Annotated in this window: 79 protein-coding genes, 2 tRNA genes and 1 pseudogene (1 of these 82 running past the window's edge); 44 read left to right on the forward strand and 38 right to left on the reverse strand. The window is 74.6% G+C overall.

Annotated features, from left to right (window positions below; all coding sequences use genetic code 11):
• The 4 genes from AB0C78_RS09535 to AB0C78_RS09550 form a co-directional block, all read left to right on the forward strand.
• A partial coding sequence (locus tag AB0C78_RS09535) for an alpha-glucosidase C-terminal domain-containing protein (protein ID WP_360744295.1) occupies positions 1–993 on the forward strand: 993 nt, incomplete at its 5' end.
• A 2-nt stretch (positions 994–995) separates the two neighbouring features.
• On the forward strand, positions 996–2,408 hold the full coding sequence (locus AB0C78_RS09540; protein ID WP_360744298.1) for an aminoglycoside phosphotransferase: 1,413 nt from the start codon (positions 996–998) through the stop codon (positions 2,406–2,408).
• 294 nt (positions 2,409–2,702) lie between these two features.
• Positions 2,703–3,668 carry an NlpC/P60 family protein gene (locus tag AB0C78_RS09545; protein WP_360744301.1) on the forward strand — a complete coding sequence of 322 codons (966 nt, stop codon included), beginning with the start codon at positions 2,703–2,705 and terminating at the stop codon, positions 3,666–3,668.
• 152 nt (positions 3,669–3,820) lie between these two features.
• The gene (locus AB0C78_RS09550) at positions 3,821–4,807 is read left to right on the forward strand and encodes an aldo/keto reductase (protein WP_360744304.1); all 987 of its coding nucleotides are present in this window, start codon (positions 3,821–3,823) and stop codon (positions 4,805–4,807) included.
• Positions 4,808–4,813: 6 nt separating this feature from the next.
• On the opposite strand, the gene AB0C78_RS09555 is transcribed toward AB0C78_RS09550, so the two are convergent.
• The 3 genes from AB0C78_RS09555 to AB0C78_RS09565 form a co-directional block, all read right to left on the reverse strand.
• A complete protein-coding gene (locus AB0C78_RS09555) occupies positions 4,814–5,713 on the reverse strand; it encodes a serine/threonine-protein kinase (RefSeq protein ID WP_360744307.1) in 900 nt (299 codons plus the stop codon).
• A complete protein-coding gene (locus AB0C78_RS09560; protein ID WP_360744310.1) occupies positions 5,691–7,577 on the reverse strand; it encodes an N-6 DNA methylase in 1,887 nt (628 codons plus the stop codon). Before AB0C78_RS09560 ends, AB0C78_RS09555 begins: the two co-directional genes overlap by 23 nt.
• A gap of 87 nt (positions 7,578–7,664) precedes the next feature.
• Entirely contained in the window at positions 7,665–8,480 is an 816-nt protein-coding gene (locus AB0C78_RS09565; RefSeq protein ID WP_360744313.1) for a protein phosphatase 2C domain-containing protein, read from the reverse strand.
• A 195-nt stretch (positions 8,481–8,675) separates the two neighbouring features.
• Between AB0C78_RS09565 and AB0C78_RS09570 the strand changes: the two genes are divergently transcribed.
• The 14 genes from AB0C78_RS09570 (at position 8,676) to AB0C78_RS09635 (ending at position 22,944) form a co-directional block, all read left to right on the forward strand.
• Entirely contained in the window at positions 8,676–9,524 is an 849-nt protein-coding gene (locus AB0C78_RS09570; protein WP_360744317.1) for an SAM-dependent methyltransferase, read from the forward strand.
• A gap of 149 nt (positions 9,525–9,673) precedes the next feature.
• Positions 9,674–10,624, forward strand: a complete 951-nt coding sequence (locus AB0C78_RS09575) for a zinc ABC transporter substrate-binding protein (RefSeq protein ID WP_360744320.1) — start codon at positions 9,674–9,676, stop codon at positions 10,622–10,624.
• Positions 10,625–10,629: 5 nt separating this feature from the next.
• Positions 10,630–11,274 carry an ATP-binding cassette domain-containing protein gene (locus AB0C78_RS09580; protein WP_360744644.1) on the forward strand — a complete coding sequence of 215 codons (645 nt, stop codon included), beginning with the start codon at positions 10,630–10,632 and terminating at the stop codon, positions 11,272–11,274.
• Positions 11,274–12,152, forward strand: coding sequence for a metal ABC transporter permease (locus tag AB0C78_RS09585; protein ID WP_360744647.1), 879 nt, complete (start codon positions 11,274–11,276; stop codon positions 12,150–12,152). Before AB0C78_RS09580 ends, AB0C78_RS09585 begins: the two co-directional genes overlap by 1 nt.
• A 180-nt stretch (positions 12,153–12,332) precedes the next feature.
• Positions 12,333–13,391 (forward strand): rod shape-determining protein, encoded by a 1,059-nt coding sequence (locus tag AB0C78_RS09590; RefSeq protein ID WP_360744323.1) that lies wholly within the window; start codon positions 12,333–12,335, stop codon positions 13,389–13,391.
• Between the two features lie 43 nt (positions 13,392–13,434).
• Positions 13,435–13,505 (forward strand) — tRNA-Cys (locus AB0C78_RS09595).
• A 29-nt stretch (positions 13,506–13,534) separates the two neighbouring features.
• Positions 13,535–15,202: an ankyrin repeat domain-containing protein gene (locus tag AB0C78_RS09600; protein WP_360744326.1), complete on the forward strand. Its 1,668-nt coding sequence runs from the start codon at positions 13,535–13,537 to the stop codon at positions 15,200–15,202.
• Positions 15,203–15,245: 43 nt separating this feature from the next.
• A tRNA-Ala gene (locus AB0C78_RS09605) sits at positions 15,246–15,318 on the forward strand.
• Positions 15,319–15,352: 34 nt separating this feature from the next.
• Positions 15,353–16,786, forward strand: a complete 1,434-nt coding sequence (locus tag AB0C78_RS09610) for an SDR family NAD(P)-dependent oxidoreductase (RefSeq protein ID WP_360744329.1) — start codon at positions 15,353–15,355, stop codon at positions 16,784–16,786.
• Positions 16,787–16,791: 5 nt separating this feature from the next.
• Positions 16,792–17,925 carry a gala protein gene (locus AB0C78_RS09615; protein WP_360744332.1) on the forward strand — a complete coding sequence of 378 codons (1,134 nt, stop codon included), beginning with the start codon at positions 16,792–16,794 and terminating at the stop codon, positions 17,923–17,925.
• The gene (locus tag AB0C78_RS09620; RefSeq protein WP_360744335.1) at positions 17,922–19,610 is read left to right on the forward strand and encodes an ankyrin repeat domain-containing protein; all 1,689 of its coding nucleotides are present in this window, start codon (positions 17,922–17,924) and stop codon (positions 19,608–19,610) included. The genes AB0C78_RS09615 and AB0C78_RS09620 overlap by 4 nt, the downstream gene beginning before the upstream one ends.
• A complete protein-coding gene (locus AB0C78_RS09625; RefSeq protein ID WP_360744338.1) occupies positions 19,607–20,797 on the forward strand; it encodes an AAA family ATPase in 1,191 nt (396 codons plus the stop codon). Before AB0C78_RS09620 ends, AB0C78_RS09625 begins: the two co-directional genes overlap by 4 nt.
• Complete coding sequence (locus AB0C78_RS09630) at positions 20,794–21,969, forward strand: VWA-like domain-containing protein (protein WP_360744341.1); 1,176 nt, start codon at positions 20,794–20,796, stop codon at positions 21,967–21,969. Before AB0C78_RS09625 ends, AB0C78_RS09630 begins: the two co-directional genes overlap by 4 nt.
• A gap of 36 nt (positions 21,970–22,005) precedes the next feature.
• Positions 22,006–22,944 carry an MBL fold metallo-hydrolase gene (locus tag AB0C78_RS09635; RefSeq protein ID WP_360744344.1) on the forward strand — a complete coding sequence of 313 codons (939 nt, stop codon included), beginning with the start codon at positions 22,006–22,008 and terminating at the stop codon, positions 22,942–22,944.
• A gap of 27 nt (positions 22,945–22,971) precedes the next feature.
• Here the strand turns inward: AB0C78_RS09635 and AB0C78_RS09640 are convergent, their stop codons facing one another.
• On the reverse strand, positions 22,972–24,168 hold the full coding sequence (locus tag AB0C78_RS09640) for an FAD-dependent monooxygenase (protein ID WP_360744347.1): 1,197 nt from the start codon (positions 24,166–24,168) through the stop codon (positions 22,972–22,974).
• Positions 24,169–24,232: 64 nt separating this feature from the next.
• Here AB0C78_RS09640 and AB0C78_RS09645 point away from each other — a divergent pair, with 64 nt between their 5' ends.
• Complete coding sequence (locus AB0C78_RS09645; RefSeq protein ID WP_360744350.1) at positions 24,233–24,838, forward strand: PadR family transcriptional regulator; 606 nt, start codon at positions 24,233–24,235, stop codon at positions 24,836–24,838.
• Positions 24,839–24,895: 57 nt separating this feature from the next.
• Here the strand turns inward: AB0C78_RS09645 and AB0C78_RS09650 are convergent, their stop codons facing one another.
• The 7 genes from AB0C78_RS09650 to AB0C78_RS09680 are packed head-to-tail and all read right to left on the reverse strand — an operon-like array spanning position 24,896 to position 35,610.
• Positions 24,896–26,869, reverse strand: a complete 1,974-nt coding sequence (locus AB0C78_RS09650; RefSeq protein ID WP_360744353.1) for a hypothetical protein — start codon at positions 26,867–26,869, stop codon at positions 24,896–24,898.
• On the reverse strand, positions 26,866–28,062 hold the full coding sequence (locus AB0C78_RS09655) for a VWA domain-containing protein (RefSeq protein WP_360744356.1): 1,197 nt from the start codon (positions 28,060–28,062) through the stop codon (positions 26,866–26,868). Before AB0C78_RS09655 ends, AB0C78_RS09650 begins: the two co-directional genes overlap by 4 nt.
• Positions 28,059–30,332, reverse strand: a complete 2,274-nt coding sequence (locus tag AB0C78_RS09660) for a DUF5682 family protein (protein ID WP_360744359.1) — start codon at positions 30,330–30,332, stop codon at positions 28,059–28,061. Before AB0C78_RS09660 ends, AB0C78_RS09655 begins: the two co-directional genes overlap by 4 nt.
• Positions 30,332–31,426, reverse strand: coding sequence for an AAA family ATPase (locus AB0C78_RS09665; protein WP_151545892.1), 1,095 nt, complete (start codon positions 31,424–31,426; stop codon positions 30,332–30,334). Before AB0C78_RS09665 ends, AB0C78_RS09660 begins: the two co-directional genes overlap by 1 nt.
• Before the next feature lie 16 nt (positions 31,427–31,442).
• The gene (locus AB0C78_RS09670; protein ID WP_360744363.1) at positions 31,443–34,742 is read right to left on the reverse strand and encodes a DUF4132 domain-containing protein; all 3,300 of its coding nucleotides are present in this window, start codon (positions 34,740–34,742) and stop codon (positions 31,443–31,445) included.
• A 6-nt stretch (positions 34,743–34,748) separates the two neighbouring features.
• A complete protein-coding gene (locus AB0C78_RS09675) occupies positions 34,749–35,084 on the reverse strand; it encodes a hypothetical protein (RefSeq protein WP_360744366.1) in 336 nt (111 codons plus the stop codon).
• Positions 35,074–35,610 (reverse strand): RNA polymerase sigma factor, encoded by a 537-nt coding sequence (locus AB0C78_RS09680; protein ID WP_360744369.1) that lies wholly within the window; start codon positions 35,608–35,610, stop codon positions 35,074–35,076. The genes AB0C78_RS09675 and AB0C78_RS09680 overlap by 11 nt, the downstream gene beginning before the upstream one ends.
• A 250-nt stretch (positions 35,611–35,860) precedes the next feature.
• Here AB0C78_RS09680 and AB0C78_RS09685 point away from each other — a divergent pair, with 250 nt between their 5' ends.
• The 3 genes from AB0C78_RS09685 (at position 35,861) to AB0C78_RS09695 (ending at position 38,679) form a co-directional block, all read left to right on the forward strand.
• Positions 35,861–37,066 (forward strand): helix-turn-helix transcriptional regulator, encoded by a 1,206-nt coding sequence (locus tag AB0C78_RS09685; RefSeq protein WP_360744372.1) that lies wholly within the window; start codon positions 35,861–35,863, stop codon positions 37,064–37,066.
• A gap of 99 nt (positions 37,067–37,165) precedes the next feature.
• Positions 37,166–37,420 carry a hypothetical protein gene (locus AB0C78_RS09690; RefSeq protein WP_360744375.1) on the forward strand — a complete coding sequence of 85 codons (255 nt, stop codon included), beginning with the start codon at positions 37,166–37,168 and terminating at the stop codon, positions 37,418–37,420.
• 113 nt (positions 37,421–37,533) lie between these two features.
• Complete coding sequence (locus tag AB0C78_RS09695) at positions 37,534–38,679, forward strand: cystathionine gamma-lyase (protein ID WP_360744378.1); 1,146 nt, start codon at positions 37,534–37,536, stop codon at positions 38,677–38,679.
• Here AB0C78_RS09695 and AB0C78_RS09700 read toward each other — a convergent pair.
• The 4 genes from AB0C78_RS09700 to AB0C78_RS09715 all read right to left on the reverse strand — a co-directional run bounded on the left by AB0C78_RS09700 (position 38,644) and on the right by AB0C78_RS09715 (position 46,874).
• Positions 38,644–40,845 carry a DUF4132 domain-containing protein gene (locus tag AB0C78_RS09700; RefSeq protein WP_360744381.1) on the reverse strand — a complete coding sequence of 734 codons (2,202 nt, stop codon included), beginning with the start codon at positions 40,843–40,845 and terminating at the stop codon, positions 38,644–38,646. The two genes, AB0C78_RS09695 and AB0C78_RS09700, sit on opposite strands and share 36 nt — an antisense overlap.
• 11 nt (positions 40,846–40,856) lie before the next feature.
• Positions 40,857–44,231: a DUF4132 domain-containing protein gene (locus tag AB0C78_RS09705; protein ID WP_360744384.1), complete on the reverse strand. Its 3,375-nt coding sequence runs from the start codon at positions 44,229–44,231 to the stop codon at positions 40,857–40,859.
• 56 nt (positions 44,232–44,287) lie between these two features.
• Positions 44,288–45,676 (reverse strand): FAD-dependent oxidoreductase, encoded by a 1,389-nt coding sequence (locus AB0C78_RS09710; RefSeq protein WP_360744387.1) that lies wholly within the window; start codon positions 45,674–45,676, stop codon positions 44,288–44,290.
• Positions 45,677–45,764: 88 nt separating this feature from the next.
• A complete protein-coding gene (locus AB0C78_RS09715) occupies positions 45,765–46,874 on the reverse strand; it encodes an amidohydrolase family protein (protein ID WP_360744390.1) in 1,110 nt (369 codons plus the stop codon).
• A gap of 125 nt (positions 46,875–46,999) precedes the next feature.
• On the opposite strand from AB0C78_RS09715, the gene AB0C78_RS09720 reads away from it, so the two are divergent.
• Positions 47,000–48,412, forward strand: a complete 1,413-nt coding sequence (locus tag AB0C78_RS09720; protein ID WP_360744393.1) for a glutamine synthetase family protein — start codon at positions 47,000–47,002, stop codon at positions 48,410–48,412.
• Here AB0C78_RS09720 and AB0C78_RS09725 read toward each other — a convergent pair.
• On the reverse strand, positions 48,409–48,594 hold the full coding sequence (locus AB0C78_RS09725; protein ID WP_360744396.1) for a hypothetical protein: 186 nt from the start codon (positions 48,592–48,594) through the stop codon (positions 48,409–48,411). The two genes, AB0C78_RS09720 and AB0C78_RS09725, sit on opposite strands and share 4 nt — an antisense overlap.
• A gap of 79 nt (positions 48,595–48,673) precedes the next feature.
• Here AB0C78_RS09725 and AB0C78_RS09730 point away from each other — a divergent pair, with 79 nt between their 5' ends.
• Together AB0C78_RS09730 and AB0C78_RS09735 are read left to right on the forward strand one after the other, a co-directional pair.
• Positions 48,674–49,207: a CGNR zinc finger domain-containing protein gene (locus tag AB0C78_RS09730; RefSeq protein ID WP_360744399.1), complete on the forward strand. Its 534-nt coding sequence runs from the start codon at positions 48,674–48,676 to the stop codon at positions 49,205–49,207.
• Positions 49,208–49,377: 170 nt separating this feature from the next.
• Positions 49,378–50,700 (forward strand): aromatic acid exporter family protein, encoded by a 1,323-nt coding sequence (locus tag AB0C78_RS09735; protein ID WP_151546737.1) that lies wholly within the window; start codon positions 49,378–49,380, stop codon positions 50,698–50,700.
• Here the strand turns inward: AB0C78_RS09735 and AB0C78_RS09740 are convergent.
• Positions 50,691–52,085: an MFS transporter gene (locus tag AB0C78_RS09740; RefSeq protein WP_360744403.1), complete on the reverse strand. Its 1,395-nt coding sequence runs from the start codon at positions 52,083–52,085 to the stop codon at positions 50,691–50,693. The genes AB0C78_RS09735 and AB0C78_RS09740 overlap by 10 nt on opposite strands.
• 60 nt (positions 52,086–52,145) lie before the next feature.
• Between AB0C78_RS09740 and AB0C78_RS09745 the strand changes: the two genes are divergently transcribed.
• The 3 genes from AB0C78_RS09745 (at position 52,146) to AB0C78_RS09755 (ending at position 54,175) form a co-directional block, all read left to right on the forward strand.
• Positions 52,146–52,718 carry a TetR/AcrR family transcriptional regulator gene (locus tag AB0C78_RS09745; RefSeq protein WP_360744406.1) on the forward strand — a complete coding sequence of 191 codons (573 nt, stop codon included), beginning with the start codon at positions 52,146–52,148 and terminating at the stop codon, positions 52,716–52,718.
• Positions 52,719–52,789: 71 nt separating this feature from the next.
• Positions 52,790–53,368: a TetR/AcrR family transcriptional regulator gene (locus AB0C78_RS09750; protein ID WP_360744409.1), complete on the forward strand. Its 579-nt coding sequence runs from the start codon at positions 52,790–52,792 to the stop codon at positions 53,366–53,368.
• A 15-nt stretch (positions 53,369–53,383) separates the two neighbouring features.
• Positions 53,384–54,175: an MBL fold metallo-hydrolase gene (locus AB0C78_RS09755; protein ID WP_360744412.1), complete on the forward strand. Its 792-nt coding sequence runs from the start codon at positions 53,384–53,386 to the stop codon at positions 54,173–54,175.
• 7 nt (positions 54,176–54,182) lie between these two features.
• On the opposite strand, the gene AB0C78_RS09760 is transcribed toward AB0C78_RS09755, so the two are convergent.
• The gene (locus tag AB0C78_RS09760) at positions 54,183–56,423 is read right to left on the reverse strand and encodes an ATP-dependent RecD-like DNA helicase (RefSeq protein WP_360744415.1); all 2,241 of its coding nucleotides are present in this window, start codon (positions 56,421–56,423) and stop codon (positions 54,183–54,185) included.
• Between the two features lie 198 nt (positions 56,424–56,621).
• On the opposite strand from AB0C78_RS09760, the gene AB0C78_RS09765 reads away from it, so the two are divergent.
• Positions 56,622–58,769: a M28 family peptidase gene (locus tag AB0C78_RS09765; RefSeq protein WP_360744418.1), complete on the forward strand. Its 2,148-nt coding sequence runs from the start codon at positions 56,622–56,624 to the stop codon at positions 58,767–58,769.
• A gap of 25 nt (positions 58,770–58,794) precedes the next feature.
• Here the strand turns inward: AB0C78_RS09765 and mtnA are convergent, their stop codons facing one another.
• Entirely contained in the window at positions 58,795–59,826 is a 1,032-nt protein-coding gene (mtnA, locus tag AB0C78_RS09770) for an S-methyl-5-thioribose-1-phosphate isomerase (protein ID WP_360744421.1), read from the reverse strand.
• A 159-nt stretch (positions 59,827–59,985) separates the two neighbouring features.
• Here mtnA and AB0C78_RS09775 point away from each other — a divergent pair, with 159 nt between their 5' ends.
• From AB0C78_RS09775 to AB0C78_RS09790, 4 genes are all read left to right on the forward strand, one after another.
• A complete protein-coding gene (locus AB0C78_RS09775; RefSeq protein WP_360744424.1) occupies positions 59,986–60,759 on the forward strand; it encodes a hypothetical protein in 774 nt (257 codons plus the stop codon).
• Entirely contained in the window at positions 60,756–62,318 is a 1,563-nt protein-coding gene (locus tag AB0C78_RS09780; protein ID WP_360744426.1) for a DNA polymerase Y family protein, read from the forward strand. Before AB0C78_RS09775 ends, AB0C78_RS09780 begins: the two co-directional genes overlap by 4 nt.
• A 32-nt stretch (positions 62,319–62,350) precedes the next feature.
• Positions 62,351–65,620, forward strand: coding sequence for an error-prone DNA polymerase (locus AB0C78_RS09785; RefSeq protein WP_360744429.1), 3,270 nt, complete (start codon positions 62,351–62,353; stop codon positions 65,618–65,620).
• 124 nt (positions 65,621–65,744) lie between these two features.
• Positions 65,745–67,955 carry a protein kinase gene (locus tag AB0C78_RS09790; RefSeq protein ID WP_360744432.1) on the forward strand — a complete coding sequence of 737 codons (2,211 nt, stop codon included), beginning with the start codon at positions 65,745–65,747 and terminating at the stop codon, positions 67,953–67,955.
• 34 nt (positions 67,956–67,989) lie between these two features.
• Here AB0C78_RS09790 and AB0C78_RS09795 read toward each other — a convergent pair whose 3' ends face one another.
• Positions 67,990–68,934 (reverse strand): Ppx/GppA phosphatase family protein, encoded by a 945-nt coding sequence (locus AB0C78_RS09795; protein ID WP_151543568.1) that lies wholly within the window; start codon positions 68,932–68,934, stop codon positions 67,990–67,992.
• 87 nt (positions 68,935–69,021) lie between these two features.
• On the opposite strand from AB0C78_RS09795, the gene AB0C78_RS09800 reads away from it, so the two are divergent.
• Positions 69,022–69,450: a PH domain-containing protein gene (locus AB0C78_RS09800; protein WP_360744435.1), complete on the forward strand. Its 429-nt coding sequence runs from the start codon at positions 69,022–69,024 to the stop codon at positions 69,448–69,450.
• Positions 69,451–69,454: 4 nt separating this feature from the next.
• On the opposite strand, the gene AB0C78_RS09805 is transcribed toward AB0C78_RS09800, so the two are convergent.
• The 5 genes from AB0C78_RS09805 to AB0C78_RS09825 form a co-directional block, all read right to left on the reverse strand.
• Positions 69,455–70,351, reverse strand: coding sequence for a ribokinase (locus tag AB0C78_RS09805; RefSeq protein ID WP_360744438.1), 897 nt, complete (start codon positions 70,349–70,351; stop codon positions 69,455–69,457).
• Between the two features lie 36 nt (positions 70,352–70,387).
• Positions 70,388–72,343, reverse strand: coding sequence for a substrate-binding domain-containing protein (locus AB0C78_RS09810; RefSeq protein ID WP_360744441.1), 1,956 nt, complete (start codon positions 72,341–72,343; stop codon positions 70,388–70,390).
• Entirely contained in the window at positions 72,333–73,871 is a 1,539-nt protein-coding gene (locus tag AB0C78_RS09815; protein ID WP_360744444.1) for a sugar ABC transporter ATP-binding protein, read from the reverse strand. The genes AB0C78_RS09810 and AB0C78_RS09815 overlap by 11 nt, the downstream gene beginning before the upstream one ends.
• Positions 73,868–74,899: a LacI family DNA-binding transcriptional regulator gene (locus AB0C78_RS09820; RefSeq protein ID WP_360744447.1), complete on the reverse strand. Its 1,032-nt coding sequence runs from the start codon at positions 74,897–74,899 to the stop codon at positions 73,868–73,870. Before AB0C78_RS09820 ends, AB0C78_RS09815 begins: the two co-directional genes overlap by 4 nt.
• Positions 74,900–75,072: 173 nt before the next feature.
• Entirely contained in the window at positions 75,073–75,285 is a 213-nt protein-coding gene (locus AB0C78_RS09825) for a hypothetical protein (protein WP_360744450.1), read from the reverse strand.
• 84 nt (positions 75,286–75,369) lie between these two features.
• Between AB0C78_RS09825 and AB0C78_RS09830 the strand changes: the two genes are divergently transcribed.
• The gene (locus AB0C78_RS09830) at positions 75,370–76,431 is read left to right on the forward strand and encodes a DUF2293 domain-containing protein (protein WP_360744453.1); all 1,062 of its coding nucleotides are present in this window, start codon (positions 75,370–75,372) and stop codon (positions 76,429–76,431) included.
• An 88-nt stretch (positions 76,432–76,519) separates the two neighbouring features.
• Positions 76,520–77,311 carry an SAM-dependent methyltransferase gene (locus tag AB0C78_RS09835; RefSeq protein WP_360744455.1) on the forward strand — a complete coding sequence of 264 codons (792 nt, stop codon included), beginning with the start codon at positions 76,520–76,522 and terminating at the stop codon, positions 77,309–77,311.
• Positions 77,312–77,324: 13 nt separating this feature from the next.
• On the opposite strand, the pseudogene AB0C78_RS09840 reads toward AB0C78_RS09835, so the two are convergent.
• A pseudogene (locus tag AB0C78_RS09840) lies at positions 77,325–78,154 on the reverse strand (aldo/keto reductase).
• Between the two features lie 165 nt (positions 78,155–78,319).
• Between AB0C78_RS09840 and AB0C78_RS09845 the strand changes: the two are divergent.
• A complete protein-coding gene (locus AB0C78_RS09845; protein WP_360744458.1) occupies positions 78,320–78,922 on the forward strand; it encodes a histidine phosphatase family protein in 603 nt (200 codons plus the stop codon).
• 12 nt (positions 78,923–78,934) lie between these two features.
• Here AB0C78_RS09845 and AB0C78_RS09850 read toward each other — a convergent pair whose 3' ends face one another.
• Complete coding sequence (locus AB0C78_RS09850; protein ID WP_360744461.1) at positions 78,935–79,696, reverse strand: FCD domain-containing protein; 762 nt, start codon at positions 79,694–79,696, stop codon at positions 78,935–78,937.
• Positions 79,697–79,839: 143 nt separating this feature from the next.
• Here AB0C78_RS09850 and AB0C78_RS09855 point away from each other — a divergent pair, with 143 nt between their 5' ends.
• Genes AB0C78_RS09855 through AB0C78_RS09865 form a run of 3 tightly spaced genes read left to right on the forward strand, consistent with a single transcriptional unit; the run spans position 79,840 to position 83,145 of the window.
• Positions 79,840–80,784 carry a proline iminopeptidase-family hydrolase gene (locus tag AB0C78_RS09855; RefSeq protein WP_360744464.1) on the forward strand — a complete coding sequence of 315 codons (945 nt, stop codon included), beginning with the start codon at positions 79,840–79,842 and terminating at the stop codon, positions 80,782–80,784.
• 16 nt (positions 80,785–80,800) lie between these two features.
• Positions 80,801–82,237: an APC family permease gene (locus tag AB0C78_RS09860; protein ID WP_360744467.1), complete on the forward strand. Its 1,437-nt coding sequence runs from the start codon at positions 80,801–80,803 to the stop codon at positions 82,235–82,237.
• Complete coding sequence (locus AB0C78_RS09865) at positions 82,237–83,145, forward strand: acetamidase/formamidase family protein (RefSeq protein WP_360744470.1); 909 nt, start codon at positions 82,237–82,239, stop codon at positions 83,143–83,145. The genes AB0C78_RS09860 and AB0C78_RS09865 overlap by 1 nt, the downstream gene beginning before the upstream one ends.
• A 47-nt stretch (positions 83,146–83,192) precedes the next feature.
• On the opposite strand, the gene AB0C78_RS09870 is transcribed toward AB0C78_RS09865, so the two are convergent.
• Positions 83,193–84,158 (reverse strand): zinc-binding dehydrogenase, encoded by a 966-nt coding sequence (locus tag AB0C78_RS09870; RefSeq protein ID WP_360744473.1) that lies wholly within the window; start codon positions 84,156–84,158, stop codon positions 83,193–83,195.
• 132 nt (positions 84,159–84,290) lie between these two features.
• Here AB0C78_RS09870 and AB0C78_RS09875 point away from each other — a divergent pair, with 132 nt between their 5' ends.
• The 4 genes from AB0C78_RS09875 (at position 84,291) to AB0C78_RS09890 (ending at position 87,032) form a co-directional block, all read left to right on the forward strand.
• The gene (locus tag AB0C78_RS09875; protein WP_360744476.1) at positions 84,291–84,818 is read left to right on the forward strand and encodes a pyridoxamine 5'-phosphate oxidase family protein; all 528 of its coding nucleotides are present in this window, start codon (positions 84,291–84,293) and stop codon (positions 84,816–84,818) included.
• 20 nt (positions 84,819–84,838) lie between these two features.
• Complete coding sequence (locus tag AB0C78_RS09880) at positions 84,839–85,336, forward strand: DinB family protein (RefSeq protein WP_360744479.1); 498 nt, start codon at positions 84,839–84,841, stop codon at positions 85,334–85,336.
• Positions 85,337–85,408: 72 nt separating this feature from the next.
• Entirely contained in the window at positions 85,409–86,008 is a 600-nt protein-coding gene (locus tag AB0C78_RS09885) for an RNA polymerase sigma factor (RefSeq protein WP_360744482.1), read from the forward strand.
• The gene (locus tag AB0C78_RS09890) at positions 86,001–87,032 is read left to right on the forward strand and encodes a CU044_5270 family protein (RefSeq protein WP_360744485.1); all 1,032 of its coding nucleotides are present in this window, start codon (positions 86,001–86,003) and stop codon (positions 87,030–87,032) included. The genes AB0C78_RS09885 and AB0C78_RS09890 overlap by 8 nt, the downstream gene beginning before the upstream one ends.
• Positions 87,033–87,085: 53 nt before the next feature.
• On the opposite strand, the gene AB0C78_RS09895 is transcribed toward AB0C78_RS09890, so the two are convergent.
• The 10 genes from AB0C78_RS09895 to AB0C78_RS09940 form a co-directional block, all read right to left on the reverse strand.
• Positions 87,086–90,214 carry a family 78 glycoside hydrolase catalytic domain gene (locus AB0C78_RS09895; RefSeq protein WP_360744488.1) on the reverse strand — a complete coding sequence of 1,043 codons (3,129 nt, stop codon included), beginning with the start codon at positions 90,212–90,214 and terminating at the stop codon, positions 87,086–87,088.
• An 11-nt stretch (positions 90,215–90,225) separates the two neighbouring features.
• Positions 90,226–92,751, reverse strand: a complete 2,526-nt coding sequence (locus AB0C78_RS09900) for a beta-L-arabinofuranosidase domain-containing protein (protein ID WP_360744491.1) — start codon at positions 92,749–92,751, stop codon at positions 90,226–90,228.
• The gene (locus AB0C78_RS09905) at positions 92,748–94,781 is read right to left on the reverse strand and encodes a hypothetical protein (RefSeq protein WP_360744494.1); all 2,034 of its coding nucleotides are present in this window, start codon (positions 94,779–94,781) and stop codon (positions 92,748–92,750) included. The genes AB0C78_RS09900 and AB0C78_RS09905 overlap by 4 nt, the downstream gene beginning before the upstream one ends.
• A 99-nt stretch (positions 94,782–94,880) precedes the next feature.
• On the reverse strand, positions 94,881–97,838 hold the full coding sequence (locus AB0C78_RS09910; protein ID WP_360744497.1) for a glycosyl hydrolase: 2,958 nt from the start codon (positions 97,836–97,838) through the stop codon (positions 94,881–94,883).
• A 31-nt stretch (positions 97,839–97,869) separates the two neighbouring features.
• Positions 97,870–101,058, reverse strand: coding sequence for a family 78 glycoside hydrolase catalytic domain (locus AB0C78_RS09915; RefSeq protein WP_360744500.1), 3,189 nt, complete (start codon positions 101,056–101,058; stop codon positions 97,870–97,872).
• Positions 101,055–104,252: a family 78 glycoside hydrolase catalytic domain gene (locus tag AB0C78_RS09920; protein WP_360744502.1), complete on the reverse strand. Its 3,198-nt coding sequence runs from the start codon at positions 104,250–104,252 to the stop codon at positions 101,055–101,057. The genes AB0C78_RS09915 and AB0C78_RS09920 overlap by 4 nt, the downstream gene beginning before the upstream one ends.
• 11 nt (positions 104,253–104,263) lie before the next feature.
• Positions 104,264–106,981 (reverse strand): family 78 glycoside hydrolase catalytic domain, encoded by a 2,718-nt coding sequence (locus AB0C78_RS09925; protein WP_360744505.1) that lies wholly within the window; start codon positions 106,979–106,981, stop codon positions 104,264–104,266.
• A gap of 31 nt (positions 106,982–107,012) precedes the next feature.
• Entirely contained in the window at positions 107,013–110,768 is a 3,756-nt protein-coding gene (locus AB0C78_RS09930) for a glycosyl hydrolase (protein WP_360744508.1), read from the reverse strand.
• On the reverse strand, positions 110,765–114,727 hold the full coding sequence (locus AB0C78_RS09935) for a family 78 glycoside hydrolase catalytic domain (protein ID WP_360744511.1): 3,963 nt from the start codon (positions 114,725–114,727) through the stop codon (positions 110,765–110,767). Before AB0C78_RS09935 ends, AB0C78_RS09930 begins: the two co-directional genes overlap by 4 nt.
• Positions 114,728–115,343, reverse strand: the final stretch of a protein-coding gene (locus AB0C78_RS09940; RefSeq protein ID WP_360744514.1) for a family 43 glycosylhydrolase. 1,457 nt of this gene lie beyond the right edge of the window; only the last 616 of its 2,073 coding nucleotides appear in the window; its start codon lies beyond the right edge, outside the window; it ends in the stop codon at positions 114,728–114,730.

Genomic DNA, 115,343 nt, shown 5'->3' on the forward strand with positions numbered 1-115,343 from the left:
ATGGCCTTCCACTTCCCCGTCATGCCCCGCATCTTCATGGCCGTCCGCCGCGAACAGCGCTACCCCATCTCCGAGATCATGGCCCAGACCCCCAAGATCCCCGAATCCTGCCAATGGGGCATCTTCCTGCGCAACCACGACGAACTCACCCTGGAGATGGTCACCGACGAAGAACGCGACTACATGTACACCGAATACGCCAAAGACCCCCGCATGAAAGCCAACATCGGCATCCGCCGCCGCCTGGCCCCCCTCCTGGACAACGACCGCAACCAACTCGAACTCTTCACCGCCCTGCTCCTGTCCCTGCCCGGCTCACCCGTCCTGTACTACGGCGACGAGATCGGCATGGGCGACAACATCTGGCTCGGCGACCGCGACGCCGTCCGCACCCCCATGCAATGGACCCCCGACCGCAACGCCGGCTTCTCCCAATGCGACCCCGCCCGCCTCTACCTGCCCGTCATCATGGACCCCATCTACGGCTACCAGGCCGTCAACGTCGAAGCCCAGGTCAACAACCCCGGATCCCTCCTGCACTGGACCCGCAAGATGATCGAGATCCGGCAGCGCCACCCCGTCTTCGGCGTCGGCACCTATGTCGAACTGTCCGCCTCCAACCCCTCCGTCCTCGCCTTCACCCGCGAGATCGACGAGGCCGACCAGGACCGCTGGGGCGGGATGGACACCGTGCTGTGCGTGGCGAACCTGTCGCGGTTCCCGCAGCCGGTCGAGCTCGACATGCGGCGGTTCGAGGGCTACTCCCCCGTCGAGTGCATGGGCGGCGTGCAGTTCCCCGCCATCGGCGAACTCCCCTACCTGCTCACCCTCCCCGGCCACGGGTTCTACTGGTTCCAGCTCATGCCACCGGACGCCGCACCCGCCGACCCGCTCGGCGGCCTGGCGGCGACCCCGCCCGCCGACCACGCGGAGGACGGCCCCGGGCCGGGCACCGAGGCCGAACCCGGAACCGGCGCGGAGAAGGACGGCTGACGGTGCTGCCACCCGAAGACGTCCTCGCGCGGGACCTCGCGGAATGGCTGCCGCGGCAGCGGTGGTTCGGCGGCAAGGACAGCCCCATCGAGGACTTGGCGATCGGCGTCGTCACCGAACTGCGGGCCGGTGACCCGGGCCTGTACCACCTCGTTCTCGACGTCCGCCAGAACGGCGCCACCGAGCACTACCAGGTCCTCCTCGGCGTCCGCCGCGACCTGCCCGGACGGCTCGGGTACGCGCGCATCAGCCCGCCGGGCGGCGCCGCGAAGCAGCAGACCTACGACGCCGCGCACGACCCCGACCTGACCCGGACCCTGCTGGAGCACCTGGCCGCCGGGGCGTCCGCCGGCCCGCTGCGCTTCCGGCACGTGCCCGGCGCCCGCATCCGGACGGACCTGACGAGCCTGCCCATCACGGCGGAGCAGAGCAACACGTCGCTGCTGTTCGGCGACGCGTACATCTGCAAGCTGTTCCGGCGGCTCGGCGACGGCGTCAACCTCGACCTGGAGGTGAACCTCGCGCTGACCCGCGCCGGCTGCGAGCACGTCCCCGCCGTGCACGGCTGGATCGAACTGGCCCCCGGCGGCGACGGCGAACCCGTCACGCTCGGCCTGCTGTCGGACTACCTGCGCACGGGCGCGGACGGGTGGAGCCTGGCGATCGCGAGCGTCCGCGACTGGTTCGCGCACGCGACGCAGCCGGAGGACGACGAGTGGGCGGAGCTGGACGCGAGCGCCGCCGGCGGCGACTTCGCCGCCGAGGCCGAGCGGCTCGGCGCCGCGACCGCGCAGGTGCACCGGGCGCTCGCCGACGCGTTCGGCGTGACGGTCGTCCCGGCCGACGAGATCCGGGGGCTCGCCGCGCGGATGAACGCGGAGCTGACCGGGACGTGCCGCGCCGTGCCCGGGCTCGCCCCGCACGCCAAGGCGCTGACCGGCGCCTTCATCGACCTGGCCGCGCAGGCGGGGCCGCTGCCGGTGCAGCGGGTGCACGGCGACTACCACCTCGGGCAGGTGCTGCGGTCCGAGTCGGGCTGGTCGCTGCTGGACTTCGAGGGCGAGCCGGCCCGCACGCAGAGCGAGCGCCGCGCGCTGTCGCATCCGCTCCGCGACGTCGCCGGGATGCTGCGGTCGTTCGAGTACGCGGCGCGGTTCCTCATCACCCGGTCCGGGACGGTCCCGCTGGAGTCGGGCGGCCACCTGGAGACGCGGGCGCACGCGTGGGCGGCCCGCAACCGGGCCGCCTTCTGCCGGGGCTACGCGGCGGCGGGCGGCGCCGACCCGGCCGCGCACTCGGTGCTGCTCCGCGCGTTCGAATTCGAGAAGGCGGTGTACGAGGTGCGGTACGAGGCGCGGAACCGGCCGGCGTGGCTGCCGGTGCCGCTGAAATCGCTCGCCCATCTGACCGCCTGATCAAAGACACCGAATTCCGGCATCAATTCCACTCCATGATCACGCAAAATCGGCCGGTTCTCCCCCATTCAAGCGCGGCCACCGGGTACCCGAACTGTCGGCGGGATGATCAACCGACGAGGGAAAACGGAGAGCACGCTAATGTGCATCGCACGTCACTCACATCGGGGCGGCGCCGCCCGTACGGCACGGACCGGCCGGTCCGTGCGCCACACCGGGCCGGCGGTCCGAAAACACCGGACGATCGCCGTCGCCGTCACCGCGACCGCCGCCGGATTCGCTTTGGCGGTCCCGATGGGCGCCCCGGCCAGCGCGCAGCTCAATCCGACCGTGCTGAGGCGGCTCAACCTGGACGCCGCGACGCTGAGCAAGGTCAAGGCCTACGACAGGTACCGCACCAGGACCGCCGAACAGCGCAGCGACGCCAGGCGGGCGCTGGCGTTCGCGCGCGAGCAGATCGGCAAGCCGTACCGGTGGGGCGCGGCCGGGCCGTCCAGCTACGACTGCTCGGGCCTGGCGATGGCCGCCTGGCGCCGGGCGGGCGTGCGCCTCCCGCGCATCACCTACGCGCAGTACCGGTCGGTGGAGCGGAAGGTGGGCCTCGGCGGCCTGAAACCCGGCGACCTCGTCTTCTTCCACGGGCGAAGTCACGTCGGCATCTACGTCGGCCACGGCCGCTTCCTGCACGCGCCGCATACCGGCGCCCGGGTCCGGATCGACAAGCTGGGCGCGGCCCGAAAACGGGAGTTCGCCGGGGCGGTACGGCCCGGCGCTCCAGCAAAACAGACATTTTCCCCGTCCATCCGCGAGCTCGTCGACAAGATAGACAGAATGGCGGCGCAGGATCGCGAGGCCCGGCGAAAGCCGCCAGATAAGCGGCGGACCCCCCATCTTCCGCCACCCGACGACATGCCAGTCCACCACCCGGCAAAGCCCCCGGCGAACACCCCCGCGCATCCCGCGGCCCAGGCACCGCGAAGCGACCACGCGTCGAACCACATCAGGCCTGGCAGACCGGACAGAGATCCGGCCCCGCGGCCGAGGCACGTCAGGCCCGCCGCGCAGCACCCGCATTACGCGGACGCGAACCACGCGAATCACGCGAGACCGCACCACGCGAACCACGCGAACCACGCGAACCCGGCGAACCCGCCGCACGGACGCGCCGGGAACGGCTCCCGGTCCGGCTCCGGCTGGCGGTCCTGGACGCCGTTCGCGCAATCCGGGGCCATGACGGCGCCCGGCCACGTACCCGGCTGATCCCGGCCGCACCACCACATCGCGACCGGCGCCACCCCGGCCCGCCACGGCTCGCCGAGGTGACGCCGCCCGCGCGCCGCCATGGACGCCAGGACGTCCATGGCGGCGCACCGGTTGATCTGGAGTGCACTCCAGGTGCTTGGCTTGTCCCCATGAAGTACACGCAGCTCGGCCGCACCGGCCTGAAGGTCAGCCGCCTCGTCCTCGGCACGATGAACTTCGGCCGCCACACCGAGGAGGCCGACGCCCACGCCATCATGGACTCCGCGCTCGACGCCGGCGTCAACTTCTTCGACACCGCCAACATCTACGGCGGCAAGGGCCGCACCGAGGAGATCGTCGGCGCCTGGTTCGCCAAGGGCGGCGGGCGGCGGGAGAAGACCGTCCTGGCGACCAAGGTGTACGGCGACATGAGCCCCGACGGCGACCCGTGGCCCAACCGGGACCGGCTCTCGGCGCTGAACATCCGCCGCGCGTGCGAGGCGTCGCTGAAGCGGCTCGGCACCGACCACATCGACCTGTACCAGTTCCACCACATCGACCGGACGACGCCGTGGGAGGAGATCTGGCAGGCCGTCGACGTCCTCGTCCAGCAGGGCAAGGTGCTGTACGCCGGGTCGTCGAACTTCCCCGGCTGGGGCATCGCGCAGGCGAACGAGGCGGCCGCGCGGCGCGGCTCGCTCGGCCTGGTCAGCGAGCAGTGCCTGTACAACCTGGTCGAGCGGCGCGCGGAGATGGAGGTGATCCCGGCGGCGCAGGCGTACGGCCTCGGCGTCGTCCCGTGGTCGCCGCTGCACGGCGGCATCCTGGGCGGTGTGCTGCGCAAGCAGAGCGAGGGCAGGACGGCCCGGTCCGGGTCCGGGGTGTGGGCGAAGATGCTGGAGGACCCGGCGGAGCGCGCGCGCATCCAGGCTTACGAGGACCTCTGCGACAAGCACGGCGTCGAGCCGGGCGACGTCGGCCTCGCCTGGCTGCTGACCCGTCCCGGCGTCACCGGGCCCATCGTCGGGCCCCGCGTCCAGGAGCAGTTCGACTCCGCGCTGCGCGCCGTCGAGCTGGAGCTGTCCGGGGAGTTCCTGGACGCGCTGGACGAGCTCTTCCCCGGCCCGGGCCCGGCGCCGGAGGCCTTCGCCTGGTAGGGCGCGTCAGGAGCCGCCGAGGAGCCGGCCGACGATCAGCGCGTACATGCGTTCGGGGCTCGGCTCCGAGGCGGGCTCCAGGAAACCGGGCAGCACCGGCAGGTCGGTCGCGAGCGGGCGCAGCCGCTCGTAGAGGGCGGCGGCGTCCGCCGGCCGGTTCTCCGGCTTCTTCTCCAGGAGCTCCTGGAGGAGCGCGTTCAGCTCGGCGGGCACGCCGGGGACGGCGGGCGGCCGTTCCCGGACGTGCTTGTCGAACACCGCGTACGCGGTCGGCCCGGCGAACAGCTGCCGGCCGGTGAGCATCTCGTGCAGGACGCAGCCGAGCGCGTACAGGTCGCTGCGGGCGCCGGCGACGCCCTGCTCGATCTGCTCGGGCGCCATGTAGGCGGGCGTGCCGAGGATCTGGCCGTGCCGGGTGAAGTGCGCGAGGTCGGCGTCGCCGAGGATCGCCAGCCCGAAGTCGAGCACCTTGACGCTGCCGTCCGGGCAGAGCATGAGGTTGGTCGGCTTGAGGTCGCGGTGCCAGATCGACAGCGCGTGCGCGGCGGCGAGGACGGCGGCGGCCTGCGCGATGATCCCCGCGGCCCACGGCACCGGGACCGGGCCGTGCTCGGCGATCAGGTCCGCGACGGTGACGCCGTCGATGAACTGCATGACCTGGAAGAGCCGCTGCTCGAACGTGCCGAAGTCGTAGAGGGTCGGGGCGCCGGTGTGCTCCAGGCGCGCGAGGATCCGGGCCTCGCGGATGAACCGCCGCTCCAGCTCGTCGTCGGGGCCGCCGGGCATCTCGAGGAACTTCACCGCGACGCGGCGGCCGAGCCGGGTGTCGTGCGCGGCGTAGACGGCGCCCATGCCGCCGCGGCCCAGCGGAAGGTCGTCCAGCTCATACCTGTCGGCGATGAGCATCGTTCTCCCGGGGGCTATCGGCGGGGGTGAGGCGGCCGTCGAGCAGACCGTCGAAGCTTAGCCGAACCAGCTCCTCGCCGAGCGCCGACATGTCGCGCAATGTCGCGGTGAGCGCGGCCATCTCGGCGAACGCGCGGCCGTAGGCGCGCTGCCGTTCGGGCGGCAGCCGCGGGATCCGCATCCGGCGCAGGTCCATCCGGCTCGACCCGGTGCCGGTGCGGGTGTGCGCGAAGGTCAGGAACCCGGCGAGGAAGCCGGGGTCGAGGCGCGCCGGGTCCGGGCGGTAGAGGGTGAGGTAGGGGCCGAGCGCGGCGTGCTCGTCGCCGACGACCCGGGCGGTGCCGGCGGCGGTCGCGACCACGTCGCCGGGCTCCAGCATGATCAGGTCGGGGTCGGCGGCGGCCGCGCCGGACGGCGCCGACCCCGCGGTGAGGTCGGCCGCGGTCAGCACCGCGACGTCGCCGCCGGCGGGCAGCCGCGCGGGCGCGTGCCGGACCGTGACGGCGCCGGTCCGCGACAGCTCGGCGATGGTGGTGAACGGCAGCGGGCGCGGCTCGGGAAGCAGGTCGAGCGCGGGCCGGACGGGCGCGGCGGCGGCCAGCCGGTCCAGCGCGGCGGTGAAGCGGCGGCCGAACGCCGCGCCGGTCTGCCGGGGCCTGCGCCGGGCGGGGGCGAGGTCGACCTCGTCGTCCAGCAGGTCGATGACCGGGACGGCGGACTCGGCGCCGGCGCCGCGCTCGTGCCGCCGCCATTCCCGTTCGGCGCGGCCGAGGTCGCCAGCGGCGTCCAGCAGCAGGACGGCGCCGGGAGGCGGCTCGCCGGGCTCGGGGCGGCGCAGCAGCCACAGGTCGGGCCCGCCGGGCGCGAGCGTGATCACCGCGCGGAGCGCGCCGGCGCGCAGCAGGTTGCCGCGGATCCGGCGGCCCGGGCGGCGGCTCGCGGCGGCGGGCGGCATCAGCACCGCGGCGCGCCCGCCGGGCCGCACGTGCGCCAGGCAGTGCTGCACCCAGGCGAGCTCCGGTTCGCCGCGGGGCGGCAGCCCGTACTCCCAGCGGGGGTCGCCGGTCAGCTCGTCGTGGCCCCAGGCGCGGTCCCCGGACGGCGGGTCGCACACGACGGAGTCGGCGGCCTCGCCGGGGAAGCCGTCGCCGCGCAGCGAGTCGGCGGCGACGACGTCGGCGGGCGTCCCGGCGAGGCGCAGCCGCACGGCGGCGATCCGCGCGGCGGCCGGGTCGCTGTCCTGGGCGAGCGCGTGCCGGGCGCCGGGGGCCGACAGCAGCAGCGTGCCGAGGCCGCAGGCCGGGTCGAGGACGACGTCGCCCTTCCGGCACACGAGCCCGGTCATCAGCCGCGCCACGTCCGGGCGGGTGACGACGAGGCGCCGCGAGTGCGCCCGCATGTACTCCTCGACGAGGAAGTCGAACGCGGCGCGGTGCCCGCGCTCGGCCGCCAGCTCGCCGAGCAGCGCGGGCAGGCCGGGGTCGGCGGGGACGGTGTCGGGCCACGACGGCATCGCCCCGTCCCCCGGCTGCCGCGCGGCGTCGCCGGGCGGCGGCGCGGCGGTGCCGCCGCGCGACTCCAGCAGCCGCAGGCCGGCCCAGCCGACGAGGTCGGCGAGGCGGAAGTCGTCGCCGGACGCGCGGAGCCGCTGCCAGAGCCGGTCGCCGGCCGACACCTCGAACGGCTTGCCGTTACGGGTGAGCCAGTCCTCGACGTCGGCGAGCGAGAACAGCGGGCTGGCGGCGGTGCCGCCGACGGGCCGCGGGAAGTCGTCGTGGCGGCGGCGCCAGTTGCTGACGGTGGCGCGCCCGACGCCCGCGAGCCGGGCGATGTCGCCCGCCGTGACGCCCGGATCGCCGCTCATCCCGCCACCCTACGTGATCTTCCGGAACGTCCCCGCGCGTTCGGAACGGCCGTGAACCCGGTCACCGTGCACCCGTCCCGGCGCGGGTCAGGCGCGGCGGAGCCGGCGGCCGAACCGGGCGAGGCGGCCCGTCCCGCCGCCGGCGGCGGCGCCGAGCAGTCGCGGCGCCCGCTCCGCCGGGTCCGGCGGGCCGGTGACGACGTCGGCGACGACGCAGGTGATGTTGTCCAGGCCGCCCGCCGCGTCGGCGAGCGCGATGAGCCGGGCGACGGCGTCGGCGGGACGCGCGGCCTCGGCGAGCGCGTCGCGGATCGCCCCGGCCGGGACGAACCCGGAGACGCCGTCGGAGCACAGCAGGTAGCGGTCGCCGGGCGCGGCGTCCTGCCGGAACAGGTCGGGGCGCTGGTCGCCGCCGGTCTGCAGCGCGCGGACGAGGGCCGAGGCGCGCGGGTGGTTCGCGGCCTCGTCGGGGGTGAGCTGCCCGCCGTCGACGAGCGCCTGCACCATCGTGTGGTCGCGGGTGATCTGGAAGAGGTCGCCGCCGCGCAGCAGGTAGGCGCGGGAGTCGCCGATGTGCGCCACCGCGAACCCGGCGCCGTCCCAGGCCAGCGCGGTGAGCGTGGTGCCCATCCCGCGCAGTTCGGGGTCGCCGGCGGCCAGCTCCTCCAGCCGCGCGGACGCCCGCGCCACCGCCGCGGCGAGCGCGGCGGCGGGGTCGCCGGGCGCGGGCGGCTCGGCGAGGGCCGTAACGGCGGCGGCGCTGGCGACGTCGCCGTGCGGGTGGCCGCCCATCCCGTCGGCGACGGCGAGCAGCGACGGGCCGGCGAGCGCCGAGTCCTCGTTCACGCGCCGCCGCCTGCCGACGTCCGTCCCCGCCGCGTACCGAAGAGAGAGGTGAGCCATGCACGCCAGCAAAGCACGTTAAAACTCAATTCACAAGCAACTTGCGGATGACGTGGGCTTGCACACCCAGCACCTACGCGCAGGGCGGGGACGATCCCGGCCGGAACCGGGCGAACGATCAACGCGGGGCGGCGAAGCGGTATACCGTTCCAATCGACACCGACCCCCACCTACTGCGCAGATGCGGAGCGGGCCGTGAACGACGACCAGCCCTCGATCGCCGACATCCCCAACGACGTGCCGACCTCGGCGCGCGCCTACGGATGGCTGCTCGGCGGCAAGGACAACTACGAGGTCGACCGGCAGTTCATCCGGGGCCAGCTGGAGCACCACCCGGCCGGGCTGGACATCACCCGGCAGAACCGGCTGTTCCTCTACCGGGCCGTCCGCTACCTGACGGCCGAGGCCGGCATCCGGCAGTTCATCGACATGGGGTGCGGGCTGCCGACCGACGCCAACGTGCACCAGGTCGCGCGGCAGTTCGCGCCGGACGCCCGCGTCGTGTACGTCGACATCGATCCGATCGTGCTCGCGCACGGCCGCGCGCTGCTCGCCGGCGACGCGTCCACCACGGTGATCACCGCGGACATGCGCGACCAGGACGCCGTGCTGGAGCACGAGGACGTCAAGCGGCTCATCGACTTCTCCGAGCCGGTCGCGACGCTGTTCCTGTCCGTCGGCCACCACCTGCCGGACGCCGACGACCCGAAGCGGATCCTGCACGCCGTCATGGATCGCGCGGCGGCGGGCAGCCACCTGACGTTCTCGCAGGTCGCGTGCGACGACCCGGTGCGCAGCGCGGAGATGACCGCGCAGGTCACCAGCGCCGGGATCCCGTGGCAGACGCGGACGCCGGGCGAGATCGACGCGCTGCTCGCGGACTTCGACCCGGTGGAGCCGGGGCTGTGCAACCTCGTGGACTGGCGGCCGATGGACCTGCAGCCGCCGCTCGCGCCCGTCCCCGAGGAGCTGCGCAAGTACGAGGGCGCCTCGAAGCTGGACACCGGCATCTACGAGTACGGCGGCGTCGTCCGCAAGCGCTGACGCGGCCGCCGGTCCGGACGGGCCGTCCTCCACCCAGGTGGAGGGCGGCCCGTTTTTTCGTGCGCCGCCAGGACCCCGGGATGGGACGTATCCGGACACGTCATGCTACGTTGCATTGAAAACCGTTTTCATTTCCAGGAGCAGCGCACATGTCCCCTCGTCCCTCCCGCCCGCGCCGGCCGTCGCACCGCGCCGCCGTCGCCGCGGCCGCGGCCGTCCCCCTGCTCGCGCTCGCCGCCTGCGGCTCGTCGTCCGGGGCCGAGCCCGCGAAGCCGTCCGGCGCCACGGTGCGGGTCGTCGCCTCCACCAACGTCTACGGCGACATCGCCCGGACGATCGGCGGCGCCAAGGTGGCCGTCACCTCGTTCATCAGCGACCCCGCGCAGGATCCGCACTCCTACGAGGCCGGGACGCGCAACCGGCTCGCCCTCGGCCGGGCGCAGGTGGTGATCGAGAACGGCGGCGGCTACGACGACTTCATGGGCACGATGCTGAAGGCGTCGGCGTCCAAGGCCGAGGTCCTCGACGCGGTGCGGATCTCGGGACGGACGGCGCCCGCGGGCGGCGAGCTGAACGAGCACGTCTGGTACGACCTGCCGTCCATGGCGCTGCTGGCCGACCGGCTGTCCGCCGCGCTCGCGAAGGCCGACCCCGCCGCCGCGTCCACGTTCAGCGCCAACGCCACCGCGTTCAAGGCGAAGCTGAAGGACCTCGAAGGGAAGGTCGCGGCGCTCAAGGCCGCGCACTCCGGGGACGGCGTGGCCATCACCGAACCGGTCCCCCTCTACCTGCTCGAAGCGGCCGGGCTGCGCAACGAGACGCCGGAGGAGTTCAGCGAGGCGATCGAGGAGGGCGGCGACGTCGCGCCGCGCACGCTGCGCGAGACGCTCGGGCTGTTCGGCGGCGGGAAGGGCGCCGGGAAGGTGAAGGCGCTCGTCTACAACGCGCAGACGAGCGGCCCGCAGACCGAGCAGGTCGAGAAGGCCGCGAAGGACAACGGCGTCGCCGTCGTGCCGGTCACCGAGACCCTCCCGTCCGGCCAGGACTACGTCACCTGGATGGGCGGCACCATCGCCGCGCTCGGGAAGGCGCTGTCGTGATCCGGATGCGCGGGGCGGAACTCCGCTACGGCGAGCGGGCGGTGTGGAGCGGGCTCGACCTCGACGTGGCCGCCGGGGAGTTCGTCGCCGTCCTCGGGTCCAACGGGTCCGGCAAGACGAGCCTGCTGAAGGTGCTGCTCGGGCTGCGGCGGCTGTCGGCCGGGACGGTGACGGTCGGCGGGCGCCCGCCGCGCCGCGGAAGCGACCTCATCGGGTACGTGCCCCAGCACCGCAGCGTCCCGCCGCACACCCCGCTGCGAGCCCGCGACCTGGTGCGGCTCGGCGTCGACTGGCACCGCTGGGGGCCGCGGCTCCCCGACCCCGGCGCCCGGCGCCGGGTCCGGGACGCGCTGCGCGACGTCGGCGCGGAGGCGTTCGCGGACGTCCCCATCGAGCTGCTGTCGGGCGGCGAGCTGCAGCGCGTCCGGGTCGCGCAGGCCCTCGCGTCCGATCCGCGGCTGCTGCTCTGCGACGAGCCGCTCGCCTCGCTGGACGCCGCGCACCAGCGGACCGTCAGCGAGCTGGTCGGGCGGCGGTGCCGCGAGCACGGCACCGCCGTCGTGTTCGTCACCCACGAGGTCGAGCCGGTGCTGCCGTTCGCCGACCGCGTCCTGCGGATGCCCGGCGAGCCGGGCGCGGAGGCCGCGTGATGTGGCACGAGATCGTCAACTTCGACGACTACGGCGCGCTGCTCGGGCTCGTCCGGAACTCGCTGATCGCGGGCGCGGTGCTGGGGCTCGTCGGCGGGCTCGCCGGGACGTTCGTCGTGATGCGCGACCTGGCGTTCGCGGTGCACGGCATCAGCGAGCTGTCGTTCGCCGGCGCCGCCGCCGCGCTGCTGCTCGGCGCCGGCGTCGCGGGCGGCTCGATCGCGGGCGCGCTGCTGGCCGCCGCGCTCATCGGCGTGCTCGGCACCCGGGCGCGCGACCGCGGCTCGGTCATCGGGGTGCTGATGCCGTTCGGGCTCGGGCTCGGCGTGCTGTTCCTGTCGCTGTACAAGGGCCGCGCCGCCAACAAGTTCGGCATTCTCACCGGGCAGATCGTCGCGATCGACACGCCCCGGCTGTCGTGGCTGCTCGCCACGTCGGCGGTGGTGCTGGTGTGCCTTGCGGTCATGTGGCGGCCGCTCGCGTTCGCCAGCCTCGACCCGGACGTGGCGGCGGCGCGCGGCGTCCCGGTGCGCGCCCTGTCGCCGGTGTTCATGCTCGTCCTCGGCCTCGCGGTCGCCGTGTCCGTGCAGGTCGTCGGGGCGCTGCTGGTGCTCGCGCTGATCTGCACGCCGGCCGCCGCCGCGGTGCGGGTGACCGCGTCGCCGGTGCTGGTGCCGGTGCTCAGCGCCGCGCTCGCGACCGTGTCGGTGGTCGGCGGGATCCTGCTGTCGCTCGGCGCCGGCGTCCCGATCAGCCCGTACGTCACCACGATCTCGTTCGTGCTGTACGCGGCGTGCCGCGCGGCCGGCGCCGTCCGCGCCCGCCGCGGGTGGACGGCCCGCGCGCACGCCCGGCGGACCGACACCGTCCCCACATGATCTCTTGACGCCCGCTCGGCACTGGCGGCCGGGCGGGCGCGGACCGCCGGTCGCCGTGTCCGGAATTCCGGACCCCTGTTCGCCGGGACGTTGCGATTCGCTTACCCGCCGATGGGCATCGCCGCAGGTCGGCAGGGCATCAGTGCTCTGCGACTGCAGGGCGACAGGGAAGGGGACGCGATGTGGGACTTCGCGGGCCGGGACACCGCCATCGACCTGGGGAGCGCGACGGTGCGGATGCATGTGCGGGACCGCGGGGTCGTCGCGCGCGAGCCGTCGCTGCTCGCCCGCTGCCTGCACACCGGCAAGATCCTCGCGCTCGGCCTCCCCGCGCAGGAGATGGCCGGCCGCAACCCGGACGTCCGCCTCGTCCGGCCCATCCGCGAGGGCGCCCCCACCGAGACCGACGAGGCCGAGTACCTGATGCGCGCCCTCGTCCGCACCCACCACAAGCGCCGCTACACCGCGCGGCCCCGGCTGGTCGTGACGGTGCCGAGCGGCATGTCGTCCGTGCACTACCGGGCGCTGCAGTTCTCGGCGTTCCAGGCCGGCGCGCGCCGGCTCACGCTCGTGCCGACGCCGATCGCCGCCGCGATCGGGATGGGGCTCACCTCCTCCGGGCGGCCGGAGATCGTGGTCGTCGCCGACATCGGCGCGGACATCACCGACGTCGGCGTCATCTCCTTCGGCGGCCTCGTCACCTCGCACACCGCGCTCGTCGGCGGCTCGTCGCTGGACCGGGCGATCGTCGCGCTGGTGCGCCGCGAGCACAAGGTGCGGATCTCCGCGGCGAGCGCCGAGGCGGCGAAGCTGGAGGTCGGCGCGGTGCCGCCGATCGGCCGCCGCCCGCTGCGGCAGACCGTCGTGCACGGCCGCGACCTCACCACCGGCATGCCGCGCGGGATCGTCCTCACCACCGCCGACGTCGCCCGCGCCATCGCCGCGCCGGTCGGCGAGATCGTCGCCGCGATCCAGCAGGGGCTGTCCGGCTGCGGCCCGGAGATCTCCGGGGAGCTGCTCGGCGTCGGCATCACGCTGACCGGCGGCACCGCCCGCCTGCCGGGGCTGGACCGGCTCATCCAGGAGCGCACCGGGCTGGCCGCGCGCATCGGCGACGACACCGGCGACGCCGCCGTCATCGGCGCGGCCGACGTGCTGCGCTCGTCCGGGTCGCAGGAGCCGCCGGCGCGCCGCAGCTCGCCGCGCCCGCACCTGCTCACCACCGTGCCCGAGCAGTGACGGGTCGTCCGGGCCCGCCGGGGCGGCTAGGCTGCCGCCCGGCAGGGCCGTAGCGCAGAGGTCGACGCACCGCCTGCACAGCGGAGGACGCCGGTTCGATTCCGGCCGGTCCTGCCCCGGTTCCGGAGGCGAGGGGGGTGCGCGTGGCGTCCGACGCGCCCGCCGCCCGTCCGCCGATGCCGGCGGCGTGGCTGCGCGCCTGGCAGCGGGTGCGCCGGTACCGGGTGCCGCGCCGGATGATCGAGCGGGCGGAACGGCACCGGCGGGCCGGCGACTGGCGGGGCGCCTGCGCGGCGGCGCACGTGGACGTCGCGTTCACGGTGGACGGCGTGGCGCGCGAGCACGGGTCGGCCGTGGCCCGGCGGCTCTCCGATGATCTACGGCATCTCGTCCCCGACCTGCTCCGCTGGCACCTGCCCCGCGGGCCCGGCGACATGACCGTCTTCGACGAGCACCTGAGGTTCGTCCTCGCCCGGTACGGCGCCGGCGGCCCGGTGCTCCAGGTGTCCGGCCCGCCGTCCCTGAGCGCGCCGCAGCGGCTGCGGCTGGACATCGGCGCGGCCGACCCGCGGGCACGCGACTGGACGGGCGCGCGCCGCCTGTTCGACGACCGGCATTGCGGGGAGCTGATCGACGACTACGGCGGCATCGGCCGGCTCCCGTTCTTCGGCGCCGACGGGACGCCGCTGACCGGGAGCACGGCCGCGTCCCCGGCCGACGCCACGGCCTCGGCCGACGCCACGGCGCGCGCGGAACGGTCGATGCTCGCTTTCGAGGACGGCGACGTCGCGGAGGCCTTCGGCCTCGCCGGCTTCGAACTCCGCCCGCCGGAATCGGGCGAGCGCGGCGCGTTCATGGAGACCCTCCGGCTGCGCGCCGGGCGTCCGCCGGTGCTGGCGGCCCGGCTGCGCCGCCTCGCCGCCGGGCGCGGTCCCGGTCCCGTCATCGCGGTCCTCGGATCGCCGTACTTCCCGCGCGGGACCGTGACCGCCGAGGCGAGCGGGGAGGGCGCGCGCCTGCTGCTGAGGCCGGCGGCGCGCGAGGAGTACCAGGCCTCGGCGGCTCCCGACCACTGGCGGCACTTCCCCGACGCCGACCTGCTGCTCGCGGGACTGATCACGCCGGACGAGCTGCATCCGCTGGTCCGGTCCGCGCTGTTCCCCGCGCGTCCGGCCGCCGATGGACCGGTGGGACCGCCCGAGCCGGAGCGGCCCGGGCCCGTCCGGATCCGCTGCCGGGGCGAGTGGCATGAGGTCCGCTGGTCCGGCGGCGCGCTCTTGGGACCGCACGGCGCGGACGAGGAGCGGCGCGAGCACGCCCTGCGCGCGCTCGGCGGCGAGGTCTCCGGCTGCTTCGCCGTGCGGGAGGCATGGCGGACGGGCCGCGACCGGCTGCCGCGCGAGCTGCGCCGCCTGCGCGGCGAACTCTTCCTCCGGGCGCTGCACGGCGACACGGCGGGCGTGCTCCATTTGCTGGACGCGGGAATGGACCCCCACGTGCGCGACGGCGAGGGGCGCACACTGCTGCACTTCCTGCACGCCATGGACCATCGCCTCGCCCTCCCCCGGCTGCTGGCGGCCGGTCTCGACGTGGACGCGCGCGACCGGTCGGATCGCACGCCGCTGTCCGCGGCGGTCACCGAGCACGGGTCGCCGGAGACCGTCCGGGCCCTGCTGGAGGCCGGTGCGAGCAGGAACGCCGAGGCGGGCGCCCGCGGCGCCCGGGGGACGTTCACGTTCGCGCGGCTCGTCCGGCACTGCGGGCGGGAGGACCTCGAACCGCTGCTCGGCAGGTCGCGAAGATCACGGTAATTCGGGTGGTTCGCCGGGATGGTTCCGTTACCCTGCCGGTGGCGGGGCTGTAGCGCAGAGGTCGACGCGCCAATACTGCATATTGGGGAACGCCGGTTCGAATCCGGCCGGCTCCGCCCCTGATCCGGCTGACGGGGGCGAGGGAGTGCTGTGACGGCCGTTGCGCGAGCCGATGAGCCGCGACCGCCGGTCGAGGACGAGGCGCCCGGCCCCGACGAGCTCGCGGCCTGCCTCCGGCTGCTAGAGCGCGCGCGGGCCACCGACCCCGACGATCCGCGCTGGCGGGCCGTCCACGAGGCGGCTTCGCAGCTGTACCGGTCCGGCAAGAAGGCGCGGAAGGCCGCCCGCCGGACGCGGCGCCGCGCCGAGGACCTCGACGCGATGGCCGCCGCCACCCGCTTCCAGGACCAGAACCCCGGCGCCGACCCGGAGCCCGTGCCGGTGGAGACAGCCCCGGCGAAGACGGCGCCGCCGAAAGCTGCGTCCGGGCGGGTGCTGGGGCGGGCGCGCGCCTGCTACGTCTGCAAGGCGCCGTACCGGGACGTGCACCCCGACTACCACCTGATGTGCCCGGACTGCGCGGCGGAGAACCTGGCGCGCCGGCACGCCCGCTGCGACCTGCGCGGGCGGCGCGCCCTCGTCACCGGCGGCCGGATCAAGATCGGCTTCCAGGTGGCGCTGAAGATGCTCCGCGACGGCGCGGAGGTGCTGGTCACCACCCGGTTCCCGCGCGACGCGGCGCGCCGGTTCGCGGCCGTCCCCGACTCCGCCGACTGGCTGCCCCGGCTGCACGTCCACGGCGTCGACCTGCTGGACCTGCCGGGCGTCGCGGGCCTGCTCGACGCGGTGCACGCCCGGTTCGACCACCTGGACGTCCTGGTGAACAACGCGGCGCAGACCGTCCGGCGGCCGCCCGCCTACCACCGGGAGGTGCGCGCGGCGGAGGCGCTGCCGCTGACCGGCGCGGCGGCGCGCGTCGACGTCGCCGAGGGCGCGCGGGCCGCGCTGGAGGCGGGCCCGGCCGCGGCGCTCGCCGTGCGGGACGACGCGCTGTTCCCGGCGGGCCGCACCGACGAGACCGGGCAGCCCCTCGACCTGCGCGACCGCAACAGCTGGACGCTGCGGCTGCACGAGGTCGACCCGGGCGAGTGGCTGGAGGTCCAGATGGTGAACGCGTTCGCGCCGTTCCTGCTGACCTCGCGGCTGCGCGGGCTGCTGGAGGCGTCGCCGTTCCCGGACCGCTACGCGGTGCAGGTGTCGGCGATGGAGGGCAGCTTCTCCCGCGAGCACAAGACCGTCCGCCACCCGCACACGAACATGGCGAAGGCGGCGCTGAACATGATGACCCGCACCTCCGCCGCGGACTACGCGGCGGCGGGCATCCACATGACCAGCGTGGACACCGGCTGGGTGACCGACGAGCGGCCGCACCCGGGCAAGCTCGCGCAGTTCGCCGCCGGGTTCCGGCCCCCGCTGGACGTGATCGACGGCGCGGCCCGGGTGTACGACCCGGTCGTGCGGGGCGTCGGCGGCGAGCGGCTGTCCGGCGTGTTCCTGAAGGACTACCGACCGGTGGAGTGGTGAACAGCATGGAGCCGACCCCCGTACGCTGCCCGGCGATCGAGCACCCGGACGTCCCGCATGCCGACCCGGCCGCGCTGGCGCCGCTGCTGGAGCGGCTCGCCGACGCCGCGCCGGTCGAGGGCGACGAGGCGTTCCCGCTCGGGACGCTGCGCGGCGACGGCCGGGTGGACCTGTGCAAGCAGGGGCTCGGCGCGGCGGGCGTGGCGCGGCTCGTCCCGGCGGCGGTCGCGTCGCCGCACGCGGTGCACCTGCTGCTCGGGACGAACGCGATGGGCGGCGAGGGCGCGCGCACGATCGCCGCCGCGCTGGAGCCGGGCCATGGCGTCCGGACGCTGTATCTCGGCTGCAACCGCATCGACGGCGAGGGCGCGGCGGTCCTCGCGGACCGGCTCGCGTCCGACGGGGAGGTGCGCGCGCTGTGGCTGAAGCGCAACCCGGTCGGCGACGCGGGCGCGCGGGCGATCGCCGCGATGCTGCGCCGCAACGCGGCGATCCGGACGCTCGACCTGGTCAACACCGGTCTCGGCATGGACGGCCTGCGCGCGCTGCTCGACGCGCTCATCGCGCGGGACGCGCCGCTGGAGCGGCTGTTCCTCGGCGGCAACGGCATCGGGCCGGACGCGGCGGACCTGCTGGCAGCGCTCGTCCGCGACGCGGGCGTCCGCGAGCTGTACACGCCCGCCAACCACCTCGGCGACCGCGGGGCCGCGGTGCTGGCCTCGGCCGCGCGGGCGGCGGAGCGGCCCGTCCGGTTCGGGCTCGGCGGCAACGGCGTCGGCCCGGACGGCGCGCGGTCGTTGGCCGCCGCGCTGGGCGCGATCGAGGCGCTCGACCTGAGCCGGCCGCCGTCGGAGCGGGCGCTCGGCGCGCCGCCCAACACGACCGGTGACGAGGGCGCGGCGGCGCTCGCTGCGGCGCTGCCCGGCAGCCCGCTGCGCCGCCTCGGGCTGAGCCACACCGGGGTCACGGGGCGCGGCGCGAAGGCGCTGCTGGCCGGTGTCGGCGCGGAGAGCCGGCTGGAGTACGTCGGCCTCGGCCCGGGCGTCCCGCGCAAGGTGAAGCGCGCGTTCGCGCAGCGGCTGCGCCCGGCGGCCCGCCCGCACCCCGACGTGCACGCGATCGCGAGCGTCTACCGTTGACGCGTCCAGGCCGGGACCCGTCGTTTCCCGGGCCGCTGCGGGCGTGGCTCCAGGTCCGCCGGTACGCGGTGCCCCGGGGACGGATCGAGCGGGCCGCCGAGCGGCGGCTGGCCGGGGACTGGCGGGGCGCCTGCGCGGCGGCGGACGTCGACGTCGCGTTCGACCCGGCGGACGCCGGCCGCACGTTCGGCGCGGACGTCCGGGCGCGCCTGGAGGACGATCTGCACCACCTCGTGCCCGACCTGCTGCACTGGCACCTGCCCCGGGACGTGACCGACCGCGGCGGCCTCACCGCGCTCGCCTCCGGGTTCCGGGTGATCCTCGCGAGGTACGGGACGGGCACGCGCGGACCGGCCCCGGTGCTCAGCGTCACGGCGCCGCCCACGCCGTCCGCGCCGCAGCGGCTGACCCTGGAGTTCGGCGCCACGGTCCGGGAGTGCGCGGACTGGTCGGTCGTGCCGTACCTGTTCGACGACCGTCACATCGGCGGGCTGCTCGGCCACTACGGCGGCGACGTCCGCGCGCCGTTCTTCGCCGCGGACGGCACGCCCCGCGACCCCGCCGACCTGCCCGCGCCCGATGCGGATCCGTCAGATCCCGATGGGGGCGACCGCGCGGCCCGCAGCGAGCGGTCCGCGCTGCTCGCCGAGCGGCCGGACGGCGGTGACGAGGCCGTCGCCGCCGCCTTCGCCGCCGCCGGCATCGGCGTGATCGTGGAGGAGCGGCCCGGCGGGCGCCCGACCGAGCGGCAGACCTGGACCAGGCTCGCCCGGCTGGCCGGATGCGCGCCGATGCTCGCGCACCAGATCGAGCGCCTGACCGGCGGCGGCCCGGCGTCGCTGTCGATCCGCCTCCCCGATCACCGCTTCGGCCTGCACGTGGAGGCGGGCGGACGGCATCGGCGCCCGCTGATGTGGGTGGCGTCCCCTGAGGAGTCCAAGCGGCGCCGCTCGTCCCCCGGCTGCTGGCACGCGCTCCCCGACCTCGCGCTGCTGCGCGCCGGGATGATCGAGCCGGACGAGCTGCATCCGCTCGTGCGGTCGGCGCTGTTCCCCGCCCGCCCGGCCCCGGACCGTCCGGCCGGGCCGGCGCTCGCGGAGCTGCCGCCGCCGGTCCGGGTGCGCTGCCAGGGCGTGTGGCATCTCGTCCGCTCCGGCGGGGGCGGCCTGGAGATCCCGCACGCCGATGAGGAGCGGCGCCGGGAGCAGGCGCTCGGGGCGTTCGGCGGCACCGTGAACGGCTGCTTCGTCGCCCACAGGACCTGGCGGGCCGGAACGGGATGGCTGCCGCGCGCGCTGCGCGCGCACCGCCGGGAGGTGTTCGTGAGGGCGGCGCACGGCCACACCGAAGGCGTCCTGCGGCTGCTGGACGCGGGGCTCGACCCGCACGTCCGCGACGGCCGCCGCTGGACGCTGCTCCACGCCCTCTACACGATGGACCACGAGGTGCTGCTGCCGCGGCTGCTGGACGCGGGCCTGGACATCGACGCCACCGAGAGCGAGGGCTACACGCCTGTCCTGCTCGCGGTGCTGAACCACGGCTCCCCCTCCTTCGTGCGGGCGCTGCTGGACGCGGGGGCGGCCACGACGGCGCCGGACGGCGCGGCGCGGGCGGCGGGCCGCCCGGACACGCTGGCGAAGGCGATCGAACGAGCGAGACGCGAGGATCTGGAGTCCGTGCTGTGACCACCGAGACCGTGACGGGGCCGCTCGACGCGGCGGACGAGCTGAACCGGCGGGCCGCCGCCTGGCGGGCCGAGCCGGCGCGCAGCGTGCAGCTGGAGGCGCTCGCGCTGGCGGTGTCGGCGAACATTCCTGTGCTGCTGTGGGGCGAGCCGGGCATCGGCAAGTCCGCGGGCATGGAGCGGCTCGCGGAGGGCCTCGGCGTGCCGCTGGAGACGGTCATCGCCAGCGTGCACGAGCCGTCCGACTTCGCCGGGCTGCCGATCATCGGGGACGATCCGGCCGCGACGGGGGTGCCGATGGCGCCGCCGGACTGGGCGGTGCGGCTCGCGGGCGCGGGCCGCGGCGTCGTGTTCTTCGACGAGCTGTCGTCGGCGCCGCCGGCGGTGCAGGCGGCGCTGCTGCGGGTCGTGCTGGAGCGGCGGGTCGGCAGCCTGCGGCTGCCGGAGCCGGTCCGGGTCGTCGCGGCGGCGAACCCGCCGGCGAGCGCGGCGGACGGCTGGCACCTGTCGCCGCCGCTGGCGAACCGGTTCGTCCACCTGCACTGGACGCACGACCCGCGCACGGTGGCGCGCGGGATGGCGGGGACGTGGCCGGAGCTGACCGTCCCGGTGGTGGACGGGACGAAGGTGCCCGCCGCGATCGCCCGCGCGCGCGGCGCGGTGTCCGGTTTCCTGACGGCGCGTCCGGGCCTGGCGCACCACCTGCCGGAGGACGCCGAGGCGCGCGGCGGCGCGTGGCCGTCGCCGCGCAGCTGGGAGATGGCGCTGCGGCTGCTCGCCACCGGGTACGCGACGGGCGCCGGGCAGGACGCGGTGGCCGCCGCGGTCGTCGGCGCAATCGGCGACGGCGCGGGCATCGAGCTGCTCTCCTACCTGGAGGAGCTGGACCTGCCCGACCCCGACCGGGTGCTCGCCGACCCGAAGGCGTTCGCGCTGCCCGAGCGCGGCGACCGGCAGCTCGCGTTCCTGACCGCGGTGGTGTCCTCGGTGCAGGGCGACTGCACCCGCAGGCGGTGGGAGGCGGGCTGGGAGGTGCTCGCGAAGGCGGTCGACGCGGGCGTCCCGGACGTGGCGGCGCGCGCCGCGTCCGACCTCGCGGCGCTGCGCGACGTCCGCTGGCCGGTGCCGCCGGGGATCGACGCGTTCCTCGACATCCTGCAGCTGTCCGGCGCCCTGCCGGGGGCGTGACCGCCGTGCTGGACCGGACGAAGCTGCTCGCCGCCCGCTACAAGGCCGCCGGCGACCGCCCCTACCTGGCGTCCGCGCTGTACTCGCTGACGGTCGTGCCGAGCGACCGCGTGCCGACGATGGGCGTCGACCGGCACTGGCGGTGCTACGTCTCCCCCGCGTTCGTGGACGCCACGCCCGTCGAGGAGCTGGCGGGCGTGTGGATCCACGAGGCGGCGCACCTGCTGCGCGACCACCACGGCCGCGCGTCCCGGCTCCCGGCCGCCGACCAGCGCGACCACGCGCGGGTCAACATCGCCGAGGACTGCGAGATCAACGACGACCTGCTCGCCGACGGGCTGCCACTGCCCGCCGGCCGGGTCCATCCCCGCGACTTCGGGCTGCCCGAGGGGCGGATGTTCGAGGAGTACCTCCAGGGCGTCCCGCCGCAGCCGCACCACGACTGCGGGTCGGGCGCGCACGGCGTGCCGATGCCGTGGGAGCTGGACGGGGCCGACGCGCCCTCGGTCCGCGCGACCGAGGCGGAGGCGCTGCGGCGCGCGACCGCGGAGGCGATGCGCGCGCACCAGCGAGCGCGCGGGACCCTGCCGGCCGGGTGGCGGCGGTGGGCCGACCAGGTCCTCGAACCCGTCGTCGACTGGCGGCGGGTGCTGGCGGGCGCGGTGCGGGAGGCGGTCGCGTGGGCGGGCGGCGCCGTCGACTACACCTACCGGCGGCCGTCGCGCCGCACCCCGGCGCTGCGCGGCGCGGTGCTGCCGAGCCTGCGCCGCCCGCTCCCCCGCGTCGCGATCGTGGTCGACACCTCGGGGTCGATGGGCGACGGCGAGCTGGCGGCGGCGCTCGCGGAGGTCACCGGGGTGCTGCGGGAGGTCGGCGTGCGCGGTAACCGGGTGAGCGTGCTGGCCTGCGACGCCGACGTGCAGGCGGTGTCGCGGGTGACGTCGGCGTCGCAGGTCGAGCTCGGCGGGGGCGGCGGCACCGACATGCGGGTCGGGATCGCGCGGGCGCTCGCCGACCGAGACCGCCCGCAGGTCGTGATCGTCCTCACCGACGGGTTGACCCCGTGGCCGGCGGAGTCGCCGTCCTGCCGGGTGATCGCGGCGCTGGTCGGCGACGGCGCGCCCGACCCGCCCCGGTGGATCGAGACGGTCCGCGTCGACCGGGCCGCGTAGCGCCTCGTAGGGTACGTCCGAGGACCTGGAGGACCCATGAGCGACGTGCCCGGACGCGACGGCCCCGGCGAGCCCCGGCTCGAGGAGGTGTCGGACGGGGTGTTCGCCTACGTCCAGCCGGACGGCACCTGGTGGATCAACAACACCGGCTTCGTCGCCGCCGAGCGGGGCGTGATCAGCGTCGACGCGTGCTCGACGGAGCGCCGCACCCGCGCCTACCTGGACGCGATCCGGACCGTCACCGACCGGCCCGTCCGGACGCTGGTGAACACCCACCACCACGGCGACCACACGTTCGGCAACTACCTGTTCTCCGGCGCGACCATCGTCGGGCACGAGCGGACCCGCGAGAGCGCGATCGCGTGGGGCAGGCCGTTCGACGAGCCGTTCTGGACGAAGGTGGAGTGGGGCGGCGTCGAGGTCGAGCCGCCGTTCCTCACCTACACCGACGGCGTGACGCTGTGGGCCGGCGACCTGCGCTGCGAGGTCCGGCACGTCGGCACCGCCGCGCACACCACCAACGACTCGATCGTGTGGATCCCGGAGCGCCGCGTGCTGTTCTGCGGCGACCTGCTGTTCAACGGCGGCACCCCGTTCGTCATGCAGGGGTCGGTGGCGGGCGCGATCCAGGTGCTGGAGGACGTCGTCGCGCCGCTGGACGCGGCGACGATCGTCCCGGGCCACGGCCCCGTCGCGGGCCCCGAGCTGATCGGCCGCGTCCTCGGCTACCTGCGGTTCCTGCAGGCGACGGCGGCGGAGGGCAAGGCCGCCGGGCTGTCGCCGCTGGAGGCGGCGCGGGAGGCCGACCTCGGCGCGTACGCGGAGCTGACCGACTCCGAGCGCGTCGTCGGCAACCTGCACCGGGCGTACGCCGAGCTGGACGGCCTGGAGCCGGGCGGCGAGATCGACACCGCCACGGCCCTGCTGGAGATGGTCGACTACAACGGCGGCCGTCCCCTGACCTGCCGGGCGTGACGAGCCCCGCCGGGCGGCGACGCCCGGCTAAGCGGTGACGCCGGGCTTGGCGGTGACGCGCTCGTCCCAGTCGATGCGGAACCGCTGCACGAACCCGAACATCCGCTCCGGGTCGACCGGGCCCGTCGGCCCGCCGGCCGACTTCTCCTTGTTCGTCTGCGCGGCGGCCGCGGCGATCGCCTCGACGCGCGGGCGCCGCAGGTCCTCGTAGGCGGCGAACGCGGCGGACGGGCCGGGCACGTCGCGCAGGCAGCGGGCGAGTTCGACCGCGCTCTCGATCGCGAGCGACGCGCCCTGCCCCGAGCTGGGCGACGGCGCGTGCGCGGAGTCGCCGACGAGCACCATGCGGCCGCCGTGCCAGCGCGGGACGCGCGGCATGATCTCGATGCCGCCGAGGACGAACAGGTCCTCGGCACGGCTGTGCCGGAGCAGCGCGGCGCCGGGGTCGTCGTCGGCGTGCAGGCCGCGGAGCCGTTCGAGCCATGCGGCGGGCGGGGTGTTCCGCGAGGCGAACGCGATGGCCGCGTCGGGCTCGGGGACGTTGCTGAACCAGGCGACGCGTCCGTCGGGCATCGACCAGTAGCCGAGGAACGCGCGGGCGCCGAACGCGAAGTACATGAGGTCGGGGTCGGGGGTCACGCCGCTGCCGGACGCGAACCCGCCGATCCCGATGAGGCCGGTGTACTCGGGGCCGGGGGCGGCGGGGTCGATGAGGCCGCGGACGGTGGAGCGGATGCCGTCCGCGCCGACCAGGATGTCCGCGGTGGCGGTGGTGCCGTCGTCGAACCGTGCGGTGACGCCGTCCGCGGTCTCCTCGACGCCGGTGAGCCGCTTCCCGTGCTCGATCGCGACGCCCTGCCCGGCGGCGTGGTCGTGCAGGGCGCGGTTGAGGTCGGCCCTGGCCACCACGTGGCTCGCGGGCAGCCCCGGCAGCCCGGTGAACTCGGCGAACCGGTTGCCCTTGCCGTCCCCCATCACCATGCCGGGGACCGGGCGGCCCGCGGCCCGCACCGCGTCCGCGGCACCGATCACCTCCAGGGCGTTGAGGCCGTTCGGCGCGACGGTCAGCGCGGCGCCGCCGTCCCGCCCGGCCTCGTGCGCCTCGTACACGGTCGCGTCGATGCCCGCCTTGCGCAGGGCCAGGGCCGTCACCGGGCCCGCGATGCCGCCGCCGATCACCAGGGCCGTCCGTACCGGGGTCATGTCGTCTCCTCGCGTCGTCATGGCTTCATAGTCACACTGAAACTAGTTGCAAGTCAACTAGTGCAGATGAGGCTAGTATCGGTGCATGAGCTCACCGGTCCGCAGTTCCCCGCTCGCCCTGACCGTGCTGGCGCTGCTGCACACCCGGCCGCTGCACCCCTACGGCATCCAGCGGCTGATCAAGGAATGGGGCAAGGAGCAGGTCGTCAACGTCGGGCAGCGCGCGGGCCTGTACCGGACGATCGACCGGCTGAACGCGGCTGGGCTGATCGCCGTCCGGCAGACCGAGCGCGGCAGCCAGTACCCGGAGCGGACCGTCTACGAGGTGACCGAGGCGGGGCGGGAGACGGCGCGGACGTGGCTGCGGGAGATGCTCGCGGCGCCGAAGCGGGAGTTCCCCGAGTTCCCGGCGGCGCTGTCGAACATGATGCTGCTCCCGCCGGGCGAGCTGCTGGACGTCCTCGACGAGCGGCTGCGGGCACTGGAGAAGGACCTCGCCGGGTTCGACGCGAGCCTCGGCGAGGAGGAGGCGATGGGCCTGCCGCGCATCACCATGCTGGAGACCGAGTACCTGCGAGCGGTCACCGCCGCCGAGGCCGGCTGGGTGCGCTCGGTCCTGGACGACCTGCGCTCAGGCCGGCTCACCTGGAGCAAGGAGATGCTCGCCGCCTTCGACGCCGGCGACCGCTGACGACGCGCTGACAAGGGAGGCGCCGCCGTCCGGACGGCCGGTGTGAGGTGGGTCTTCTCAGCGGAGTTCGGCGGTCGTCAGGAGGCGGATGTGGGCGGTGGCCCAGGCCTCGGCGATGCGGTCCGGGTCGTCGGAGCCGAGCGTCCCGGCGAGGGCGGCGAGCGCGCCGGCGGCGGCGCGCAGGCCGGTGCGCCGCAGGTCGTCGCCGGTGCGGGCGATCCGGTCGCGCAGCCCCGGCGTGGCGTGCAGCAGGCCGCGGTGCGCGGCCTCGGCGCAGACGTCGAGCGCCGCCCGGACGGCGTCGCCGAGCGGGTCGGGCGGGGCGGCGGACGGGCCGTCGAGCACGGCCGCGCCGTCGCCGGGCGCCAGGTCGGGGACGACGGCGCCCGACGCCGTCAGCACCGCGAAGGGGTCGATGACGAGGCCGCCGCGGTCGCGGTGGACGGCGCCGGTCACCATGCGGGGCGCGTCGGCGAGCGCCGCCGCGAGCGCGTCGAGCGCGGCCGGACGGTACGGCCCGTGCTCGGCGGACACGACCGCCGTCGCACCCGCCGCGTCCGCGACGACCGCCTCGAGCCGCTGCGCGCCGGGATGGTAGCCGACGTCGCGCACCTCGGCGATCTCGACCGCGCGCACCAGCTCGGCCTCCACGCGCGGCCGGACGAGGCGGGGCGGCAGCGCGTCCAGCGCCCGCTCCTCGGCTTTCAGGTCGCGGACGAGCAGCCCGGCGGGCAGCCCCTCCCAGGCGTTGCCGAGCGGCGTGACGGTGGTCTTCGCGATCCGTCCGGCGGCGACGCGGACGACCCGCCCGGCGCTGCGGGAGGCGCTCTCGGACACCACGTTCGCGGCGGCGAGCGTGCGCAGCGGCGACCCGAGGATCCGGCGTCCGGCGAGGTCGGCGCCGGTGAGCGCCTCGCCGTCCGGGACGTTCCAGTGCCGCTTGAGCACCAGGACGACGCCCGTGCCGGCGTGCGCGAGGAACAGGTCGGCGGTGCGGACCCGGTCGGTGCCGGCGACGCGGCAGCCGAGCGCGGTGAGCCGGACGCGGCGCAGCGGCGTCTCGGCGGACTCGTCGGTGCCGAGGACCTGCGAGCGGGTGCCGCCGGCGGCGGACGCGCGGTGCCGCGCGTGCACCTCGGCGATGAGCGCGGCGAACCGCGCGGGGTCGTGGGCGGCGTCGCGGTCGTGGTAGGCGGCGAGCTGCCCGGCGAGGTCGCCGACGGCGCCGGCGGGCCAGTGCAGGTTCCGCGCGGCCAGCTCGGCGGCGGTGCGGCGCAGCGCGGTGGCGAGGACGGGCCCGGCATGCACGGCGCCCTCCAGCAGGACCTGGTCCACGAGGCGGGCGGCGGCGCCGAGTCCGCCGGAGCCGTCCGCGCCCCTCCCGTCGCCGCCGACGTCGAGCCGGACGTCGGCGCCGGTGAGGCCCCGCTCGTCGGCGGCGCGGAACGCCCAGGCGGCCAGCACGGTCATCTCGGCGCGGACGGACGCGACCGCGTCGGTGTGCACGTAGCCGAGCTCGCCCGGCACGAGGAACCGGACCGTGCAGGTCTGGAGCTCGACGCGGGCGACGGGGTCGTCCGGCGTCGGCCGGTGGATCGCGGCGGAGTACCCGGCGCGGTGGGTGCGGCGGGCGGCGGTGAGGGCGCGGCGGCCGAGGACGGCGGCGAGCGCGTCGTCGTCCAGCGCTCCGGGCGTCCAGCCGGTGACCTCGGCGGTGGCCGGCTCCTCCGCCGGGGCGTCGGCGCCGGCGGCGCCGGCGGCGCCGCGCTGGTAGGCGAGGACGAGGCAGATCTGGTGGCGGCACGTCCCGGTCGCGGCGCAGGTGCAGGTCGCGGCCTCCAGGCCCGCGCCCGCGGGCAGCGCCGCCGCGGTCCCGTCGGGGTACCGGCCCTCGACACCGCCGTCCGGCGCGACGGTGATCTCCGGGCCGTTGCCCGCGTCCAGGTCCTTCGCGGCGCGCTTGACCAGCCCGCGGTTGGCGAGGGCGGCGAGCGCGTCCGGGGTCAGCGCGAGCAGGTCGGCGCGCGTCACGACCCGATCCTCTCGGCGACGAACTCGGCGAGCCGGCCGGGCGTCATCGCGCCGACGTGCGCGCCGGCCGCGGCGAGCCGGCGGCCCATCTCGCGGTCGAAGGCGGGGTTGGCGGCCTCGTCGAGCGCGGCGAGGCCGAGCACGCAGGTGCCCTGCTCGACGAGGCGCCGCACCTCCCGGACGAGCCGCCCGGGGTCGCCGCCCTCGTAGAAGTCGCTGATGACGGCGACGATCGCGCGGCGCGGGTTGTCGACCAGCCCGGCGCCGTAGGCGACCGCGCGGGCGATGTCGGTGCCGCCGCCGAGCTGTACCTTCATCAGCAGCTCCGCCGGGTCGGTGACGTCGGACGTCAGGTCCACGACGGAGGTGTCGAACGCGACGAGGTGGGTCTTCAGGCCCGGCAGGCCCCACAGGCAGGCGGCGGTCACCGCCGAGTGGATGACCGAGTCGAGCATCGAACCGGACTGGTCGACGAGCAGGATCATCTGCCACTGCTCGACGTGCCGCCGCGTCCGCGACACGAACCGCGGCTTCTCGATGTAGAGGCGGCGCTCGTCGGGGCGGTAGTGCGCGAGGTTGGCGCGGACCGTGCCGTGGAAGTCGAAGTTGCGGGAGTTGCGGATCCGGCTTGGGCGCCGCGACCGGGTCCCGTGGAACGCCTGCCTGACCTCCGTCTTGAGCTTGTCCATCAGCTCCCGCACGACGGCGTCGACGATCCGCCGCGCGAGCGCGAGCACCTCCGGGTTCATCAGGTGCTTGGTCCGCAGGACGGCGCGCAGCAGCGCCCGGTCCGGCTCGATCCGCTCCAGCACGGCCGGGTCGGTGACGATGTCGTGGATCTCGTAGCGCTCGACGGCGTCGCGTTCGAGCCGCTCGATGGTCTCCTTGGGGAACAGCCGGTGCACGTCGTCGAGCCAGTCGACGGTGGTGAGCACGGACGCGCCGTCGCCGCCGGTCCGGTCGTCGGCGCGGCCGTCGCCGGGGGCGGGGCCGGGCGCGGAGCCGCCGCCGCGGCGGACGCCGCGCCGCGCGAGATCGGGGTCGCGGCCGTAGAGCCAGTCGAGGGCGCGGTCGCGGGCGGCGGCGTCGCCGCCGAGCGGCCCGGTGGCGCCGCCGGCGGGCGCGCCGAGGATCAGCCGCCAGCGCTCCAGATCCCCGGGCGGGGTCCCGGGTGGGGTCCCGGGTGGGGTCATGGTCGTCCTCCGGTGAGTCCGGCGGCCTCGAGGGCGCGGTCGACGCGCTCCTCCAGGGCGTGCGCCTCGGCGATGACGAGGGGGTCGCGGGGCGCGCGCAGCAGCCCGCGGGCGGACCCGCGCAGGCCGCGCCGGGCCAGCAGCCGCTCGGCGATCGTCTCCCGCTCGCGCGGCGGGAAGAACTCGAACGCCTGCCGCAGCGCGGGCAGCGCGACGAGGAAGTCCTCGTCGGTGAGCGCGCCGACCAGCTCGTCCAGGACGGCGAGGACGGTCCCGCCGGGATCGAGGACCTCCTGCCTGGCCAGCGCGAACAGCCCGGCGAGCCAGTCGCCGAACACCGGCGGCCCGGCGGCGCCGCGCACCGCGCGGGCGGGGTCGGCGGTGTCGCCGAGGGCGCGACCGAGGCCGAACGCGGCGCCGCGCAGGTCGGGCGGCGCGTCGGGGGCGGCGGCGACGCGGCGGGCGACGCCGAGCGCCGCGTCCCGGTCGACGCGGAGCGTCCCGGCGGTGTGCAGCAGCGCGTCGCGGGCCGCGGCGAGCGCCCGCAGCCGGGCGCGGTCGGCGGGTTCCGGGCCGCCGCGGATCCCTTCGGCGAGCCACAGGATCCGTTCCGTGCACTCCTCGATGACGGTGCCGAACAGCGGGCTGCGGGCCGTCCCGAGGACGTGGTCGTGCCGCCACAGGCCGAGGACGACGTCCAGCGCGCGGCCGAGCGCGCCGAGGTCGGACGCGCCCGCGACCCCGGCGGCGAGGGACGCGGCGATGCGGCCGGACTGCCCGGCGCAGCCGCACAGCGCCGCGTCGAACAGCGACTCCGCGAGCCGCTCCATGTCGCCGCCGGCGCCGGCGGTCCGCTCGTCGAGGGCGGCCGCCGCGGCGTCGCCGAGGGTCGGGCCGTAGGCGCCCGCCTCGATCAGCGCGGCGAGCCGGGCGCCGCCGCGGTCGGAGGTGTCGAGGTGCCAGACCTCCTCCAGCACCGGGTCGGCGCCGGTCGCCGGGCCCGACTCGCGCTCGGCGCCGGGGATGCGCAGGACGCGCAGCCGGTGCAGCGCGCGGCTGCGCTCCAGGCCCCGCGCGGTGGTCAGCTTCAGCGTGATCCGGCCGCCGGCCGCGAGGCCGAGCCGTTCCAGCTCGGCGGCGGCGTCGTGGACGAGCGGCGGCGCGGGCGTGGCGGGGTGCAGGCGGCCGACGCGGCTGCCGCTCAGCGCCGCGACCATCTCGGTGACGGCGGGATGCGCGCCGGGCGCGAGGGGGCCGCGCGACGTCCACGGCAGCCGCTGGTCGAGGTCCTCGCCGACGAGCGCGGACACCAGGCCGTCGAGGAGGTCGGTGCGGGCGGGCGAGCGGTGCCCGCGCAGCCGGGTGAGGCCCTCGGTGAGGGTCCGCGCGGCGATCAGGTCGGCGGTCGACACGACCTGCCTGCGCTCGCGGAGCCGCGTCACGACGGTCTCGGTCAGCGCGGCGGCGGCGCCGTCCGGGCCGTCCTCCCAGAGCCGCTGGTAGTACTCCGGCGACGGCATGCCGGACTGGTAGCCGGTGAACGCGTCGAGGCGCCGGAACGAGTACGGGACGAGGAAGCTGCCGCCCGTCGCGCCCTCGCCCGGCGCGGGGACCGCGGGCCATTCGGTGCCGCCGGTGCGGGCGAGGGCTTCGAGCGCGGGCTTGTGGAACCCGCCGGTCACCACGACGACCGGCCGGTCCCCCGCGTCGGCCCGCGCCGCGCGGACCCACGCCGCCATGTACGACTCGCGCGCGGAGTCGTCGTGGCCCGGCTCCGCTTCGCCGCGTACCAGGTCGAAGTACGCGCCGAGCCGTTCGTGCAGGTCGGCGCCGTCGATCTCGAACAGGTGGTCCCACAGCACGTCGGTGTTGTCGACGGCGAACTCGCGGCACAGCCGCTCGGTGGCGTCGGCGTAGCGGCGCTCGGCGTCGGCGTACCGGTTGCCGCGCTCGGCGAACGCGGGATGCCACGCGGGCAGGTCGATGAACCGCAGCTCCGCGCCGGCGGCCCGGCCCGCGTTGAGCGCCGCCCATTCCGGCGAGTAGTCGCAGAACGGGGTCCACGACGAGTGGACCCGGTCGCCGTCCCGGTAGAAGCTGTAGACCGCGATCGGCGGCCGGTGGCCGAGGAGCAGCTCGTCCAGCCGCCCGTTGACGTCGGCGGGCCCCTCCACCAGCACGTACGCGGGACGCAGCCGCGCGATCGTGTCGCGGACGAGCCGCGCGCACGCCGGGCTGTGGTGCCGGACGCCGATGAACGTGACGGCCATCAGCCGGGCAGCCGGTGCCGGGCGGCGTGCAGCGCCTTCCACTGCTCGCCGTCGCGCCGGGCGGCCGTCTGCTCCAGGTAGCGGCGCAGCCGGGTCAGGTCGTCGGCGCTGTCCTTGGCGGCCGTCCCGGCGAGGCACTCGACGATGTCGGCGGCGCCGCCCGCCTCGCCGCGCAGGAACCAGCCCCGCACGCCGACCGCGTGCGCGACCGACACCGCCTCCGCCGTGCTCATCACCGCCGAGAGCCGGTCCATCGGGCGGCCCTCCTCGGTGGTGGCGTTCCGCAGCTCGCGGAACGTGGTGACCAGCACCTCCAGCACGTCGCGGCGCGGCGCGACGCCGACGCCGCTGCGCTCCAGCAGCCGCGCCGCCTCCCGCTCGACCAGGTCCAGCTCGGTCGCGAAGTCGGCGATCGGGAACACCGTCTCGAAGTTGAACCGCCGCTTCAGCGCGGCGCTCATCTCGTTGACGCCGCGGTCGCGGGTGTTCGCCGTCGCGATCACGTTGAACCCCTCGCGGGCGAACACCATCGACTCCGGCCCGGACAGCTCCGGGATCGCGAGGACGCGGTCCGACAGCGGCGACAGCAGCGAGTCCTGCACCTCCAGCGGGCAGCGGGTGATCTCCTCGAACCGGACGACCTTCCCCTCGGCCATCCCGGTCAGCAGCGGCGCCGGCACCAGCGACCGCGTCGACGGCCCCTCCGACACCAGCAGCGCGTAGTTCCACGAGTAGCGGATCTGGTCCTCGGTGGTCGCCGCGCCGCCCTGGATCGTCAGCGTGGACGCCCCGGACACCGCCGCCGCGATCAGCTCCGACAGCAGCGACTTCGCGGTGCCGGGCTCGCCGACCAGCATCAGCCCGCGGCTCGTGGCGAGGGTGACCAGGGCCCGGTCGATGAGCGCGGTGTCCCCGACGAACTTGCGGGTCACGCCGAGCGCGTCGTCGCCGACGATGAACCGCCGCGCGCCGGTCAGGCTCAGCGCCCAGCCGGGCGGGCGCGGCCCCTCGTCGTGCTCGCGGAGCCGGTCCAGCTCGTCGGCGAACCGCACCTCCGCGGGCGGTCTCTGGTGGTCGGCGGTCTTCTCGGGCATGGTGTCCGTTCCGGGGTCAGACGGCGGATGCGGCGAGGCGGGTCAGGTCGGCGAGGACCTCGGACGCGGTGACGTCGTCGAGGTCGCCGAAGCGCAGCGGGGCGTCCCTGGTGGAGCGGTACCGGTAGGCGCGCGGGTCCGCGCCGAGCCAGACGATCCGGAGGGTCTGGTGGTCGCCGGACGCGGCGAGCTCTCCCGCGTAGAGGCCGGGCTCCAGGTCGATGACGACGTGCCGGTTCCCGGGGACCCGGCGGGAGATCCACTCCTGGACGCCCCCGTCCTGCGGCGCGCCGATCTCCCAGCCGCGGCCGGTGAGGCCGACCACCGTGCCGAGCGGCACTTTCAGCTGCTCGAACCGCTCCAGCCGCTCGCTTCCCCGCTCGGCTTCGGTGAGCGCGTGGACGGTGCGGCCGAGCTGCGGGAACGGCTGGAGGATCTCGTAGTCGGCGAACACCTCGGCCCACGCGCCGAGCGCGTCGCCGAGCTGGACGGGGTGCGCGAGGCCGATGGCGGCGTGCCCTGGCACCTCGACGAGGTCGTCGCCGGCGTCGGCGAACGTGCGGTCCTCCGCGATCCGGAACGGGGTGACGGCGCCGCCGTCCTCCGCGAACCAGACGAGGCGGCGCGCGACGTGCCGGACGAGGGGGTGGCCGACGACGTGCTCGCCGAACTCGGCGGGGGTCCAGCGGCGCTGCGCGACCATCGCGCCCTCCAGGCGGCGCAGCAGGTCGGCGGCGACGGCGCGGACGTCCTTCTTCAGGTCGGCGAACGCCTGGTACGCGGCGGGCGCGAGGGCCGGGTCGTCCTTCGCGCCGGGCTTCGGCAGGGACTTGCGGGGCCGGCCGTTCTCGTCGGCGACGACCGGCCTGAGCGCCTCGTCGAACCCGACGGTGAAGCGGCGCGGGCCGTAGTCGAGCATCATGGCGCCCTCGTCGTCCAGCCCGAACGACGGGACGATCCGGTCGGCGAGCTGGTCGGTGGACAGCCCGAGCCGGTCGGCGACCTGCCGCATGCGGCGCTGCGCCTCGCGCTTGATCCCCTGGAACTTCACCTTCTGCGCGATGCCGTGCAGGTGCATCAGCGCGACGTCCGTCCCGATGCCGGTGAGCACCTCCAGGCCCGTCACGGCGTGGGCGTGCCGCCCGTCGCCGGGCCAGGCGCGGATGATCGGCGTGAGGCGGCGGACGGTGGTGTCGTCGCCGGTGCGGCCGAGCTGGACCAGCGCCCAGCCCTCCTTGGACGGGGCGCCCGCGTCCTGCCATTTCTGGAACAGCGCCCAGCCGAACTCCGCCAGGGACGCCGGGTCGCACGCCTCCCGGACCGCGTCCAGGCCGTAGGAGGTCGGGAGGGCGAGCAGCGCGACGAGGTGGGCGGTCGCGGCTGCGGGGAGCGCCTCACTGCCGCCGCGCAGCAGCACCTGCGGGAGGACGCCCGGGTCCGCCCAACCGGCGGTCTTCGGCGGGACGGTCTCGCCTGTCTCGACGGGGTGGGCGGCCAGCAGGCCCTCGACCGCGGCGGCGGCCTCGTCGCCGTGAGCGGCGCGGGCCGCGTCCACGATCGCGCGGCGCCTGCCGGGGTCGTCGCGGTCGAGGTGGCGCAGCGCCCGGGCGGCGGAGCGGCGCGCCGTCTTCGCCTTGCCGAGCGCGGCCGGGACGAGGTACGGGACGGCGTCGAACCCGTGCCGGTCGTACCAGCGCTCGGCGTCGGGATCGTTGCCGCCGAGCCGTCCGGCCATGTGCAGCGCCACGTCGGCGTGCAGGAACGGCGCGAGCAGCGTGAGCCGCATCCGGTTCTTCTTCACGACGCGCAGTGTCGGCGGCAGCGCGTCGAGGCCGTAGCGGGCGATGACCCGCCGCATCCACTTTCCGGTGTCGTACCGGTCGTAGCCCTTCCAGCCGGCGAGCAGCGGCCGGACGAGATCCTCCGGCCCGTGCACCACCGGCGCCATGGACCGGGCGCCGCCCTCGCGGATCGCCCCGGCCAGGGCCTCGTCGTCGCCGCTCGGCGGCGCGCCGACGGAGCCGACGTCGGTGCCGAGCCAGTCCGCGTGCTCGCCGTCCCGCCAGCGCAGCTCCCCCTCGGGCGGCGCGAGACCCGCGACGACCGGCTGGAAGGGGTTCTCCCACGGCGGGGCGGCCAGGACCGCGGGGACGGCGCCCGCCGGAGCCTCCGGCACCCGGGTGGACGTCGCCGCGGCCTTCTCCACGGCCGCGCGCACGCCGTCCGGCAAACCGGGCAGCGCCGCGACGACGCCGGAACTGGTCCGGACGTGCTGTTCCAGGAGCGCGTCCTCGCCCGCCTCCGCGAGCAGCCGCAGCGCCCGGACGGGGAACCGATTCAGCGCGTCACCGAGCTCGGCCTTGAGGTACTTGTCGTCGCGCCGGTCGAGCAGCGCGCGCAACGCCTCGTCCGACGGCAGTAGCGCGATCGTCCTGGCGACGCGCTTGCGGTCCTCGGCGTCGAGGTACCGGCCGTCGAGCTGCTCGAGCAGGAACGGCAGGAGGCCGGGGCCGATCCCGTCCGCCATCGTGGCGAGCACGTCGACGGACGCCCCGCCGAAGTGCAGGCCGATCGCCGGATAGGGCGCCGCGAGCTGCGCGGGCGTGCCGAGCGAGGCCAGCGCGAGCGCGTGCAGACCCGAGGGGCGTCCCTTGACGATGGGAGCGGCGCAGCACTCCTCCACCCAGTCCCGGCGGGTCGGCACCAGGTAGGACACCAGCCACCGGGCCTCCCAGCCGTCCCGGTGCGCCGCCAGACGCTCGACCGCCTCGGCGTACACCTCCTCGTCGGCGGCCGCCAGCAGACCGCGGACCTTGCGCAGGCCGTCGGCCGGCGACCCGGGCCCCAACCTGCTCAGCCCGCGGTTGACCCCCGGCCAGCCGCCCTTCCAGGGGCCGTCCTTCCCGGACCGCTGGCCGGTCATCCGGGCCAGCTCGACCACCGCGCAGGCGGCGAACGGCAGGCCCCGCTCAATGGTCCAGGAGTCGACGAAGGTCTCGTAGGGGGCGTCGGCCCCCCACAGCGTGAAGCCCAGGAGGGCCACGGTCGCGACGGCCGCCGCGCCTACCGGATCGGGCTCCCCGGCCAGGTGCCGCAGGGCGGCCTCCGCGAGGTCCGGGGCGCCGCTCCTGTCCGGGACGATCGCCTCCACGGGGCCGCCGGGCTTCTCGATCAGCGCGCGCGCCCTCGCGGGCGCCGCGTCGTCGACCGGGAAGGCCGGGCCGGTCAGCCCGCCGCGCCTCGGGTGCAGCTTGCGGCGCCAGGCGGCCGGAAGCGTCAGGGCGTCCTCGTCGGGGAGCGGGGGGAGATCGTCCATGTCGCCTCACGGTAGAGGAGCGTCCCGGCGGACCACCCCAAGATCGGAAATGTCGGCGCCCGCCAGCGTAGGGCGGTGCTCCGACATTTCCGCGACGGGACGAGCGGCCACGGACAGCTCGCACACCCCGTCCTCGCACGACCGCTCCAGCCGTCCCCGCGACAGGGTCTCCGCGAGCCCCATGAACCAGCAGGACGGGCAGCCGCGCAGCGCGACCAGCCCCACCGGCGCCAGCAGCAGCCCCACCGGCCCCACCAGGGGGACGAGCGCGACCGCGCCGGCCAGCGCGCCGAACCCCACCGCGCCCCGCAGCAGATGCCGTCCCAGCGACTCATCGGTCATGGCCGCCCTCCAGCGCCTCGTGGACCGCCGCCCGCGCCCGGTGCAGCCGCGACTTCATCGCGGGCACGCTCAGCCCGAGCGCGCCGGCGGCCGTCCGTCCCGGGATCCCCTGCACGTCCCGCATGATCAGGACGCGCCGCTGGTCGGCGGGCAGCGCGGCGATCGCCGCCGCGACCCGCTCGGCCTCCAGCCGCCGCAGCACGTCGTCCTCCGCCGACGGCACGGCGCCGTCCGGGACCTCCCGGGGTTGCAGGACCGTCCGCGCCCGCCGCAGGCACTCGTTCCGGACGATCCGGAACATCCACGACGCCAGCGCGCCCGACGCCCGCAGCGTCCCGATCTTCCGGTACAGGACGATCAGCGCCTCCTGCGCGGCGTCCTCGGCGTCCTGCGGCGACGCGCACAGCGCGTGCGCGAACCGCCGGACGTGCGGATGCGACCCCGACACCAGCGCCGCGATCGACTCGGCGTCGCCCCGCTGCGCCCCGGCGACCAGCCGCTCCCCCGGCCACGCCCGCTCAGCCACGCGACCCCCTCCTGCGCCGCACCACGGCGGCGGTGCACGCGCACACGAGCACCGCCGCACCCGCGACGACCCCTGCGATGACCATGATGACCTCCGTTCCCGTGCCGGCCCGTTCACCGGCACGCCCATAGGAGGCTCTGACCCCCGGAAAGGATTCGCCCCGGCCCCGTTTCCGCACGGAAACCCGTCCCCGCCGCAAGCCCCTATCCTGCACGGTCCGGCGTACGTTGGATGATCGGGGTGGTCGACCATGACGGACGACGTGCGGCGCATAGGCGACAACGTCCGCGCCGCCCGGCTGTACCGGGGCATGTCGCTCGAAGTGCTCGCCGGGCTCGTAGGACGCACCAAGGGATGGCTGTCCCGCGTGGAGAACGGGCATCTGCGGCTCGAACGCCGCAGCGACATCCGCGCCATCGCCGAAGCCCTCCAGGTCTCCCCCTCCGACCTCGTCGGCGAACCGGGCCCGATCATCCGCCCCAAGGAACGCGCGTACGGTGACGCGGTACGGCTGCGGGACGTCCTCCTCGACACGTCGCTGGACGACCCGCCGGACGTCCCCGCCCGCCCTCTCGGCGCGCTGACCGAACTCATCGAAGGACGGATCCGGAGGCAGCGCCGCGCGTCGGACTACCCGGGCCTCGGCGTGACGTTGCCGCCGGTGGTGGCGGAGCTGCACGTCCACGCGGCCGAGGGCGACGAGGCGCAGCGGGCGGCGGCGCTGAGGCTGCTGGTCGAGACGTGCACCGCGGCGACGTTCATGCTGCGCAACCTCGGGCAGGTCGATCTCGCCTGGATCGCGGCGGACCGCGCCGGGCACGCCGCCCGCCTCCTCGACGACCCCGTCATGACCGCGGCGGCCGTGTTCGCCCGCGCGCACTCCCGCCCCGCGGCAGCGCTGTCGCGCCCGATGCGGGAGGCGGCGCGGACCGCCGGACGCCTGGAGCCCCACCTCGGCGACGACCGCACCGCCCACGAGGTCTACGGCATGCTGCAGCTGTCGGCCGCCCTCGCGTGCCAGGTGCAGGCCGACCACGCGGCCGCGGCACGGCACGTCGAGGAGGCGGAGCGGACCGCCGCGCGGATCGGCGAGCAGCCCGAGTCGTCCCCCGGCGACGGGTGGCAGAGCTTCGGGGCCGCGAACGTCGGCGTCTGGCGCGCGATGCTCGCCGTGGAGGCCGCCGACCCGGAGACGGCCGTGGACGCCGCGTCCCGCGTGGACGTCGAGGCGCTCCCCTCCAAGACCCGCAGGGCCGCGCTCTTCATCGAGAAGGCCCGCGCCTTCGCGATGCTCGGCAAGCCGCGTGAGGCCGTCCGCGAGCTCCGCCAGGCCGAGAAGCACGCCCCGGTGAAGGTCTACAAGAACCCGCTGGTGCGCGACCTCGTCGCCGACCTCCACGACCGCGCCGTCAACCGCGACCTGCGCGGTCTCGCGTGGCGCATGAACCTCGCCTGACGGTGGGGCGGGGCGGGTTTCGGGGGCGAAACCGGTGGGGCGGCTTGGTGCTTAGCGTGTTCGTCTCGTTACGGAATGCGAGACGGATGCGGAGGGTGCATGAGGCGCGGGTGTTGCGAGCCGCCGGTGCTCTACTCGTGGGACGTGCCGGAGGCGTCGGCGGGCGGGGTGTCGGACGACTGGGCGACGGTGGCGCGGCACGTGGACGCGGCGCTGCGCGGGGCGCCGGGCGGGGCGCGCGGCGTCGTCCGGCGGGTGCGGGTCAGCCTCATCGGGCGCGGCGCGTACATCGACCTCGGTGCGGTCGCGGAGGCGTCGCGGCTGGACGGCGGCGTGGTGTGGACGGCCCGGTGAACGCGTTCCGGACGGCGTCGTGGTGGGGCGGACGCTTCAGGCGATCGCCCGGGGGCGTGTTCGTGCTGGTGGGAGGGGTGCGGGACGATGGGGGCGACGAAGAAGGAGGACGTGTGACGCGCGAGCTTGGGGACGGGACGCTGGCGGTGGGGGCCGGGAGGCCGCCTGCGAAGAAGTACGCGCCGCCGTTGCCGGGGCCGGCCTTCGCGGCGCATTACCATCTGCCGGGCGAGCCGGTGGGGCCTTACACGTACGGGCGCGACACCAATCCGACGTGGACGTTGCTGGAAGCGGCGATCGGGGAGCTGGAGGGCGGCGCGGAGGTCGTTTCGTTCTCGTCGGGAATGGCGGCGATCGCGGCGGTGCTGCTGTCGCAGGTGCGGTCCGGTGACGTGGTGGTATTGCCGGACGACTGCTACCAGACGACGCGGGCGTTGAAGGAGCGGCTCGAATCGTACGGGGCGGTCGTGCGGATGGCGCCGACGGCGGGCAATGCGCAGATGGAATTGCTCGACGGCGCCCGGCTGGTGTGGGTGGAGACGCCGTCGAATCCGAATCTGGACGTGTGCGATATCGCGCGGCTGGTCGAGGCGGCGCACGAGGCGGGCGCGCTGGTGGCGGTCGACAACACCCTGGCGACGCCGCTCGGGCAGCGTCCGCTGGATTTGGGCGCGGACTTCTCGGTGGCGAGCGACACCAAGGCGCTGACCGGGCACGGTGACCTGCTGCTCGGGCATGTCGCGACGCGGGACGGGGCCCTCGCCGAGAGCGTGCGGCTGTGGCGGAAGACGGTCGGCGCCATTCCGGGGCCGATGGAGGCGTGGCTGGCGCACCGTTCGCTGGCCACCCTGGAATTGCGGCTGGACCGGCAGGACGCCAATGCGATGGCATTGGCCGAGGCGCTGAAAAAGCGGCCTGAGGTCGCCGGGTTGCGGTATCCGGGATCGCCGGACGACCCGTCCCACGAAATCGCGGCGAAGCAGATGCGGCGGTTCGGGTGCGTCGTCTCGTTCACGCTGCCGGACGAGGCGGTCGCGGAGCGTTTCCTCGGCGCGATGCGGCTGGTCAACCAGGCGACGAGTTTCGGTTCCGTGCACAGTTCCGCCGAGCGCAGGGGCCGCTGGGGCGGCGACGCCGTCGAGCCGGGGTTCGTGCGGTTCTCGGTCGGTGTGGAGAACACCGATGACATCGTCGCCGACGTCCTCGCCGCGCTGGACGAGGCCTCAGCCGAGGTTCGCGAGGTCGGCGAGGATCTCTGACAGCAGGACGGAGTCGACGGTGGCGAACCCGTTCTCGACCGGGGGCGCGGAGCCGTGCTCGCAGGGTGCGGGCGCGATCCAGACGTGCTCCAGCGTCTGCTCGGGGTTCAGGTCGACATAGCCCGCGACGATCCCGGGGTCGAGGTCGATCACGACGTGGTGGGCGCCGGCACGGCGGGAGATCCAGCGCTGGACGCCGCCGTCGAGCGCGGGGCCGCGGTCCCAGCCCGTCCGGGTCAGGCCGAGGATCCTCCCGGTGGGCACGCGCAGCCCCTCGAAACGGGCGAGGGCGCCGTCGCGGCCCTCGCCGTCGGCGAGGGTGAACGCGGGGCGCGCGAGCTGCAGGAACGGCTGGACGATCTCGTAGTCGGCGAACACCTCCGCCCAGGCGGGCAGGGCGTCGCCGAGCAGCAGCGGGTGGGCGATCCGCACGTCGTCGACGACGGCGAAGGCGTCGTCGTGGACGTCGGCGGGCGTGCGGTCCTCGGCGAGCCGGAACGCGGTGCCGCCGGACGTCCAGACCAGGCGGCGCGCGATGTGCCACATCAGCGGGTGCCGGACGAGGAACGCCGCGAACTCGCCGGGCGTCCAGGTGCGGCCCTCGACCATCGCGGCCTCCAGCCGGGCGATCTGGAGGGACGCGACGGCGCGGACGTCCTTCTTCAGCTCGGCGAACCGCCGGTGGGCGTCCGGCGCGAGCGCTGGGTCGTCCTTGGCGCCGGGCTTGGGCAGGGTCTTGCGGACCTTGCCGTCCTCGCCGGTCACGTGGGGCCTGAGCTGCTCGTCGAACCCGACGGTGAAGCGGCGCGGGCCGTAGTCGAGCGTCATCGCGCCCGCGTCGTCCAGGCCGAACGACGGGACGAGCCGGTCGGCGAGCCGCCCGTCGCTCAGCCCCTTGCGCGCGGCGACCTCGCGGAGCTTGACCTGCGCCTGCCGCTGCAGCCCCTTGTAGCGGCCGCCGCGCGCGATGCCGTCGAGGTGCAGGAGCGCGAGCTCGGTGCCGATGGCGGCGAGCGCGTCCAGGCCGGCGACGGCGCGGTCGTGCCCGGCCTGGCCGGGCCATTCCTTGATCAGCGGGGTGAGGCGGCGGACGGTGGCGTCGTCGCCGAACCGGCCGAGCGCGGGCAGGACGAACGCGGAGCGGCCCGGCGTTCCGGCCTGCCGCCACGCCTCGAAGACGGCCCAGGCGAACGCGGTGAGGGACGCCGGGTCGCACAGCGCGGCGGTCTCCTCGGCGGCCTCGGCCGCGCCGGGGAACGCGTCCGGCCGCAGCGCCATCGCCCACAGGTGGACGAGGTTGCGGGCGGCGTCCGGCGGAAGGCGCAGCCCGGCGTCCCGCAGGACGGGCCGGGGCAGCGCCTCGGTGTCCAGCCATCGGGGCAGGTCCGGCGGCTTCGGCCGCTTGTGGGCGGGTTCGGCCTGCGCCGGCGCGTCCGCGAGCAGCGCCGCGACGGCCCGCGCGGCCTCGTCGCCGTGCACGCGCGCCGCCTCCACGACGTCGCCCTCGATGATCCGCAGCGCGTGGACGGCGTTGCGGCGCGGGCCGACCCGCTTGCCCAGCGCGTCCGGAACCAGGTACGGGACGGCGTCGAGCCCGTGCCGGGCGACCCACGCGCGGGAGAGCTCCTGCGCCGACTTGAGCCGGTAGAGCCAGTCGGCCATCAGCCGCGCGACGTCCGCGCCGAGGAACGGCAGGAGGACGGGCCCGGTCCCGAACGGGTTCGCCTTCGCCATCCGGACCGACACGTCCCACGCCGCGTCCTCGAAGCGCGCGAGGATCGGCTTCAGCGAATGGTCGAAGTCCCAGGTCACCTTGGGCGGTTCCCAGGCGGCCAGCAGCGGGCGGGCGATGTGCTCGGGCGCGCTCGCCAGGAACCCGGCCTGGCTCGGCAGGTACATCGACCCGTCGCGGACCCTCTCGGCCTCCCGTTCCCAGTCGCCGTCCGCCCACGGCCCGCCGTAGGGCCGCATCGCCGCCCACTGCTCGCGCTCGCCCGGCTCCCAGACGATGCGCCGGTCGCCGGGCGGTTCGAGGCCCGGCACGACCGTGTCCCCGGCCGCGGCCTTCGGTGCGGCGGGCTTGCGCAGCCACGGCGGGTCGACGAGGTTCGCGGGCAGCGCGTCGAGCGGCGCGTCCTCCACGGCGTTCGGTGCGGCGTCGTTCACGGCGGTCCCTCTCAGCGGGCGTCGGCGGTGAGCGCGGTCAGGTCGGCGAGGACCTCGGACGCGGTGACCGGGTCGAGCTCGCCGAACGGCAGCGGGTTCCCGTGGTGCATCCACAGCTCGTCCTGGCGGCGGCACAGGCAGACCTGCCTGAGCGTCTGGTCGCCCAGCACGTCCGGGTCGCCGACCGCGATGCCGGGGTCGAGGTCGATGACGACGTGCCGGCCCGGCCCGGCGGGACGGGAGATCCAGCACTCCACGCCCGCGTCCTGCGGCGCGCCGCGCTCCCATCCCCGCTTGGTCAGCCCGAGCATCCGGCCGGTCGGGACGGTGGCGCCCTCGAACCGGGCGAGGTGGCCGCTCTTGCGCTCCTCTTCGGTCAGCTCGTGCACCGGACGTCCGAGCTGCGGGAACGGCTGCAGGATCTCGTAGTCGGCGAACACCTCCGACCACGCGGCCACCAGGTCCGTCTTGCCGAGGTGGACGGGGTGCATGACGCCGACCACGACCGTCTCGGGAAGGTCCAGGGCGGTGTCGTGCGCGCCCGCGAGCGTGCCGTCCTCCGCGACGCGGAACGTGATGCTCTTGTACTGGTCCATCTCGACCGCGATCCACACCAGCCGCCGGACGACGTGCCGGACCAGCGGATGCCCGGCGAGCAGCTCCCGGAACTCGGTGAGGGACCACCGGCGGTTGCGCACCATCGCCGTCTCCAGGCGGGCGATCAGGTCGGCGGCGACGGTCCGCACGTCCTTCTTCAACGTGGAGAACGCCTTGTACGCGGCGGGCGCGAGCTCGGGGTCGTCCTTGGCGCCGGGCTTCGGCAGGGCCTTGCGGCGCTTGCCGTCCTCGTCGGCGACGTAGGGCCTGAGCTGCTCGTCGAACCCGACGACGAAGCGGCGCGGGCCGTAGTCGAGCGTCATCGTCCCGGCGTCGTCGAGGCCGAAGTCGGGGACGAGCCGGTCGGCGAGCTGCTCGGACGTGAGCTCCAGCCCGGCCGCCACCTCCGCGATCTTCTCCTGCGCGCGCGTCCGGAGCCCCTTGAACTTCACCTTCTGCGCGATCGCGTGCAGGTGCATCAGCGCGACGTCGGTGCCGATCTCGGCGAGGACGTCCAGGCCGGTCACCGCCTTGGCGTGGCCGCCGTCGCCGGGCCACGCGCGGATCACGGGGGTGAGGCGGCGGACGGTGTCGTCGTCGCCGAGCCGGCCCAGCTGCGCCAGCGCCCAGCCGTCCTTGGACGGCGCGCCGCCCGCCTCCCAGCGGCGGAACAGCGCCCACCCGAACTCCGCCAGCGACGCCGGGTCGCACAGCTCGCGGACGGTGTCGACCCCCGCGTAGACCTCGCCGGGCTTCGACATCGCCAGCATCGTCAGGACGTGCTCGGCCGCCGCGTCGGGGAGCGCGCGCTCGCCGTCGCGGAGCAGGATCTGCGGCAGCATCCGGACGTCGGCCCAGTCGCCCACGGCCGGCATCTTCGCCGGCAGGATGTCCAGGGGGTCGACGGTCAGCAGGGTCTCGATGGCGGCGGCGGCCTTGTCGCCGTGCGCGCGCGCCGCGTCCACGATGCCTTCGGCGCCGTGGTGGGACGCGACGAACCGCAGCGCGGCCTCGGCCGCCCTCCGCTCCGCGCCCGCCTTGCCGAGCGCCGGGGGCAGCAGCGCCGGGACGCCCGCGAGGCCGTGCCGGGTGAACCAGGCGCGGGCCGTGCGGCTCGCCTGCTTGAGTCGGACGAGCCAGTCCGCCATCAGCACGGCGACCTCGTCGCTCACGAACGGCAGCAGGACGGGCCCGATGTTCGCCGGGTCCCGGCGCGCCGCGAGCAGGACGCCGTGGAGCGCGTCGAGCTCGAACCGGGCGACGACGACCCGCATCCAGTCGTCCGCGACGTACCAGGGGTCCGGCGGCTCCCAGTCCGCGAGCAGCGGCCGGACCAGCTCCTCCGGCGCCTCGGTGAACAGCATGGGGTGCAGGTGGCCGGGCAGGTCGCCGCTCCGGTACTTCGCGACCTGCGCGGGCCACTCCAGCCGCTCCGCCCACCGCCACTGGTGGTGCAGGTCGACCGTCCACTCCTCGCGCTCCCCCGGACGCCACGCGATCGCGCGGGTACCGGGGGCGGGCAGGTCCTTGATGACAGTGGGCTTGGCCTTCGTGCGGGGCCGGTTCCACGGCGGGTCCACCAGCAGCGGCGGCAGCGACGCTGGATCGGCCTCCGGGACGCGCGCCCCCGCGTCCAGCGCCGACCGGACCGCGGCCTGCGACGTTTCGGGGAGGCCGGGGAGCAGCTCGTCCGCGAGCGCGGGCCGGGCGCGCACGTGGGCGGACAGCAGGTCGGCCGCGGCGGGGCGATCGGCCGCGGCGGCGAGCAGCCGCAGCGCCCGCGCCGGGAACCGCCGCGACGCCGCGAGGGCCGCCGGCCCCGCGTACTTGCGGTCGAGCCGGTCCAGCAGCGCCTGGAACGCGTCGTCCACCGGCAGGACGGCGAGCGCGTCGAGCAGCGTCCGCGACGTGTCGCCGTCGAGGTAGGGCGCGTCCAGCGCATCGGTCAGGAGGTCCACGACCGCGTCCGGGCCGAGCCCGTCCACGAGGCTGGTAATGACGCCGGGGCTCCGGCTCTGGAAGTCGAGGACCAGCCCGAACGCGTCCAGCTCCGCCCGCTCCGCCACCGTGCACAGCAGCAGCCACCGCTCGCCCGGGTGGACCGCGGCCGTCGTCGCCGGCGGGTCCGCGAGCAGGTCGGCGAACCAGTCGCGCCGGTCGGGCATCAGGTAGGAGGCGACGGCCTTCTGGACGAGGCTGCCGCGGTGGCGCGCCATCCCCTCCGCGGCCTCGCCGTACGTCTCGTCGCCGGCGGCGGCGAGCAGGGCGCGCAGCCGCCGGGCCGTGTCCTCCTGCGCCCACCCGCCCAGCCAGGTCTCCTCGGGACGGCGCTCGCGCACCCCTTCCCACCGCCGGTCCATGCCGACGACGTCGAAGGGCGCCCAGAGGCCGGCGCGGGCGAGGAAGGCGCACGCGGCGAACGCCACGCCGTGCTCCTCGGCCCACACGTCCATGAACGGGTCCTGCCGCGTGTACGCGACCTGCCCCAGCGGCGCGGCGACGAGGGCCACGGCCGCCGCGCCGACCGGGTCGGGCTCGCCGCGCAGGTGCGCGCGCCCGGCCTCGGCCACCGCGGGCGGCGTGCCCGGCAGCGCGAGCACCTCCTCCACCTGCGGCCGGTACTCCGCCAGCATCGCCCGGGCCGTCTCGGCGGCCTTCCGGTCGGCGCGGGCCGCCGGCCAGGCCTGCGGCCGGTCGCGGCGGGGGTGCAGCCTGCGCAGCCACGCGTCCGGCATCACCAGGGTGTCCTCGTCGGGGCGGGCCTCGGCCGCGGCGTCCGTCGTGCTCATGACGGCACCGTAGGGGAGATCACCGACAAACCGGCACCGAAACGATCAAGCCGGCGTCACGGCGAGCGGCGCATGTCCTCCTCGACGCGCTCGGCGGCCTTGCGGGCGGCGATCAGCACCGGGTCCCAGACCGGCGAGAACGGCGGCGCGTAGCCGAGGTCCAGGCCGGTCATCTCCTCGACGGTCATCCGGTTCCACAGCGCGATGGCCAGGCCGTCGATCCGCTTGGCGGCGTTCGCCTCGCCGACGATCTGCCCGCCGAGCAGCCGCCCGGAGCGGCGCTCGGCGATCAGCTTGGTCTTCATCAGGGTGGCGCCCGGGTGGTAGCCGGCGCGGGTCGTGGACTCGACCACGACGCTCAGCGCGTCGAACCCGGCGGCGGCCGCCTCGCGCTCGTTCAGGCCGGTCCGCGCGACCTCGACGTGGCAGATCTTGGAGACGGCGGTGCCGACCACGCCCGGGAACGTGGCGTAGCCGCCGCCGAGGTTGATCCCCGCGACGCGGCCCTGCTTGTTGGCGTGCGTGCCGAGCGCGATCGCGACCGGCAGTCCGGAGACGAGATGGCGGGTCTCCACGCAGTCGCCCGCCGCCCACACCCGCTCGGTCCGGGTCCGCATCCGCCGGTCGGTGACGATGCCGCCGGTCGGCCCCGTCTCGATCCCGGCGGCGCGGGCCAGGTCGCTGCCGGGCCGGACGCCGAGGCCGAGGATCACCAGGTCGGCGGGGAGCGTGCGGCCCCCGGCGCGGACCGCCGCCACCCGCCCGTCCGCGCCCGTCTCGAAGCCCTCGACCCGGTCGCCGAGGCGCAGGTCGACGCCGATGCCGCGGATCGCGTCCGCGACGAGCGCGCCCATGTCCGGGTCGAGCGTGCTCATCGGCTGCTCGGCGCCGTCCACGATCGTCACGTCGAGGCCGCGGATCACCATCGCCTCGGCCATCTCCAGGCCGATGTAGCCGCCGCCCACGACGACGGCGCGGCGCGGCTTCTCCTGTTCCAGGACGCGGCGGATGGCGATCCCGTCGTCCAGGACCTGCACGCCGTGCACGCCCTCCGCGTCGGCGCCCGGCAGCTTCGGGCGGGTCGGCACCGCGCCCGTCGCGACCATGAGCTGATCGTAGGGCTCCCACGTCTCGGCGCCGCCGTCCACGTCGCGGACGCGGACCCGTCCCCGCTCCAGGTCGATCTCCGTCGCCTCGGTGCACAGCCGCAGGTCGATGCCGCGGTCGCGGAACTCCGCGGGCGTCCGGGCGATCAGCTTCTCCGCGTCGTCGACCGCGCCGCCGACGTAGTACGGGATGCCGCACGCCGAGTAGGACGCGAAATGCCCGCGCTCAAGGACGGTGATGTCCAGCTCGCCGGGGCCGCGCCGCCTGCGGGCCTGCGACGCCGCGCTCATCCCGGCCGCGTCGCCCCCGATGACGAGCAGCCGCTCGCGTCCTGCCATGGGCACCTCCCGAAGATCGTCCCCGAGCGTACCCGCGGGGGCGGCCCCTCCCGGATGCGGTGCCGGACGCGGTGCCGGAGGCGCGGTGTCAGATGCCGTAGACGCGGCGGGCGTTGCCGGACGCGACGAGCCCCGCGACCCGCTCGGCGTCGGCGGCCGCCCACGCGCCGTCCTCGACGCCGCCCGCGAGGAACCCCGCGAGGCCGCGCCGGAACAGCAGCGCGCCGAGGTGGTACAGCTCGGCCAGGCCGAACGCGTCCGAGGAGTACAGCACCTTGCCGAACGGGGCGAGCTCCAGCAGCTCGGCGATCAGCGCGGGCGCCCGGTGCCCGAGGTTGTGCGTGGCGAGGCCCGCGTCCACGTACACGTTCGGGAGCACCTGCGCGAGGTAGCCGGCCTGCCGGTGGAACGGGTAGTTGTGCAGCAGCATCGCGGGGGCGCCCGCCGCGTCCATGGCCCGCAGCAGCGAGATCAGCAGCAGCGGGTCGCCGCGCCGCAGGTCGGCGTCGACGTCGCCGTACCCGACGTGGAACTGCACCGGCAGCCCCAGGTCGACCGCGCACCAGATGAGGAAGCGGTGCAGGATCTCGTCGCTGACGCGCATCTCCTCCTGGCGCAGCAGGATCCCGGCCGCGCCCGTCACCTCCGCGTCCGACGGCCGCACCCCCGACAGCTCCAGCCCGGCCCGGTACGCGGCGATCGACTTGGCGCCCGCGACACGCGCCGCGCAGGCGGCGAGGCGGGAGCGGACCTCGTCGGCGAAGCCGTGCGCGTCGACGCCGTCCGCCGCGACCTGCTCGGCGACCGTCTCCAGCCGGACGATCTCGTGCGCCCGCGCCCCGGCGAGCCGGCCGAGCGCGGGCGGGTCCAGCAGGGCGCGCGGCGTGTAGCCGGTGTCGACGCACAGCGCCTCCAGCCCGGCGGCGGCGAGGAACCGGCGGTTGACCTCGGCGGCGCCCAGCTCGGCGCGGCGCGCGAGGTAGGCGTCCGGGTCGGCGTGCGCGTCCAGGTCCAGGACGGGCGCGCACCAGCGCCGCAGCGCGAACCCGACCTGCGTGTCGAACATGCTCGTCCCGGGCGGCCCGCCCGTCTCGGCCTCGGTGAGCATCGCCTCGAACGCCGCGCGGTCCGGGTCGTCGTCGAACACGCCGTGGCAGTGGTGGTCGATGAGGGGCAGCGACTCCAGATATTCGAGCACCCCCTGTACGTCCCCGGAAACGCGGCGGCGTCCCTGAAATCGCGGGGCGTTCTTCCTACGATGCCTCTGCGGGCACCGGCGCCGCCGGAAGGCCCGCGTCCGCCGCCATGACCGGGAGCCGCACCGTGGAACAGACCTTCGACACCGCCCTCGACGGCCACGAGCGCGCCCGGCTGGGTGCCCGGGCGGCCGAGGCCGCCCGGCGGCTGGCCGGGGAGGACGTCGCCGCCGTCGCGCTGACCTGGGTGGACGTCAGCGGGATCACCCGCACCAAGACCGTCCCGGTCGGGCGGCTGGAGCACGCGGCGACCTGGGGCGTCGGGATGTCGCCGGTGTTCGACGTGTTCCTGCTGGACGACTCGATCGTGTCCGGCCGGCACGTCGGCGGCCCGGTCGGCGACCTGCGGCTGCACCCCGACCTGGACCGGCTCGTCCCGCTGGCGGCGCTGCCCGGCTGGGCGCACGCCCCCGCCGACCGGTACGCGCAGGACGGCGCCGTCCACCCCCTCGACGCGCGGGCGCTGCTGCGCCGCGAGACCGCCCGGCTCGCCGCCGCCGGCTGGACGGTCCGGACGGCGTTCGAGATCGAGTGGGCGGTGTCGACCACCCCGGACGAGTTCACGCCCGCCTGCCAGGGCCCCGCGTACGGGATGACGCGCGTCAGCGAGCTGGCCGGCTACCTGCGCGCGCTGCTCGTCGCGCTGGACCGGACGGGCGTGTCGGTCGACCAGCTGCACCCCGAGTACGCCGCCGGGCAGTACGAGGTGTCGGTGGCGGCCGAGGACCCGGTCGGCGCCGCCGACACGGCCGTCCTGGTCCGCGAGACGATCCGGGCGGTGTCGCTGGAGCACGGCCTGCACGCCTCGTTCTCCCCGAAGGTGGTGGAGGGCTCGGTCGGCAACGGCGGGCACGTCCACCTGAGCCTGTGGCGGGAGGACACCGGGGACGGCCCGGCGAACGCGATGGCGGGCGGCGGCGGCCCCTGCGGGATGACGGACGCCGGGCAGGCGTTCGCGGCGGGGATCCTGGACCACCTGCCCGCGCTGCTGGCGATCGGGGCGCCATCGGTGGCCAGCTACCTGCGGCTCGTCCCGTCGCACTGGGCGGGCGCGTTCGCGTGCTGGGGGCTGGAGAACCGGGAGGCGGCGCTCCGGTTCGTCACCGGCGCGCAGGGCGAGCGGGACCGCGCCGCGAACCTGGAGGTCAAGTGCTTCGACGGCGCCGCGAACCCCTACCTCGCGCTCGCGGCGCTGCTGGCGGCCGGGCGGGCCGGGCTGGACGCGGGGCTCGCGCTGCCGGACCCGGTCGACGTCGACCCGGCCGGGCTGCCGGAGGCGGAGCGCGCCGCGCGCGGGGTGCGGCCGCTGCCGGTCACGCTCGCCGAGGCGGTGGCGGTGTTCGAGGAGGACGCGGTCCTGCGGGACGCGCTGGGCGAGGCGGTGACCGACACGGTCGCGGCCGTCCGGCGCGGCGAGATCGCGCTGTTCGACGGCGCCGCCCCGGAGGACGTCGCCGCCGCGACCCGCTGGCGGCACTAGCGGCCGGGCTCGGGCGGGTCGGCGGCACCGGCGACGGCGCCGGGCGCGAAGGGCTGGAAGCGCACCTCCAGCTCGCCGCAGGCGCAGCGGGTGTAGCTCACCACCCCCTCGGAGGTGAGGTGCCGGGACAGTACCTCGTAGACCTCGGTGCGGGGCCAGCCACAGTGCGGGCAATCCTCCACGGCGCGTCCTCAAGGAAGCTTGTAAGGGTTAAAATCGAGATGCCATTTACAGGATGGCACGGGATCGGGAGCCGGGGCAATGCGGATTACCGGGTACAAGAGCCACGGGGTGGCGGCGGCCGTCGCCCTGGTCAACGCCGTGACCAGCGCCGACGGCGACGACTCCGCCGACGCGCTGCGCGAGGTGCTGCGCGCGAACGGGTTCTTCTGGCACGAGTTCGAACCGGCCGACGCCGACGAGTTCCGCCGGTGGGGGCGGACGCTGCGCCGGTTCTTCGACGCCCCCGACCTCGACGAGGCGATGCGGCTGCTCAACGGGCTGATGCTGGAGCTGCCGCTGCATCCGCACCTCGCCGAGCACGACCCGCACGGCGTGCACATGCACTACGCGCCGCCCTCGTCCCGGCTGCCGGACCGGTTCCGCGCGACGACGCTGATGCACCTCGCGGAGCTGGTCGTGGAGCACGGGATCGACCGGACGGGCGTCTGCGACGCCGAGGGATGCGACCGCGTGTACGCCGACACATCGCGGGCGGGGCGGCGCCGGTTCTGCTCGGAGGGATGCGCGAACCGGACGAACGTCGCGGCCTTCCGCGCCCGCCGCCGCAGCTGACCACCGCCTTCAGGCGCAGCCGACCACCGCCCTCCGGCAGGGGGGCCGCGGGCTTTGCCGGAAGTTCACCCGGCGCCGGGAAGGAAGCGGATCGGCGTCCCCTTGAGTATTGGGTGCCCGAAAGGGCATGCCGACCCTCGTACCGCTGATCCCGACCCATCCGTGCACCGATGCCTCAAGCGTTCTTCCGCCGTCCGGGCCTCCTCGACCGCGAGGGCCGCGCCGTCCGCTCGCCGATCCAGGTGGCGACGGAGGCGCCCTCGTCGGTGTACCGGGTCGCCCGGCTGACGCTCACCGCCGTCGCCGCGTACCTGATCGCGCTGACCCTGCTGCCGCCCGGCCCGAAGCCGCTGCTGGCGCCGCTGACCGCGCTGCTGGTCGTCCAGCACTCGGTCTACGAGACGGTCAAGCACAGCCTGCTGCGGGTGGGCGCGGTCACCTCCGGGGTGATGATCGCGGTCCTGTTCTCCAACGGGGTGGGGTTCTCCTGGTGGAGCCTCGGCCTGTCGATCCTCGCGGCCCTGATCATCGGGCACGTGCTGCGGCTCGGCGACCAGATGCTGGAGGTGCCGATCAGCGCGATGCTGATCTTCGCCTTGGGCGCGTCCAGCGGCGCGGGCGCGGCGGACCGGATCCTGGAGACGCTGGTCGGCGCCGCCACCGGGCTGGTCGCCACGTTCCTGGTGCCCTCGGTGCGGGTGCGTCCCGCAGAGGAGGCCGTCCAGGACGTCGCCGAGCAGCTCCGGGAGCTGATCCAGAAGATCGCCGACGGGCTGCAGGGCGACCCCGTCGAGGGCGAGGCAGCGCGCTGGCAGGAGGACGCGGAGCGGTTCGCCCGCGACATCGGCCGCACCGACCAGGACCTGCGGGACGCCGAGGAGAGCGTCCGGCTGAACCCCCGCACGCAGGCGCGGCGGCTGGTCGACGCGGGCGTCGCGCTGCGCAACGCCGTCGAGACGATGGAGCACTTCACGCTGTCGCTGCGGGGGCTGACCCGGTCGCTGGCCGACGACGAGCGGCTCGGCCCGCGCGGGCGGCTGCTGACCGACCCGACGCTGCGCCGCCAGCTCGGCGACGCGCTCGCGGGGATCGCCGCGAGCGTCGCCGCCTACGGCCGGCTGGCCCGCTCGGACCTCGCCACCGACGCCCGCCCGTACCTGGCGGAGAACGAGCTGGAGGTGCGGGTCGACATCGCCCGCGAGCGGCGCTCCCGGCTCACCCGCAGCCTGCACGAGCGCGCGGCGGCGGGCGACCTGTGGCCGCTGTACGGCGAGGTGTCCATGGACATCGACCGGCTGATCGAGAACCTGCGCGTCGAGCACCGGGCCCGCGCCCGCGAGCACTGGCGGCGGCACCGCGGCGCGACCCGGCACCTGCCGGAGCGTCCGGTCCGGGTCGTCCAGCAGGCGGGGCACCAGCTGCGCCGGGCCGCCGCGTCCGCCGCCGCCGCGGCCGAGCGGACCGCCCGCGACTCCGACGACTACTACCGCTGACCGCCTTGAGGCGCCCGGAGCGGGGCGCGGTCGGGGCCGGTCGCCGCGTCCGCGCGCGCCGGAGGCCGGAGGACCAGCCGCAGGGCGGGGAGCGCGCCGAGGACGGCGAACCCGGTGGTGGTGGCGAGCATCGCGCCCAGGCCGTCCAGCCGGTACGGGATGCCGAGCACCGCGACGCCCGCCGCGATCCCGACCTGCTTGGCGGCGCTGGTGATGCCGCCCGCGACGCCGGCCCGCTCCGGCGGCGCCGACGCCAGGGCGACCTGGCTGGAGACGAGGTTGCCGACCCCGGCGAGGCCGCCCACCACGAATCCCGGCACCATCGCCGGCCATGACCGGGCAGGGTAGGCGGCCAGCAGGAGCAGCGACGACACCGCGGTCAGCAAGGGGCTGAGGGCGACGAGGACCGCCGGCGGGAACCGGTGCGCGACCCGCCCGAGCAGCAGCGGCGTCGCGAGGGCGGGGAGGCTGTAGGTGAGGAACCACAGCCCGGCCTCCGCGGGCGGGGTCCCCATCGTGCCCTGGACGTAGAGCGAGAAGTAGCCCAGGGCGCCCGCGCCCGCCACGTGGGAAGCGAACGCCGCCGCCGTGTTGGCCGCGTAGAGCCGGTTCCGCAGCAGCGACAGGTCGATCATCGGATCCGGGACGCGGCGGGCGGCGAGACCGGCGGCCCCGGCGCCGGCGGCGGCCAGCGGCAGCAGCACGCCGGGCGCGCCCCAGCCGAGGTGGGGGCCCTCGATCAGCGCCCACATCAGCCCGCCGAGCGCCGCCGTCAGGCAGGCGGTCACCACGGGGTCGAACGGGCGGGGGCGGGGGTCCCTGGACTCGCGCACCGACCGCAGGGCGACGGCGAGCGCCGCGAGCCCGAGCGGGACGTTCAGCAGGAAGATCGCCCGCCAGCCGAACAGCCCGGTGAGCGCGCCCCCGGCCAGCGGCCCGGTGGCGATGGCGGCGCCGGACGCGGCGGCGAAGACGCCGATCGCCCGGTTGCGGGCGCGTCCCGCCGGGTAGGCGGCGGCGAGCAGCGGCGAGGCCGTCCCGTACAGCACGGCCGCGCCGCAGCCCTGGACGGCCCGCAGCGCGGCGAGCGCCCCCGCGGTCGGCGCGAGCGCGCAGGCCAGGGACGCGGCGGTGAACGCGACGAGCCCGGTGATGAACATCCGGCGGCGCCCGTACCGGTCCGCCAGCGCTCCGGCGGGCAGCAGCAGGACGGCGAGGGCGAGGGCGTAGGCGTCGATGGCCCACTGCGCCCCGCTGAGCCCCGCGTCCAGGCGCCGGCGCAGGTCGGGCAGCGCGATGTTGACCCCGACGAGGTCGAGGACGAGCAGGTAGCCGGCCGCCGAGGCGACGGCCGTGGTCCACGCCGGACGGTGCGCGACGCGCATGGCGCCTCCTTAATATACAGCGTAGATATACGGCGTATATTAAGGGCTAGACTGCGCTCCGTGAAGACCCCGGCCCAGCGCGGGCGCGGCACCCGCGGCCTCACCAGGGACGAGGTGCTCGACGCCACCGTCGAGCTCGCCGAGGAGCGCGGCCTCGGCGCGGTGAGCATGCGCGCCGTCGCCGACCGGCTCGGCGTCACCCCGATGGCCCTGTACCGCTACGTCGGCGACAAGCAGGGGCTGCTGGACGGGCTCGTCGAGCGCCTGCTGCGCGACATGCCGGACGACGATCCCGCGCTGCCCTGGCGGGACCGGCTGCGCGCGTTCGGGTCCGGCATCCGCGCGATCGCCCGCCGGCATCCCGACCTGTTCATGCTGCTGCTGACCCGGCCGACCGTCACCGAGGAGTCGCGCCGTCCGCGCAACGCGATCCAGGCGATGCTGCGCGACGCCGGGGTGCCGGAGGACGTCGTCCGGCCGCTGCAGCGGCTGCTCGACACGGTCGGCATGGGGCTGGCCGCGTCGGAGGCGAACGGCCGCTTCACCGGCGACCCGGAGGGCGTCGAGGAGGTGTACGACCTGGCGGAGGAGATCTTCACCGCCGCCATCGAGCGGTACGCCGCACGCGGCTGACACGCCCCCGCCGCCAAAAATAGAGAGACCGGTCTATTGAATAGCTAGACCAGTCGGTCTAGAGTGGCGGCATGGCACCACGGGGCGAGACGAGAGAGCGGGTCCTGCGGACCGCGGCGGAGCTGTTCCAGCGGCAGGGCTACCACGGCACCGGGCTGAACCAGGTGCTGGCGGAGAGCCGGGCCCCCAAGGGGTCGCTGTACTTCCACTTCCCGGAGGGCAAGGAGCAGCTGGCGTCGGAGTCGGTGACGCTGGCGGGCCGGGAGGTCGGCGAATCCCTCGCGCAGGCGGTGCTCGCCGCGCCGGACGCGCGGTCCGGCATCGCCGCGATGGCCGAGTACTTCGCCCGCAACCTGATCGAGTCGGACTTCGCGAAGGGATGCCCGGTCGCGACCGTCGCCCTGGAGTCCGCCGCGGAGAGCGAGCCGATCCGCTCGGCGTGCGACACCGTCTACGGGGAGTGGCAGCAGGGCATCGCCCTCGCGCTGCGCGGCTGGGGCGTCCCCGAGGACCGCGCCGAGCCGCTCGCCGCGACGGTCCTGTCGTCCCTGCAGGGCGCCCTGATGCTCGCTCGCGTCCAGAAGGACACGACCGTGCTCCGCACGGTGACGGCCCACCTGGCCGACCTGATCGAACCCACCACTCGTTGATGACAGGGGGCCCATATGCGCGTGCATCATGTCGACTGCGCCCGGATGCTGGAGATCGAACCGGCCGACGGGCCGGACAGCCCGCTGAGACCCGCGCACGCGGTCAGCCACGTCCTGATCGTGGAGACGGAGTCGTCCGGGCTCGTGCTGGTGGACGCCGGCATCGGCGCCGGCGACATCGCGGACCCGTCCGGGCGGCTGATGGACGACTGGGTGGAGATGACGCGGCCGGCGCTCGACCCCGCCACGACGGCGAAAGCTCAGGTGGAAGCCCTCGGCCTGTCCCCCTCGGACGTCCGCCACATCGTGGTGACGCACTTGCACCGCGACCACGCGGGCGGGCTGAGCGACTTCCCCGACGCGGCGGTGCACCTGTTCGAGGCGGAGCGGGCGGACGGCGGCAAGACCCCGGCGCAGCTCGCGCACGGCCCGAAATGGGTGACCTACGACAGCGGGCCCGGCGACCGCTGGAACGGGTTCGACGGCGTCCGGCCCCTCGACGGCGTCGCCGAGGACGTCCTGCTGGTCCCGCTGCACGGGCACACGCCCGGCCACGCGGGCGTCGCGGTGCGGGACGGGGACCGCTGGCTGCTGCACGCCGGCGACGCGTACATGTACCACGGCGAGGTCGACCGGCCCGAACCCGCCGGGCACCCGCTGATGGACCTCGTCCAGGCGAGCGGGGAGGTGGACCGGGAGCAGCGGCTCGCGGGCGTCGCGCGGCTGCGCGAGCTGGTCCTCGATCCGGGCAGCGGCGTCGAGGTGTTCTCCGCGCACGACCCGTGGGAGTTCGCCCGCTACGCGTGAGCGTCCGCTACATGTGGCCGATGCGGTGGGCGAGGGCCGTGTGGCGGCGGCCCGCGCCCGCCGTGCGGACGGCCGCGGCGAGCGCCCGCCGCGACCCGACCAGCACGACCAGCTTCTTCGCTCGGGTGATGCCGGTGTAGAGCAGGTTGCGGCGCAGCATCATCCACGCGCCGGTCGTCAGCGGGATCACGACCGCCGGGTACTCGCTGCCCTGCGACCGGTGGATCGTGATGGCGTAGGCGTGCGCCAGCTCGTCCAGCTCGTCGAAGGCGTAGTCGATGCTCTCGTCCTCGTCGGTGAGGACGGTCAGCGACTGCTCCTCCAGCGACACGGCGGTGACGACGCCGACCGTCCCGTTGAAGACGCCCGCCTCGCCCTTGTCGTAGTTGTTGCGCAGCTGGGTGACCTTGTCGCCGACGCGGAACACGCGCCCGCCGTAGCGGCGTTCGGGACGGTCGTCTCGGTGCGGGGTGAGGGCCTCCTGGAGCTGCGCGTTCAGCGCGCCCGCCCCGGCGACGCCGCGATGCATCGGCGTGAGGACCTGGACGTCGCGCCGTGGGTCGAGGCCGAACTTGCGCGGGATCCGGTTGGCGACGACGTCGACGGTCAGCTCGGCGGCCTCCTCCTGCTCGTCGCAGGCGAACAGGAAGAAGTCGGGGTAGCCGCGGGTATGCGGGTGCTCGCCGGTGTTGACGCGGTGCGCGTTGACCACGATCCCGGACTGCTGCGCCTGCCGGAAGATCTTCGTCAGCCGGACGCGCGGGATCGCCTCGGCGCCGAGCAGGTCGGCCAGCACCTCGCCGGCGCCGACCGACGGGAGCTGGTCGACGTCGCCGACCAGCAGCAGGTGCGCGCCGCGCGGAATGGCCTTGACCAGCTTGTTCATCAGGATCAGGTCGACCATCGAGCTCTCGTCGACCACGACGAGGTCGGCGTCGAGCGGGCTGTCTTGGTCGTACTTGGCGTCGCCACCGGGCTGGAGCTGCAGCAGCCGGTGCACCGTCGCGGCCTCGTGCCCGGTCAGCTCGGCGAGCCGCTTGGCGGCCCGTCCGGTCGGCGCGACCAGCACGATCTTCGCCCGCTTCGCGGCGGCCAGCTCCACGACGGACCGGACGGTGAAGCTCTTCCCGCAGCCGGGCCCGCCGGTGAGGACGGCGACCTTGGACGTCAGCGCGAGCTTGACGGCCTCCTCCTGCTCGGGCGCGAGGGCCTGCCCGGTGCGCTTCTTCAGCCACGGCAGCGCCTTGTCCCAGTCGACGTCCGCGAACGCCGCGAGCCGGTCCTCCTTCGCGTCGAGCAGCTCGCGGAGGCCGCGCGCCACCGACCGCTCCGCCCGGTGGAACGGGACGAGGTAGACGGCCGGGATCGTCGCGGCGTCCTCCCCCTCCCCCGGGATCGGCTCGCGGACGACGCCCTCGTCGCGGGCCAGCTCGTCGAGCGCCGGGACGATCAGGTCCCGCTCCACGCCGAGGATCTTCTCCGCCGCCGTGACGAGGTTCGGCTCGGGCAGGAAGCAGTGCCCGTCGTCGGCGGCCTCCGACAGCGTGTACTGCAGGCCCGCCTTGATGCGCTCGGGGCTGTCGTGCGGGATGCCGACGGCCTGCGCGATCGTGTCGGCCGTCTTGAACCCGATCCCCCACACGTCCGCGGCGAGCCGGTAGGGCTCCTTCTGGACGGTCTCCACCGACCGGTCGCCGTACTGCTTGTAGATGCGGACGGCGAGCGACGTCGAGACGCCGACGCCCTGCAGGAAGACCATCACCTCTTTGATGGCCTTCTGCTCCTCCCACGCGTCGCCGATCCGCTTGGTGCGCTTCGGTCCGAGCCCGGGGACCTCGACGAGCCGCTCCGGCTCCTCCTCGATGATCCGCAGGATGTCGGTGCCGAAGTGGCCGACCATCCGGTCCGCCATCACCGGCCCGATGCCCTTGATCATGCCGGAGCCGAGGTAGCGGCGGATGCCCTGGATCGTCGCCGGCAGCACGGTCGTGTAGGAGTCGACCTCGAACTGCTTGCCGTACTTCGGGTGCGACCGCCACCGCCCGGTCAGCTTCAGGCTCTCCCCCACCTGCGCGCCGAGCAGCGCGCCGACCACCGTGAGCAGGTCGCCGCCGGTCCGCTCCGTCGCGACGCGCGCGACGGTGTAGCCGGTGTCCTCGTTGGCGTAGGTGACGCGCTCCAGCACGGCCTCCAGCACCACCGGGCGAGGCGGCGGGGGCTGGGCCGGATTCGGGGAGCGCGACGTCACAAACCTCATGATGTCGGATCCGTGCGGCCGCGCCGGTCCGATTTTCTTGATCGATCCAGGAACATGCAGATCACGGCGGCCGGGAAGTGATCTTGTCGGCGCGGCCGTGGCCGGATCCGGCAGCGGTTCTGGATCTTCCGTTGATCGCGACGTACGTTCCGGGCGCACCCGTACCGCACGTACTGGGAGGTAACGCTGGTGTTCCGCTCCCGAACCCCGGCACTGGCGGCCCTGAGCGCCGCCGCCGTCACCCTCGCCGCAGCCACCCTCGACGCCGCACCCGCCACCGCGCAGCCCACCGCGGCCCCCACCACTGGGAACGATCCAATCGCCGGGTTCACGGCGCAGAGCTCCCGCTGGCAGCGCCAGTACGAGAAGCTCTTCAGCGCCATTCCGTCCCCGGCGAAGGCCCGGTCGCTCGACGCCGAGCTGTCGAGCGAGCCCGCCGTCACCACGACGACCGGCGACTGGCACCGCGTCCGGCGGATCGTCAAGCAGTTCGCGTCGTACGGCCTGAAACCGCAGATCAGGACCTACTACGCCTACACGTCGCTGCCGAAGAAGGTCAGCCTGCAGATGACGGCGCCGCAGTCCGCGACGCTGCCGGTCAAGGAGAAGCAGCGCCCCTGGCAGAAGCACTTCGACGAGGTCATCCCCGCGCACAACGGGCTCTCGCCGTCCGGGGACGTGCAGGGCGACGTCGTCTACGCCAACTACGGCCGCCCCCAGGACTTCGAGCAGCTCGCCAAGGCCGGCGTCTCGGTCAAGGACAAGATCGTCCTCGTCCGCTATGGGCAGGTGTTCCGCGGGATCAAGCCGCGCGACGCCGCCCGGTACGGCGCCAAGGGCGTGCTGATCTACTCCGACCCCGCCGACGACGGGTTCGGCCGCGGCCCGGTGTACCCGGACGGGCCGTGGCGCGCGTCCGACGGCATCCAGCGCGGCAGCGTCGCGCAGATCCAGCTCGCGTCCGGCGACCCGCTGACGCCCGGCTGGTCGGACGACTCGCCGAAGGCCCGGCGGCTGAAGCCGTCCGAGGCGCCGATGCTGCAGGGCCTCGTCCCGACGCTGCCGATCTCCTACGGCGCCGCCGAGCCGCTGCTGCGCTCGCTGACCGGCGCGCAGGCGCCGAAGGACTGGCAGGGCGGCCTGCCGTTCACCTACCGCCTCGGCCCGGGCGGCACGAAGGTCCACCTCGACCTGGAGAACACCTTCCAGGTCCGCAAGCTGTGGGACGTCACCGTGACGATCCCGGGCAGTGAGCGGCCCGACCAGGAGGTCGTGCTCGGCGCGCACCACGACGCGTGGGTGTACGGCAGCGACGACAACCTGTCCGGGACGGAGAACGTCCTGCAGATCGGCCGCGCGCTCGGCACGCTCCTCAAGCAGGGCTGGCGGCCCAAGCGGACGGTCGTCCTCGCCACCTGGGACGGTGAGGAGTACGGCCTGTTCGGCTCCACCGAGTACGCCGAGCAGCAGGGCGAGCGCCTCCGCAACGCCGTCGCGTACGTGAACATGGACGGCGCGGGCGGCTCCCAGTTCGGCGCCGAGGCGACGCCCGCGCTGGACCAGTCCGTCATCGACGCGGCCAAGGAGGTCGCCTGGCCCGGCACGGACGGGACGGCCTACGACGCGTGGAAGGCGCAGAACGGCGGCAAGACGCCGATCGACCGCATCGGCGGCGGCTCGGACTTCCAGGCGTTCTTCCAGCGCTACGGCGTGCCCGCGATGAACCTCGGCTCGTCGTCGCCGGGGTCGTCCGGCAACTACCACTGCTCGTGCGACGACTTCTACTGGATGTCGCACTTCGGCGACCCGACCTGGGAGTACCACGCGGCGATGTCGCGGCTCGTCGGCATCGCGACGCTCCGGCTCGCCGACGCGGACGTGGTGGCGCTGCGGTACTCGCCGTACGCCGCCGAGACCGCCCAGTACCTGACCGCGTTCACCGAGCAGCAGCGCACGCGGCTCGGCAAGGTGGTCGTGGACGTGTCCCGCGACATCGACCAGGCCAAGGCGTGGCAGAAGGCCGCCGACGCGTTGCAGGCGCGTGCGCAGCAGGCCCTGGGCAAGGGCGACACGGCGGAGTTCCGGCGGCTGAACGCCCGGCTCATGCAGGACGAGCGCGACCTGCTGTCCCAGGCGGGGCTGCCGGGCCGTCCCTGGTACCGGCACCAGATCTACGCCCCGGGCATGGACACCGGCTACGCCACGCAGCGGCTCCCCGGCCTCAACGACGCCCTGTTCCTGCAGAACGACCCGGCGACCGCGAAGGCCTACGAGGCGCGCCTCTACTCGTCCCTGCGCGCCGCCACCCGCACCCTCACCCCGGAGGGCGACGGCTGAGATCCCGTCCCGGGCCGCGCTGGCGTCAGGTCCGCGCGGCCCGGCCGGGGGTCTCGCCGTCCGCCACCTCCAGGACGCCGGTCTCGGTGACCAGCGCGGACACCAGGCGGGCGGGGGTGACGTCGAACGCCGGGTTGAACGCGCCGGCGGCGTCCGGGGCCGTCCGGACGCCGTTCCAGGCGAGCACCTCGCCGGGGTCGCGCTCCTCGATCGGGATCCCGTCGCCGGACGCGAGCGCGAGGTCCACGGTGCTCCACGGCGCGGCGACCACGAAGGGCACGCCCGCCGCCGCGCACGCCAGCGCCACGCCCACCGATCCGATCTTGTTGGCGGTGTCGCCGTTGGCGGCGATCCGGTCGGCGCCGATGACGGCGACGTCCACCAGCCCGCGCAGGATCGTGCTCGGCGCGGCGCCGTCCGCCTGCACCAGGCAGGTGATCCCGGCCCGCACCAGCTCCCAGGCCGTAAGGCGGGAGCCCTGCAGCAGCGGGCGCGTCTCGTCGGCGTACACCTTCTCGACCCGGCCCCGGTCGTGCAGCTCGCGGACGACGCCGAGGGCCGTGCCCCAGCCGGCGGTCGCGAGCGCGCCGGCGTTGCAGTGCGTGAGGATCCGCAGCGGACGGTCCGGCGCGCGGGCGGTGATCCAGTCGGCGCCGAACGCGCCGATGGCCCGGTTGTTGCGGACGTCCTCGTCCAGCACCGCCTGCGCCTCCGCGACCACGGCGTCCACGCCCTTGGCGACGAGCGGGACGGCCCGGTCGACGCCCGCCGCGAGGTTGACCGCGGTGGGGCGCGCCTCCCGGACCCGGGCGATCGCCGCGTCACGTGCCGCGGCGTCCCAGCCCTCGCGCTCGGCCTGGAGCATCGCGATCGCGACGCCGAACGCGCCCGCCACACCGAGGGCGGGCGCGCCCCGCACCACCAGCCGCCGGATCGCGTCCACGAGGGCCTCGACGTCCCGGACCACCACGTGCTCGACGCGCCCGGGCAGCACGGTCTGATCCAGCAGCCGCAGCCCGGCCCCGGCCCATTCCACCGTCCGCACGTCGTCCGTCATATCGCCCATTCTGCCCGGTGGGCGCCGCGAAGCCGTACCCGGCAAGGCTTTTCGGCGCCCCGGGCCGTCCCGGACATCCATACCGTGACCTGCGGTAACTTGACAGAGGTCGAACTTGTGTTCGAAATTAGGCGGAGGGGCGCGAGAGGAGGGACGACCGTGCCGGAGGCGGCGCTGCGGGACCTGGCGAGGTCGCTGGAGCACGCGTCCGCGCCGCCCGCCCGCGCCGTCCCCGTGCTGCCCGCGCTGCGCCCGGTGATCCCCGGCGGGCTGCGTCCCGGCTCGGTCACCGGGCTGGACGGGCCCGGCGCGGCGTCGCTGGCCCTCGCGCTCGTCGCCGGCGTCTCGCGGCACGGCGGCGAGGACGGCGCGGGCGGCTGGTGCGGGATCGTCGGCGTCCCGTCGTTCGGCGTCGTCGCCGCCGCCGGGATGGGCGCCGAGCCCGAGCGGCTGCTGCTCGTCGACGACCCCGGCGACCGCTGGCCGGACGTCGTCGCGGCGCTCGCCGAGGCGGTCGAGCTGGTGCTGCTGTGCCCGCCGGAGCGGCCCGGCGCCGCCGCCGTCCGCCGGCTGTCCGCCCTCGCCCGCAAGCACGGCTGCGTCCTCGCACTGACCGGCCCGTTCGCCCGCGACTGGCCGGGCGTCCGGCTCCGCCTGCGGCTGGACGGCGCCGCCTGGGAGGGCGTCGGCGACGGCCACGGGCGGCTGCGCGGCCGCCGCGTCCGGGTGGTCGCCGAGGGCCGCGACGCCCCGGGCCGGGGCCGCCGCGCGGACCTGTGGCTGCCCGCCGCCGACGGCACCGTCGAGCCCGCCGTGCCGGTGCGGCCGCCGCTGGAGATCGTCCCGCCGCCCGCGGTGAAGGACGGCGCGCCCGTGCACACCCGCCGCGACGGCGAAGCGGCCGTCGTCCGCATCCGGGAGGGGATCGCGTGACGCGGGTGCTGGCGGTGTGGTGCCCGGACTGGCCCGTCACGGCCGTCGGGGTCGAGGCCGCCACGGCGGGGGCCGTGGTGGTGCAGGGGCGGATCGCGGCGTGCTCGGCGGCGGCGCGGGCCGAGGGCGTCCGGCGCGGGCAGCGGTTGCGGGACGCGCAGCGGCGATGCCCCGACCTCGTGGTGCGGGAGCGCGACACCGACGCGGAAGGGCGGCTGTTCGAGGCCGTCGTCGAGGCGGTCGCGGAGCTGACGCCGCGGGTCGAGGTGGTGCGGCCGGGGCTGTGCGCGATCGCGGCGCACGGTCCGGCGCGGTTCTACGGCGGTGAGGAGGCGCTGCGCGTCCTGGTGCAGGACACGGTCGTCGAGGCCGGGTACGACTGCGGGTCCGGGATCGCGGACGGCCTGTTCGCCGCCGAGCTGGCCGCGCGCGCCGGGCAGGGCGGCGTGGTGGTGCCGGAGGGCGGCGCGGCGGCGTTCCTCGCGCCGTACCCGCTGTCGGTGCTCGACCGCCCGGAGCTGGCCGACCTGCTGGCACGCCTCGGCATCAAGACCCTGGGCGCGTTCGCGGACCTGCCGTCCGGGCACGTCGCGGGACGGTTCGGCACGGACGGGGCGCTCGCGCACCGGCTGGCGCGCGGCGAGGAGCCGCGCCCGATCGCCCCGGTCCGCGCGGCGGCGGACCTGTCGGTGCGCGCGACGTTCGACCCGCCCGCCGAGCACGCCGAGCAGGTGGTGTTCGCGGCGAAGCGGCTGGCCGACGAGCTGCACGAGGGCCTCGCGGCGGGCGGGCTGGCGTGCGTGCGGCTGGAGGTCGAGGCCGGGTTCGCCGACGGGCACGTCCTGCGGCGGCTGTGGCGGCACGACGGGCGGCTGTCGTCGCTCGCGGTCGCCGAGCGGGTGCGGTGGCAGCTGTCGGCGTGGCGGGACGGCCGCCCGGCGGCGGGCGCCGACCCGGAGGGCATCGAGGCGCCCGCCGAAGAAGAGGAGGCCGTGTGGGGCGGCGTGACCTGGCTGGAGCTGGCGCCCGACCAGCTCGTCCCGGACGGCGGGCGGCAGGAGGCGCTGTGGGGCCGGACGGCCGTCACCGACCGCATCGCGCGCGCCGCCGACCGGATCCAGGGGCTGCTCGGGCACGGCGCGATCACCCGTCCGGTGCTGGCGGGCGGGCGCGGGCCGGGCGAGCAGGTCGTCCGGGTGCCGGTCGGCGACCTGCCGCCGGCGGGCCTCCCGGACGGCCCGTGGCCGGGGCGGCTGACCGCGCCCGCGCCCGCCGTGGTGCCGGTGGCGGCGGCGGAGGCGGAGCTCGTCGACGCGGACGGGGCGCCGGTGGTCGTGTCGGCGCGCTGCGCGGTGTCGGCGCCGCCGGCCGCGCTGGTGCTCGGCGGCCGTCCGGCGGCGGTGACCGGTTGGACGGGCCCATGGCCGGCGGACGAGCGCTGGTGGGACCCCGCGCACGCCCGCCGCCGCGCCCGCTTCCAGATCGTCACGGACGACGGCGCCGCCTACCTCCTGACCGCCGAAGGGCGGCGCTGGCACGTGGAGGCCACCTATGACTAACCGCCGCGACTCAACGCGCTTGGAGGCGGGCCGTGGGGTGGCATAACCCGGCGATCTCCTGGCGGGAGTTCGAGGAGAAGCTGTCGTGGCGGCCCGCCGGGCACGTCCCGGAGGAGGCACCGGACGAGCCAGGCCCGCCGCGCCGCGCGGAGGGCGGCGTGCCGTGGGCGGAGCTGCACGTCCACTCGTCGTTCAGCTTCCTCGACGGCGCCAGCTCCCCGGACGCGCTGGTCGCGGAGGCGGCGCGGCTCGGCGTCGAGACGATGGCGGTCACCGACCACGACGGGATGTACGGGGCGGTCCAGTTCGCGCAGGCGGCGAGCGAGTCCGGCATCGGGACGGTGTTCGGCGCGGAGCTGAGCCTCGGGCTGCCGGGCCCGCAGACCGGCGAGCCCGACCCGGCGGGACGGCACCTGCTCGTCCTCGCGCGGGGCCCGGAGGGCTACGGCCGGCTCTGCTCGGCGATCACCGGGGCGCAGCTCGCGGGCGGGCGCAAGGGCCGTCCCGTGTACGACCTGGACGCGCTCGCAGGCGCGCACGGCGGGCAGTGGGCGGTGCTGACCGGGTGCCGCAAGGGGCCGGTCCCGGCGGCGCTGGAGTCCGGCGGCCCGGACGCGGCCGAGCGGGAACTGCGCAGGATGATCGGGATGTTCGGCCGCGACAACGTGTTCGTGGAGCTGGTCGACCACGACCAGCCGGACGACGACGAGCGCAACGACGTGCTGTTCGCGCTCGCCGCACGGGTCGGGGCGGGCGTCGTCGCGTCCAACAACGTGCACTTCGCCGCGCCCGGCGGCGACGCGCGCCTCGCGCAGGCCATGGCGGCGGTGCGGGCCCGCCGCAGCATGGACGACATGGTCGGGTGGCTGCCCGCGAGCGGCACCGCGCACCTGCGCAGCGGCGCGGAGATGGCGGCCCGGCTCGCGCGCTTCCCCGGCGTGCTCGAACGGACGGCGGAACTCGGCCGCGAGTGCCGGTTCGGGTTCGACGTGGTCGCGCCCCGCCTGCCCGACTGGCCCGTCCCGGACGGCCACACCGAGGCGTCCTGGCTGCGGCACCTGGTGAAGGAGGGCGCACTCAAGCGGTACGGGCCGCCGGACGACGAGAAGGTGTCGGGCGCGTACGCGCAGATCGCCAAGGAACTCGACGTCATCGAGCAGCTGGAGTTCCCCGGCTACTTCCTGATCGTCCACGACATCGTGGAGTTCTGCCGGAGCAAGGGGATCCTGTGCCAGGGGCGCGGGTCGGCGGCGAACTCGGCGGTCTGCTACGCGCTCGGCATCACCGGCGTCGACGCCGTCCGGCACGGGCTGCTGTTCGAGCGGTTCCTGTCCCCCGGACGCGACGGCCCGCCCGACATCGACCTCGACATCGAGCACAAGCGCCGCGAGGAGGCCATCCAGTACGTCTACGACAAGTACGGGCGGGAGTGCACGGCGCAGGTCGCGAACGTCATCAGCTACCGGCCGCGCATGGCCGTCCGGGACGCGGCGCGCGCGCTCGGGTTCTCCCCCGGCCAGCAGGACGCGTGGTCCAAGAGCATCGACCCCCGCGATCCGGTCGGGTCGGAGACCGACATCCCGGCGCCCGTCATGGAGCTGGCGGGCCGGATGCTGACGCTGCCGCGCCACCTCGGCATCCACTCCGGCGGCATGGTCATCGCGGACCGCCCCGTCGGCGAGGTCTGCCCGATCGAGTGGGCGACGATGCCGAACCGCAGCGTCCTGCAGTGGGACAAGGACGACTGCGCGGCGGCCGGCCTGGTGAAGTTCGACCTGCTCGGCCTCGGCATGCTCGCGGCCCTGCACGACTGCTTCGACCTGGTCGACGAGCACCACGGGCAGCGGCACGACCTCCAGTCGATCCCGCCCGACGACCCCGAGGTGTACGAGATGCTGTGCGACGCCGACACCGTCGGGGTGTTCCAGGTCGAGTCGCGCGCGCAGATGGCGACGCTGCCCCGGCTGCGGCCGCGCGAGTTCTACGACCTGGTGGTGGAGGTCGCGCTGATCCGCCCCGGCCCGATCCAGGGCGGGTCCGTCCACCCGTACCTGCGGCGCCGCAAGGGCCTCGAACCGGCGACGTGCCCGCACCCGCTGATGGAGCCGGCGCTGCGGCGGACGCTCGGCGTCCCGCTGTTCCAGGAGCAGATGATGCAGCTCGCCGTGGACTGCGCGGGCTTCACCCCGAACGAGGCCGACCAGCTGCGGCAGGCGATGGGCGCCAAGCGCGCGCCCGAACGCGTCGAGCGGCTCCGCCAGCGGCTGCTCGACGGGATGGCCGAGCGCGGCATCCCCGCCGACATCGCCGAGAGCGTCTACGAGAAGATCCTCGGCTTCACCGGGTTCGGGTTCCCCGAGTCGCACGCGCAGAGCTTCGCGCACCTGGTGTACGCGAGCGCCTGGCTGAAGCGCCACTTCCCCGCCGCGTTCACGGCGGCGCTCGTCCGCAACCAGCCGATGGGGTTCTACAGCTCGCAGTCGCTACTGGCGGACGCGCGGCGGCACGGCGTCGTCGTCCGGGGCGTCGACATCAACGCCAGCGACGTCCACCCCACGCTGGAAGAGGCCATCGAGGTGGTGTCGGACCATCCGCACGCGCCCGCCGCGCCGCAGCCCGCGATCCGCGTCGGCCTCGCCGGCATCCGCAACCTCGGCGACGACACCGCCGAGCTGATCGCGGCCGGACGCCCCTACACGAGCATGGAGGACCTGGCGCGGCGCGTCCCCCTGTCGGCGGCGGCGCTGGAGGCGCTCGCGACCGCCGGGGCGTTCGGCTGCCTCGGCATGACGCGCCGCGAGGCGCTGTGGGCGGCGGGCGCCCTCGCCGGCACCGGCCCCGGCCAGCTCGAAGGCGTCACGCCCGGCGCGGCCGCCCCCGCGCTGCCGCCGATGACGCCGATCGAGGAGACCCTCGCCGACCTGTGGGCCACCGGCGTCTCCCACACCCACCCCGTCGCGCACGTCCGCGAGGCCCTCGACGAGCTCGGCGCGCTGTCGTCGCAGCGCCTCGCCGCGACGCCGTCCGACACCAACGTCGTCGTCGCGGGCCTCGTCACCCACCGGCAGCGCCCACCGACCGCCGGCGGCATCGTGTTCATGACGCTGGAGGACGAGACCGGCATCATCAACGTCGTCTGCCCACCGCAGGTGTTCCAGCGGCACCGCGGCCTCGCGGTCGACTCGCAGGCGCTGCTGGTCGGCGGGCGCCTCGAACGCGCCGACGGCGTCACCAACGTCCGCGCCACCCGGCTGCGCCGGCTGCCCGTCCCCGGCAAGGTCCGCGCCCGCAACTTCCACTGACGCGAGGCCGAACCCGGGCACTGCCCGGCGCGTCCGATGTGTGTCATCGTTGTCACGGAGAGGGTCGCGTGCCGCCGTTGGGGGCGGCCGCCAAGGCGCGGCTCCGGCGAAAGGCTGATCGCCGATGGAGAGCCCACTGTCGCGTCCGCGGGCCGCGGTGCCGGCGCCCCGCGAGCTCGAACCGGACGATCCGACGCGGGTCGGCCGGTACCGGATCGAGGCCCGGATCGGCGAGGGCGGGATGGGCGCGGTGTACCTCGGCCGCGACCCCGACGGCCGCGCCGTCGCGGTGAAGGTCGTCCGCCCCGACCTCGCGGGCGACCGGATGTTCCGGGCCCGCTTCCACGACGAGGCCGCCCACGCCCAGCGCGTCGCGTCGTTCTGCACCGCGCAGGTGCTGGAGCACGGCGACGACCTCGGCCTCGCCTACATGGTCACCGAGTACATCGAGGGCCCGTCGCTGCTCGACCACGTCACCGGCACCGGGCCGCTGTCGCCCGGGATGCTGCACGGCGTCGCCGTCGGCGTGGCCGCCGCGCTGGTCGCGATCCACAGCGCCGGCCTCGTGCACCGCGACCTCAAGCCCAGCAACGTGCTGCTGTCCATCTCCGGCCCCCGCGTGATCGACTTCGGCATCGCGCGGGCGCTGGACGCCGCGTCCTCGCACACCCGCACCGGGCAGGTCGTCGGCACCCCCGGCTGGTTCGCGCCCGAGCAGATCACCGCGCAGCGGATCACCACGGCGGTGGACGTGTTCGCCTGGGGCTGCCTGGTCGCCTTCGCCGCGACCGGCCGCAACCCGTTCGGGCAGGGCTCCTTCGAGCTGCTGGCGGCGCGCGCGGTGCACGCCGAGCCGGAGCTCGGCCCGGTGCCGGAGCCGCTGGCCCGGCTCGTCCGGGCCGCGCTGCGCAAGGACCCCGACCAGCGGCCGGCGGCCCGCGACCTGCTGCTGGAGCTGGTCGGCGGCGCCGGCGAGGCCGACGTGTCGCACACGCTCGGCGCGTCGTGGACGACCCCGCCGATCCCCCGGCCGGACGTCACGTCCCGCGACCCGGGCGGCCGCGCGCCGGTGCCGCCGGGGCCCGGCGGTGCGGCGCCGATGCCGCCTCCCCCGGGCGGCGCGGGCCCTGCGCCGTACCCGCCCGGCGGCGGCGCGGGCCCCGGATCCCCCGGCGGCGGTGCGGGGCCTGGATCTCCCGGCGGCGGCGCGGGGCCCGGATCCCCTGGCGGCGGCGCGGGGCCGGCGGCGCATCCGGCGACCGCGCCCGCGAACGAGCTCGCCCAGACCGCGCCGACGCCCGAGAGCGAGCGCCTGCGGCAGATCCCGCACGCCCGGACCACGCCGTCCCACGGGGCCGCCCCGCCGCCCGTCCGGCACGACCGGCGCGACCGCCGCAAACCGGTGATCGCGGCGGCGGCCGCCGCGCTCGCGGTCGCCCTGGTCGCGGCCGGCGGCGCCTACCTGCTCACCCGCCCCGACGACCACCAGGGCAAGAACTCCAGCGGGGCCGCGCCCGCCACCGGGTTCCCCACCGAGCCGATGCTGGTGCGGATCGACACCGCGGCCGGATGGCCGAAGGAGTGCCACGCCGACATCGGCACCTACACGCCCGGCGCCGCCGCGCCCACCCCGCTCGTCGAGGGCCCGACCTGCGACGTCCTGCCCGAACGCTCACCGGACGGGCGGCTCATCGCGTTCACCCGGTCCGGCGACGGAGCCTCCTCCGCCCAGGTCATGAACGCCGACGGCACCCACGTGCACAAGGTCGCCGACATCGCGGGCGGCCGGGTGACCTGGTCGCCGGACGGCACCCGCCTGGCCTACATGGGCGGCTCCGGCGGCACCCACCAGATCTTCACGGTCACCCTCGCGAACGGCACCGTCACCCGGCTGACCGACGACGACTCCGCCAAGGACGACCCGATGTGGTCGTCCAAGGGGCGGATCGTCTTCTGGAGCAAGAAGGACGGCGTCGAGCAGATCTACACCCTCGACCCCGACCATCCCTCGCGGCCGTGGGTGCGGCTGACCAAGGACGGCATCCGCTCGGTCGACCCGGAATGGTCGCCGGACGGCACGAAGATCGCCTACACGCGCGGCCCGTCCGCGACGAGCGACATCTGGGTGATGGACGCCGACGGCTCCCACGGCCACGCGCTCACCAGCGGCGCCGACCACGACATGGACCCGGGCTGGTCCCGCAACGGCCGCTGGCTCTGCTACGTCCGCGGCCCGGTCGGCACGCCGGTGATCCACGCCGTCAAGGCCGACGGCACCGGTGACCGGGTGCTCACCCCGGCCGGCCACGTCCTCGGCCACCCGAGCTGGTCGTGAGGGCCCGGAGCGGCCGCCGGCCCGGACGGGCCGTCTAGCGGCCCGACCCCAGCGGCGACGCGTGGTCGATGCGGCGGAGGATGACGCCCTCCCGCAGCGCCCAGGGGCAGATCTCCAGCTCCTTCAGCTCGAACAGGTCCATCGCCGCGTCCGCGACGATCGCGCCGGCGAGCAGCTGCGGCGCCCGCGACTCCGACACCCCGGGCAGCTCCGCGCGCTCGGCGGACGTCAGCTTCGCGAGCTTCTCGGTCCAGTCGGTGAGGTCGGAGTCCTGCAGGACGCGCCGCTGGTACGGTCCATCGGCCGAGGGCGCCGCGCCCGCGATCCGGGCGAGCTGCCGGAACGTCTTGGACGTCGCCACCGCGTGGTCGGCGGGCCCGTACCGGGACACCTCCCCGACGTGCCGGGCGATCTCCGCGCGGACGTGCCGGCGCAGCGCGCGGACCTCGTCGGCGGGCGGCGGGTCCGCGGTGAACCAGTCGCGGGTGAGGCGGCCCGCGCCGAGCGGCAGCGAGAACGCCGCGTCCGGCTCCTCGTCGATGCCGGACGCGATCTCCAGGGAGCCGCCGCCGATGTCGACCACCAGCAGCCGCCCGGACGACCAGCCGAACCAGCGGCGGACGGCGAGGAACGTCAGCCGCGCCTCGTCCTCGCCGGACAGCACGTCGATGCCGATCCGCTTCTCCCGGCGGATCCGGTCGAGGACCTCCTCGCCGTTGGCGGCGTCGCGGACGGCGGAGGTGGCGAACGCGACCAGGTCCTCGACGCCCTTGTCCTCGGCGACCTGCAGGGCCTCGTCGACGAACTCGCGGAGCAGGCGCTCGCCCCGCTCCGACAGCCGGTCGCCCTCCTCCAGGTGCGCGGCGAGGCGCAGTTCCGCCTTGTGGGAGAACGCGGGCAGCGGGCGGGCCCCCAGGTGGGCGTCCACCACCAGGAGGTGCACCGTGTTCGAGCCCACGTCCAGCACGCCGAGTCGCATGTGTTCGACGGTATCGGACACCCGCGCGGCGGGAACGCCAGACCGGCCTTCACGGGACGGAACACGCTTACCACTACGGTGGGGCCCATGGACGGGCACGAGGTGCGGCGCTGGCGGGTTCCGCCCAAGGTCGTCGGCGCCAAGTGCGCGGCGGCCGCCGCGGTCGCGGCGCTGGCCGCGCTCAGCGGCGGCGACTCGGAGCGGCTGCTGCTGGCGGGCGTCGCGGCGCTCGGCCTCGCGGCGGTCGCGCTGCGGGACCTGCTGGCGCCCGTCCGGGTGGCCGCCGACCGCGACGGCGTGACGGTCGTCACCGGCTACGCCGGGCACCGCCGCATCTCCTGGGACGCGGTGACGGCGATCCGGGTGGACGAGCGCCGCCGGCTGCTGCTGCACACCCGGATGCTGGAGATCGAGACGGCCGACGACCTGCACCTGTTCAGCGCGTTCGACCTCGGCGCGGACGTCCACGACGTGGCGGACGACCTCTACCACCTGCGAGCCCGCACCACCCGCTGACCCCTCAGGCGGGAAGGTCTTCGGGGGTGGGATAGCTGGTCTGGGCGCCGGGCTTGCGGACGGCGGCGGCGCCGACGCGGGTGGCGTAGCGGGCCGCGTCCGGCAGGGTGTCGCCGCGGGCGAGGCGGAGGCAGAGCGCGGCGGTGAACGCGTCGCCGGCGCCGGTGGTGTCGACGGCCTCGACCTTCGGCGACGGGATCGTCGCCGTGCCTTCGGCGTCGGCGACGACGACGCCGTCCGCGCCGAGGGTGATGACGGCGGAGCGGGGGCCGGAGCGCAGGAGCGCCCGCGCCATCTGCTCCGGTTCGCCGGGCCCGCCGAGCAGCCACGCGGCCTCGTGCTCGTTGACGACGAGGGGGTCGCAGAGCGCGAGGACCTCGGCGGGGACGGGCGCGGTCGGCGACAGGTTCAGCACGACGCGGGCGCCCGCCGAGGCCGCCGCGCGGGCGGCGGCCTCGATCGCGGGCATCGGCACCTCGAGCTGGAACGTCACCACGGACGCGGCGGCGATCATGTCGCGGGCCGCGGCGACGTCGTCCGGGGTGAGCCGGGCGTTGGCGCCGGGCGAGACGATGATGCTGTTGTCGCCGTCCGGCCCGACGGTGATCAGCGCGACGCCGGTCGGGCCCGGCGTGACCGCCAGGTGCGCCAGGTCGACGCCGGCGCCGGCGAGCGCGCCGCGCAGCAGCGCGCCGTGCCCGTCGTCGCCGATCCGGCCGACGATCCCGACCCGGCCGCCGAGCCGGGCGGCGGCGACCGCCTGGTTGGCGCCCTTGCCGCCCGGGTGGGTGGCGAGGTCGGAACCGAGGACGGTCTCCCCCGGCGCGGGCCGCCGGTCGACGCCGACCACCAGGTCCGCGTTGACCGAGCCGACCACGACGACGTCGTACTTCTCCGGCACGGCGTGCCCCTTCCTGCTGCGTGGCGAACCGAGCGCCTACTGGGTGGCGAACTGGGCGGCGTTCTCCGGCGTGGCGATCTTCACCGGCACCGGGGCGTTGCCGACCAGCGTGCCGCCCTTGGCCGCCTTGAGCGCGCTGTCCACGGCCATCTTGCCGAGCAGCCGGGGCTGCTGGGCGACGGTCGCGTTCAGCGTGCCGGCCTGGACGGCCTTGATGCCGTCCGGCGTGCCGTCGAACGCGACGACCTTGACCTGCTTGCCGGCCTTGCCGCCGAGCGCCTTGATCGCGCCGAGCGCCATCTCGTCGTTCTCGGCGAACACCCCGTTGACGTCGGGGTGCGACTGGAGCAGGTTCGTCATGACGTCCAGGCCCTTCGTCCGGTCGAAGTCGGCGGGCTGCTTGGCGACGACCTGGATGCCGGGGTACTGCTTGAGGCCCTCGCCGAAGCCCTGCCCGCGCTCGCGGGAGGCGGAGGTGCCCGGCTGGCCCTGGATCACGACGATCTTGCCCTTGCCGCCGAGGAGCCGCGCCATCTGCGCGGCGGCGTCCTTGCCGCCCGCGACGTTGTCGGACGCGACGAGCTGCTCGACCTTCGCGCCGTTGACGGTGCGGTCGGCGGCGACGACGGGGATGTCCGCCCGGTTCGCGGCCTTCACCGCGGGCGCCGCGGCGTCGGAGTCGACCGGGTTGACGATGATCGCCTTCATGCCCTGGCTGGTGTAGTTCTGCACCTGGTTGACCTGCTGGGACGCGTCGTTCTGCGCGTCGCCGACGGTCAGCTTCACGCCGAGCCTCTTCGCCTCGTCCTGCGCGCCCTGGCGGAACTGGACGAAGAACGGGTTGTTCAGCGTGGACACCGACAGCCCGATCTTCACCGAGCCGCCGCCGGCCGCGCCGCCGGACTTGGAGTCGTTCCCGCCGGTGGTCGCGACGACCGCGGCGAGCGCGACGATGACCGCGACGACCGCGGCGCCGCCCGCCCAGAACGTCGCGGGCCGGACCCGCAGGCCGCGCCGCCGGACGGTGTCCAGCAGGACCGCCGCCGCGATCACGACGCCGATGACGACCTGCTGCCAGAACGCCGACACCGACAGCAGGTTCAGGCCGTTGCGCAGCACCGCGAGGATCAGCGCGCCGACCAGGGTGCCGAACGCCTTGCCCTTGCCGCCGGACAGGCTCGCGCCGCCGATCACGACGGCGGCGATCGCGTCCAGCTCGTAGCCGTTGGCGGCCTGCGGCTGCGCCGAGGCGAGCCGGGACGCCAGCACGATCCCGGCGACGGCCGCGAACGCGCCGGCCAGCGCGTACGTGACGAGCTTCTGCCGGTTCACCCGGATGCCGGACAGCCGCGCGGCCTCCTCGTTGCCGCCGATCGCGTACATCGCGCGGCCGCTGTAGGTGCGGGCGAGGATCAGCGCGGTCAGCAGCCCCATCACGATCATCACGATGACCGGGACGGGCAGGTACTTGCCGATCGTGTCGCCGAGGTGGGTGACCGCGCCGGGGAACGCGATCGGGCTGCCGTCGGAGATGACGAGGGCGAGGCCGCGCGCGACGCCGAGCATCGCCAGCGTCGCGATGAACGGCGGCAGCTTCCCGTAGGTGATCAGCGCGCCGTTGACCAGCCCGGCGACGACGCCGACCAGGATCGCCGCGACCAGCGCGAGCGGCCAGGGCAGGCCGTGCTGCGTCGCCGTCCAGGCCAGCACCACCGCCGACAGCGCGGCGACCGCGCCGACCGACAGGTCGATCCCGGCGGTGACGATGACGAACGTGACGCCGAACGCCAGGATCGCGACGACCGCCGCCTGGACCCCGACGTTCAGCAGGTTGGTGACGGTCAGGAAGTCGCCGGACGCGATGGCCAGCGCGACCACCAGGATGATCAGCCCGGCCAGCGCGCCGTTCTCGCCCAGCAGCCGGCCCGCGGCGCGCGCCGCGCCGCCGGACCGCGGCCCCTGCGGCCGCTTGCGCAACGTCTCAGTGGACATCGTCGTTCTCCTCGTCGTTCTCCCCGGCGACACCCGGACCGGCGACGGCCAGCGCCATCACCGCGTCCTGCGTCGCCTCGGCCGCCGGCAGCTCGCCGGCCAGCCGCCCCCGCGCCATCACCAGCACGCGGTCGCTCATCCCCAGCACCTCCGGGAGGTCGCTGGAGATCATGAGCACCGCGTGCCCGGAGGCGGTGAGGGCGTTGATCAGCTCGTAGATCTCGACCTTCGCGCCGACGTCGATGCCGCGCGTCGGCTCGTCCAGCACGAGCACCTTCGCGTCGGCGAGCAGCCACTTGCCGATCACGACCTTCTGCTGGTTGCCGCCGGACAGGGTGCGGACCTCCTGCCGCAGCCCGCTCATCCGCACGTTCAGCTTCCCGGCGATCGCGCCGGCGTCCTCGCGCTGCCCGGCCCGGTCGACGAACCCGCCGCGGCTGGACCGGCCGAGCGTCACCAGGCCGAGGTTCTCCTGGACGTCGGCGCCGAGCACCAGGCCCTGGCCCTTACGGTCCTCCGGGACGAGCCCGACCCCGGCCTCCATCGCGGCGTGGACGTCGCCGGGCGGCAGCGACCGCCCGTCGACGATGACCTCGCCGCGGTCGGGACGGTCCGCGCCGAAGATCGCCCGGGCGACCTCGGTGCGGCCCGCGCCGACCAGCCCGGCCAGCCCGACGACCTCGCCCGCGCGGACCTCGAACGACACGTCCTCGAAGACGCCGTCCCGGGTCAGGCCCTTGACCTGGAGCAGCGGCGGGCCGGCCTCGGTGCGCTCGCGCGGGTACTGCTGGTCGATCGAGCGGCCCACCATCAGCCGGACGAGCTCGTCGCGCGGCGTGTCCGCCGGGACCTCCGCGACGGACCTCCCGTCGCGCAGCACCGTCACCCGGTCGCCGATCCGCGGGATCTCCTCCAGGTGGTGGGTGATGAAGATGACCGCGACGCCCTGCTCGCGGAGCCGCGCCACGATGCCGAACAGCCGGTCGACCTCGCCGGTGGTGAGCACCGCGGTCGGCTCGTCCATGATCAGCACGCGGGCGTCCAGGCTCAGCGCCTTGGCGATCTCGACCATCTGGCTGCGCGCGATGCCGAGGCCCGCCATCCGGTCGTCCGGGTCGGCCTGCACGCCGACCTTCGCGAGCAGGTCGCGCGCGGCGGCGTTCATCGCCTTGCGGTCGAGGAGCCCGAACCGGCGCGGCTGGCGGCCGAGGAACAGGTTCTCGGCGACCGTCATCTCCGGGACGAGGTTGAACTCCTGGTAGATGGTCGCGATGCCGAGCCGCTCGGCGTCCTGCGCCGTGCGGATCTCGACCTCGCGGCCGTCGACCTCGACGGTCCCGGCGTCGGGACGGTGCGCGCCGGACAGCGTCTTGATCAGCGTGCTCTTGCCGGCGCCGTTCTCGCCGAGCAGCACGTGCACCTCGCCGGGCCGCAGGCCGAAGTCGACGCCGTCGAGCGCGAGCACGCCCGGGAACGCCTTGCGCAGCCCGCGCACCCGGAGGATCTCCTTCTCGGCAGGCAGGCTCATGGGCGGCCACTCCCTTCCCTCTCGTTGCCTTGCACGCCGGGTTCGCCGCAGGAGCGCCGCACGACCAGCCGCGCGTCCAGCACGACCGGCTCCACCGGGCGGCCCTCGATCCGCTCCAGCAGCGCGCGCACCGCGCGCCTGCCGAGCTCCTGGACGGGCTGGCCGATCGCGGTGACCGGCGGGTCCACATGGGCGAACCACGGGACGTCGTCGTAGGAGGCGATCCCCACGTCCCCGGGGATCGCCAGCCGGCGCGCGCGGATCTCGTCGAGCGCGCCGAGCGCCATCAGGTTGTCGCCCGCGAAGATCACCTCGGGCGGTTCGGGCAGGTCCAGCAGCCGGGCGGCGGCGGCCCGGCCGCTCGCCGCCTGGAAGTCGCCGGCCTCCAGGTACGCGGGGCGGACGGGGAGCCCGGCCGCCTCCAGCGCGGCCTTGAACGCCTCGGTCCGCTCGCGGCCGGTGGACAGCAGCGCGGGACCCGACACGAACGCGATCCGCCGGTGCCCGAGCCGCGCCAGGTGGTCCACCAGCGCGCCGATCGCGGCGGTGCCGTCGGCGCGGACCGTCGGGACGTCCAGGCCGGGCAGCGTCCGGTCGAGGAACACCAGCGGCCCGCCGTCCCCGACGACGTCGCGCACCAGCGGCGTGATCTCCGCCGTGGGGCACAGCAGCAGGCCGTCGACCCGCTGCTCCAGGAGCGTCCGGACGTAGTGGTCCTGGCGCTCGGGCCGCTCGTCGGCGTTGCCGATGACGACCGAGTAGCCGGACGCGCGCGCCTGGTCCTCGATCGCGCGGGCCAGCTCGGTGAAGAACGGGTTGAGGATGTCGCCGATGACCAGCCCGATCGTGCGGGTGGTGTCGGTGCGCAGCGAGCGGGCGACGGCGTTCGGCCGGTAGCCGAGCTCGTCGACGGCCGCGAGGACGCGGGCCCGGGTCGCCTCGGTGACCGGCGCGCTGTCGTTGAGGACGCGCGAGACGGTCGCGACGGAGACGCCGGCGAGCCGCGCGACGTCCTTCACCCCGGCCACGGCGCCACCTCCCTCGGAAACGCTCTTGTAATCGTTTACATCGTGCTCTTGTAAACGATTACACGACCGGCCGCATTCCCGCAAGCGGCGAATGCCCGGAATCTTCCGCGAGCCGCCCCGGGCACGGGGGCCCAGGGCCCGTCTCGAAGCGGGCCGGGACTTTGGAATACGGCCTAGTCGGCGCGCAGGTCGGCCAGGTCGAGCACGCCCGCCAGGTCCTCCACGGTGGCGTAGTAGCCGACGATCTCGCCGTCCCTCGTCACGAGGAACGCGTCGCCGCCGCGCACGCCCGCGAGCGCGGCCCACACCCCGTGCGCCCCCGACAGCCGCACCGCCGTCACGCGCAGGCCGCCCGGGCCCGTCCAGCTCGCTCGGTCATCCCCCATGCACGGAACGTTACGCTGCGTGACTTTTCGTCATTCGCGCAGGTCGGAAGGGACCGTCCGAGGGGTCCGCTAGCGTGGGGCGCCGTGAGCGAGGTGCATGAGTCCCGGCTGGCGCGCCGGGTGTCGGACGCCGCCGGGGAGCTGCTGAAGCGGTCCCGGACCGTCGCGCCCGTGGACGTGTTCGTCCGGCTCGGCTGGATCCGGACCGCGACCGTCGACGAGTGGCGGCAGGGGCGGCACGACCACCTGCACGCCGCGATGACCGTCCGCCCCGACAAGATCGCCGCCGCGCTGCGCGCCCTGCGCGCCTGGGCCGAGGCGAACGGCCTGGAGCCCGCCGAGACCCCCTACCCCGCCGCCACCCGCGACCACCGCGAGCTGCGCTTCACCGCCGCCGGGCGCGCCGCCGCCGAACGCGACCACCGCACGCACTGGCTGTCCCCCGACCTGACGCCCGCGCAGCGCGAGCGCCTCGCCGCAAGGCAGGCCAAGGCGCCCGACATCACCGTCCTGATGCCGCCGGGCGACTGGACGTGCCCGGGCTGCCGCGCCCCCGGCGGCCTGCAGGCCGTCGAGGACGGCGCGCCGCTCTGCCTGGACTGCGCCGACCTCGGGCACCTGGTGTTCCTGCCGTCCGGGAACGCCGCGCTGAGCCGCCGCGCGAAGAAGGAGAGCGGGCTGTCGGCCGTCGTCGTCCAGCACAACCGGCGCCGCAAGCGCTACGAGCGGCGCGGCGTGCTGGTCGAGGAGGCGGCGCTGGAGCGCGCCGAGGAGCAGTGCCTGGCCGACGAGGACGCGCGCGCCCGCCGCCGCGAGCGCGACCGGGAGCGCCGCGCCGGGCAGGACGCCGACTTCCAGGCCCGGATGGCGGCCGAGATCGTCCGGCTGTTCCCCGGCTGCCCGCCCGGCCGCGCCGAGGAGATCGCCCGGCACGCCGGGCTGCGCGGCAGCGGCCGGGTCGGCCGCACCGCGGCGGGCCGCGACCTCGACGCGGACGCCGTCACGCTCGCCGTCATCGCCTCGATCCGGCATCTCGACACCGGCTACGACGCGCTGCTGATGTCCGGGGTGCCGCGCCGCACGGCCCGCGACCGGATCCGCGCCGACGTCGACGCGGCCCTCGCCGCCTGGCGCCGCCGCCCCTGACCGGCCCGCTGACCGGCCTTCTGACCGGCCTCTGGCCGCCTCCGGCGTTCCGGTTGCCCGTCCCGGGCGGCCAGAGGATCATGTCCGCGTGACCGACGCCACCGCGGACCTCGACCCCGGCACCCCCAACGTCGCGCGGATGTACGACTACTGGCTCGGGGGCAAGGACAACTTCGCCGCCGACCGGGAGGCCGCCGCGCGGATCGTGGAGATCTCCGAAGGGCGGGTCGTGCGCGGCGTCCGGCTGAACCGGGCGTTCCTGCGCGAGGCGGTGCGGGACGCCGCGCGCGCCGGGATCGCGCAGTTCCTCGACCTCGGCTCCGGGCTCCCGACGCGGGAGAACGTGCACGAGGCCGTCCGGGAGGTCCGGCCGGAGACGCGGACCGTGTACGTCGACAACGACCCGGTCGTGTGCGCGCACGGGCGGGCGCTGCTCGCGGACGCGGCGCACGTCGGGTTCGTCCAGGGCGACCTGCGCCGGCCCGACGAGATCATGGCGCACCCCACGGTCCGGGAGATGATCGACTTCTCCGCGCCGGTCGCGGTGATGCTGGTGTCGGTGCTCCACTTCGTGGACGACGCCGAGGACCCCGCCGCGCTCGTCGCCCGGTACCGGGACGCGCTCGCGCCGGGCAGCCGGCTCGTCCTGTCCCACCTGGCCACCGACGCGTTCCCGGAGGCGATGGCGGAGGCCGAGCGGGTCTACGAGGACGCCAGCGCCCGCCTCGGCGCCCGGCCGAGCGCGCGGATCCGCGGCTTCTTCGACGGGTTCGAGCTGCTCCCGCCCGGGCTGACCGGCCCGCGCGAGTGGCTGGACGGCGGCGTGCGGACCGACGGCGAGCGGTTCGCCGGGCTCGTGGGCGTCGGCGAGAAGCGCTGACGCCCCGCGGGGATCAGGCCATCTCGAAGGTGGCCGGGTCGGGGCCGACCCGGGTGCCCTTGTCCAGCTCGGCGATCGCCTTCATGTCGTCCGGGCCGAGGTCGAAACCGAACACGTCGATGTTCTCGGCGATCCGCCGCGGCGTCACCGACTTCGGGATCACCACGTTGCCGACCTGCAGGTGCCAGCGCAGCACCACCTGCGCCGGGGTCCGGCCGTGCGCCTGCGCGATGCGGGCGAGCGCCGGGTCGTCCAGCAGGCCCTGGCCCTGCCCGAGCGGCGCCCACGCCTCGGTGTGGATGCCGTGCTCCTGGTGGAACGCGCGCAGGCCGTCCTGCTGGAAGTAGGGGTGCAGCTCGATCTGGTTGACCGCGGGCACCGTGCCCGACTCGTCCATTACGCGGCGCAGCGCGTCGACCGTGAAGTTGGAGACGCCGATCGAGCGGATCCGGCCCTCCTCCTTGAGCTTCTCGAACGCCCGCCAGGTGTCCATGTAGGTGTCGTGGCCCGGCATCGGCCAGTGGATCAGGTACAGGTCGAGATAGTCCAGGCCGAGGCGGCGCATGCTCGCCTCGAACGCCCGGAGCGTCTGGTCGTAGCCCTGGTCGCTGTTCCACAGCTTGGTGGTGACGAACAACTCGTCGCGCGGCAGCCCGGAACGCGCAGCGCGCGGCCCGTGCCCTCCTCGTTGCCGTAGGCGCTGGCGGTGTCGACGCTGCGGTACCCGTCGCGCAGCGCGACCTCCACGGCGTGCTCGGCCTCCTCGTCGGACACCTGGAACACCCCGAAGCCGAGCTGCGGCATCATGGCCCCGTCGTTGAGCCTGACGTCCGGTACGGTCATGGTCCTCCCCCTTCGGATGGTTCCTGCCTGGAATCCGCCGGTCCGGACTCCGCCGTGCCAGGAGAGCCGTGCCCAGCAGATCGGGGACCGAACCTGTGAGCCGGCTCGCACCGGCATACTGGGACGGCGCGCAATGGGGTGGAACGCTGCGACCGGGGGACACGGGTGACGACGCTCTATCTGGCACGGCACGGCGAGACCGTGTGGCACGAGGAGAACCGGTACGCGGGCGTCAGCGACGTCGCGCTGAGCGAGCGGGGCCGCCGGCAGGCCGCCGCCCTCGGGCGCTGGGCGGCCGGCCGGGAGATCGGGGCGGTGTGGGCGTCCCCGCTCGGCCGCGCCCGCGGCACCGCGGCGCCCGCCGCGAACGCGCTCGGGCTGCCGCTGAAGGTCGACACCGACCTGAGCGAGATCGACTTCGGCGCCGCCGAGGGACGCGTGCTCGCCGAGATGCCCCCGGACGAGGTCGCCGCGTTCCGCGCCGACCCGGCCGGTTCGCCGTTCCCCGGCGCCGAGGACCCGGTCAAGGCCGCCGCGCGCGGCGCGGGCGTGCTGCGCCACATCGCCGACGCGGAGCCGGGCGCGCGCGTCCTGGTCGTCACGCACAGCACGCTGCTGCGGCTGACGCTGTGCGAGCTGCTCGGCGTCCCGCTAGGGTCCTACCGGCGGGTGTTCCCGCGGGTCCGCAACTGCGCGGTCACCGAGCTCGACGTCGCCGGCGGGTCCGCCGCCCTGATCGCCTACAACCTGCCGACCGGGGACGAGTGATCCGGCGCCCCGTCAGGGCGTGCCGGGCGGACGGACGCGCTCGGCGAGCCGGCGGAGCGCGTCCTCGGTGATCGCGAAGTGGTGGCCGGCGATGCGCGCGGCCGCGTCGCCGTCGCCGCGCGCGATCGCCTCGGCGAGCGCGTGGTGGTGCGGCTTGGCCTCCTCGTAGATCGCCCACGTGTACGGCTCGGCGGACACGCCGAGGCTGACCTCCGACAGCAGCCGCTCGTGCAGCCCGACGAGCCGCGCGTTGCGGGTGGCCCGGGCGACCGCCGCGTGCAGCCGGACGTCGTGCTCGCGGGCCTCGCCCGGCGTCGTCGCGGCGTCGAACCCGGCGAGCGCCTCGGCGATGGCCGCGCGGTCGGCGTCGTCGGCACGCTCGGCGGCGGTACGGGCGATCAGGCTCTCGACGAGCCGCCGGTAGTCGAACAGCTCCTCGAACTCCGTCCAGCGCTCCAGCAGCGCGCTGCGCACCGCGCCCTCGCTGGCCTCGCCCCATTCGGCGCGGACGAAGGCGCCGCCGCCCCGCCCGCGCCGGATCTCGACCAGGCCCGAGCCGGCGAGCCGGCGCAGCGCCGCGCGCACGCTCTCCCGGCTGACCTGGAGCAGCGCGGCGAGGTCGCGCTCGCTGGGCAGCCGGTCGCCGAGGCTGAACTCGCCGAGCGCGATCGCCGTCGCGAGCCGGTGCGCGACCTGCTCGCCGGTGGTCGCGGGACGCAGCGGTCCGAGCGCCTCGTGCTCCATGCTCCCCCGTCCCTCCGGTCCGCCGCCCACGCCGGAAACGATAACTTCCTGCAAAGGTCTAGAAATCAGACCTTTTACCGCATAGTCTCGCATCCGGCCGCGCGGCCACCGCGCCCGCCGCCCCGCCCGCCGCCCCGCCGGTCCGGGGTTCGCCCAGCTCAGAGGAGGTATGCGTGATCGCACCGGCGACCGCCGAGGGCCACGCCCCCTTCCGCGGCCACCGCACCTGGTACCGCGTCACCGGCCCGTCGGGCCCGCCCGGCGCGTCCGGCGCGTCCGGCGCGTCCGGCTCGGGGAAGGCGCCGCTCGTCGTGCTGCACGGCGGGCCCGGCTGCACCCACGACTACGTGCTCGCCTTCGCCGACCTCGCCGCCGCGACCGGCCGGCAGGTGATCCACTACGACCAGCTCGGCAACGGCCGCTCCACTCACCTGCCGGACGCGGGCGCGGACTTCTGGACCGTCGACCTGTTCCTCGACGAGCTGGACAAGCTCCTCGCCCACCTCGGCATCGCCGGCGGCTACCACCTGCTCGGCCAGTCCTGGGGCGGGATGCTCGGCGCCGAGCACGCCGTGCGGCGGCCCGCCGGCCTGCGCTCCCTGGTGATCGCGAACTCGCCCGCGTCGATGCCGCTGTGGCTGGAGGCCGCCGCCGGGCTGCGCGCCGCGCTGCCCGCAGGCGTCGAGGCGGTGCTCCGCGAGCACGAGGCCGCCGGCACCACCGGCTCCCGCGAGTACGCCGACGCCATGCGGGTCTTCTACGACCGGCACGTCTGCCGGATCCCCTGGCCCGACGAGGTCGCCCGCACGTTCGCCGCGATCGACGCCGACCCGACCGTCTACCACACGATGAACGGGCCCAGCGAGTTCCACGTCGTCGGTACCCTGCGGGACTGGACGATCGTCGACCGGCTCGACCGGATCGCCGCCCCCACCCTGATCATCTCCGGACGGCACGACGAGGCGACGCCCGAGGCCGTCCGCCCCTACGCCGACCGCATCCCCGGCGCCCGCTGGCAGGTCTTCGAGGACTCCAGCCACATGCCGCACGTCGAGGAGCGCGCGGCCTGCATGTCCGCCGTCGGCGCGTTCCTCGACGCCCACGACCCCGCCCTCTGACCCGGAAAGGCGCGTGATGACGACCGCCGGCCCCAACCCCGCGCCCTCCGGCGCCTCCCCCGGATCCGCCGCGCCCCCCGCCGCCGAGTCGGCCGAGGGGACGCTGAAGGCGTTCGGCTACGACCAGGAGCTCAAGCGCTCGCTCAGCCTGGCCGACCTGGTGATCTACGGCCTGGTGTTCATGGTGCCGATCGCGCCGTTCACCATCTTCGGCGTCGTGTTCAACGGCTCCAAGGGCATGGTCGCGCTCACCTACGTCATCGGCCTGGTCGCGATGCTGTTCACCGCGCTCAGCTACCGGGAGATGTCGCGGGCGTTCCCGATCGCCGGGTCCGTGTACGCCTACGCCGGGCGCGGCATCAACGACAAGATCGGCTTCCTCGCCGGCTGGGCGATCCTGCTGGACTACCTGCTCGTCCCGACGCTGCTGTACGTGATGAGCGCGGCGGCGCTGAACTCGCTGCTCCCGGCCGTCCCGCAGTGGACGTGGGTCATCGTGTTCGTGCTGGTCAACACGGTGATCAACTTCCTGGGCATCGAGTCGACGGCGCGGCTGAACCGATTGTTCCTGTTCGCCGAGCTGGTGGTGCTCGCGCTGTTCGTCGGGTTCGGCCTGGCCGCCGTGGCACAGGGCAAGAACGGCGCGCACTTCTCCTTCGACCCGCTGCTCAAGCCCGATCTGCTCACCCCCGGGCTGATCTTCGGGGCGCTGTCGATCGCGGTGCTGAGCTTCCTCGGCTTCGACGGCATCTCCACCCTGTCGGAGGAGGTCCGCGACACCGGCCGCAAGATCGTCGGCCGCGCGACCGTCGTCGCGCTGTGCCTGGTCGCGGTCCTGTTCGTGGTGCAGACGTGGGTGGCGGCGCTGCTCGTCCCCGGCAAGACCGAGTTCGCCGGCGACGACGCCACCAACTCCGCGTTCTACGACATCGCGCAGATCGCCGGCGGGCACTGGCTGAAGGTCACCGTCGCGGTCGCCGCGGCCCTCGCCACCGGCATCGCCAACTCCCTCGTCGCGCAGGCCGCCACGTCCCGGCTGCTGTTCAGCATGGCGCGGGACCGCAAGCTGCCCGCGTTCCTCGCCCACATCCACCCGACGCGCAAGACGCCCGAGCGCGCGATCCTGTTCGTCGCCGTGATCTCCCTGGTGCTCGGGCTGTTCTTCACCGGCCAGATCGACGTGCTGTCGTCGCTGGTCAACTTCGGCGCGCTGTTCTCGTTCCTGCTCCTGCACGTCGCCGTGTTCGTGCACTTCAAGCTCCGGAACCGGAGCACCCGCCGGGGCCTGCACATCCTCGCCCCCGCGATCGGCTTCGTGATCATCGGTTCGGTGCTGTGGAACGCCGACTCCCGCGCGAAGATCGGTGGGATCTGCTGGCTCGTCCTCGGGGCGCTGGTGCTGCTGTTCTACCGGCGCTCCGGCCGCGGCACCGACCTGAAGCTGGAGGACTGATGCACTTCCCCCGCACGAGCGTGCACAACGCCTGGGACAACGCGATCGCGCCGATCGCGGCGATCGCCCCCGGCGCCGAGCTCACCGTCGAGACCGCGGACGCGAGCGGCGGGCAGCTCGGCCCCGCCTCCGGCGCCGCCGACGTCGCCGCGCTCGACTTCGGCCGGGTCAACCCCGTCACCGGCCCGTTCCTCGTCGAGGGCGCCGAACCCGGCGACGCGCTGGTGATCGACGTCCTGGACATGGCGGTCGGCGACTGGGGCTGGACGGCCTGCATCCCCGGCTTCGGCCTGCTCGCCGACGACTTCCCGGACGCGCACCTGCGCGTCTCGACGATCGCCGACGGGGCGGCCGAGCTGCTGCCGGGGCTGCGCGTCCCGGTCGTCCCGATGATCGGCACGATCGGCGTCGCGCCGCCCGAGCCCGGCGCGCACTCGATCGTCCCGCCGCGCCGCTGGGGCGGCAACATGGACGTCCGGCACATCGGCCCCGGCGCCCGGCTCGTCCTGCCCGTCGGCGTGGACGGCGCGCTGCTGTCCCTCGGCGACGCGCACGCCGCGATGGGCGACGGCGAGGTCTGCGGCACCGGCGTCGAGACCGACGCGACCGTCCGGCTCCGGGTCGACGTGCGCCGCGGCGCCGCCCCGTCCACCCCGGTGATCGAGACCGACCCGCACACGCAGCGGACCGGCGCCGCGCTCGTCACCACCGGCATCGGCCCCGACCTCATGGAGGCGTCCAGGGACGCGGCGCGCGCCCTCGTCGCGGAGGTCGCGGCGCGCACCGGCATGGCCCCGGTCGACGCCTACCTGCTGGCGAGCGTCGCCGCCGACCTGAAGATCTCCGAGGTCGTGGACGCGCCGAACTGGATCGTCTCCGCCCACCTGGAGCTGTCCCTGCTGGCATGACGCTGGACGGCCCCGGCCGCGACACCGTGTGCGCGGCCGGGCCGTCCTCACACGACGAGCAGCGTCTTGCCGACCACCGACCGGGCCTCCATCGCCGCGTGCGCGTCGGCGGCCCGCTCCAGCGGCAGCCGCTGCCCGATGACCGGGCGGATCCGGCCCGCCGCGGCCGCCTCCAGCGCCCGGCTCACCCGCTCGTTCGCCCCGTCCCCGAAGCCCATGAGCTGCTCGATCCCGAACACCGTCACGCCGCGCTCCGCCGCCTCCTCCGGCGCGATCACCGTCGCCGCGCCGGCGGACGCCCCGTGCACCGAGAACCGCCCGCCCCGGGCCGTCGCGCCGAACGCCTCGCGGCCGATCTCGCCGCCGACGCCGTCGAACACCACGTCGAACCCGCCGGTCTCGTCCAGCACCCGCTTCGCCCAGCCCGGCGCCGAATAGTCGACGGCCTCCGCGCCCAGCTCCCGGACCAGCGCGAGCTTCGCCTCGCCCCGCGCGGCGCCGACGACCCGCGCCCCCGCCGACAGCGCCAGCTGCACGAGCAGGCTCCCCAGCCCGCCCGCCGCCGCCTCGACCAGCACCCGGTCGCCCGCGCGGACCCTCGCGCCGTCGAACAGGCCCAGCGCCGTCCCGCCGTCGTGCAGCAGCGCCGCCGCCTCGGCCAGGCCGACACCGTCCGGCACCGGGACGAGGTCGTCCGCGTCCGCGACGGCCCGCTCCGCGTTGCCGCCCAGCCGACCGGCGGTGCCGGTGGTGACGCGCCTGCCCAGCCATTCCGGCGCGACGCCGTCCCCGACCGCGGCCACCCGCCCGGCCACCCCGCCGCCCGGCACGTACGGCGGCTCCGGCAGCGGCGGCCCCGGCGTGATGCCGCGCCGCAGCTGGGTCTCCACGAAGTTGATCTCGGCGACCGCCACCGCGACGACCACCTGCCCCGGGCCGGCGGCCGGCTCCGGCGCCTCTCCCGCCTCCAGCACCTCCGGACCACCGAACCGCGTCACGCGCACGACCTTCATCAGCGTCTCCCTTCGCTCCCGGCAACGCTCACACCTCAACCCTCCTTGAGGTCAAATCCGCGCCCGCGATGAGTTCCCGGCCGCCCGCCGGTCATATCTCCCGACGACCCGCGAAACGAGAGGTGAGCAGCGATGACCGACCGCGAACCCGTCGACGTCAGCGACCTCGACATCTACGACAGCGGCGGCCCCATGCCCTGGGAGCGGGCCCGCACCGCGCTGGTCAAGGGCCTGCCGCGGATGGAGACGCCCGTCTTCCTCGGGACGGTCCGCCCGGACGGCCGCCCCCACTCGGCGGGCATCGGCGCCCTGTGGCACGACGGCGACCTGTACTTCACCAGCGGCCCCGGCACGCGCAAGTCCCGCAACCTCGCCGCGAACCCGGCGTGCACGCTGTCCGCCCGGCTGGAGGGCCTGGACCTCGTCCTCGAAGGCGAGGCGGCGCGGGTCACCGACCCGGCCGTCCTCGAACCCGTCGCGGCCGCCTACCGCGAGGGCGGCTGGCCCGCCCAGGTCGACGGCGACGCGTTCACCGCCCCGTACAGCGCGCAGAGCGCCGGCCCGCCGCCGTGGCACCTGTACCGCTTCACCGTCCACGCCGCGATCGGCGTCGCGTTCGTCGAGCCGTACGCCGCCACCCGCTGGACCTTCACGACGTGACACCACCCTAGGGTGGTGCAATGAACGAACCGCGCGGGGACCTGCGTCCGCCCAGCCTGAACGCCGACGAGCAGGCGACCCTGCTCGCGTTCCTCCGGTACCTGCGGGACGCCGTCGTGGCCAAGGCGTCCGGCGTGCCGGAGGAGGCGGCCCGCGCGCCCGGCGTCCCGTCCGGCACCAGCCTGCTCGGCCTGGTCAAGCACCTCGCCCGCACCGAGCTGAACTGGTTCGTGTGGGCGTACGAGGGCGCCGACGTGCCGCTGCTCGACGACACCGAGCCGCCGCTGCCCGGCGAGACCGCCGCGGACATCGTCGCCGGCTACCGCGCGGCCGCCGCGCGCTCGGACGCGATCGCCGCCGCATGCCCGGACCTGGACCGTCCGGGCGCCCGGTCGCTGCGCGAGACGCCGCCGCCGTCCATGCGCTGGCTGCTGGTGCACATGATCGAGGAGACCGCCCGCCACGCGGGCCACGCCGACATCCTCCGCGAACGACTCGACGGCTCGGTGGGCCGCTGACGGCCCGGGAACCGATCGGCGCCGGACGGGCAACAAGGGGCGTCCCGATCCAGAGCCGAGAGGCCCCACCACATGAGCGAGACGAGCCGGGCCGAGGCCGATGACGCCTCCTTCATCGGACGCTCCCGGCACGAGCCGGAGGCGTTCGCCGAGATCTTCCGCCGGCACGCGCCCGACATCAAGCGGTACGTCACCCGCAGGCTCGGCGGCGACGCCGCCGAGGACGTCGTCGCCGAGACGTTCCTGACGGCGTTCCGGCGGCGGCACGACTACGACCTGGCGCGCCCGAACGCGCGCCCGTGGCTGTACGGCATCGCCACCAACCTGATGGGGCGGCACGTCCGCGCCGAGGTCCGGCAGCTGCGCGCCCTGCGGCGCACGGGCGTCGACCCGGTGACGGCGGCGTTCACCGACCGCAGCGATGAGCGGCTCGCCGCCGAGGCGTCCGGCCCGCGGCTGGCGGCGGCGCTGGCCGCGATGCCGAAGGGGCGCCGCGACGCGCTGCTGCTGGTGGCGTGGGAGGGCCTCAGCTACCCGGAGGTCGCGCAGGCGCTCGGCGTCCGCGTCGGCACGGTCCGGTCGCGGCTCAACCGGGCCCGGGCGCAGCTGCGCCGGGAGCTCGCCGGAACGGACGTCATGGCCATCGTCAGCGAGGAGCCCGTCCATGAATGAGATGACCCGACTCGAGCGGTTCCGCGCCGAGGTCCCCCGCCCGGGCCCGTCCGACCTGCGCGCGGAGGAGGAGCGGCTGCTGGCCGCGATGCTCGCCCCGGCGCCCGCGCGGCCGGAGCCGCGCAGGCGGCGGCGCCTCCGCCTCGCCGTCGCCGTGACGGCCGGAACGGCGGCGGCCGCCGTGGCGGCGGGCCTGGTCGTGGCCGGCGGGGACGAGCACCGCGTCCCGGCCGTCCGCACGATGCCGGCGGCGCACGTCGAACTGCTCCAGCACGCCGCCGACGCCGCGGGCCGGACGCCGGAACTGCACCCGAAGCCCGGCCAGTACCTCGTCTACCGGTCCGTGACCATGAACCCGGTGGACTCCAACAACGCGAACGGCCGCCACGCCCGCTACCTGTCGCGCGCGAACCGCACGATCTGGCTGCCCGTGGACGGCGACGCGACGCGCGGCGTCCTGGAGACCGACGCGCTGCCGCCCAAGCCCTATCCCGGCGAGCCGCTCCCGCCGGAGGCCCGCCGGGAGGCCGGGCACAGCGGCCCGGAGAGGGCCGCCGACTTCGACCACCGCGCCGAATGGCTGCGCACCGACTACGCCTACCTGAGCCGCCTGCCCGCCGACCCCGCGGGCATGTACCGGCACCTGTACTCCCACCTCGGGACCGGGCCGAAGGCCGACGCGCAGGCGTGGCAGAACGTCGGCGGCATGCTCACCGAGGCGTACATGCCCGTCGCGCAGCGCAAGGCGCTGTTCCGGGCGGCGGCCTCGATCCCGGGCGTCCGGACCGTCGGCAAGGCGGTGGACGCCGCCGACCGCACGGGCGTCGCCGTGTCCCTGGACGTCCCCGGCAGCGGCCAGCGCGACGAGTACATCTTCGACCCGAAGACCTACCTCTACCTCGGCCAGCGAACCGTCGTCACCAACGCGTCCCTGGCCCAAGCCCCAGCAGGCACCGTCCTGACCTCCACAGCCCAGCTAAGCGTCCACCTAACCGACCGCGCCCCGACCCCCAACCCCCACTGACCCACCGCGCGCCCGCCCTTCGCGAGGTGAGCGGAGGGCGGGCTTGGGGGTGGTCAGGCGAGGGTGCCGTGGAAGGTCCAGGTGCCGGAGCCGACCTTGGCGGGCTCGGCGGCGCCGGGGACGTGGACCTCGGCGGTGCCGCCGGGCGGGACCGTGACGGTGAGGGTGACCTTGCCGCCGTCGCGCGTCCAGGACGAGCGGACCTCGCCGTACGGGGTCCGCCGGGTCGCGGACGCGCTGGTCAGGTCGCCGACGACGGCCGGGTCGACGACCAGGTTCCGGTAGCCGGTGGAACCGTCGGCCTGGCGGATGCCGGCGAGCCGGGAGGTGAACCACGAGTCGATCGAGCCGAGCATGAAGTGGTCCTGCGACTGGCCGCTGCCGCCGTCCCAGGACTCGCCGAGCGCGGTGTTGCCGTGCACGACCTGGTAGCCGTAGCTGGGGCTGTCGGTCTGCGTGGCGATCCGGTAGACGACGTCGTCGGGCAGGACGCGGAACGCCGACGGCAGCGAGATCTCGCCGAGCTGCAGGTGGTAGCCGGCGTTCCGCACGCTGGACACCAGGTGGTCGAGGAGCCTCTGCCGGTCGGACGCGGGCACCGCGCCCATGTCGAGGGCGATGGCCTCGGCGCCCTGGCCGCCGCCCGCGAACGTGCCGGTGGAGGCGTCGTAGTACTTCGCGGCCAGGGACTTCGCGCTCTGGTCCGCCTTGGCCTTGTAGGCGGCGGCGTCGGCGGTCTGGCCGAGCACTCCGGCGATCTTCGCCAGGGTGTCGTTGACGCGCCAGTAGCCGTAGGTGCCCGACACCATCTTCGGGAACGTCCGGTCGGGCGTGAACCAGTCGCCGAGGCTGTAGTCCGTCAGCCCGTCGGTCGCGCGGGCCTCCAGGTACGCGGAGTACTTCTTCATCTGCGCGTAGTAGGTGCGCATCGTCTCGGTGTCGCCGTAGTTCCGGTACAGCTGCCACGGGACGACGACGAACGCGCCGCCCCAGTTGGGGTCGTCGCGGTAGGCGCCGGCGAGGACGGTGTAGTCCGGCACGGTGGACGGGATGAGGCCGGCGTCGGTCTGCGCGTCCGCCATGTCCTGGACGACCTTGCGCAGCAGCGCGTGCACGTCGTAGTTGGCGGCGAGGGCGTCGCCGACGAGGTGGTCCTGCTCCAGCCAGCCGAGCTTCTCGCGGCTCGGGCAGTCGGTGAGGATGCTCTGCATGTTGTTCTCGATGGCGCGGCGGACGAGGCCGTGGATCCCGTTGACGAGGTCGTTGGACGAGGTGAACGTGCCGGCGGACGCGGTGTCGTTGCGCAGCGCCTGCCCGCGGACGGTGATCGTCGCGCCGGCGGGCAGCCCGCGCACCTCCAGGTACCGGAACGAGTGGTAGGAGAACTGCGGGTGCCAGGTCTCGGCGCCGGAGGTGCGGGTCGTGTACTGGTCCCAGATCGGCGCGCCGACGTTGCTGATCGACTGGTTGGCGCGCCCGTCCTTGAGGCTCTCGGACGGGTAGACGCGCACGGCGGTACCGGCGGGCGCGGTCACGGTGATCTCGGGGCGTCCGGCGATGACGCGGCCGACGTCGAACACCTGGTAGCCGTCGCCGGAGCCGACCTGCTTGCCGGGCAGGGTCTCGACGACGCGGACGGGTTCGGCCTCGCGCCCGCTGAGCGCGCCGGGCGCGGACACGGGGACGGCGTCCTCCCAGCCGGAGCGGGACGCGCCGGGCCGGTCCCAGCCGGGGCGTTCGCGGCGGGCGTCGTGGTCCTCGCCGCCGTACCAGTTGGAGAAGGTGACGGGCCCGAGGACGGTCTTCCACGTCCCGTCGCTGGTGACCCGCACGACCTGGCCGTTCGCGAGGGTGACCTCCAGCTGCGCCATCAGCTTGGGGTCGCTGATCGTCCCGGAGAACTTGCGGTACCGGTCGGGCGTGGAGATGACGTTGGCGTTGCCGTTGCCGAGTTCGACTCCGAGCGTGTTGCCGCCGGGCCGCAGCATCTTCGTGACGTCGTAGGTGGCGTACTGGACGCGCTCGGCGTAGGCGGTGTTGGCGGGTTCGAGTTCGGCGTCGCCGATGCGGCGGCCGTTGAGCCGCGCCTCGTAGACGCCGAGGCCGGCGACGTAGAGGCGGGCGTCGCGGACGCCGCGCGGCAGCGCGAAGTCCTTGGCGAAGATCGGCAGCGCCTCGGGGATCGGCGACTCCGGCGGCTCCTGCCCGGTGACGGTCGCCTTGTTCTCGAACGCGCCGTCGGCGGCGTCGGACGTCCCGACGGTGAAGTCGACGGGCGCGTACGGCACCTTCCCGCCCTCGGCGGGCTGGTCGGTGCGCGGGAACAGCAGGACCTCGTCGAACGCCTTGGCGTCCTTGAGGTCGACGGTCAGCGTCAGCGGTTTGTCGGAGACGTCCGCCTTGGTGAAGGCGGAGCTGGACCAGCCGGCGAATTCCTGGTTCGTCGTCTCCGTCCCGTCGGTGAGGTAGCGGGTGCCCCACTTGCGGTTGACGTTGCCGCCGTTGTCGGACGCGGTGACGGTCCTCCCGGCGGCGAGGTTCGTGCCGGGGTCGGCGGAGTCGCGGACCTCCAGCTCGGCGAGCTGGAGCCGGTACGTCTCGTCCGGCACCTGCTCGACCATGGGCAGGCCGAGCTTGGTGACGTCGAGGCGGACGTACCGGGCGGTGGTCTTCGGCAGCTTCACCACGATCGGGTCGGGCTTCTTCGTGCTGGTCTGCCAGTCCTTCTGGCCGATCCAGCGGCCCTGCCAGTCGCTCTGGGCGGTGAGGCCCGTCTCGAACCAGGACGGCGACGACCAGCCGGACGCCTTCGGGCCCGTCCACACGCGGACGCGCCAGTACACGCGGGTGCGGCTGCCGAGCGCCTTGCCGGCGTAGTCGGCGCGCTGCGCGGCGGAGGCGATGCGGCCGGAGTCCCACAGGTCGGGACGACCCCGGTGCAGGGCCTTCTCGCTGGTGGCGGCCTGGATCTGGTACGCGGTCTGGGTCGTGTTCCGGCCGCCGTGAAGCTGCCAGGTGAGGGGCGGGGTGGTGTCGTCGATGCCGAGCGCCTGCGACAGGTCGTCGGCCCGCAGGCCGGTGACGTCCGCGCGGGCGTCGGCGTTCGCCGGCGGGGCGAGGAGGGTGAGCGGCAGGACGGCGGTCACCGCTGCGGCCGCGAGGCCGCGCATCGGATTGCGCAAGGGGGATTCTCCTAGGAACGGCCCTGCGCGTGCAGGGAGGCGATCTCGTCGGCCGTCAGGACGTGGTTGTAGAGGCGGAAGCCCGTGACCTGGCCGTCCATGGCCGGGTTGCGGGTGTCCTGCGAGCGGCCGAGGTAGTTGTGCGTGGTCGCGCCGAGCGCGAGGGGGCTCATGACGAGGGCGTCGTTGCGTCCGGCCGGAACGCCGTCGACGTACAGGACGGCCGATCCGCTCCCGGCGGTGACGGCGAGGTGGGTCCAGGCGCCGGCGGGGAGGGCGGACGGCGCGTCGGCGTAGTCCTCGCCGTCCATGCCGGTGATCTTCATGGTGAACCGGGCCTTGGCCGACCCGGTCCGGGCGATGACGGCGAAGTACGTCGTCTTGTTGAACCCGAGGTCGAACACCCGCGTGTTGTTCGCGACCGTGTCGAGGTTCAGCCAGACGGAGACGGTCAGCGTGTCGAGGCCGGAGAGGAGCCCCGCGGGCAGCGCGACGTGGCCGCCCGTCCCGTCGAGCGCGACCGCGCCGCCGTCATCGGCCCATGACGCGCCGGACACGAGCGACGCGTCCGGCCACCGGCCCGTCGCGTCGGCCAGGCTCCGGCCGGTGAGCGGGAAGTGCGCCAGCAGCGCGGGCTTGCGGCGCGGCGCGGGCGTCGCCCAGTACACGGTGTAGCGCTCGTGCTGGACTTCGGAGAACGGCTTCAGCTTCACGGTCGCGCCGTCCGCCGACGCGGTGTAGTTCAGCGGGGCGCTGCGGTCGGCCCGCAGGGAGCGCGGGTCGATCGCGGGGAACGCGTTGAGCGCCCGGTCGCCGTACTCCCCCGCCAGCACGACCGGGCCGACGCTGACGGCCTGGACGCACGGGTTGTCGGGCGCCTTCCGCCAGACGGGCGCCATCGGCATCGCGACGTCCACGACGTCGCCGCGCTTCCAGTGCCGCTCGATCGAGGCGTACGAGCCGGGGCGGGCCTTCACCGGGACGGCGGCGCCGTTCACCCGGATCCGGGCCCGGGCGCCGCGCGCGCCGAGCCAGCCCGGCACCCGGATCTTCAGCGTGAAATGGGACGAGCCGGACGTCACCGTCAGCCGCGTCCGGTCGGTGTGCGGGTATCCGGTCTCCTGCCGGATCCCGATCCCGCGTTCCCGCCACGTCACCTCGGACGGGATGAACAGGTTCACGAAAAGCTCGTCACGGGAACGGAAATAGATGCTGTCGGCGAATTTCGTCGCCGTCTCCATTCCCGTTCCGTGGTCGCACGAGAAATTGTCGTAGTCGGAGCTGTAGCTGCCGGGCGCCGCCTTCAGGCCGCCCTTGACCTCGCGCTGCGAGCCGGGCCACAGGCCGGTGTAGTAGGTGACGAAACCGTGCTCGGAGTCGGGGTCCTGCTCGCCGAGCATCTGGTTGAGCAGCGTCCACTCGTAGTGGTCCATGTAGGCGGACGCGGACGGGTCGTGCAGGAACAGCAGCCGCGAGAGCTTCAGCATGTTGTAGGAGTTGCAGTTCTCGCAGGTGTCGGAGCCGAGCCGGCTGGCGATCTCGCCGGGCGGGCCGAACAGCTCGTTGTTGCTGTTCCCGCCGATCACGTAGGAATGGTGGTGGACGACCGTGTCCCAGAAATAGGCGGCGATGTCGTGGTAGCGGGCCTCGCCCGTCGCCTCGTACTCGCGCACCGCGCCGACGATCTTCGGGATCTGGGTGTTGGCGTGCAGGCCGTCGAGGGCGTCGGTGCGCGCGGCGAGCGGCCCGAAGACCGCCTCGTGGTCGAAGCGGCGGGCCGTCGCCAGGTGCTCGGGGTCGCCGGTGACCTGGTACAGCTCGGCGAGCACGTCGTTCATGCCGCCGAACTCGACGCCGAGCACCTTCTGCATCTGGTCGGTGGTCAGCCTGCCGGTGCGGGTCCCGGCCCACGCGGCCATCCCCTTGAGCACGGTCAGCGCCTGCGCGTTGCCGCTCAGCCGGTACTGGTCGAGCAGCCCGGCCATGATCTTGTGGAGGGTGTAGTACGGCGCCCAGGGATGGCCGCCCGCCTCCATCTGGTCGAAGACGGCCTCCTCGAACGCCGACAGGTACCCGGCGCCGAACCCGGCCGACGGCGACGCCGCCTGGCATTTCGCCAGCTCACCGACGATGTACCGGCCCTTGGCCGCGTACGCGTCGTCGCCGGTGTTCGCGTGCGCCTGGGCGAGCGCCGACAGCAGGTGCCCGGTGGAGTGGCCGCGCAGCTGGACGTCCGGCGCCTCCCAGCCGCCGCACGGCTGCGCCGACGACGGCAGCCCCACGTTCAGCCGGAAGGTGTGCAGGAGCCGGTCGGCGTCGACGAACTTCAGGTAGTTGCAGGTCCGCGTCATGTTCGCGCGGAACGGGCCGTCCAGCAGCGTGACGTCCGGCAGCGGGAACGGCGCGAGCACCGGCTTCGGCGAGACGCGGACGGTGCCCGCGCGGGCGGGCGGTGCGGGCAGGGCGGGGAGGGCGAGCGCCGCCGAAGCGGCGCCCGCCGTGCCGAGGAACGCCCTGCGGTCCAGGGCGCCGGTCATGCCCGCTCGCTCCGGATGGTGTGGTTGCCGTGCAGGCCGTCGACGTAGACGTACTCGCCGTCGGTACGGACGCCCTTCATCAGCGCCCGGGTGCCGTCCCACACGAGGTGCCCGTCGACCCGGACCTTGATCCGCTCGCCGAACGTCGGCACGCCGGCGCGTCCCGTCGCGGCGCGCGGCGCCTTCAGCTTCGCGGTGTAGGTGCCCTTGGCGACCTTCCAGGAGCCGTCGACGGCGCCGAGCGTCGTGGTGATGCGGCCCTGGGCGAAGGTGAGGTCGGCGGTGTGCGGGACGAAGTCGAACGACCGTCCGCCCGTCCCGGTCGGGTTCAGGCCGAGGACGCCGAACGTCAGCGCCGTGACGGGCCCGGTCGCCCAGGCGTGCGCGAGGCTGGTGTAGGAGCTGCAGAAGACGCAGCCGTCGCCGGGGTTGCGGTACGACTCCCAGAACGTGCTGCCGGTCCCCTGCGGGTTGCTCAGCATGTAGCCCCACTCGCGCCGGATGATGTCGACGCCGGCCTGGTCGGCGGCCTGCCCGCCGGCGGCGAAGTGCGCGTTGACCTCCATCGACCCGGAGAAGACGCCCGGGTTGCCCTTGTTCTCGGGCGCGGTGGACGCGACCTCGTTCCAGTTGCCCTTCAGCTCGGCGCTGATCCGCCGGGCCTGCTCCTGGTCGGCGAGGCCGTACCAGACGGCGAGCGAGTTGCCGTCCTGCGGGTGGATGGCGTTGTTGGGGTAGAACTTGTACGCGCCGGCCGCGTCGTCCCAGAAGTTGGCGTTGATCGCGGTGCGCAGCGCGGCGGCGCGCTGGGCGTAGGACGCCGCAAGATCGGCGTCGCCCTGGGTGCGGGCGAGCTGCGAGCCGGTGTCGAGGACGCGCCACAGCAGCACGTTCGCGATGAGGTTCTCGCCCTTGGCGAGGATCCGGACGGAGTCGGACGTGCCGGTGATCGACAGCAGGCCGTTCGCGTCGACCTTCGCGGAGCTGTAGTCGACGGCCTTCTTGTACTGGTCCCAGATCCCGGAGACCCAGCGCGCGTCACCGGTGTACTTGTAGTAGTCCCAGCTCGCGGCGAGGGTCCACAGGTGGTAGGTGTCGGAGCCGTACTTGTTCAGCTCCGGCCCGGCGTAGGGCAGCTCGCCGGTGTCGCGCTGGTGCTGGTAGATCACGTCGAGCGAGTTGCGGGCGGACGCGGTGTCGTCGAACGCCGCATAGGCGGACGGGATCTCGACGCCGAGGTCGCCGGGCCAGACCGTCCGGTCCCGCTTGGCGCCGTCCACGAGGATGGACGCGCCGGAGCCGATGGTGCCGGTGTTGTCCCACAGCGCCGCCGGCGCCTCCCACACGCGGCCGGTCTTCGGCGAGATCGTGTTCAGCTGGACGGTGTAGGCGCCCGCGTACCAGATCCGGTTCAGCAGGTCGTCGCTGGAGTAGAAGTAGTTCGCGTACTTGGACGGGTCCTTCACCTGCGGCGCGGGCGTGTAGTGCAGCGACACCCCGTCGAGGTCGACGCTCCCGCCGGACTGCATGAAGATCGTCAGGTAGCGGAAGCCGCCGCGCAGGTACTTCTCCGGCGTGGTGTAGGTGGTGCGGCCGTCCACGTCGGCGGTGAGGGCGCCGTCGCGGCTGCGCGGGCCGCCGGTGGAGGCGTCGCTGTCGGTGGCGACGTAGGCGGACGACTCGTTGAACGCGAGCCCGACCTGCTGCGCGCCGTCCGATCCGGCGAAGTGCAGGGTGGTGAGGCCGCCGACCTCCTTGCCGAAGTCGAGCGTGACGTACGACCCGGCGCCACTGAGGGTGGTCTTCTGCCCCTTAAGGACAGCGGACGGGTTCGTCACGTCGCCGCTGGTGTTGTAGACGGCGACGGGGCGGACCGTCCGCGACGACGGCGACAGCACGTACCGCTTCCACGGCGCCGCATCGTGCCCGTGGGCCGGGGCGGCAGCGGCGGGGACGGCCTGGGCGGCGAGGAGGGCGGACATTCCCAAGGTGAGAGCGGCGATGCGCCGCCTGGATACGCTGTTGTGCATGGATTCCTCGGATTCCGATCCGTGTCGGGACGGGGTCGACGGGGGTTCATGTGCGGGAGGGCGGGCCAACGCCCTCCCGCACGCGTTCTCGGGGCGGGCTCAGCGGGTGCGGATCACCGCCTCGCCGTACGGGACTAGCCGGACCGGCCCGATCAGCCCGTACGCCTGCCGCGACGCGCCGCCGTACACGCCGGGGTCGGACACCCGCAGCCGGTTGTTCAGCGTCGTGGCGACCTCGACCTCGATGGTGTTGGTGCCGCGCCGCAGGTAGGGGCCGATGTCCACGGCCGGATACAGCACGCTGACCGGCGGGACGCGGCGCCCGTTCACCGACACCCGGCAGGTGTCGAAGACCTCGCCGAGATCCAGGACGGCGCCGGCGCCGCCGTCCCACGTCACCGTCGTGGTGTAGGTGCCGATGCCGGAGACGTCCGCGAGCTCGGGGATGTCGGGCCAGGCCTTGAGGGCGTCGAGCGCCAGGTCGTGGCTCTTCGTGCCGTCCGGGGTCATGTCCTCGACGCGCAGCCGCCAGCTCGTGAGGGTCTGCGCGGCGGGAACGGCGCCGATCGCGGTCGTGACCGTGCGGCCGTCCGCGAGGGTGGTCGCGTAGGTACCTGCGGCGGTCGCCCGGGCGACGAGCCGCTGCCCGTCCACCCGGACCTCGGCCTGTGAGGCGGTCGCGGACGGGTGGTGCCCGCCGCGCGCCAGGATGATCACGGTCGCCTCGGACGGCTGGAGCGCGATCCGGACCGTGACGGTGTCGCCGTCGGCCTTGTAGACCGCGACCGGCTCGGTCTCGCCCGTCCACAGGTCCAGCCGGTACGGGACGGCCTTGCGGTCGGCGCGGGTGAACGACACCTCGTGGTCGATCGCGGCGACCGGCGGCTTCACCGTCTCGGCGTGCTTGCCGTTGCACAGGTAGAAGTAGTCGACGCGGCCGTCCCGCCGGTGGGCGTTGAGCAGCGTGGAGCTCTGCGCGTAGCTCACCTCGGGCCGCAGGCCGAGGGCGTCGAGCGCGCCCTGCACGTCGGTCTCCGCCGCGACGTTCTTCACGCGTGGTAGCGCGAACATCTCCTTGATGACGGCACGGAGCGCGTCGTTCTCCCCGTCCTTCGGGATGCCCGGGACGGTCGCGGCCGACCAGTCGCCGAGGAAGACCAAGGGCAGGCCCGCCTTCGCGAACCTGAGCATCGTGCGGGCGGTGTCGAGCGGCAGCGTGCACGCGTTGCCGTTGAAACGGTCGCCCTCGACGAACAGCACCTGGTAGGCGGGGCCGTCGGGGGCGAGCCGCCCGTCGCGGACCTTCGCCGACGGCAGGTCCAGCAGCGGCGCGCTGACCATCTGGTGCGTCCAGCCGAGCGGGACGCCGTACTTGGTGAACCAGCCGGCGCCGATGCCGGTCTTGGTGTACCCCTTCTGCCGGAACACCGCGACGTCGATGCGGCTCTTGCCGGCGCGCATCGTCTGGTGGACGCGCCCGAGGTACGCGGCGATGTCGGGGGCGTGCCGCCACGTCGGCTGGCGCGGCCCCCACGACTCGGCGAACCCGATGCCGCCGTTGTACGGGGTGAACGCCGCGAACCCGGGCCACGCCGCGCCGGGCGCGGTCGCATAGGAGAACCCGTGGAAGACCGTCTGGTTGAGGCCGGCCGCATAGGCGCCGCCCATGGTGCGGAGCAGCTTGTCCCACGTGGTGTTGTACGCGCCGCCCTGGTACGCCCCCGCCTCGCAGGACAGCAGTTCCCGCCCCGCCATGTCGCGGCCTCCGGCGAGCGCGCGGTAGTCGTCCAGGTTCTTGAACCCGAGCGACTCGCCCTCCGGGACGTCCAGGATCGCCGCGGACCGGATCGCGTCCGTCGACAGCCCGTACGGCTGGGCGCGCAGCTCCAGCCCGACCGAGTGCGCCCACGTCCGCAGCGCCTCGAAGTGGTACTCGTTCAGCAGGTCGGAGACCGTCAGCCAGAAGTCGTGCCGCGCCTGCGCGGTGCGGTCCGCCTCGTAGCTGTGGACGGTGTTCTCCTTGTTCAGGACGATCACCGGCAGGTACGGCGCCAGGTCGTAGCCGCGCCGCCGCTTGAACTCGGCGGGCAGGTCCGGGGTCCAGTTGAGGGCGGGCGTCTCCAGCTCGATCGAGTCCTCGAACAGCGTCCCGCCGGCCTTCTTGATCAGCTTGCGGACGCGCGGGGTCAGCAGCCGCGCCTCCCAGAACGCGGTGACCGCGCGGGTGCCCGCCTTGCTGAAGTGGTCGACGACCCAGGAGTCGGGGCTGCTGTGCGGGCCGCCCTCCGGCTGCTGCCCGCTGCCGCGCCGCCAGTAGGACAGCAGCAGCCAGTCGCCGCCGGCCGGGGCCGTCCAGGTGATCCGGCCGTCCTTCGCCTGGGCGGTGAGGTCGGTGAAGGAGCCGAAGTCGAGCCCGGTCTCCTTGCGGGTCGCGTTCGCCGTGTCGATCTTCACGGCGTGCACGGCGACGAGGGTCCGCTTCGTCACGCCCTTCGCCGCAGCCGCGACGGGCTCGGGCACCGGGCCGTCGTGCGTGGCGCCGCCCGCGACCGCCACGGTCCCGTAGGCCAGCTCCTGGACGGCGGCGTCGTCGTCCGGCGTGATCGTCGGGACGGCGGCGGGCCAGGACGGGCCGATCGTCAGGTCCACGGTCAGGCCGCGCCGGTCCGCCTGGTCGAGGGCGGCCTCGACGCCGGCGACCCACGCCGCCGTCCCCCAGCCGTGCCCCGCCGGGTCCAGCACGGACGCGTCCTTGATGCTGTGGTGCACGGCGGCGATCTCGCCGCCGCCGAACCCGGCGTCGGCCATCTGGTCGATCTCGCGGCGGATCTCGGCGGGGTCGACCAGCCCGTCCGGCCACCACCAGCGGAACCTCGGCCGCACGGCCGCGCCGGGCCGGGCGAACCCGGCCGCGCCGGGCGCGGCCGGGGCGGCGGCGACCGCCTCTCCCCCGAGCACCGGGGCCGCGGCCGCCACGACGGCGGCGGCGGTGCCGATCTGCAGCACGCGCCGGCGGGTCAGCCCGCGCGGTCCCTGCTCGCTACGGTCGTCGTTCACGTTCGTCTTCCTCCTGGTCCGATCGCGCGGGTCAGGTGCGCGCGATCACGGTGGTGCGGCCGGAGCCGACCGGGCCGATGGCGAGCAGCGGTCCGGTCGCGTCCCGGCTCATGGCGCGGGGGGCGCGGGCGTTGGGCCCGGTGACGCGGACGTCCCGGGGGTCGGTGCCGCCGAGTTCCACGACGATCCGGGCGGCGGTGTTCGGCGGCACGTCGACGTCGAGGCGGTAGCCCTTCGCGCGGTCGAGCGCGACGGCGACGGGGCCGCGGATCGTCGGCACGGTGCCGGAGACGCGGGTGAGGGCGCCGGGCCGGGGCCGCACCTCGATCTCCGCGGCGCCCGGCGCGGTGATCTCGACGCCGAGCAGGCGGCGGGGGATCACGTTCGCGGGCGCCGAGCCCCAGGCGTGCGAGAACGTCATGTTGCTCTTGAGCGACGGGTCCCACGCCTCGCCGACGATGGTCGCGCCGAGGTCGTCCATGAGGTGCAGCCAGGAGTTCGTCCCGGTGGCGGTCATCAGCCCGATCGCGTCCGCCGCCCGGCCCGTCGCGAACAGCGCGTCCAGCAGGAACTGGGCGCCGTAGACGCTGACCTTCATGCCGCCGGCGGCGAGCGTCTCGCCGAGCGCCTTCACCAGCGGGTCCGGGACGGTGCCGGGACCGGCTACGCCGAGCGCGACCGGGAACGCGGTGGCGTGCTGCGCGCTGTGGATCGTGCCGGCGCCGTCCACGAACCGGCCGTTCGCGGCGTCCAGCAGCGTCGTGCGCATCGCGTTCGCGAGCGCGTCGGCCTTCGCCCGCCAGGTCTTGGCGTCGGTGGTCTTGCCGAGGACGGCCGCGATGTCGGCCATCGCGATGAACGCGGCGTACTGGCAGGCGTTCACCACGGTGTTGACCTCGGTGAACACGTAGCCGTCGCGGTTGGACACCGGCCAGTCGACCAGGTCCCCGAGGTCCTGGCTCGACTCGCCCGGGTTCTTGTGGACCAGGCCGTCGCCGCCGATGTAGGACGTCAGGTGCTTGGCCGCGAGGAGGTCGTAGTCGGCGGCGAGCTGCTCGGGGTCGCCGGTGTGCAGGTAGTCCGCCCATGCCGACATCACGTTCATCAGCCGGTACTCGGTCGGCCAGGTGTGGTTGCGGGCCAGGTAGGCGTCGGACGCGCGGGCCAGCGCGAACGACCGCTGCACCGCGTACTCCGACGCCTGGTTGATCAGCGCGTCGCCCTCGTAGGGGCCGCGCTCCCGGGTCGGGGTGTCGATGTAGAGGTCGCCGCGCGTCGCCTCGATCGAGTACCGGCACATCTCGTACACGCGGTCGAGGTCGTGGTTGGAGCTGGAGAACGAGGCGTCGGAGCCGCGCCAGTCGAGCCGCCAGGCCCGGCCGGTGACGGCGTCCGACAGGTCGAGGTCGTCGTCGCAGATCAGCTGCGCGTAGCGGAAGCCGCGGTAGCCCCAGTGCTCGGCGGACTGCAGGCCGTCGCGCAGCGTCCAGACCTCCTTGTAGGTGACGCCGGCACGCAGCGCGTACTTCACGGTCCCGTCGGCGTTCAGCTCCTCGCCGAGCCGGACCTCGATCGTCTGCCCGGCCTTGCCGCGCAGCGACAGCCGCAGCCCGCCCGCGATCTCCTTGCCGAGGTCGACGAGCCAGGTGCCGGACGACACCTTCCGCACCGACGCGGGCCGGACGTCGTGCAGCCGGACCGGTTCGACCAGCGCCGGCACCAGCCCGTCGATCGCGGGCTTGACCTGCGCGGCGTCCCAGCCGGAGTCGTCGAAGCCGGGGCTCGTCCAGCCGGCCGGCTCGTTGCGCAGGTCCCAGTACTCCTGCGGGCCGACGTAGTAGGACGTGCCGATCGTGCCGGCGTCGCGCAGCATCCCGGCCTGGCGGCGCGCCCTCCACGCCTTGCCGCTGGCGAACGTCGCGGTCGTCCCGTCGGCGTAGGTGACCGCGAGCTGCGCGACGAACCGCTTGTCCTCGGTGGTGAACGCGAGGGCGGCCAGCGCGTTGCGGCGTCCCGGTTCCACCAGGCCGGTGACGTCGAACGAGTGGTAGCGCGGCGCGCCCGCCCCGGCCCGCTGGGACGCGAACCCGGCGACCTCGCCGTTCACCCAGATCTTCGCCGGGTACTGCCGGATCGGCGTGGGCGACTGCGCGGCGACGTGCAGGACGGCGGCGGCGATCGGCTTGCGCGCCGGGGTGAACTCGGTGCGCAGCAGCGCCCAGTTGTCGTCCGCCGCGCCCGCCGACGACAGCGTCGACTGCCCCTTGCCGAGCGTCAGGACGCCGCCGGCGACGGTCCCGGCGGTGAACGTGCCGAGGCCGTCGGTGAAGTCCTCGCTGATGAGGGCCTTGCCGTCGGGCGCGGTGAAGGTGACCGAGTCCCACTGGTTCGCCTCGGTCGACCCATTGCGCATCCCGATGGTGCCGGTGGCGTACGTGCCGTCGGTCGTGGTGTCGACGGCCGTGCCGTCGATCGAGGTCGTGAACGTCGAGCCCTTCATCTCGACGGCGACCTCGTACCAGCGGCCCGTCTCGATCGGGACGCCGAGCGCCTTCTCCTCCAGCACCCGGTACGTCCCGTTCACGCACACGTGCTTCTTCAGCACGCCCGGCGACCCGGCGCGCAGTTGCCACAGGTAGTTCGCGCTCGCCGATGACGCGCGGAACCACAGGCCTGCCGCCACGGACGTGATCTGCACCCGCGCCTTGAGCACGCCGTCGCCGGGCGCCGTCGCGGCCGGGACCCAGATCGGCTGGGCGTCCCAGCCGGCCAGGCCGGTCGCGACCAGGGACGGCTCCGACCAGCGGGAGGCCTTGGGCCCGTCGAACGTCCGGACCCGCCACCAGTACGCCGTCCCGGCCGCCAGCGCAGGCCCGCCGTACGGGACGGCGACCGACGCGGCCGACGCGACGCGCCCGCTGTCCCAGTGCCGCGGCCCCCTGGCCAGCCGCGACGGGGTCGTGGCGAACTGCACCTGGTAGTGCGTCTGCTTCGTCCCGGGACCGAGGTCGGCGACCTGCCAGCTCAGCCGCGGCTTCGCCGCCGTGACGCCGAGACCGTCCGGGAGCAGCGACGTCAGCAGCCCGGACGGCGTGCGCGCCGCGACGCCCTTCCCGGCGGGTGCGGCGGCCGCCGTCCCGGTGTGCCCGAGCACGATCGCGCCCGTCGCGCCGATCGCGGACGCGCCGAGGAACCGCCGCCTGCTCAGCCCATCGCTCATTTAGAAGCTCCTTCAAAGGTCCAGTCGCCGGAGCCCACCTGGAAGACGGCCCGATCGTTCTCGATGCCGACCCACTTCGCGTCCTCGGGCGCGTCCGGCCGGGTCTTGCCGCCGAACAGCGGGAACTCGACGCGCGCCGTCGTGTTCGGCGGGACGGTGGCGTCGAGGCGCAGCGTCTTGCCGGTGCGGCGCCACGACACGGCGGCCCGGCCGCGCGGCGTCTCGTAGGTCGCGGCGGCGCGGGTGATGTCGCCGACCACGGCCGGGCGGACGAGCAGCGACGCGTACCCGATCGAGTCATCGGTCTGCGAGAGCCCGGCGAGCCCGGCGTGGAACCACTCGTCGATCGCGCCGAGCATGAAGTGGTTCTGCGAGTTCCCGGATGTGGGGCCGTCCCAGTTCTCCGTCAGCGACGTCGCGCCGTGCACCACCTGGTAGCCGTAGCTGGGGTTGCCGGTCTGGGTGGCGACGGCGTGGATGACGTCGTCGCGCCCGGCGGCCGACAGCACCCGGAACACCGACGGCAGCGCGATCTCCCCGACGGTGAGGTGGTAGCCCTTCGCGGTGATGCTCTGCACGAGGTGCGCGAGCACCTTGTCCTTGGACGCGGCGGGGACGATCCCCATGTCGAGGGCGAGCGCGTCGCACGCCTGGCTGCCGGAGCCGTAGGTGTCGCCCGTCGCGTACTTGCCGTTGAACGCGTCGCCGATGTCCCCGGCCAGCTTGGTGTACTTGGCGGCGTCGTCGTCCTTGCCGATGACCTTCGCGATGGACGCCAGCGCCGTGACCGCCCGGTGGTAGCCGAACGTTGCCGTGACGCCGAGCGGGGTGCTGTTGTCGAAGGTGATCCAGTCGCCGAGGCCGTAGTCGAGCAGGTTCCCCTTCGCCTTGGACGACAGGTAGTCCACGTACCGCACCATGTTCGGGTAGTAGGTGCGGAGCGTGGCCTCGTCCCCGTACGCCCGGTACATCTGCCAGGGTGCGAACACGATGACGTTGCCCCAGTTCGGGTCGTCGCGGAACCCGCCGGAGAACACGGTGTACTCGGGCGCGATGTCCGGGACGAGCCCGTCGGACGTCTGCGCCTCGGCGATGTCGCGGACGATCTCGCCGTAGTAGGCGGTCACGTCGTAGTTGCGGGCGACGGCCGGGAAGACCAGGTTCGCCTGCTCCAGCCAGCCGAGCTTCTCGCGGTGCGGGCAGTCGGTGAGGACCGAGTACATGTTGCTCTGCACGGCCCGGTCGATGATCCGGTGGATGTCGTTGAGCAGGCCGTGCGAGCTGGTGAACGACCCGGCGGTGTCGTTGGCGGCGCGCAGCGCGATGCCGGTGACGGTGCCGTCGTCCGGCGCGGACGGCAGGCCTTCGAGCTGCACGTACCGGAAGCCGTGGTAGCAGAACCGGGGATGCCAGGTCTCGGTGCCGTTCCCGGACAGGGTGTAGGTGTCCCAGATCGGGGAGCCGGTCGTGTTCTGGCTGACGGTGCCGTCGGCGTTGAGCAGCTCGCCGGGGCGCATCGTCACCTTCGTCCCGGCCGGGCCGCTGACCCGCAGTTGCGCCCAGCCGGCGAAGTTCGTGCCGAGGTCGACGACGTACACGCCGTCCTTCGGCTGCGTGATCTTCTGGGTGCGGAAGGTGCCGGCGCGCTCGATGGGCGGGGCCATCCGGGCGGTGAGCTTCGCGGTCGGCGCGTCGCGGCGGACGGCGGCCGTCCAGCCGGACGGGGCGCGGCGGGCGTCGACGTCCTCGCCGCCGTACCAGCTGCTGAACGTGGTGGCGCCGAGCGCCGTCTTCCACGACGTGTCCGACGCGACGACCTCGCGCGACCCGTCGGTGTAGGTGATCTCGAGCTGGCCGAGGAACGCGGGGCGTCCGTCCGAGCGGGTGAGCTTCTGGTAGCGGCCCGGCGTGGCCGGGACGTTCGCCATGCCGTTGCCGACCTCGGCCTGGATCGTGTTCCCGCCCCGGTGCAGCAGCCTCGTCACGTCGTAGGTCGAGTAGACGATGCGCTGCTTGTACGCGGTGTAGGGCGGTTCGAGGACGGCGTCGCTCACCGGACGCCCGTTCACGGTGACGTCGAGGACGCCGAGCGCCGTCGCGTACAGCCGTGCCGACCGGACGCGCTTGCCGAGGTCGAACTCCTTCTTGAACAGCGGGAGCGCCTCGGGCTGGGCGTGCAGCGGCGGCGGGGCCTGCTGGCCCTTGACCGTGGCGGCGGTGTCGAACGTCTTGCCGTCGGAGGAGGTCTGGACGGTGAAGTCCTCGGGAAAGTTGGCCGTCTTCCCGTCGTCGGTCATCACGTCGGTGCGCGGGTAGAGCAGCACCCGGTCGAACCGGCGCTCCTCGCCGAGGTCGATCTGCACCCAGATCGGGGTGGCGAGGTCCTGGTTCTCGTACTGCATGCTGGTGTAGCCGAACGGCGCGGCGTCGCTGGTCAGCGAGCCGTCGGTGATCGCCTTCGGTTCCCACTGGCCCGCGACGGTGTAGCTCTCCGACGCCGTCACCGGCGCGTGCAGCGCCACGTCCGCGCCGGACGCGCCGTCCTGCACCTGGACCTCGGCGAGCTGCAGCCGGGACACCTTGTACGGCCAGCCCTCCTTGATCGGGAGGCCGAGCCGGGTCACGTTCAGCCGCACGTACCGGGCGGTGCGCGCGGTGAACGCGACCGTCGCCGGGGTGGGCTTCGGGTCCGACCACGCCGGGTTCCCGATCCATTGCGCCGTCCAGTCGGACGCGGCGAGCAGGCCGGTCTCGAAGTGCGCGGGCTCGCTCCACGCGGAGGCGCGCCCCCGCTCGTCCCACACACGGACCTGCCACGACACGCGCTGCCGCGAGCCGAGGCCGCGTCCGGCGTAGGCGGCCGAGACCGCGCTTCCGGCGACCTTGCCGGAGTCCCACAGGTCGGGGCGGTGCAGGCGGGCGTCGTCGCTCGCCGCGCGGACCTGGTACGCGGTCTGCGCCGCGCCGCGCGGCCCGGCGGCGAACCGCCAGCTCAGCGTCGGGTTCGTCGCGTCGATCCCCAGCGGGGACCGCAGGTGCACGGCCTGCAGGCCGGTGGGCGTCAGCGTCCTGGCCCGGGCGGGCGCCGCCGGCGCGGCGCTCGCCGCGGACGGCAGCACGCCGGTGGCGGTCACGGCCGCGGCCGCGACGCCGCCCGCCTGCACGAATCGTCTCCTGCTCAGCTCATTCGTCATCGAAAGGCCCTTCAGGCGTGCGTGGAGTGGAAGATGAGGCGGCCGGACCCGGCCTGGAAGACCGCGTAGCCGCCCTGCATGCCGACGAAGCGGGCGCCGCCCGGCCCGGACACGCGGACGTCGCTCGCCGACCGCGCCGGGACGCGGATCTCGGCCGTGACGTTGACCGGGACGTTCACCGAGAGCGAGACGCCGTTCCCCTGCCGCTTCCACTGGACGCCGACGTCACCGCGCTGGAGCGGGATCGTGCCCGTCGCGCCGCTCAGGCCGGAAAGCGGCGGCTGGATCCGCACCGACGCGGACGCCGGGGCGGTCACGGTGACGCCGAGCAGCGACCGCTGCACGTCGACCAGGGACGTCGAGCCCCACGGGTGCGAGAAGCTCTGCCCGGTCTCCGGCGCGTCCCACGACTCCCAGGTGAACGTGCCGCCGCGCGCGAGGATGTTGCCCCAACCGGGTCCCTTGGTGTCGGTCAGGCGGGTGACGACGTCGCCCGTGCGGCCGGTGTCGTCGAGGGCCTGGAGCAGCCGGTGCGCGGTCATCGGCCCCATCTGCATGCCGAGCTCGGCGATGTAGGAGCCGATCGCCTCGCGGGACTCGGCGGGCGCGACCCCGTACGCGACCGCGTAGGCGTTGGCGATCTGCGAGGCATGCGTGCTCTGCGTGCCGTCGCTCTTCAGGCCGTCGATGTAGATGCCGTCGGCGCGGCGGAGCTTGGCGTTGATCGTGCCGGTGAGAGTGCCGGCCTCCTTGCGCAGCGCGGCGGCCTCGTCGGACTTGCCGAGCGCGTCGGCGGCGCGGGCGGTGGCGTTCAGGACGTCGACGCCGAGCACGTTGATGACCGTGCGGGCGGCGGTGTCCATGTCGTGGCCGTAGCGCATCGTCGCGGGCCAGTCGATGATGCCGTACTTGTACTGGCCGGAGCCGCCTTCGAGGTTGGTGACCAGGCCCGTCCCCGAGTCGATGTAGCGGCGGACGTAACCGGCGACCGCGTTCATCACCGGGTACGCCTGCGCGAGCGTGGTCGCGTCGCCGGACTGCTCGTAGTAGTCCCACACCCAGCCCGGGAACATCTCGGTGTAGTCCGGGATGTCGCGCTTGCCGTCGCCGTTCGGGTAGACGGAGTTGAGCCGCCCGTCCGGCCAGTACCGGGCCTGCGAGGCGATGAACTCGCGGATCGCCTGCCGGGTGAGGCGCCGCTCCCCGAACGCGCCCATCGCGGCGGTCGAGGTGTCGACGGCGTCGCCGAGGAACTGGCCCTTCTCGCGGGTCGGGGTGTCGAGGAACTGCGACTGCGACCCGTACAGCGCCGACCGCGCCATCATGTCGTAGGCCGCGTTCACCCCCTGGTCGGACGTCCGGACGGTCGCGGTGCGGTCGACGGAGTTGTGCTGCACGACGGCGGAGATGTCGTCCGGGTCCACTCCCGAGTCGGGGCCGATCTCGAAGTAGCGGAAGCCCTCGTAGGTGAAGGCGCGGAAGGTCTGGTCGCCGTCGCGCTGGGTGTAGCCGTAGGTGAGGTCGGTGTCCTGGTTGTCGTCCTTGGAGCGCGACACCGTGCCGTCGTCGGCGAGCAGGTACCCGGCGTGCATGTCGACGTGCCGACCGGCGGTCCCGTCGCGGAACCGGACGACCGGCACCGCCGGGATCACCTTGCCGAAGTCGGCTACGAGCGCGCCCGACGCCAGCTTCGTCACCTTCACCGGGTGGACGGTCTGGTACGCCAGCGACGTCTCCTGCCCGTGGACGTGCTTGAACGTCGCGGTCGGGTGCGCGCCGGCGACCTGCGGCGCCGCCCAGGACGACGCGTCGAAGCCGGGCTTGTCCCAGCCGAGCGGCTCGGCGCTGCCGTCGATGTCCTCGACCCAGTCGCCGCCGTCGCCGTTGCGGCGCGGCGCCGTCTTCCAGGGGCCGCGCGCCACCTTCCAGGTGCCGTCGCTGACGACGACCTGCCGGGTGCCGTCGGCGTGGTCGATGACGAGCCGGACCAGCAGCCCCGGCTCGCCCTTCGGCCGCCCCTGCCCGGACCCGTACCAGTGGTAGACCGCGCCGAGCGTCGCGTCGGCGCCCGCCTTGAGCTGCGAGGTGATGTCGACGGTCTTGTAGAACAGGTCGTCGGCGTACTCGAACGCCGGTCCCCGGTCGACGGTCGCGCCGTTGAGGCGCAGGTCGTACTGCTGGTCGGCGGAGATGTGGACGCGGGCCCGCACGACCGGCGACGTCCCGACGGTGAAGTCCTTGCGGGCCAGCGTGTAGTCGTCGGACTCGGCGGTGGTGCGGCGGATCCAGGACGCGCCCCACTGGCCGTCGCTCAGCCCGGTGTCGAACGACGCGGGCCGCGACCACGGCGACGCCTTCCCGGTGCGGTCCCAGGTGCGGACCTTCCAGGTGTAGGTAGTCTCGGACGCCAGCGCCGGCCCGCCGTACGGGACGTACTCCTGGCTCGCCGACGCCACCCGGCCGCTGTCCCACACGGTCTTGCCGGACGCGTCGCGCACGGCGATCTGGTAGGCGGACTGGACCTCGCCGGGGTCGACGTCGCGGGGCCGCCACCCGAACTGCGGCGCGCCCTCCACGCTGAGCGGCCGGGCCTGGTCGCCGACGGTGAGGCCGGCCGGGGACTGCGGGGCGTGGCCGGCCTTCAACGCGGCCTGCGCTGTGCCGGGCAGCGCCACGACGGCGGCGGACACTCCGGCGGCGGCGACGAGCAGAACCTTGGAACGGATCATGAGGAAGAACCTCCAGTGGGGGGATGCGGCCCTACGGCCGGACGGAGAAGCCGCTCATCTGCACGTTGGCGTTGGTGGAGTCCCAGCTCCGGCTGACCTCGATGCGCACGTACCGGGCGCTGACCTTGTCGAACGTCGTCGTCCCGCCCTCCTTGGGCGTGTCGGTGGCGGTGGCGACGGTGCGCCACGTCCGGCCGTCCTGGGAGACCTGGACGGCATAGTCGCGCGCCCCGTAGTTGGAGCGGCCGCCCACGACGACGGAGCCGAACTCGACGGGGGCGCCGAAGTCGAGCCCGAAGTGCACCGGGTCCTGCGCGGTCGGTCCCTGGCCGGCGGCGCGGCCCCACGAGACCCAGAACGTGCTCGCCGAACCGTCGACGGCGAGCTTCGCCGGGTAGCGGTCCTGGCCCGCGTCCGCGACGACCCGCGGGAACGGCGCGCCGCCCGGGTTGAGCGCGAGGTCGCCGGAGTGCCGGAGCGTCACCGCGGTCTCGGCGGACGGTCCGGCGTCGCTGCGCGCGGTCACCTTCAGCGTGCTCGTTCCGGACGAGACGCCCTTGTCGCGCACGTCGACGGGCACCGTCACCGAGCCGCCTGCGGGGACCGTGACCTTGCCCTGCTGCGGTGTCGCGGTGATCCCGTCGGCCGCCGATGCCGCGACGGTCACGTTCGCCGCGCGGGCGGAGGCGTTGGTGACCAGCACGGTCGCGCGGTTGTAGCCGCCGTCCGCCAGCGGCAGTTCGGGTTCGAGGGCCTCGGCGGTCAGCACCGGCCGGTCGCCGCCGGTCGGGGTGAGGGTGAGCGGGCCGAACAGCCCGTAGTCCATCGGCGCCCGCGAGGACGCGCCGGTGCCGGGCGAGACCCGGACCGCGTTGAGCAGCGTCGAGGCGACCCGCACGGTGATCGTGTTGTCGCCGGGCCGCAGGTACGGGCCGACCTGGACGTGCCGGAGGTCGGACTGGTCGAGCGGCGGCAGGTCGTGCCCGTTGACGTTCACGCGGACGGTGTCGACGGGCGTGCCGAGGTCGAGCTCCGCGGCGTCGATGCCCTTCCAGCCGCCGTCGAGGGTGACGTGGGCGGTGTAGGTGCCGACGCCCGACACGTCCTTGAGGTCCACGGGGTAGCCGTTGGCCGCGGTGATCGCGGACCAGGCGGGTAGCGCGCCGTTCTCCCCCGCCTTCACCGTGACGGGGCCGAGGGTCTTGTGCGCGGTGTCGCCGGGCTTCCCGGACGGTCCGGGACCCCAGGAGTCCACCGACAGCGACCATTCGTTCAGCTTCACCGGCTGCGGGACGGCCGCCGTCCCCTGCCCGCCCGGCCGGCCGGGCTTGCCCTGGCCGGGGAAGGTGGCGTCGTGCCGCGGCGTGACCGCGATGACCGTGGCGTCGTTCCCGGCGAGCCGGACGGGAACGGTGACCGTGCCGTGCCCGGACGTGTAGTCCGTGATCGGGGTGATCTTGCCGGTCCAGGTGTCGAGCTTGTAGGGGACGCCGTCGCCGGTCAGGGTGACCGTCTGCGCGGTCGTGGTGTTGGTCTGGTTGTACAGGTAGTAGTAGTCGGTCGAGCCGGCCTGGCGGCGCACGTCGAGGATCGCGCCGGAGCCGTCGTGCGGCGTCGCGGCCGGGGTGACGCGCAGGCGGCGCAGCGCGTCCGGCGCGTCCGCCTCACTCGCCGCCCGGACCACGGTGCGCTGCTTGAGCAGCTGCGAGACCACCGACGTGAGCCGCACGTCCTGGCGGCCCGCGTCGCCGTCACCGGGCACCGTGCTCGGCGCGTCCCCGACGATCACGACGGGAAGGCCCTGCCGCGCCAGGTTCAGCAGCTTCTCGGCGGCGGCCAGCGGCATCGTCTTCTGGTCCTTCAGCAGCACCGCGTGGTAGGCGGAGCCGTCGCCGAACAGGGCGCCGTGGGAGTAGGAGGCGTCCTTGCGCTGGAGCTGCGCCGGGCTGAGGTACTCGTAGGTGTATCCGGCGGACGCCAGCTCCGAGGAGCTCTGGATCAGCTTGTTCGAGCCGGACCCGGTGGTGCCGGTCCCGTTCATGCCGAAGTCCTGCCAGTACACGGCGAGGTCGAAGCGGGGCTTGCCCTGCCGCAGCACGAGCTGCATCCGGGCCAGGTTGTCGTTGATCGCCCGGTAGTCGGCCCAGTTCGGGCCGCCCTTGTCGCCCCACGCCTCCGAGTAGGAGGTGTTGCCGCCGTAGGTCATGCCGGGCCACACCGACTGCGGTCCGGCACCTGCCGGTCCCCTGCTCAGGTAGGGGAAGCCGTGCCAGACGACCTGGTTCACGCCGCCCGCGAAGCCGCGGTAGACGGCCTGGAGGTTGGAGGCGTCCGAGCCGGCGCCCGCCGTCGAGCCCCACACCGTTCCGGAGAACGCGCAGCATTCGTCCGACACCACCGGCTGCCCGGACAGGTGCGCGCCCGTGGCGACCACGCGGTAGTCCTGCACGTTGCTGTAGGCGCCGACCGACTGCCCGAACGCCAGCGACTCGCCCTCGGGCACGTCGATGTGCGACGCGGCCTCGGACACGTCCACCGGGATGCCGTACGGCTGGATGCGGGTCTTGATGTGGTGCTTGTGCGCCCACGCGCGCAGCACGTCGAGGCGGTTGCGGATGTAGAGGTCGCTGAGCGTCTGCCGGTAGTCGGTGCGGACGCGGGCGCCGACGCCGTCGCCGAAGTCGAAGAACGGCTTGTCGGTGATGCCCTGGTCGCCGGCGCCCGCGAGGGCGGGCAGCACGTCGACGGGCGAGTAGCCGCGCAGCTTCGTCCACTGGTCGACGAGCTGCGACGTCCACTTCTGCGTGGTGCCGAGTTCGAGGGAGTCCTCGAACAAGTCGGTCTCGCCGATCCGGGCGAGGAGCTTGCGCACGTCGGAGGTGAGGATGTTCTTGTCGTAGAAGTCGGTGGTCGCCTTCGCGCCGGCCTCGCTGAACGGGTCGAGCGCGTAGTTGGTGCCGGTCGCGGTGTAGCCGGACAGGGACTGCCCGCTGGGCGTCTGGTAGAAGGCGATCAGTGCGTAGGTGCTCGTGTCGTCGCCGGGGAAGTCGACCGCGACGTTGCCCTGTGCGTCCACCTTCGACGTCACGTCGGTGACGCTCGAACGCTCCAGCATCCGCGGCGCGCTGGACGAGGCGCCGCACCCGGCGTCGGAGCACTTGGCGACGAGCGCGGCGACGAGCGTCTTCTTCGCACCGGCGGGCGGCGCGACGTTGAAGTTCGTCGGCAGCCCACCGGACCGGCTCGTGCCGCCCTTGTGGAACTCGTAGGAGAAGACGATCTGCTGCTGGGCGCTCGGGTCGTTGACGTCGTCGACCGTGGGGACGGTCGCGGGCCAGCGCGGGCCGATGGTCAGGTCCAGGCCGAGGCCCTTGTCCCTCGCCGCGGCCAGAATCGTCCGGGTCTTCTCCGCCCAGAGCGGGGTGCCCCAGCCGTAGGTCTTCAGGAACTCGGGGGTGTTGTTGCCGGTGCCCTCGACGTTGAAGGGGGCGACCTCGGCGCCGCCGCCGCCCGCCTTCTTGATCTGGTCGAGCTCGGCGGCCAGCTCCTTGTCGTCGGTATAGGCGAGCGGCTGCCACCAGCGGTACTTGGGCCGGACGGACGCGGGCGGGTCGGCGAAGGTGCCGCGGGTCAGGGCCGGCACGGTCGGCCCGAACGACTCCGCGCCGTCCGCCGCCTCGACGACCGCGAGACCGGACACGGCGAGCAGCGCCGCCACCGGCACGGCGACGAGCCGCGTCGAGGCCCGGCGGGCGCCGCCCGCAGGCCGAACTTTGGAGCGGGTCATGAGGTGTACGCCTCCAGTTCGATGACGCGGCTGTAGTTGTGGTCGTTGGAGTCGTGGACGAGCAGCCGCAGCGCGGACGCCGACACGGGCGCGAAGGTCTTCTCGACGGTCCCGGCGGTGTTGCCGGTGACGGTCGCGACCGTCGTCCACTCGCCGTCCACCTGCGCCTGGACATCGAAGTCGCGCAGACCGGACTTGGACGCGGGGCTGCTCGCGCTGTCGAGCGTGTAGACCTTGACCCGGCCGATCCTCTGCGGGTCCTTCCAGGTCGCGGTGAGGGTGTCGGGGAAGGACTTGGACGTGTCGTCGTTCCAGCCGCCGACGCCGTTCAGCCAGACGCCGGAGTCGGTGCCGCCGTCGTTGGCCCACGCGGGCGACGACCCGCTGTGCGTGCTGGACGCCGACATGGTCGCCGAGCGGACCAGGTCGCCGGTGATCAGGAGCGGTGCGGTCGAGGTCTCGTCGTCGGCCGTGACGGTGACGGTGCCCTTCGTCCCGTCCGCGCCCGAGCCCTTCACCTCGACGGGGATCTCGGTGGAGCCGCCCGCCGGGACCGTCACCCGGGCGGGGGCGGACGCGCTGAACCCGGCCGACGCGGTCGCCTTCACCGGGACGGTGACGGAGCGGCGCTCCAGGTTCGTCACGCGGAACCGCGCGCCGGTGGCCGCGCCGCCCGTCACCGGGATGTTCACGCCGAACGGCGGCTCGACGGCGAGCTGCGTCCGGTCCTGCTGGACGGCGCCGGGCGTGCGGACGGAGAACGTCCACGAGCCCGACCCGACCTCGTACACGGCGTGCCCGTTCTCGACGCCGAGCGAGCGCGCGCCCGCCGGGGCCTGCGCGCCGGACGCGCCGAGCAGCGGGACCTCGACGCGGGCGGGCGCGCCGGGCGGGACCGTCACGTCGAGCCGCAGGTCGTGCCCGGACCGGCGCCACGCGCTGGACACCGTGCCGCGCGGGGTGTCGTAGGACGACGAGGCGCGGGTGAGGTCGCCGACGACGGCGGGCCGGATCACCAGCTTGTCGTAGGCGATGGAGTCGTCGGCCTGCCGGATGCCGGCGAGCCCGGCGCCGAACCACTCGTCGATCGCGCCGAGCATGAAGTGGTTCTGCGAGCCGTAGCCGGTCGGGCCGTCCCAGTACTCGGTGAGCGCGGTCGCGCCGTGCACCACCTGGTAGCCGTAGCTGGGGTTCGTGACCTGCTGCGCGACGGCGAGGATGACGTCGTCGCGGCCCGCCGCCGACAGCGTCCGGAACACCGACGGCAGCGCGATCTCCCCGACCGTCAGGTGGTAGCCGTTGTCCTTGATCGTCGACACGAGGTGGTCGAGGACGGCCTGCTTCTGGTCGGCGGGGACGATGCCGAGGTCGAGGGCGAACGCGTCGCCGGCCTGGCTGCCCGACCCGTAGGTGTGCTCGGTCGTGTCGAGGTACTTGGCGTTGAACGCGCCGGCGATGTCACCGGCCAGCTTGGTGTACTTCGCGGCGTCGTCGTCCTTGCCGAGCAGCTTGGCGATCTTCGCGAGCGCGGTGGCGCTGCGCTGGTAGCCGTAGGTGGCGGCGACGCCGGTCGGGGTGGTCTTGTCGACGGCGGCCCAGTCGCCGAGGCCGTAGTCGAGCAGGTTCCCCTTCGCCTTGGACGTCAGGTAGTCCAGGTAGCGCTGCATGTTCGGGTAGAAGTCGCGCAGCGGCTTGGCGTCGCCGTACGTCACGTAGTGCTGCCAGGCGGACAGGATGATCGCGCTGCCCCAGTTGGGGTCGTCCCAGACGCCGCCGGAGAACGTCACGTACGCGGGCGCGATGTCGGGGACGAGGCCGGTGGAGGTCTGCGCCTCGGCCATGTTGCGCAGCAGCGCCGGGTAGTAGGCGGCGACGTCGTACTCGCGGGTGATCGAGCCCTGGACGAGCTGGTCCTCCTCCAGCCAGCCGAGCTTCTCCCGGTCGGGGCAGTCGGTGAGGATCGACATCATGTTGCCCTGGACGGCCCGGTCGATGATCGTGTGAATGCCGTTCAGCAGCAGGTCGGAGCTGTCGAACGCGCCGGCGGAGGCGTTCCCGGCGCGCAGGATCGTCGCCGCGACCATGTCGCTGGACGGCGCGGCGTCCAGGCCGCTGATCTGGATGTAGCGGAAGCCGTGGTAGACGAACCGGGGGTGCCAGGTCTCGGTGCCGGTGCCGGAGAGGGTGTAGGTGTCCATGACGGGCGGGTTCTGCGCGCCTCCCGCGATCATGGTGCCCTGCTCGACGAGGCCGTCCGCGCCGAGCCGCTCGCCCGGCTTGATGGTCAGCTTCTCGCCGCGCTTCCCGCGCACGCTCAGCTCGGGCCAGCCGACGATGTTCTCGCCGAGGTCGAAGACGTAGGTGTCCTTCTCCGGATGCGTGACCTTGACGGTCTTGCGGGTGCCGACGGGGACGATCGCCGGGGACATCCGCGCGGTCAGCGCGATGCCGGGGTCGGGCGCCTCCGCGGCCGGCTTCCACGACGCCAGGTCCGCGGACGGCCCGTCCCAGCCCTCCTGCGCGAGGCGGGCGTCCTCGTCCTCGCCGCCGTACCACTGGCTGAACGTGGTCGGCCCGAGGTCGGTGCGCCAGGACGAATCGGTCGCGACGCGCGCCGTCGTGCCGTCCTTGAGCGTGACCTCCAGCTGCGCGAGCAGCTTCGGCGCCCCCTGCGCGCCGACGTACTTGGTGTAGCGGTCGTTGGTGGCGGCGACGTTGTAGGTGCCGTTGCCGAGCCGGACGCCGATCGCGTTGCCGCCGCGCCGCAGCAGCTTCGTCACGTCGTACGCCGCGTACTCGACGCGCTTCTTGTAGTCGGTGTTCGGCGGTTCGAGGACGGCGCCGCTGACCGGCTTCCCGTTGATCGTCGCGTCGTAGATGCCGAGCGCGGTGATGTACAGCCGCGCCGACCGGACGGTGTTCTTCAGCGAGAACTGCCGCGCCAGCAGCGGCAGCGCCGGCATCGACGTCTGGTAGGCGGGCGGCGGGACCTGGTCGGTGACGGTCTTGACGACCGTGAACGGGCCGTCCGCCGCGTCCGAGGTCTGCACGGTGTAGTCGACCGGGAAGTTCGGGGTCTTCCCGTCGCTCGTCATCACGTCCGTGCGCGGATACAGCTTCACCGACGCGACGTCCTTGGCGGCGCCGAGGTCGAGCTGCAGCCAGATGTGGTGGCCGGGGTCCTGCGAGCCGTAGGCGTTGCTGGTGTAGCCGAACGGCGCCTTCTGCGTGGTGAGCGACCCGTCGGTGAGGAACTCCGGCATCCACTTGTCGGGGTACTCGCGGACCTCCGACGCGGTGACGGCCGCGCCCTTCGCCACGTTCGTCCCGGACGGGTCGAGCGCCTCGATCTCGGCGAGCTGCAGCCGGGACAGCAGCGACCCGCCCTCGGTGATCGGCAGGCCCAGCCTGGACACGTCGACCCGCAGGTAGCGGGCCTTCGTCCCGGCGGGCAGGCCGACGGTGACGGGGCTCGGCGCCCGGTTCAGCCACCGGTCGTCGGTGATCCATTTCGCGGACCAGTCGTCCGTGCCGAGCAGGCCCATCTCGAACCGGGCCGGGCGGCTCCAGGCGGACGCCCGCCCGGAGCCGTCCCAGACCCGGACCCGCCACCACACCTGGCGGCGGGAGGTGAGCGCCGTGCCCCGGTAGACGGCGTTCGCGGTGCCGGACGAGACCTTCCCGGAGTCCCACAGGTCGGCGCGGCCGAGGCCGTCCCGGGAGGTGGCGGCCTCGACCTGGTAGGCGGCCTGCGCCGCGCCGTGGCCGGGCGCGGTGAGCCGCCAGCTCAGCGTCGGCGCCGTGTCGTCGATGCCGAGCGGGTCGTCGAGCGCGTCGGTGCGCAGCCCGAAGGCGCGCAGGCCCGCCGCGTCGGCGCGCGCCGGAACCGTGAAGGCGGTCCCGATCAGCAGCGGGAGGAACGCCGCGGGCAGCGCGGCGCGGGTCAGGGTGATGCGCATTCAGGCTCCCCGGACGGTGGTGAGGAACTTCAGGTCGCGGCCGGGCTCGGCTGTGAAGGTCGCGCCGCCGTCATGGCTGACGGAGGACGCGCCGCCCCGGTACGGGTCGTGGTCGTTGTAGGCGACGCCGTAGCAGCCCGTGGTGGTGGAGGAGGAGATCCGGACGGTGTAGTGCGCCCCGCGCCGGACCCGGATGCCCGGGTGGACGGTCACGTTCCGCGCCGACCAGCCGATCTCCTCCGCCGGGACGGAGCCGGACCACAGCGTCCGGGTCCCGTCGGTGACCTCGACGGTCAGCGGCTCGGACGGCGGCGTCCGCTCCACGCGGCCCTGCTCGGTGCCGTCCTTGAACGCGGTGACGGCGAGGGAGGCGAGGCGACCGCCGCGTCCCGCGGTGAACGACTGCTCGCGCCGGACGTCCCCGGCGACGTCGCAGCCGGTGCGGAAGCCCGTGACGCCGCTGCTCTGGTCGAGGCCGGGGACCGCCGCCTGCCGTCCCGGGTGCCCGGGGTCGAGGCGGACCGTGGAGTTGCCGCACTGCACCGGGTCGATCGAACCGTCGGCGCCGAACGTGAGCGGCTGCCAGTGGTAGTTGGCGAGCGCCTCGTTGGTGTGG

It is taken from the genome of Actinomadura sp. NPDC048394 (genome assembly GCF_040651755.1).
Taxonomy (GTDB): Bacteria; Actinomycetota; Actinomycetes; order Streptosporangiales; family Streptosporangiaceae; genus Spirillospora; species Spirillospora montaniterrae.

Excerpts from the sequence above, each read along its gene's own strand:
- AB0C78_RS09545 (WP_360744301.1), top strand. The coding sequence starts at position 2,703 with ATGGGCGCCCCGGCCAGCGCGCAGCTCAATCCGACCGTGCTGAGGCGG.
- AB0C78_RS09550 (WP_360744304.1), top strand. The coding sequence starts at position 3,821 with ATGAAGTACACGCAGCTCGGCCGCACCGGCCTGAAGGTCAGCCGCCTC.
- AB0C78_RS09555 (WP_360744307.1), bottom strand. The coding sequence starts at position 5,713 with ATGCTCATCGCCGACAGGTATGAGCTGGACGACCTTCCGCTGGGCCGC.
- AB0C78_RS09560 (WP_360744310.1), bottom strand. The coding sequence starts at position 7,577 with ATGAGCGGCGATCCGGGCGTCACGGCGGGCGACATCGCCCGGCTCGCG.
- AB0C78_RS09565 (WP_360744313.1), bottom strand. The coding sequence starts at position 8,480 with ATGGCTCACCTCTCTCTTCGGTACGCGGCGGGGACGGACGTCGGCAGG.
- AB0C78_RS09575 (WP_360744320.1), top strand. The coding sequence starts at position 9,674 with ATGTCCCCTCGTCCCTCCCGCCCGCGCCGGCCGTCGCACCGCGCCGCC.
- AB0C78_RS09580 (WP_360744644.1), top strand. The coding sequence starts at position 10,630 with ATGCGCGGGGCGGAACTCCGCTACGGCGAGCGGGCGGTGTGGAGCGGG.
- AB0C78_RS09585 (WP_360744647.1), top strand. The coding sequence starts at position 11,274 with ATGTGGCACGAGATCGTCAACTTCGACGACTACGGCGCGCTGCTCGGG.
- AB0C78_RS09590 (WP_360744323.1), top strand. The coding sequence starts at position 12,333 with ATGTGGGACTTCGCGGGCCGGGACACCGCCATCGACCTGGGGAGCGCG.
- AB0C78_RS09615 (WP_360744332.1), top strand. The coding sequence starts at position 16,792 with ATGGAGCCGACCCCCGTACGCTGCCCGGCGATCGAGCACCCGGACGTC.
- AB0C78_RS09635 (WP_360744344.1), top strand. The coding sequence starts at position 22,006 with ATGAGCGACGTGCCCGGACGCGACGGCCCCGGCGAGCCCCGGCTCGAG.
- AB0C78_RS09640 (WP_360744347.1), bottom strand. The coding sequence starts at position 24,168 with ATGACGACGCGAGGAGACGACATGACCCCGGTACGGACGGCCCTGGTG.
- AB0C78_RS09645 (WP_360744350.1), top strand. The coding sequence starts at position 24,233 with ATGAGCTCACCGGTCCGCAGTTCCCCGCTCGCCCTGACCGTGCTGGCG.
- AB0C78_RS09655 (WP_360744356.1), bottom strand. The coding sequence starts at position 28,062 with ATGACCCCACCCGGGACCCCACCCGGGACCCCGCCCGGGGATCTGGAG.
- AB0C78_RS09660 (WP_360744359.1), bottom strand. The coding sequence starts at position 30,332 with ATGGCCGTCACGTTCATCGGCGTCCGGCACCACAGCCCGGCGTGCGCG.
- AB0C78_RS09665 (WP_151545892.1), bottom strand. The coding sequence starts at position 31,426 with ATGCCCGAGAAGACCGCCGACCACCAGAGACCGCCCGCGGAGGTGCGG.
- AB0C78_RS09670 (WP_360744363.1), bottom strand. The coding sequence starts at position 34,742 with ATGGACGATCTCCCCCCGCTCCCCGACGAGGACGCCCTGACGCTTCCG.
- AB0C78_RS09675 (WP_360744366.1), bottom strand. The coding sequence starts at position 35,084 with ATGACCGATGAGTCGCTGGGACGGCATCTGCTGCGGGGCGCGGTGGGG.
- AB0C78_RS09685 (WP_360744372.1), top strand. The coding sequence starts at position 35,861 with ATGACGGACGACGTGCGGCGCATAGGCGACAACGTCCGCGCCGCCCGG.
- AB0C78_RS09690 (WP_360744375.1), top strand. The coding sequence starts at position 37,166 with ATGAGGCGCGGGTGTTGCGAGCCGCCGGTGCTCTACTCGTGGGACGTG.
- AB0C78_RS09705 (WP_360744384.1), bottom strand. The coding sequence starts at position 44,231 with ATGAGCACGACGGACGCCGCGGCCGAGGCCCGCCCCGACGAGGACACC.
- AB0C78_RS09710 (WP_360744387.1), bottom strand. The coding sequence starts at position 45,676 with ATGGCAGGACGCGAGCGGCTGCTCGTCATCGGGGGCGACGCGGCCGGG.
- AB0C78_RS09730 (WP_360744399.1), top strand. The coding sequence starts at position 48,674 with ATGCGGATTACCGGGTACAAGAGCCACGGGGTGGCGGCGGCCGTCGCC.
- AB0C78_RS09735 (WP_151546737.1), top strand. The coding sequence starts at position 49,378 with ATGCCTCAAGCGTTCTTCCGCCGTCCGGGCCTCCTCGACCGCGAGGGC.
- AB0C78_RS09740 (WP_360744403.1), bottom strand. The coding sequence starts at position 52,085 with ATGCGCGTCGCGCACCGTCCGGCGTGGACCACGGCCGTCGCCTCGGCG.
- AB0C78_RS09750 (WP_360744409.1), top strand. The coding sequence starts at position 52,790 with ATGGCACCACGGGGCGAGACGAGAGAGCGGGTCCTGCGGACCGCGGCG.
- AB0C78_RS09755 (WP_360744412.1), top strand. The coding sequence starts at position 53,384 with ATGCGCGTGCATCATGTCGACTGCGCCCGGATGCTGGAGATCGAACCG.
- mtnA (WP_360744421.1), bottom strand. The coding sequence starts at position 59,826 with ATGACGGACGACGTGCGGACGGTGGAATGGGCCGGGGCCGGGCTGCGG.
- AB0C78_RS09790 (WP_360744432.1), top strand. The coding sequence starts at position 65,745 with ATGGAGAGCCCACTGTCGCGTCCGCGGGCCGCGGTGCCGGCGCCCCGC.
- AB0C78_RS09795 (WP_151543568.1), bottom strand. The coding sequence starts at position 68,934 with ATGCGACTCGGCGTGCTGGACGTGGGCTCGAACACGGTGCACCTCCTG.
- AB0C78_RS09800 (WP_360744435.1), top strand. The coding sequence starts at position 69,022 with ATGGACGGGCACGAGGTGCGGCGCTGGCGGGTTCCGCCCAAGGTCGTC.
- AB0C78_RS09810 (WP_360744441.1), bottom strand. The coding sequence starts at position 72,343 with ATGTCCACTGAGACGTTGCGCAAGCGGCCGCAGGGGCCGCGGTCCGGC.
- AB0C78_RS09815 (WP_360744444.1), bottom strand. The coding sequence starts at position 73,871 with ATGAGCCTGCCTGCCGAGAAGGAGATCCTCCGGGTGCGCGGGCTGCGC.
- AB0C78_RS09825 (WP_360744450.1), bottom strand. The coding sequence starts at position 75,285 with ATGGGGGATGACCGAGCGAGCTGGACGGGCCCGGGCGGCCTGCGCGTG.
- AB0C78_RS09860 (WP_360744467.1), top strand. The coding sequence starts at position 80,801 with ATGACGACCGCCGGCCCCAACCCCGCGCCCTCCGGCGCCTCCCCCGGA.
- AB0C78_RS09865 (WP_360744470.1), top strand. The coding sequence starts at position 82,237 with ATGCACTTCCCCCGCACGAGCGTGCACAACGCCTGGGACAACGCGATC.
- AB0C78_RS09870 (WP_360744473.1), bottom strand. The coding sequence starts at position 84,158 with ATGAAGGTCGTGCGCGTGACGCGGTTCGGTGGTCCGGAGGTGCTGGAG.
- AB0C78_RS09875 (WP_360744476.1), top strand. The coding sequence starts at position 84,291 with ATGACCGACCGCGAACCCGTCGACGTCAGCGACCTCGACATCTACGAC.
- AB0C78_RS09880 (WP_360744479.1), top strand. The coding sequence starts at position 84,839 with ATGAACGAACCGCGCGGGGACCTGCGTCCGCCCAGCCTGAACGCCGAC.
- AB0C78_RS09885 (WP_360744482.1), top strand. The coding sequence starts at position 85,409 with ATGAGCGAGACGAGCCGGGCCGAGGCCGATGACGCCTCCTTCATCGGA.
- AB0C78_RS09890 (WP_360744485.1), top strand. The coding sequence starts at position 86,001 with ATGAATGAGATGACCCGACTCGAGCGGTTCCGCGCCGAGGTCCCCCGC.
- AB0C78_RS09900 (WP_360744491.1), bottom strand. The coding sequence starts at position 92,751 with ATGACCGGCGCCCTGGACCGCAGGGCGTTCCTCGGCACGGCGGGCGCC.
- AB0C78_RS09905 (WP_360744494.1), bottom strand. The coding sequence starts at position 94,781 with ATGCACAACAGCGTATCCAGGCGGCGCATCGCCGCTCTCACCTTGGGA.
- AB0C78_RS09915 (WP_360744500.1), bottom strand. The coding sequence starts at position 101,058 with ATGAGCGATGGGCTGAGCAGGCGGCGGTTCCTCGGCGCGTCCGCGATC.
- AB0C78_RS09920 (WP_360744502.1), bottom strand. The coding sequence starts at position 104,252 with ATGACGAATGAGCTGAGCAGGAGACGATTCGTGCAGGCGGGCGGCGTC.
- AB0C78_RS09925 (WP_360744505.1), bottom strand. The coding sequence starts at position 106,981 with ATGATCCGTTCCAAGGTTCTGCTCGTCGCCGCCGCCGGAGTGTCCGCC.
- AB0C78_RS09930 (WP_360744508.1), bottom strand. The coding sequence starts at position 110,768 with ATGACCCGCTCCAAAGTTCGGCCTGCGGGCGGCGCCCGCCGGGCCTCG.
- AB0C78_RS09935 (WP_360744511.1), bottom strand. The coding sequence starts at position 114,727 with ATGCGCATCACCCTGACCCGCGCCGCGCTGCCCGCGGCGTTCCTCCCG.